Annotated in this window: 86 protein-coding genes and 1 tRNA gene (2 of these 87 only partly in view); 62 read left to right on the top strand and 25 right to left on the bottom strand. The window is 67.6% G+C overall.

Translation table 11 applies throughout. The annotated features are described in order from the left end of the window. Positions 1–2,406, bottom strand: partial view of an efflux RND transporter permease subunit gene (locus G8A07_RS18380; protein ID WP_195793449.1) — the 5' portion only. Its footprint begins 744 nt before the window's first position; only the first 2,406 of its 3,150 coding nucleotides appear in the window; the start codon lies at positions 2,404–2,406; its stop codon lies beyond the left edge, outside the window. 3 nt (positions 2,407–2,409) lie between these two features. Next, a complete protein-coding gene (locus tag G8A07_RS18375) occupies positions 2,410–3,612 on the bottom strand; it encodes an efflux RND transporter periplasmic adaptor subunit (protein WP_195793448.1) in 1,203 nt (400 codons plus the stop codon). 105 nt (positions 3,613–3,717) lie between these two features. On the opposite strand from G8A07_RS18375, the gene G8A07_RS18370 reads away from it, so the two are divergent. The 31 genes from G8A07_RS18370 to G8A07_RS18220 all read left to right on the top strand — a co-directional run bounded on the left by G8A07_RS18370 (position 3,718) and on the right by G8A07_RS18220 (position 46,551). Further along, positions 3,718–5,106, top strand: coding sequence for an ATP-binding protein (locus G8A07_RS18370; protein WP_213086174.1), 1,389 nt, complete (start codon positions 3,718–3,720; stop codon positions 5,104–5,106). A 94-nt stretch (positions 5,107–5,200) separates the two neighbouring features. Then, positions 5,201–5,920 carry a response regulator gene (locus G8A07_RS18365; protein ID WP_195793447.1) on the top strand — a complete coding sequence of 240 codons (720 nt, stop codon included), beginning with the start codon at positions 5,201–5,203 and terminating at the stop codon, positions 5,918–5,920. 334 nt (positions 5,921–6,254) lie between these two features. Further along, positions 6,255–22,925 carry a LysM peptidoglycan-binding domain-containing protein gene (locus tag G8A07_RS18360; RefSeq protein ID WP_195793446.1) on the top strand — a complete coding sequence of 5,557 codons (16,671 nt, stop codon included), beginning with the start codon at positions 6,255–6,257 and terminating at the stop codon, positions 22,923–22,925. A 9-nt stretch (positions 22,926–22,934) separates the two neighbouring features. Continuing rightward, positions 22,935–23,291, top strand: coding sequence for an SMI1/KNR4 family protein (locus G8A07_RS18355; protein WP_195793445.1), 357 nt, complete (start codon positions 22,935–22,937; stop codon positions 23,289–23,291). A 111-nt stretch (positions 23,292–23,402) separates the two neighbouring features. Next, on the top strand, positions 23,403–23,627 hold the full coding sequence (locus G8A07_RS18350) for a hypothetical protein (RefSeq protein ID WP_195793444.1): 225 nt from the start codon (positions 23,403–23,405) through the stop codon (positions 23,625–23,627). Between the two features lie 1,228 nt (positions 23,628–24,855). Beyond that, complete coding sequence (locus G8A07_RS18345; RefSeq protein ID WP_195793443.1) at positions 24,856–25,122, top strand: flagellar biosynthetic protein FliQ; 267 nt, start codon at positions 24,856–24,858, stop codon at positions 25,120–25,122. Between the two features lie 10 nt (positions 25,123–25,132). Next, entirely contained in the window at positions 25,133–25,915 is a 783-nt protein-coding gene (locus G8A07_RS18340; RefSeq protein WP_195793442.1) for a flagellar biosynthetic protein FliR, read from the top strand. Further along, positions 25,915–27,015, top strand: a complete 1,101-nt coding sequence (locus tag G8A07_RS18335) for a flagellar biosynthesis protein FlhB (protein ID WP_195793441.1) — start codon at positions 25,915–25,917, stop codon at positions 27,013–27,015. Before G8A07_RS18340 ends, G8A07_RS18335 begins: the two co-directional genes overlap by 1 nt. Beyond that, entirely contained in the window at positions 27,012–29,111 is a 2,100-nt protein-coding gene (locus G8A07_RS18330) for a flagellar biosynthesis protein FlhA (protein WP_249937046.1), read from the top strand. The genes G8A07_RS18335 and G8A07_RS18330 overlap by 4 nt, the downstream gene beginning before the upstream one ends. Positions 29,112–29,130: 19 nt before the next feature. Beyond that, positions 29,131–29,868 (top strand): flagellar hook-basal body protein, encoded by a 738-nt coding sequence (locus tag G8A07_RS18325; protein WP_195793440.1) that lies wholly within the window; start codon positions 29,131–29,133, stop codon positions 29,866–29,868. Positions 29,869–29,916: 48 nt separating this feature from the next. Continuing rightward, on the top strand, positions 29,917–30,690 hold the full coding sequence (locus tag G8A07_RS18320) for a flagellar hook-basal body protein (RefSeq protein ID WP_195793439.1): 774 nt from the start codon (positions 29,917–29,919) through the stop codon (positions 30,688–30,690). Between the two features lie 94 nt (positions 30,691–30,784). Further along, positions 30,785–31,699, top strand: a complete 915-nt coding sequence (flgA, locus tag G8A07_RS18315; protein ID WP_195793438.1) for a flagellar basal body P-ring formation chaperone FlgA — start codon at positions 30,785–30,787, stop codon at positions 31,697–31,699. Between the two features lie 23 nt (positions 31,700–31,722). Next, a complete protein-coding gene (locus tag G8A07_RS18310; RefSeq protein WP_249937045.1) occupies positions 31,723–32,301 on the top strand; it encodes a flagellar basal body L-ring protein FlgH in 579 nt (192 codons plus the stop codon). A 23-nt stretch (positions 32,302–32,324) separates the two neighbouring features. After that, on the top strand, positions 32,325–33,461 hold the full coding sequence (locus G8A07_RS18305) for a flagellar basal body P-ring protein FlgI (protein WP_195793436.1): 1,137 nt from the start codon (positions 32,325–32,327) through the stop codon (positions 33,459–33,461). A gap of 26 nt (positions 33,462–33,487) precedes the next feature. Beyond that, positions 33,488–33,823: a flagellar basal body protein gene (locus G8A07_RS18300; protein ID WP_195793435.1), complete on the top strand. Its 336-nt coding sequence runs from the start codon at positions 33,488–33,490 to the stop codon at positions 33,821–33,823. A 31-nt stretch (positions 33,824–33,854) separates the two neighbouring features. Beyond that, positions 33,855–34,295 carry a flagellar basal body rod protein FlgC gene (locus G8A07_RS18295; protein WP_195793434.1) on the top strand — a complete coding sequence of 147 codons (441 nt, stop codon included), beginning with the start codon at positions 33,855–33,857 and terminating at the stop codon, positions 34,293–34,295. Then, positions 34,295–34,642, top strand: a complete 348-nt coding sequence (gene fliE, locus G8A07_RS18290) for a flagellar hook-basal body complex protein FliE (protein ID WP_213086173.1) — start codon at positions 34,295–34,297, stop codon at positions 34,640–34,642. Before G8A07_RS18295 ends, fliE begins: the two co-directional genes overlap by 1 nt. A gap of 113 nt (positions 34,643–34,755) precedes the next feature. After that, positions 34,756–36,246 (top strand): flagellar basal-body MS-ring/collar protein FliF, encoded by a 1,491-nt coding sequence (gene fliF / locus G8A07_RS18285; RefSeq protein ID WP_195793433.1) that lies wholly within the window; start codon positions 34,756–34,758, stop codon positions 36,244–36,246. Then, a complete protein-coding gene (locus tag G8A07_RS18280) occupies positions 36,243–36,914 on the top strand; it encodes a hypothetical protein (protein WP_195793432.1) in 672 nt (223 codons plus the stop codon). The genes fliF and G8A07_RS18280 overlap by 4 nt, the downstream gene beginning before the upstream one ends. After that, positions 36,911–37,732, top strand: coding sequence for a hypothetical protein (locus G8A07_RS18275; protein ID WP_195793431.1), 822 nt, complete (start codon positions 36,911–36,913; stop codon positions 37,730–37,732). The genes G8A07_RS18280 and G8A07_RS18275 overlap by 4 nt, the downstream gene beginning before the upstream one ends. Continuing rightward, positions 37,729–39,051, top strand: a complete 1,323-nt coding sequence (locus G8A07_RS18270; protein WP_195793430.1) for a FliI/YscN family ATPase — start codon at positions 37,729–37,731, stop codon at positions 39,049–39,051. The genes G8A07_RS18275 and G8A07_RS18270 overlap by 4 nt, the downstream gene beginning before the upstream one ends. Next, complete coding sequence (locus tag G8A07_RS18265; RefSeq protein WP_195793429.1) at positions 39,048–39,548, top strand: hypothetical protein; 501 nt, start codon at positions 39,048–39,050, stop codon at positions 39,546–39,548. The genes G8A07_RS18270 and G8A07_RS18265 overlap by 4 nt, the downstream gene beginning before the upstream one ends. 94 nt (positions 39,549–39,642) lie before the next feature. Further along, positions 39,643–40,353: a hypothetical protein gene (locus tag G8A07_RS18260; RefSeq protein ID WP_195793428.1), complete on the top strand. Its 711-nt coding sequence runs from the start codon at positions 39,643–39,645 to the stop codon at positions 40,351–40,353. Between the two features lies 1 nt (position 40,354). Beyond that, a complete protein-coding gene (locus G8A07_RS18255) occupies positions 40,355–40,768 on the top strand; it encodes a flagellar hook assembly protein FlgD (protein ID WP_195793427.1) in 414 nt (137 codons plus the stop codon). 15 nt (positions 40,769–40,783) lie between these two features. Continuing rightward, on the top strand, positions 40,784–41,977 hold the full coding sequence (locus tag G8A07_RS18250; RefSeq protein ID WP_195793426.1) for a flagellar hook-basal body complex protein: 1,194 nt from the start codon (positions 40,784–40,786) through the stop codon (positions 41,975–41,977). Then, positions 41,974–42,810, top strand: a complete 837-nt coding sequence (locus G8A07_RS18245; protein WP_195793425.1) for a FliM/FliN family flagellar motor switch protein — start codon at positions 41,974–41,976, stop codon at positions 42,808–42,810. Before G8A07_RS18250 ends, G8A07_RS18245 begins: the two co-directional genes overlap by 4 nt. A 71-nt stretch (positions 42,811–42,881) precedes the next feature. Continuing rightward, a complete protein-coding gene (locus tag G8A07_RS18240; RefSeq protein ID WP_195793424.1) occupies positions 42,882–43,208 on the top strand; it encodes a FliM/FliN family flagellar motor switch protein in 327 nt (108 codons plus the stop codon). 21 nt (positions 43,209–43,229) lie between these two features. Next, positions 43,230–43,583, top strand: coding sequence for a hypothetical protein (locus G8A07_RS18235; protein WP_195793423.1), 354 nt, complete (start codon positions 43,230–43,232; stop codon positions 43,581–43,583). Continuing rightward, positions 43,580–44,473 (top strand): flagellar type III secretion system pore protein FliP, encoded by an 894-nt coding sequence (gene fliP, locus G8A07_RS18230; RefSeq protein ID WP_249937044.1) that lies wholly within the window; start codon positions 43,580–43,582, stop codon positions 44,471–44,473. The genes G8A07_RS18235 and fliP overlap by 4 nt, the downstream gene beginning before the upstream one ends. 15 nt (positions 44,474–44,488) lie before the next feature. Continuing rightward, positions 44,489–45,295 carry a sigma-70 family RNA polymerase sigma factor gene (locus tag G8A07_RS18225; protein WP_195793422.1) on the top strand — a complete coding sequence of 269 codons (807 nt, stop codon included), beginning with the start codon at positions 44,489–44,491 and terminating at the stop codon, positions 45,293–45,295. Between the two features lie 98 nt (positions 45,296–45,393). Continuing rightward, positions 45,394–46,551, top strand: a complete 1,158-nt coding sequence (locus G8A07_RS18220) for a tetratricopeptide repeat protein (RefSeq protein WP_195793421.1) — start codon at positions 45,394–45,396, stop codon at positions 46,549–46,551. A 10-nt stretch (positions 46,552–46,561) separates the two neighbouring features. Here G8A07_RS18220 and G8A07_RS18215 read toward each other — a convergent pair whose 3' ends face one another. Continuing rightward, positions 46,562–46,726 carry a hypothetical protein gene (locus G8A07_RS18215; RefSeq protein WP_195793420.1) on the bottom strand — a complete coding sequence of 55 codons (165 nt, stop codon included), beginning with the start codon at positions 46,724–46,726 and terminating at the stop codon, positions 46,562–46,564. A 232-nt stretch (positions 46,727–46,958) separates the two neighbouring features. After that, the gene (locus tag G8A07_RS18210) at positions 46,959–47,546 is read right to left on the bottom strand and encodes a hypothetical protein (RefSeq protein WP_195793419.1); all 588 of its coding nucleotides are present in this window, start codon (positions 47,544–47,546) and stop codon (positions 46,959–46,961) included. A gap of 251 nt (positions 47,547–47,797) precedes the next feature. On the opposite strand from G8A07_RS18210, the gene G8A07_RS18205 reads away from it, so the two are divergent. The 3 genes from G8A07_RS18205 to G8A07_RS18195 all read left to right on the top strand — a co-directional run bounded on the left by G8A07_RS18205 (position 47,798) and on the right by G8A07_RS18195 (position 64,933). Beyond that, positions 47,798–64,381 carry a LysM peptidoglycan-binding domain-containing protein gene (locus tag G8A07_RS18205; protein ID WP_195793418.1) on the top strand — a complete coding sequence of 5,528 codons (16,584 nt, stop codon included), beginning with the start codon at positions 47,798–47,800 and terminating at the stop codon, positions 64,379–64,381. Positions 64,382–64,464: 83 nt separating this feature from the next. Beyond that, the gene (locus G8A07_RS18200; protein WP_195793417.1) at positions 64,465–64,635 is read left to right on the top strand and encodes a hypothetical protein; all 171 of its coding nucleotides are present in this window, start codon (positions 64,465–64,467) and stop codon (positions 64,633–64,635) included. 73 nt (positions 64,636–64,708) lie between these two features. Next, on the top strand, positions 64,709–64,933 hold the full coding sequence (locus tag G8A07_RS18195; protein WP_195793416.1) for a hypothetical protein: 225 nt from the start codon (positions 64,709–64,711) through the stop codon (positions 64,931–64,933). A 1,909-nt stretch (positions 64,934–66,842) separates the two neighbouring features. Here G8A07_RS18195 and G8A07_RS18190 read toward each other — a convergent pair. Next, the gene (locus G8A07_RS18190; RefSeq protein WP_195793415.1) at positions 66,843–67,754 is read right to left on the bottom strand and encodes a YicC/YloC family endoribonuclease; all 912 of its coding nucleotides are present in this window, start codon (positions 67,752–67,754) and stop codon (positions 66,843–66,845) included. A 38-nt stretch (positions 67,755–67,792) separates the two neighbouring features. Between G8A07_RS18190 and G8A07_RS18185 the strand changes: the two genes are divergently transcribed. The 5 genes from G8A07_RS18185 (at position 67,793) to hemW (ending at position 72,325) form a co-directional block, all read left to right on the top strand. Continuing rightward, positions 67,793–68,761 (top strand): serine/threonine-protein kinase, encoded by a 969-nt coding sequence (locus G8A07_RS18185; RefSeq protein WP_195793414.1) that lies wholly within the window; start codon positions 67,793–67,795, stop codon positions 68,759–68,761. A gap of 79 nt (positions 68,762–68,840) precedes the next feature. Then, the gene (locus tag G8A07_RS18180; protein WP_195793413.1) at positions 68,841–69,743 is read left to right on the top strand and encodes a PP2C family serine/threonine-protein phosphatase; all 903 of its coding nucleotides are present in this window, start codon (positions 68,841–68,843) and stop codon (positions 69,741–69,743) included. A gap of 21 nt (positions 69,744–69,764) precedes the next feature. Then, complete coding sequence (gene rph / locus G8A07_RS18175; protein WP_195793412.1) at positions 69,765–70,502, top strand: ribonuclease PH; 738 nt, start codon at positions 69,765–69,767, stop codon at positions 70,500–70,502. Beyond that, the gene (gene rdgB / locus G8A07_RS18170) at positions 70,499–71,104 is read left to right on the top strand and encodes an RdgB/HAM1 family non-canonical purine NTP pyrophosphatase (RefSeq protein WP_195793411.1); all 606 of its coding nucleotides are present in this window, start codon (positions 70,499–70,501) and stop codon (positions 71,102–71,104) included. The genes rph and rdgB overlap by 4 nt, the downstream gene beginning before the upstream one ends. An 18-nt stretch (positions 71,105–71,122) precedes the next feature. Further along, positions 71,123–72,325, top strand: coding sequence for a radical SAM family heme chaperone HemW (hemW, locus tag G8A07_RS18165; RefSeq protein ID WP_195793410.1), 1,203 nt, complete (start codon positions 71,123–71,125; stop codon positions 72,323–72,325). A 4-nt stretch (positions 72,326–72,329) separates the two neighbouring features. Here hemW and G8A07_RS18160 read toward each other — a convergent pair whose 3' ends face one another. The 4 genes from G8A07_RS18160 to G8A07_RS18145 form a co-directional block, all read right to left on the bottom strand. Further along, positions 72,330–74,114, bottom strand: a complete 1,785-nt coding sequence (locus tag G8A07_RS18160; protein WP_195793409.1) for a GGDEF domain-containing protein — start codon at positions 74,112–74,114, stop codon at positions 72,330–72,332. Between the two features lie 127 nt (positions 74,115–74,241). Beyond that, a complete protein-coding gene (locus tag G8A07_RS18155) occupies positions 74,242–75,333 on the bottom strand; it encodes a chemotaxis response regulator protein-glutamate methylesterase (protein ID WP_195793408.1) in 1,092 nt (363 codons plus the stop codon). Positions 75,334–75,363: 30 nt separating this feature from the next. Beyond that, positions 75,364–76,032, bottom strand: coding sequence for a chemoreceptor glutamine deamidase CheD (gene cheD, locus G8A07_RS18150; protein WP_195793407.1), 669 nt, complete (start codon positions 76,030–76,032; stop codon positions 75,364–75,366). Positions 76,033–76,078: 46 nt separating this feature from the next. Further along, positions 76,079–76,912, bottom strand: a complete 834-nt coding sequence (locus G8A07_RS18145; RefSeq protein WP_371816380.1) for a CheR family methyltransferase — start codon at positions 76,910–76,912, stop codon at positions 76,079–76,081. A gap of 195 nt (positions 76,913–77,107) precedes the next feature. On the opposite strand from G8A07_RS18145, the gene G8A07_RS18140 reads away from it, so the two are divergent. Genes G8A07_RS18140 through G8A07_RS18130 form a run of 3 tightly spaced genes read left to right on the top strand, consistent with a single transcriptional unit; the run spans position 77,108 to position 79,055 of the window. After that, positions 77,108–77,833 carry a GGDEF domain-containing protein gene (locus G8A07_RS18140; RefSeq protein ID WP_249937043.1) on the top strand — a complete coding sequence of 242 codons (726 nt, stop codon included), beginning with the start codon at positions 77,108–77,110 and terminating at the stop codon, positions 77,831–77,833. Then, positions 77,830–78,639 (top strand): MinD/ParA family protein, encoded by an 810-nt coding sequence (locus G8A07_RS18135; protein ID WP_195793404.1) that lies wholly within the window; start codon positions 77,830–77,832, stop codon positions 78,637–78,639. Before G8A07_RS18140 ends, G8A07_RS18135 begins: the two co-directional genes overlap by 4 nt. Next, entirely contained in the window at positions 78,636–79,055 is a 420-nt protein-coding gene (locus tag G8A07_RS18130; RefSeq protein ID WP_195793403.1) for a group II truncated hemoglobin, read from the top strand. The genes G8A07_RS18135 and G8A07_RS18130 overlap by 4 nt, the downstream gene beginning before the upstream one ends. A 7-nt stretch (positions 79,056–79,062) precedes the next feature. On the opposite strand, the gene G8A07_RS18125 is transcribed toward G8A07_RS18130, so the two are convergent. Both G8A07_RS18125 and radC read right to left on the bottom strand, forming a co-directional pair. After that, positions 79,063–79,716 (bottom strand): Smr/MutS family protein, encoded by a 654-nt coding sequence (locus tag G8A07_RS18125; protein WP_195793402.1) that lies wholly within the window; start codon positions 79,714–79,716, stop codon positions 79,063–79,065. Beyond that, a complete protein-coding gene (gene radC, locus G8A07_RS18120) occupies positions 79,713–80,387 on the bottom strand; it encodes a DNA repair protein RadC (protein WP_195793401.1) in 675 nt (224 codons plus the stop codon). The genes G8A07_RS18125 and radC overlap by 4 nt, the downstream gene beginning before the upstream one ends. A gap of 69 nt (positions 80,388–80,456) precedes the next feature. Here radC and G8A07_RS18115 point away from each other — a divergent pair, with 69 nt between their 5' ends. The 3 genes from G8A07_RS18115 to serS all read left to right on the top strand — a co-directional run bounded on the left by G8A07_RS18115 (position 80,457) and on the right by serS (position 83,267). After that, entirely contained in the window at positions 80,457–80,906 is a 450-nt protein-coding gene (locus G8A07_RS18115; protein WP_195793400.1) for a peptidylprolyl isomerase, read from the top strand. Further along, positions 80,906–81,883 (top strand): 4-hydroxy-3-methylbut-2-enyl diphosphate reductase, encoded by a 978-nt coding sequence (gene ispH / locus G8A07_RS18110; RefSeq protein WP_195793399.1) that lies wholly within the window; start codon positions 80,906–80,908, stop codon positions 81,881–81,883. The genes G8A07_RS18115 and ispH overlap by 1 nt, the downstream gene beginning before the upstream one ends. Positions 81,884–81,971: 88 nt before the next feature. Beyond that, the gene (gene serS / locus G8A07_RS18105) at positions 81,972–83,267 is read left to right on the top strand and encodes a serine--tRNA ligase (RefSeq protein ID WP_195793398.1); all 1,296 of its coding nucleotides are present in this window, start codon (positions 81,972–81,974) and stop codon (positions 83,265–83,267) included. Positions 83,268–83,319: 52 nt separating this feature from the next. Here the strand turns inward: serS and G8A07_RS18100 are convergent, their stop codons facing one another. Beyond that, positions 83,320–84,207, bottom strand: a complete 888-nt coding sequence (locus tag G8A07_RS18100; RefSeq protein WP_195793397.1) for a LysR family transcriptional regulator — start codon at positions 84,205–84,207, stop codon at positions 83,320–83,322. 89 nt (positions 84,208–84,296) lie between these two features. Here G8A07_RS18100 and G8A07_RS18095 point away from each other — a divergent pair, with 89 nt between their 5' ends. Then, entirely contained in the window at positions 84,297–85,520 is a 1,224-nt protein-coding gene (locus tag G8A07_RS18095) for a serine hydrolase (protein WP_195793396.1), read from the top strand. Then, a complete protein-coding gene (locus G8A07_RS18090; protein WP_195793395.1) occupies positions 85,517–86,689 on the top strand; it encodes an MFS transporter in 1,173 nt (390 codons plus the stop codon). The genes G8A07_RS18095 and G8A07_RS18090 overlap by 4 nt, the downstream gene beginning before the upstream one ends. A 12-nt stretch (positions 86,690–86,701) precedes the next feature. Here the strand turns inward: G8A07_RS18090 and G8A07_RS18085 are convergent, their stop codons facing one another. Beyond that, a complete protein-coding gene (locus tag G8A07_RS18085) occupies positions 86,702–88,261 on the bottom strand; it encodes a methyl-accepting chemotaxis protein (protein ID WP_195793394.1) in 1,560 nt (519 codons plus the stop codon). Between the two features lie 223 nt (positions 88,262–88,484). On the opposite strand from G8A07_RS18085, the gene G8A07_RS18080 reads away from it, so the two are divergent. Then, positions 88,485–88,572: transfer RNA gene (locus tag G8A07_RS18080), tRNA-Ser, on the top strand. 43 nt (positions 88,573–88,615) lie between these two features. Here the strand turns inward: G8A07_RS18080 and G8A07_RS18075 are convergent. From G8A07_RS18075 to G8A07_RS18045, 7 genes are all read right to left on the bottom strand, one after another. Beyond that, a complete protein-coding gene (locus G8A07_RS18075; RefSeq protein ID WP_195793393.1) occupies positions 88,616–89,479 on the bottom strand; it encodes a CHAD domain-containing protein in 864 nt (287 codons plus the stop codon). Between the two features lie 61 nt (positions 89,480–89,540). Then, a complete protein-coding gene (locus tag G8A07_RS18070; protein ID WP_371816462.1) occupies positions 89,541–90,278 on the bottom strand; it encodes a DNA/RNA non-specific endonuclease in 738 nt (245 codons plus the stop codon). Between the two features lie 157 nt (positions 90,279–90,435). Then, positions 90,436–91,260 carry a phosphonoacetaldehyde hydrolase gene (gene phnX, locus G8A07_RS18065; RefSeq protein ID WP_195793392.1) on the bottom strand — a complete coding sequence of 275 codons (825 nt, stop codon included), beginning with the start codon at positions 91,258–91,260 and terminating at the stop codon, positions 90,436–90,438. Positions 91,261–91,272: 12 nt separating this feature from the next. Continuing rightward, positions 91,273–92,376, bottom strand: a complete 1,104-nt coding sequence (locus tag G8A07_RS18060; RefSeq protein ID WP_195793391.1) for a 2-aminoethylphosphonate--pyruvate transaminase — start codon at positions 92,374–92,376, stop codon at positions 91,273–91,275. Positions 92,377–92,430: 54 nt separating this feature from the next. Next, entirely contained in the window at positions 92,431–94,110 is a 1,680-nt protein-coding gene (locus G8A07_RS18055) for a putative 2-aminoethylphosphonate ABC transporter permease subunit (RefSeq protein WP_195793390.1), read from the bottom strand. A gap of 35 nt (positions 94,111–94,145) precedes the next feature. Continuing rightward, the gene (locus G8A07_RS18050; RefSeq protein ID WP_213086310.1) at positions 94,146–95,243 is read right to left on the bottom strand and encodes a putative 2-aminoethylphosphonate ABC transporter ATP-binding protein; all 1,098 of its coding nucleotides are present in this window, start codon (positions 95,241–95,243) and stop codon (positions 94,146–94,148) included. Positions 95,244–95,263: 20 nt separating this feature from the next. Then, positions 95,264–96,301: a putative 2-aminoethylphosphonate ABC transporter substrate-binding protein gene (locus G8A07_RS18045; protein WP_195793388.1), complete on the bottom strand. Its 1,038-nt coding sequence runs from the start codon at positions 96,299–96,301 to the stop codon at positions 95,264–95,266. 160 nt (positions 96,302–96,461) lie between these two features. Here G8A07_RS18045 and G8A07_RS18040 point away from each other — a divergent pair, with 160 nt between their 5' ends. The 8 genes from G8A07_RS18040 to G8A07_RS18005 all read left to right on the top strand — a co-directional run bounded on the left by G8A07_RS18040 (position 96,462) and on the right by G8A07_RS18005 (position 103,145). Continuing rightward, entirely contained in the window at positions 96,462–97,154 is a 693-nt protein-coding gene (locus G8A07_RS18040; protein ID WP_195793387.1) for a phosphonate utilization associated transcriptional regulator, read from the top strand. An 11-nt stretch (positions 97,155–97,165) separates the two neighbouring features. Next, the gene (locus G8A07_RS18035; protein WP_195793386.1) at positions 97,166–97,729 is read left to right on the top strand and encodes a phosphonate degradation HD-domain oxygenase; all 564 of its coding nucleotides are present in this window, start codon (positions 97,166–97,168) and stop codon (positions 97,727–97,729) included. Continuing rightward, on the top strand, positions 97,729–98,595 hold the full coding sequence (locus G8A07_RS18030; protein WP_195793385.1) for an EamA family transporter: 867 nt from the start codon (positions 97,729–97,731) through the stop codon (positions 98,593–98,595). Before G8A07_RS18035 ends, G8A07_RS18030 begins: the two co-directional genes overlap by 1 nt. Positions 98,596–98,639: 44 nt before the next feature. After that, complete coding sequence (locus G8A07_RS18025; RefSeq protein WP_195793384.1) at positions 98,640–100,019, top strand: ethanolamine ammonia-lyase subunit EutB; 1,380 nt, start codon at positions 98,640–98,642, stop codon at positions 100,017–100,019. Continuing rightward, positions 100,016–100,825 carry an ethanolamine ammonia-lyase subunit EutC gene (eutC, locus tag G8A07_RS18020; RefSeq protein ID WP_195793383.1) on the top strand — a complete coding sequence of 270 codons (810 nt, stop codon included), beginning with the start codon at positions 100,016–100,018 and terminating at the stop codon, positions 100,823–100,825. The genes G8A07_RS18025 and eutC overlap by 4 nt, the downstream gene beginning before the upstream one ends. A gap of 70 nt (positions 100,826–100,895) precedes the next feature. Further along, on the top strand, positions 100,896–101,144 hold the full coding sequence (locus G8A07_RS18015) for a hypothetical protein (protein WP_195793382.1): 249 nt from the start codon (positions 100,896–100,898) through the stop codon (positions 101,142–101,144). A 100-nt stretch (positions 101,145–101,244) separates the two neighbouring features. Beyond that, the gene (locus tag G8A07_RS18010) at positions 101,245–102,342 is read left to right on the top strand and encodes a sensor histidine kinase (protein ID WP_195793381.1); all 1,098 of its coding nucleotides are present in this window, start codon (positions 101,245–101,247) and stop codon (positions 102,340–102,342) included. Further along, positions 102,339–103,145: a LytTR family DNA-binding domain-containing protein gene (locus tag G8A07_RS18005; RefSeq protein ID WP_195793380.1), complete on the top strand. Its 807-nt coding sequence runs from the start codon at positions 102,339–102,341 to the stop codon at positions 103,143–103,145. Before G8A07_RS18010 ends, G8A07_RS18005 begins: the two co-directional genes overlap by 4 nt. A 40-nt stretch (positions 103,146–103,185) precedes the next feature. Here G8A07_RS18005 and G8A07_RS18000 read toward each other — a convergent pair whose 3' ends face one another. The 5 genes from G8A07_RS18000 to kynB form a co-directional block, all read right to left on the bottom strand. Next, the gene (locus G8A07_RS18000; RefSeq protein WP_195793379.1) at positions 103,186–103,407 is read right to left on the bottom strand and encodes a hypothetical protein; all 222 of its coding nucleotides are present in this window, start codon (positions 103,405–103,407) and stop codon (positions 103,186–103,188) included. A 153-nt stretch (positions 103,408–103,560) separates the two neighbouring features. Continuing rightward, entirely contained in the window at positions 103,561–105,390 is a 1,830-nt protein-coding gene (locus G8A07_RS17995; RefSeq protein ID WP_195793378.1) for an aminopeptidase P family protein, read from the bottom strand. Positions 105,391–105,448: 58 nt separating this feature from the next. Then, a complete protein-coding gene (gene kynA, locus G8A07_RS17990; protein WP_195793377.1) occupies positions 105,449–106,378 on the bottom strand; it encodes a tryptophan 2,3-dioxygenase in 930 nt (309 codons plus the stop codon). Continuing rightward, complete coding sequence (gene kynU, locus G8A07_RS17985; protein ID WP_195793376.1) at positions 106,375–107,676, bottom strand: kynureninase; 1,302 nt, start codon at positions 107,674–107,676, stop codon at positions 106,375–106,377. The genes kynA and kynU overlap by 4 nt, the downstream gene beginning before the upstream one ends. A 10-nt stretch (positions 107,677–107,686) precedes the next feature. After that, the gene (gene kynB / locus G8A07_RS17980) at positions 107,687–108,310 is read right to left on the bottom strand and encodes an arylformamidase (RefSeq protein WP_195793375.1); all 624 of its coding nucleotides are present in this window, start codon (positions 108,308–108,310) and stop codon (positions 107,687–107,689) included. A 208-nt stretch (positions 108,311–108,518) separates the two neighbouring features. On the opposite strand from kynB, the gene G8A07_RS17975 reads away from it, so the two are divergent. The 6 genes in view from G8A07_RS17975 to G8A07_RS17950 are tightly spaced (at most 10 nt apart) and all read left to right on the top strand, a layout consistent with a single transcriptional unit that may run on beyond the window. After that, entirely contained in the window at positions 108,519–110,873 is a 2,355-nt protein-coding gene (locus G8A07_RS17975; RefSeq protein ID WP_195793374.1) for a bifunctional salicylyl-CoA 5-hydroxylase/oxidoreductase, read from the top strand. Continuing rightward, positions 110,870–111,619 carry an SDR family NAD(P)-dependent oxidoreductase gene (locus G8A07_RS17970; protein WP_195793373.1) on the top strand — a complete coding sequence of 250 codons (750 nt, stop codon included), beginning with the start codon at positions 110,870–110,872 and terminating at the stop codon, positions 111,617–111,619. Before G8A07_RS17975 ends, G8A07_RS17970 begins: the two co-directional genes overlap by 4 nt. After that, positions 111,619–112,119, top strand: coding sequence for a MarR family winged helix-turn-helix transcriptional regulator (locus G8A07_RS17965; protein WP_195793372.1), 501 nt, complete (start codon positions 111,619–111,621; stop codon positions 112,117–112,119). Before G8A07_RS17970 ends, G8A07_RS17965 begins: the two co-directional genes overlap by 1 nt. Before the next feature lie 3 nt (positions 112,120–112,122). After that, positions 112,123–112,962, top strand: coding sequence for an enoyl-CoA hydratase family protein (locus tag G8A07_RS17960; protein ID WP_195793371.1), 840 nt, complete (start codon positions 112,123–112,125; stop codon positions 112,960–112,962). 1 nt (position 112,963) lies between these two features. Then, on the top strand, positions 112,964–114,112 hold the full coding sequence (locus G8A07_RS17955) for an acyl-CoA dehydrogenase family protein (RefSeq protein WP_195793370.1): 1,149 nt from the start codon (positions 112,964–112,966) through the stop codon (positions 114,110–114,112). Positions 114,113–114,122: 10 nt separating this feature from the next. Continuing rightward, a protein-coding gene (locus G8A07_RS17950) for an AMP-binding protein (RefSeq protein ID WP_195793369.1) crosses the window boundary here: on the top strand, positions 114,123–115,343 show its 5' portion. The gene runs 411 nt beyond the window's last position; the window shows 1,221 of its 1,632 coding nt (coding positions 1–1,221); it begins with the start codon at positions 114,123–114,125; its stop codon lies off the right edge, out of view.

Genomic DNA, 115,343 nt, shown 5'->3' with positions numbered 1-115,343 from the left:
CGAGACCATCTCGCCGGCGCTGTTGCGCACATACCAGTGGCGCAGGCTGTCGGGCGTGGCGCGGTAGGCGGCCTCGCCCTGCACCAGCACGCGCTTGACGCGGCCGCGGTCGATGAAGTCGTTGACATAGCTGCCGCCCAGCGCGATCGACAGGGTGTCGTTGATCGTCGCGGTGCCGATGCCCAGCACGCCGGCCTTGTGGTCGTCGATATTGATCTGCAGCTGCGGCGTCTCGGCCAGGCTGTTGATGCGGGCGCGGTTCAGCTCGGGGCGCTTGTTGGCCTCGTCGATCAGCTGGTCGCGCGCGGCGGCCAGGGTCTCGGTTCCGACGCCGCCCAGGTCCTGCAGGAACAGCTGGATGCCGGCGCTGCCGCCCAGGCCGCGCACGGTGGGCGGCTGCAGGATGAAGACGTTGGCATCGCGCACCCGCTTGCCCAGCTCGCGGCTGAAGCGCTCGGCCAGCGCGCCGGCCGCCTGGTTCGCCTCGGGGCGCTCCGGCCAGTCCTTCAGGCGGATGAAGCCCTGGCCCGAGCCCTGGTCGCCGTTGGCGCCACGCACCAGGTTGTAGAACATCACCTCGGGCTGTTCGGCCAGATAGCTTTCGATGCTCTGCGCCACCAGCTCCATGCGCTCGGCGGTCGCGCCCGGCGCCATGCGCACCTGGATCTGCAGGCCGCCCTGGTCCTCGTCGGGCAGGAAGGAGGTGGGCAGGGTCTTGTAGAGCGCGGCCATGCCGCCGATCAGCAGCAGGTAGACCAGAAAGCTGCGCACGCCGCGCGCGGTGAGCCAGCGTACCTGGCCGACATAGCGGCCGGTGAAGCGGTCGAAGTGGCGGTTGAAGCCGCCGAAGAACCAGTCCAGCTGCTTGCCGAAGGGCCCGCCATGGGCCGCATGCTCGCCCTTGTGCACCGGCTTCAGCAGGGTCGCACACAGGGCGGGCGACAGGCTCATCGCCACCAGCACCGACAGCACCATCGCGCTGACCACGGTGATCGAGAACTGGCGGTAGATCACGCCGGTCGAGCCGCCGAAGAAGGCCATCGGGATGAACACCGCCGACAGCACCACCGCGATGCCGACCAGCGCGCCGCTGATCTCCTTCATGCTGGCGCGGGTAGCGTCGCGCGGGCTCAGGCCTTCCTCGCGCATCAGGCGCTCGACGTTCTCGACCACGACGATCGCATCGTCCACCAGCAGGCCGATCGCCAGCACCAGGCCGAACATGGTCAGCGAGTTGATCGAGTAGCCCGCCGCCGCCAGCACGCCGAAGGTGCCCAGCAGCACCACCGGCACCGCGATCGCCGGCACCAGGGTCGCGCGCAGGTTCTGCATGAACAGATACATGATCGCGACGACCAGCACCATCGCCTCGATCAGGGTCTGCACCACGCCCTTGATCGAGACGCTGATGAAGGGCGTCGTATCGAAGGTGACCGTGGTCTTCATGCCGGGCGGGAAGAAGGGCTCCAGCTCGGCCAGCTTGGCCTTGACCGCATCGGCGGTCTTCAGCGCATTGGCGCCGCTGGCCGGGAAGATGGCCATGCCGGCGGCGGTCTGGCCGGTGCTGCGGATATTGGTGGTGTAGCTGTCGCGGCCCAGCTCGACCTTGGCGACGTCGGAGAGGCGCAGCGCCGAGCCGTCCGGCTGCACGCGCAGCACGATGGCGCGGAACTGCTCGGCCGTCTGCAGCTTGGCGCGCGCGGTGATGATGGCCGTCAGTCGCTGGCCCTCGGGCGCGGGCAGGGCGCCGATCTGGCCGGCCGAGACCTCGGTGTTCTGCGCCAGCAGCGCGTTGCGAATGTCGCCCGGCACCAGCGCATAGCGCTGCAGCTTGGCCGGGTCCAGCCAGATGCGCATCGCATAGCCGGAGCCGAAGATGTTGACGTCGCCGACGCCCTCGATGCGGCTGATGATGTCCTGCAGGGTGCTGGACAGGTAGTCGCCCAGGTCGGCGGAAGTGACGTTGGGATCGTCGCTGGTCAGCGTGACCACCATCAGGAAGTCGGTGCCGGCCTTGGTGACGCGCACGCCCTGGGCCTGCACCGCCTGCGGCAGGCGCGAGATCGACTGCGCGACCTTGTTCTGCACCTGCATCTGCGCCAGGTCGGGGTCGGTGCCGGCGACGAAGCTCAGCTGGGTGCTGGCACTGCCGGCGGCGCTGCTGCTGGACTCGATCGAGAACAGGCCGTCGATGCCCTTCAGGTTCTGCTCGATCACCTGGGTGACCGAGTCCTCGATCGCCTTGGCCGAGGCGCCGGGGTAGCTGGTGTTGATCGAGATGCGGGTCGGCGCGATGTCGGGGTAGCGTTCCAGCGGCAGGGTCAGCACCGCGCCGGCGCCGGCCAGCATGATGATGATCGCGATGACCCAGGCGAAGATGGGCCGGTCGATGAAGAAGGAGGCCATGGTTCAGGCACCCTTGCCGGCGGCAGCGGAAGCGGCCGATGCTGGCGAGGCAGGCTTGTCGGCCTTGCCCTTCTTGCCGGCCGGCACCGGGGTCACGACGATGTTGGGCCGGGCGCGCTGCAGGCCCTCGACGATCAGCTTGTCGCCGACCGCCAGGCCCTGCGTGACCAGCCATTGGTTGCCGACCGCGCGCTCCAGCACCAGGCGGCGGCGCTCGACCTTGTTGCCCTCGCCGACGACCAGCGCGGTGGCCTCGCCGGTGGGTGAGCGGCTGACGCCCTGCTGCGGCACCAGGATGGCGCCGGCATCGACGCCGGCCAGCAGGCGCGCCCGCACCACCATGCCGGGCAGCAGGCTGCCCTGCGGATTGGGCACCGTGGCGCGCAGGGTCACGGCGCCGGTGCCGCGGTCCACGGTGACGCCGCTGACCTGCAGGGTGGCGGGCTGCGGATGCAGGCTGCCATCCTCCAGCACCAGCTTCACCTGGCGGCTGCCGCCGCTGCCGCCCTCGAGCTGGCGGCGCAGGCTCAGTAGCTCGGCGCTGCTCTGCACGATGTCCAGATGCATCGGGTCCAGTTGCTGCACGGTGGTCAGGGCCTGGGTCTGGTTGGCCGTCACCAGCGCGCCGGCGGTGACGCTCGAGACCTCGATGCGGCCGGCGATCGGCGCGGCGATGCGCGCGCGCTCCAACTGCACCCGGGCGGCCTCCAGCGCGGCCTTGGCCACCGCCACATCGGCCTCGGCCTGCTTGAGCGCGCCGGCGCTGTCGTCGGCGCTCTGGCGGCTGATCGCGTCCACCTTCAGCAGCTCGGCATCGCGCGCCGCCTTGGTCCGCGCCACGCCCAGCTGGGCCTCGGCCTTCTGCAGCGCCGCGGCGCTGCGGGCGAGCTCGGCCTCGAAGCTGGCCGCGTCTAGCTGGTACAGGGGCTGGCCGGCCTTGACCGTCGAGCCCTCGGTGAACAGGCGCTTGAGCACGATGCCGCCGACCTGCGGGCGGATCTCGGCCACCTGGCTGGCGGATAGCCGGCCGGGCAGCTCCAGCTCCAGCGGCGCGTCCTTGACGCCGACCACCACCACGCCGACCTCGGGCGGGCCGCCCTTGCCGCCCTTGGTCTGGGCGGATTCCGCGCTCTTGTTCTGGCAGGCCCCCAGCAGCAGCAGGGTCCCCAGGGCGATGGGCATCAGGGGTGTGAGAATCTTGGGCATGGCGCCGTATCCTGCCTGTCGAATGTGGAGAGAGATTGAAGGTCCGGTGTGCGGGCGGTGATCTGTTGCTTTCCGGGCGGCGCGGCGCGCACCATTCGCCCTGTGATGATGAAACTGAACCTGACCACCCGCCTGTTCGCCGCCGTGTTCAGCACGGCCATGGCCGTGGCCCTGGCCATGGGGGTGTTCACCCATATCAACCTGAACCGCGATTTTCTCGGTTATCTGAACGAGCAGGCGCTGGGCCGGCTGGAGCTGGCCCTGGTCAGCGTCACCGCGGGCTTCAAGGAGAACGGCAACAGCTGGGACTTCCTGCGCGAGCGCCCCGAGCTGTGGGGCCGCCTGCTGCGCCCGCGCGTGCCCGAGGCGCAGGCGCCGGCGGTCAAGACCAGCCCGGCCGAGCTGACCGGCGCGACCCGGCGCTTCACCCTGCTGGACGTTGATCGCCAGCGCATCGCCGGCTTCCCGCAGGTGCCGCAGACGGCGATCGAGCGGCCGGTGGTGGTCGACGGGCTGACGGTGGGCTGGCTGGTGCTGGCGCCGTTCGAATCGGTCAGCTCCGGGGCGGAGAAGCGCTTTGCCGATGCGCAGGTGCGCACCGCCTGGGCGGTCGGCGGCGCGGCGGTGCTGCTGGCGGCCGGCGTGGCCTTCTGGGTGTCGCGCCGGCTGCTGCGACCGGTGCGCCGGGTGGCCGAGGCCTCGCACCGACTGGCCGCCGGCGACTACGGCACCCGCGTGCCGGAGAGCCGCGGCGACGACGAGGTGGCGCGGCTGGGCCATGACTTCAACCAGCTGGCCCTGACCCTGCAGCGCAACGAGGCGATGCGGCGCGAGTTCATGGCCGATGTGTCGCATGAGCTGCGCACGCCGCTGGGTGTGCTGCATGGCGAGCTGGAGGCGCTGGAGGACGGCGTGCGCCGCCTCGACGCGCAGGCGCTGCGCTCGCTGAAGGGCGAGGTGCTGACCCTGCACAAGCTGGTGGACGATCTCTACGAGCTCTCGCTCAGCGATGTCGGCGCCTTGTCCTACCGCAAGGCCGAGCTGGACCTGCGCGAGGTGGTCGGCAGCACCCTCAGCACCTTTGGCGAGCGCGTCAACGGCAGCGGCCTGGCGCTGCGCCTGGATCTGCTGGACCAGCCGCTGCCGGTGTTCGGCGACGAGCGCCGGCTGCGCCAGCTGTTCAGCAATCTGTTCGAGAACAGCTGCCGCTACACCGAGGCCGGCGGCGCGCTGCAGATCAGCGCGCGCCGCGAGGGCGAGCGCGCGATCGTCGATGTGCAGGACAGCGCGCCGGGCGTGCTGCCCGAGCAGCTGCCGCGCCTGTTCGAACGCTTCTTCCGCGCCGAGCCCTCGCGCAACCGGCGCAGCGGCGGTTCGGGCCTGGGCCTGTCGATCTGCCAGCGCATCGTCGAGGCGCATGAGGGCCGCATCGAGGCGCGGCCCTCGCCGCTGGGCGGGTTGTGGCTGCGTGTCGAGCTGCCGATGCATGGTTGACCACCCCCTACGCGCTTCGCGCGCCCCCTCGAAGGGGGCACGCCCGCAGGCCCGGCAAAGCCGGATCCCCGGACGTCGCTGAGGAGTTGCAGTGATGAGCAATTTGCCCTTGGATCCCGGCCCGGCGCGCGTGCTGGTGGTCGAGGACGAGCCGCGGCTGTCGGCCCTGCTGGCCGACTATCTGCGCGCCGCCGGCCATGAGCCGGAATGCGTCGCCGACGGGCGCGAGGTGCTGCCGGCCTGGAATGCGCGCCGGCATGACCTGATCCTGCTGGACCTGATGTTGCCGGGCATCGACGGACTGGCCCTGTGCCGGGAATTGCGTGCGCGCAGCGGCGTGCCGATCCTGATCCTGACCGCGCGCGCCGGCGAGGAGGACCGCCTGCTCGGCCTGGAGCTGGGCGCCGACGACTACATCACGAAGAACCCCTTCAGCCCGCGCGAGGTGATGGCGCGCGTGAAGGCGGTGCTGCGGCGCAGCCGCGCCGGCCAGGCGCCGGTTGCGGTGTCCCCGGAGCCCGCAGCGCTGCTGCTGTTGCAGATCGACACAGCCGGCTGGCGTGCCAGCTGGCAGGGCCAGGCGCTGGACCTGACACCGATCGAGTTCCGCCTGCTGCGCAGCCTGGCCGCGCAGCCGGGCCGGGTCTATGCGCGCAAGCAGCTGCTGGAGCTGCTGCACGACGACGGCCGCGACGTCACCGAGCGCGCGGTCGACAGCCATGTGAAGAACCTGCGCCGCAAGCTAGAGCAGGCCGGCGCCGGCAGCGACCGGATCCGCGCGATCTATGGCGTGGGCTATCGCTACGACGGCTGAGCGTGGTTGGTTGTTGTGTCGGTTTCGCATGAGTTTGCCCGGCTTCGGCAGCGGGGAAAGCTCGTCGACAGAACTCGAGCACTTTGAGGCTTTGGGAGTAGCTGCAGACTTGGATGCGGCGATAGATAGCCGGACAGAGGCAGCATCGGCTGCAATCTAGATAGCCGGACAGAGGCAGCATCGGCTGCAATCTAGGTGTAAACCCTTTAAAAATGATTTGTCGCTAAACAGTTCCCTTGGAACCCGGATGAATTGCCAACGCCAGAGAGGCTGCCCTCGTGTGGGAAAGGCCGGACGGCGAATCAAATCAATCCGGAATCAGGGAGAGAAGCACATGGTGGCAATCGTCAGCGGCAATGGCCTGGGCGTGAGTCTGTCGTCGTTGGGCGTGCTGGGTGGGCGCGGGGCGATCGGCAATGCCAACGTGGGACGCTACGGGGACCAGGTGTACGTCAACGCGGCGACCGGCAACCTGATCCTGCAGGGGCGCGACGAGTTGCTGATGGGGCGAGGACTGGACGCGGCGGCGCTGCGCACCTACAACAGCCGGGGCACGCTCAACGACGACAACGCCGACAACTGGAGCACGGGCATCTACCGCCAGCAGCTCAAGCTGGTCGGAACCTGGGGGGCGGCGGGCAGCAGCGTGGTGCGCATCGGGCGCGACGGTGCGGAGGCGAGCTACGCCTGGGATGCGGCGGCCGCGGCCTATGTGAGCACGGCCGGTGCGGGGGCCTATGACCGCGTGCAGCGCGACGGCAGCCAGTACCTGTGGACCGATGGGGCGACGGGGGATGTGGAGCGCTACGACAGCGCCACGGGGCGGCTCGTGAGCCACACCGATGCACAGGGCAACGTGGTCACGCTGAACTACAACGCCCAGGGCAACCTGAGCTCGATGGTGAGCGCCAACGGGGAGACGCTGCACTACGACTACGACAGCACGGGCAAGCAGCTGACGCAGCTGCGGGTGGTGACGGCGGACGGCAAGACGCTGACGGGGACGCGCTACGGGTATGACGCCCAAGGGCGGCTGAGCAGTGTCACGGTGGATCTCTCGCCGGAAGATGGCTCTGTTGTTGATGGACGGGTTTTTAGAACGGATTACGTCTATGGCTCTGACAACAGAGTTTCAGGTCTCACGCGGTCGGATGGCACCAGCCTTGCGTTCAGCTACGACTCCGGCGGCCGGATCACATCAGTACGCAATGGTCTCCAGCGAGAAACCTCATTCCGGTACGAGGCCAATCTCACCAAGGTGATCGACCCGCTGGGCTACGAGACCAAGTACCAGTACGACGCGGTAGGCCAGCTGACCGGCGTGACGACGCCGGCGGTGGGCGGCGTGGCGGCGAGCACGAAGTACGAGTACACGGCCAACGGGGACCTGGCGCGGGTGATCGACGCCGAAGGCCGGGCCATCGAGTACGCCTACGACGCGCGCGGCAACCAGATCCGCCAGCGCGACGCGCTGGGCAACACGGTGGAGCGCAGCTATGACGCGGCCAACCGGCTGCTGAGCGAGACGGTCTACCTGGTGTCCGACCCGGACGGCGCCGGCGTGGCGCTGCCGCAGACCACGCGCTACGTCTACGACACGGCCGGCAAGGGCCTGCTGCGCTTCGAGATCAGCGCCTCGGGCCAGGTGGTGGAACACCGCTACAACGCCTTCGGCGAGCGCACCAGCACCCATGAATACCTCAGCCGCAACGCCGACGCGGCGGGCGTGGTGGTCGACCCGGCGCAGCTCACGGAAGCCGCGCTGAATGCCTGGGTGGGACGGCAGGACAAGAGCCGGGGCACGCGCGTGGACATGAGCTACGACGCGCGCGGGCAGCTGCAGCGCCAGGTGCGCTACACGGCGCTGGACGCCAGCGGGGCCGGGGTTATCAACGGGCAGGAGCAGGTCACCCAGCAGGTGTACGACGCGCGGGGCCAGCTGCTGCAGACCCTGGGTGGGGCCCAGGGCAACACCAGCTACACCTATGACGGGCTGGGCCGGGTGCTCACCAGCACGGACGGGCTGAACCAGACCGCGCTGTACAGCTACGACGACAAGGGCGGCACGGTGCGGCTGACGGCGGCCAACGGGCTGACGACGGTCAACGGTTATGACGCGGCGGGGCGCCTGGTCAGCGTGACGCAGAGCAGCGTGGCGGGCAGCCTGGGCACGACGCGCAACTTCTACGACGACAACGACCGGCTGTACATGAGCGAGGACGCCACGGGCGCGCGCAGCTGGTTCATGTACGACGAGGCGGGACGCAAGGTAGCGGAGGTGGACGCCAATGGCTCCCTGAGCGAGTACCGCTACAACCGGGCGGGACAGCTCACGCAGAAGCTCGGGTACGCGACGCCCTTGAGTGAGGCCGTGCGGGCTCGGCTGTCAGTGCATTTCCTGGGGGCGGGAGTTGCGCACGCACTCGCGGATGCTGAGACTGTTCTGACACCCGTCCAAATCGGAAAAGCGTCGCGCATCCTGTGGGCGTCATCGGGCGTCGATCACATCGTTCTGACGAGTTCAGTCCCAAGCGCATTTGTTGAAGGCTTCAAGCCGGGGCAGGATAGGGTCTATATCCGGCCTCTGCTGACGGCGATGGGATACAACGGCACATTGCCTTTTGAAGATGGGTACGCCGCTGCAAAGTACTCAGCAAAATTGAACTCGGTCTCGGTTGAGTTTTATGCAGATGGCAGGGCTGGCAGTGGTGCCGCAGCAAGCTTCAAAGTTAATCTGGCAGGCCTAAAACTAGAAGACATCAACCTTGCCCGGGACTTCTCCCTGGAAGCCCCGCCAGAGAAACCGACCTTGGAAGGGATCCGCCCGGCGGCGACGGGGGCGGACCAGGTGGCATGGACGCTGTACGACGCGGCGGGCCGGGTGAGCAAGACGGTGGACGCGCTGGGGTATGTGAGCGAGACCCGGTATGACGGCGCGTCGAGGGTGGTGGCCACGCAGCGCTACGCCAACCCGATCGACCTGGCGGCCTTCAAGGCCGACCCGGTGACGGCCAAGGCGGTGCCGGTGGCGGACGCGGCGCGGGACCGGGTGACGCGCAACTTCTACGATGCCGAAGGCCGCCTGGTGGGCATGCTGGACGCGGAAGGCTTCCTCACCGAGAACATCTATGACGCGGCCGGACGCCTGGTCAAGCAACAGCGCCACGAGAGCAGCGTGGACGCGGCCCTGCGCGCCAGCGGCAGCCTGGACGCGATTCGGCCCAAGACCAGCCTGAGGCTCTTCTACCAGGCGGGCAACAACAGCTCGGCCGGGCGCCACCTGGGCGCCTTCAAGGCCGGCGACGTGGTGACGGCGACCGTGCGCTTCAAGGCCGCGGCGGACACGAGCGGCATGGTGTTCCTGGGCGACACCGCCGGGCCGCACCCCTACAACAACATGGCGCAGTCCGCGCCGACCCTGGGCAACGACGGCTGGCAGACCGTCACCCTGAGCGTCACGCTCAAGGACGACGAAGAGCTCTGGATCTACCTCTACGGCGACCGTGATGGTGCCAACAAGAAGGTCGGCAACTACGTCGACTACACCGACATCGCGGTCAGCAGCGTGCAGCGCGGCCAGGTGCTGACGGACGACTTCAGCACGGGCAGTTACGCCAACTGGGCAGTCTCCAGCCACGCCGAGATCAACGCGACGGCCAGCACCCAGTACCTGCGCAATGCCACGGGCCAGGTGCAGGCCGAGGTGGATGCCGAAGGCTACCTGACGGAGTACATCTACGACGCGCGCGGCAACCTGACCCAGCGCATCCGCTACGCCACGGCGCTGAGCGCGGCGCAACGCACGGCGCTGACACCGCAGACGGCGCTGGCCAGCATCCGCCCGGCCAGCACGGCCGGGGCCCAGAGCACGAGCTGGGCGTACGACGCGCTGAACCGCCAGAGCCAGCAGACCGATGCGCAGGGCACGGTCACCAGCTTCGAGTACAACGCGGCGGGCCAGCTCACCCGGACCACCAAGGCCCTGGGCACGGCCGAAGTGCGCACGCTCACCGCGCGCTACGACCTGCAGGGACGCCTGACCGGCGAGCTCAGCGCCCAGGGCGCGGCCCTGCTCACCGGCGGCCAGACGCAAGCCCAGATCGACGCCATCTGGTCGCAGTACGGCAGCCTGTACACCTATGACGCGGCCGGTCGACGCACCAGCCAGACCGTCAGCGACGGCGCCAAGACGCTGCGCACCCTGTACTTCTACAGCGCCGACGGCCTGCTGACCCACACCATCAACGCGCTGGGCGAGGTGGAGGAGCGCCAGTACGATGGCCTGAACCAGCTCACCCGGGTCGTGAACTACGGCGGCCGGCTGGCCGCAGGCACCCTGGCCGGGCTCAGCGGTGGGCTCACCGGCACGGCCATCCAGAACGCCATCCAGGAGCTGCTGGCGCAGCGCAGCGGCGCCAACCAGCCCTTGGCCCATGCGCAGACCGAGTACAGCTACGACGCCCGTGGGCAGAGGAAGACCACCAAGGACGCCCTGGGCTACACCACCAGCGTCGACTACAACGCCTTCGGCGAGCAAAGCCGGGTGACCCAGCCCTACGGGGCCCTGGGCGCGAGCACCGTGCAGCAGCTCAGCTACGACCGGCGCGGCCTGCTGCTGGAGCAGCTGGACGACGCGCTGGGCCTGAAGGCCAGGACCGGCTACCGCTACGACGCCTTCGGGCGGCGCATCACCCAGATCGATGGCCGGGGCATCGGGCAGAGCTGGGAGCATGACCGGCTGGGCCGCGTGGTGCTGACCCAGGATGGCCATGGCATCAAGCGCTACAGCGGCTATGACGCCTTTGCGCGGGTGCTCACCCAGACCGACGCCAACGGCCAGGTCACGCGCTACGCCTACGACGACGCCGCGCGCAGCGTGCGCGTGACCCTGCCGGAAGGGGGCACCCAGCTGAGCGTGCTGAACCGGCATGGCGAGCTCGAGAGCAAGACCGATGGCAATGCCAACCTCACCCGCTACGGCTACGACAAGAACGGCAAGCTCACGAGCAGCACCAACGCGCTGACCGGCAGCAGCAGCGAGTACGACAGTCTGGGTCGCCTGGTCAAGGCGACCGATGCGGCCGGCGTGGTCACGCGCTACGAGTACGACGAGCTGGGCCGGGTGCGCAGCCGCACGGCCGACGCCGGGGGGCTGAACCTGGTGACGAGCTATGGGTACGCCGACACCAGCACGGGCACCAGCGTGCTCACCACCGAGCCGGGCGGGCTGCAGACCCTGCAGGAGTTCGACACCAAGGGCCAGCTGCTGCGCACGGTGGTGGATGCCAACGGCGCCAAGCTCACCACCGGCTACACCTATGACGCGGCGGGGCGCACCCTGAGCGTGAGCGCGCCCAACACCGCGCCGACCGTCTACACCTATGACGCGCTGGGCCGCCGCACGGCCGAAGAGTTCCATCCCAGCGGACTCAAGCTGCGCCGCAGCTACGAGTACGACCTCAACAACAACCTGGTGGCCAGCACCGACGCCAATGGCAACCGCACGGTGTATGCCTACGACGGCAGGAACCAGCTGGTCTATGAGGTCAATCCGCTGGGGCACACTCGTTTCATCGAGTACGACCGCGAAGGGCGCGAGCGTCGCGTCACCCGCTATGCCCAGCCCATCGCGTTGTCAGGGCTGAGGCACTTCATACCCGGCAGTGCCGACATCGCGGCGCTCGTGCAGCCGAAGGCAGGGCAGGACCAGGTGCAGGCCACGGTCCACGACCGCGATGGCCGCGTGCACTACACGATCGACGCCAACGGCAGCGTGGTGCGCCTCCTCTATGACGGCAATGGCAACGTGAAGGAGCGGCGCGCCTACGCCACGCCGGTCGCCTATGCCAGCTGGGTGCCGGGCACGGCGCCGGCGGCGGTGGCCGATGCGAGCCGCGACCGCCTGGAGACCTACACCTACGACGCGCTGAACCGGCGCACCGCGGTGCAGGTCGAGTTGGAGGGCACCCAGCTCACCACGCGCTACGACTACGACAAGCAAGGCAACCAGGTGCGTGTGATCGACGCGATGGGCAACCACACGCGCCACATCTACGACGCGGTGGGACGCCTGCGCTACACGCTGGACGCGGAGTATGGGCTGACCGAGCGGCTGTACGACAAGCAGGGCCGGCTGGTGCAGACCATCGGCTATGCCGATCGGCAAGGAGGCATCAACACCGCGGTGGATGCCAAGGGTCTGGTCTCCAACAGCTTTGCGTGGGTGACGGTCAATGCCACTAAGGACCGGGTCAGCAGCTATGTCTACGACGCGGCGGGACGGCAGACCCATGCCGTGGACGCCGAGGGCGGGGTGACGCGCTACAGCCATGACGCCAATGGCAATGTGCTGGAGAAGTACGAGTTCGCCACGGCCCTGACGGCGGCCACGCTGCAGGGGCTGCGGACGGCTGCGGCGGCGGGCACCCTGACGCTGGCCAGCCTGGGAAGCCTGGGCACCCTGGCCGGCCAGGACCGTCGCACGACCTACCGCTACGACGCGGCCAACCGGTTGCGCTTCGTGTACGACGCCGAGGGTTACGTCACCGAGACCCGTCACGAAGGCCCGCACACCACCACGGTTCGCTATGCCACCCGATCGAGCGGTGTGGACCAGGTGCCGGCGACCCATGCCGACGACCGCACCAGCGTGCAACTCCGCGATAAAGCCGGCCGGCTGTGGCGCAGCATCGATGCGCTGGGCGTGGAGACCTTGTACAGCTACGACGCGCTGGGGCAGTTGACGGGGCAAGTCCATGCATGGGGCCGGCCCGAGGAAAGTCGAACGAGTTACGCCTACGACGCGGCGGGACGCCAGGTGTCCAAGACCGTGGCGGACGGCACGGCGGCGGCGTCCACCACGCGTTATGGCTACAACGCGCTGGGGCAGCTGGTGCGCGAGACCGAGGCCCGCGGGGTGCAGCTTAGCGAGAGCGACAGCGCCTGGGCGCAGGGCGAGCGCGTACGGCTGGGCTATCCGACCGGCGTGGGCAGCCTGGGCGCGGCCCAGAAGCAAGAACTGCTGGACCGGTTCACGACGCGCCACGACTACGACCAGGCGGGGCGGCGCACCGTGACGGTCAATGCGCAGAAGGGAATCACGCGCACGCAGTACGACGCGGCGGGCAATGCGGTCAAGGTGACCGATCCGCGCGGCTTCGAGGGCTACAGCTACTACGACCGGCTCAACCGGGTCAGCGTGCAGGTGGACCCGGAGGGCTATGCCACGCGCACCAGCTATGCGCTGGGCAGCAGCAGCAACCGCGTGACCGAGGTGCGGCGTTACTTCAGCAAGGTCACGCCGGTGCTGGGTCAGGCGCCGACCCTGGTCGAGCATGCCAAGGATGCCATCAGCCGCAATGGTTATGACCGGCTGGATCGGCTGCTGAGCGCGACCGATGCCGGGGGCTATACCGAGTCGACGGCCTACCAATGGCTGGGCAACCGCTTCGACAGGGTGGTGACCAACAAACTCGGGGGAGAGGCGAGCTACGCCCATGACCGCCTCGGGCGGCAGACCTCGGAGCATGTGACGGTGGCGCAGGGGCAGACGGTCCTCAACGCTTATAGCTACAACGCCTTCGGTGACCGGATCGGGAGCATCGAGGCCGCCGGGATGCTCGAGCAGCGCGTGACCGAGCTCCGCTACGACAAGGCGGGCCGGCTGACGCACCGCATCGGCAGCGCCTACGGGGCCTTCGATACCGCGACGCAGCAGACGCGCAGCGTGCGGCCGGTGGAGCTCACGCGCTACGACGCGCTGGGCCGAATCCTCGAGACCGTTGCCCGTGCGCAATGGGACGGCGCGGCGGTGCAGGGCGGTCAGCGCACGCTGAACTACCACGACGCGGCAGGCAACAAGATCGCGAGCCTCGCGGCGGACGGGGCGTATGTGGAGTACGCCTATGACGCGGCCGGGCATGTGGTGAGCGAGACAGCGCGTGCGGTGCTGCTGGGGCTGCCCTCTGCACCCGGAGGAACCCCACCAGCGGCTGTGGCCGACGCTGCCAATGACCGCGTCACCCTGTTGACCTACGACGAGGTGGGGCGCCCGATCCGCAAGGCGCGTGACGGGGTGGTGTCCTGGGAGGCGCCGTTCGCGACCGATGGTCGCAACCTGATCCTGCACCCCAGCGGTCCGGCCCTGCGCACGCTGGAGCAGACGGAGTACGACGCGGCGGGCAATGTCGTGCGCCTGATCGACGGGCGGGGCAACAGCGTCTACACCTACTACGACAAGGTCGGCCGCAAGGTGCTCAGCATCGACCAGGAGGGCTATGCCACGGCCTGGGACTATGAGGGCTTCCAGGACGTGGCAAGCACCGAGACCCGCTATGGCGTGGCGCTGGCGCGGTATGCCGCCCAGTCCAATGGTCAGGCCCCGGCGGCCGAGCGCGACCCGGCGGCCCTGCGCTTGGTGCTTCGGGACCTCCCGCGCACCGACCCCGATCGCATCACCAGCTTCGAGCTGGATCTGCTGGGGCGGGTGCAGGAGAAGCGTGTGCGCAACGTGGCGTACAGCCATACCGGCGCGGATGGGGTGGTGCGCACCGGCGTCCAGGATGCCGTGACGGGCTACAGCTACAACGGCCTGGGCAACACCACGCAGATCCGCGAGCGCGTGCAGGGCAGCGACGCGTCCCACACGCTCAACGTCACCGACATCGCGTACGACAGGCTCGGGCGCGAAGTCTGGCGCCAGGAGCCGGGCTATGCGGACTACCAGGGGGCGCAGGTCCGTCCCAGCACGGCCACGGTCTACAACGGGCTGGGCCAGGTGGACAGCACCATCCGGCGTGCCAGCCTGACGCAGTGGACGGCACAGGACCGGGCCACCACCAACGAGTACAACAGCAACGGCGATCTGATCGCGACGGTGGATGCGGAGGGTAATCGCACTGAGTACGCCTTGGATGCGCAGGGCCGCATCGCGCGCAAGCGCCTGGTCAACGTGAAGAACGCGCAGGGGCAGGCGCGGAGCATCGACACGCTGTACGAGTACGACGCCCTGGGGCGTGAGGTGGGGCAGCTGGATGACCAGAGCCGGGAGCTGCGCCGCACCGGCTACAACGCCTTCGGCGAGGTAACCCGCAAGGGCGTGGGCTCGGTGGGCTGGCAGGAGGAGATCGAGTACGACCGCCGAGGCCTGGTCCAGCGCAGCAGTGCGGGGGATGGGGTCACGAAGATCTACCTCTACGACCTCAACGGCAACACCACCCGGCAGATCAAGTCCGCGCAGTTCGATCTGCGCAGCGTTCCCATCCTGGCCTCGGCCAGCGACACGGGGCTGGCACACAGCTTCAGCGTCTACGACCGGCGCAACAAGCTGGTGCGTACCGTCGAGCCCGACATCAGCTTCATGCAGAGCCAGGCGACCTTGGGTCAGGCCTTCTCGCAGCAGTTGGCGGAGATGCTGGGCGGGATCACGACGGTGGAGCAGTCCGAAGGGCGTCATGGTTCATTGACGCCCTCGTACCCGGGGGGCTTCGGCAATGTGACGGTGGGGGCAGGGGCCGGGTCGTCGACCCTGGGGCAGTTGCGTCCAGAGGACGTGTCAATCTCGGCTCAGACCGCCATCCCGGGTAGCTTCCCGGCCAAGGGCTCGGTCGAACGCCTTGGGTTGAATGGCTTTGAGCCGATCACGGGGTATAGCTACTTTAAAGAATTGCCAGGCCGCACCTGGCCGGCGGTGCCGCAGCCACTCAAGCTCCCGGATAGCTACCCATTGGGCACTTACAGGCTTGTCAGGGATGACGGGCGGATCGCCAATGTGATATCCAGGAATTCCGGCAGCGTAAATGTTATTTGGAATTACCCTGACTACCCTAACGATGGAGTTCTTCGACTGGAGTATGTTGTCGACGGACTGGGAGGGGGGGTTATAAACCTTGGGAATTTGGTCACAAAAGCCGAGGGGCTTACCTCGGACTGGGGGTCAAACTGGAGAAGATATTCAGCAAAGTTTGAACCGGCTGCCAGCCACCTGTTGATTGCTGATCGGTATGCCGACAGGTTGAACGCCGCGGTAGCGACGCTGCCAGATGGAACCCAAGTTGGTTTGACTCGGGTGCCCGTGGGTGCGGGCCGCTGGGCGCTGGACCTGAGTCCGTTGGCGGCGGGGCAGGTTGTCCGTATTGCCGTCATGGACGCGGAAGGGCGCACGATTGCCGGCGAGCAGGTGACGGTGATGCGCGCCGGGGCGAGCACCTATTGCGCCTCTCCAACGTCAATCGAAGGCGGCGGGGAGTTTGGTGCGAATGGGGGCAATCGCTCGGAGATTCGTTTCTACGGAGCCCCGGGAGGAGCGCAGTACTACATCAGGGAACTGGGCAGCCAGGGGGTGTTTGCGGCGTTCTCCGGAGGGCCGAGCTTCAATGTGGGCTCGCTGGGCTTGGCGGCCGGGCGACGCTACGAGGTGGTGGCCAGCTATGGCGGCCAGGACCGCGCGGGCCGGTTCTCGATTGACGGTGCGGGACGTGTGAGCACGGCCGCAGCGGACGAAGGCAGCTTCACTCCCATGGCGCGAGCGTCGATGGGGGCGGCGCGCGGGCAGGTCCTGCGCTTTGACCTGGGCGGCTCCATGGCGGGTTCCCGTGTGCGGATGTTGCTCAGAGGTGTCGAGCTGAACCTGGATGCCAACGCGTATGGCCAGGTGTCGATTGCGCTGGACGACGCGAGGCTGGGGGTCAGCGCCTTCAGCAACACGGCGGCGGACTTCGAGTACTGGGCGCGCACCACGGGCGATGCCTTGATCGGCCACGGCTCGGGTCATCTGCAGCTGGGCCTGCAGCCTGCGGTGGTTCGCGTGGATGCGCAGACCTACCAACGACCGACGGCCCGGCTCGACCTGCCTGCGGGCATGGTGCTGGCGCAGGGACTGACGATCACGAACGCCAGCGCCGGCAACGCCGTCAGCACCCTGGTCAAGGGCGCGTGGAACTGCAGCGTCACCGGGGGACAGGCCGTGCTGGACCTGTCGGAATGGCAGGTCCGAGCACAGGCCACGGGCGCGGCGCAGCAGCTCAGGGCCAGTGCCCAGGAGTCCATCAATGGCGTGCTGACCACCTACGAATGCCAGATCCGCGTGGAGCCCAATGGCAGCGTGGTGGTGAGCGGGGCCGTCAGCCGGAGTAGAAACACGACGGTGCAGCTCAATGTGGCGGGCTCGTTGAGCGTGTTCAGGATCGGCAGCACGGAAGCCGAGGCGCGCAACGCGGGGACCGCCAACCTTGCCGGCGCCGTCGCGGGCGGCAGCGGCAACTATGCCTGGGACGCCAAGAATCTGGTGGCCAGCGGTAGCGGCGTGCGCAACTACGTCTACTTCTACGAGACGAGGGACGGCTCCGGCGGCGTCGTGGCCAAGGGCGTCGGGACGCTGACCATCCATGCCGATGGCACCTTGTCGGTGGCGGCGGGCAATGCCGACATCCGGCCCTTGACCGTGCGCATCACGCCGGACGTGCCGGGATCCAGCAGCATCAAGCTCGAGCTCAATGGCGTGGTCTCCGGGCCGCACCCCCTGAGCAATGGCGGCTTCGACTACACCTTCCCGGCCAACACCCCGCTGCCCGGCAGCTGGACCTGCAAGTTCACCTCCTATGAAGGGGCAGGCGGCACCGGCAAGATCATCAGCAAGGGGTCGATGCCGATCAGCATCGACGTCAACGGCAACATCACGGTGGGGGCCCCGGTGCGCGACCAGGCCCCGACCCTGCTGCAACTCAAGGGCCCGCTGAACCGCAACATCGCCAGGATGCAGCTGGTGTTCAAGCCGGTGGGGGGCGGTGCCGCGCTGCCGCCACTGACGATCAACGGCGTCTGGCAGCCTGGCCTCAAGTACACCTTGTTCGAGCACAGCTGGGACCCGGCCACCAACCCGCCACCGCCGTCGGGCAACTACGACTACGAGATGCGGCTGCTCAATGCCGACGGCTCGCCGTACCGCAACGAGCTCAACGAGTCGCTGGACATCAAGGGCGTGGCCGCCATCAACCAGCCGGCCAGCACCGTGACGGTGACCAAGGGGCCGGTGGGGCGCCGGGACGTCACCAAGCTGGAGGTGGAGCTCACCGACAGGGTGCCCGACCCGAGCCGCCCGAACCAGGCCCCCACCCGCATCACGGCCACCGGCGTGTGGAGCGATGCCCAGAACTGCATGCTCTTCAGCTGGGACAGCAAGAGCCTGCCGGTGGGCAACTACAAGTACAGCCTTAAATTCTTCACCAGTGACGGCCAGGCCTATGTGCGCCCGGCCGACGCCATCGTGGAGACGGGCGGGGAGCTCCGACGCAGCAACGACGCGACCCAGGTCGTGCAGTTCAAGCAGTACGTGCAGACCTTCCGCACCGAAGCCCAGATCAACCGCATGCAGAGCTACAACGCCTTCGGCGAGGTGGCCAGCGAGTACGACGACCGCGTGCTCGAGCGCATGAACAAGATGCTGAGCTACTACAAGGGGCTGTACCCCAGCGACGCCGCGGTGCAGGCCGCCCAGGCGCTGACGAGCGCGGCCACGACGCGCTTCACCTACAACAGCCTGGGTCAGCTGATCGAGAAGGCGGATGCCCAGACCTGGGAGACCACGCAGACCGGCGTGCGCCAGCGTATCCTGCCCATCACCCGCTATGGCTACGACCTGCTGGGGCGGCTGAACACCAGCACCGATGCCAATGGCAACACCCGCCGGCAGCACTTTGTGGGGGGCGACGAAGGCTTGCTGGCCGCCCAGTGGAATGCCGAGAACGGCCTCAAGCAGTTCAAGCACGACGTGTTCGGCAATGTGCGCAGTCAGAGCAACGAACTCGGTGCCATCACCGCGTTCGAGTACGACCGGCTCGACCGGCTGCTGCGCGTGGACCGGCAGGGCATCGGCCGGGTGCAGAACTTCACCGGGGGGGCGGACGGCGCGGCCGTGGCGACCACGCTCAGCGACGTCTACACCTATGACGCGCGCGGCCTGAGGCTGAGCCACACCGATGCGCTGGGCCAGCGCAGCACCACCGAGTACGACAGCCTGGGGCGCGTCGTCAGCACGGTGAGCGCGGGCGGCTCGACCGTCAGCTACCGTTACGACTTCAGGGAAGCGGGCGCGGCCGATGGCGTGATCAGCCTGGGCGCCAGGAACCTGGGGGGCTACCTGCGCACCACGACCTCGGCGGACGGCAGCAGCCTGCTCGACAAGATCGATGTCTTCGGCCGCACCACCTGGCACCAGGACAAGGGCGGACGCAAGTACAGCTACGACTACAACGTCGCGGGCAGCCTGATGGCGCAGAGCAGCGTCGACAAGAACGGAGCAGCGCAGCAGAACATCCGCTACGACTACTTCGCCAATGGCATGATCAAGGCCGCGCGCGACCTCAAGATGCGCACCCTGTCCAGCTACGGCTATGACAATGCGGGCAACCGTGTCTACGAGGAGTATGGTGGCTTGGCGGCCGATGACACCAACAGCCAGGGCCTGTTCCAGAACGCCACCATCCGCTACGACGAACTGAACCGGATGGCCCAGGTCAAGGACAACGCGGTCGACGTCCACTACGAATACGACGCGGTGGGCAACCGCCGCGCCGTGATGGCCACCTACTTCGACCCGTTGACGCAGGGGCTGCGCCGGCGCGATGACCTGTGGTATCTCTATGACAAGGAGAACCGCTTCACCCTGACCAAGGGCAGCTTCACCAATGGGCAGATCCTGCGAGGCAGCGAAGGGGTGGCCATCACCTACGACGCGGCGGGGCAGCGCAAGACGGCCACCTACACGGAAACGATCAACGGCCAGACGAGCGACTACACCGACACCTACAACTACAGCGCCGACGGCTATCTGGAGGACTCGCTGACGGTGGGGGCGAACAAGTCGCAACGCAGCCGCCGGCGCGTGGATGCCCTGGGGCGCACGCTGCACTACATCCAGTCCAACAGCGACGGCAGCAACGTCATCCGCAATGATCGTCAGGTCTATGACGCGGACAACCGCCTGCAGAGCCTGGTGACGCTGGAAGGGACGACGGACTATCTGTACTTCAACGACGCCACGCTCAGCGGCATCGAGGCGGAGCAGGGCGCCACGGGGCGTGGACCGCTGGCCAGGACGAAGTTCACGCCGGTCAAGCCGGGCGACACCGTCATCACCACCAGCTACACCTACGAGTACTGGGACGAGGCGAAGCAGACCAGCATCGTCAAGACCGCGACCAATGTCAACGCGCCGAACTGGCGGCCTGGAGAAAGCAAGCTCAGCTACGACGTCAATGGCTTCCTGACCCGGGCGGAGGACGTGACCGGGCGACGCATCATGAACTACACCAGCAACGCCACGGGGCTGGTGCTGCGGCGTGACGAGAGCTCCCCGGACGGCTTGTTCCAGCACTTCTACTACTACGCGGCCGGCCGGCGGGTGGGCGACATCAGCACCGACCCGCGGGACCAGGTGCGCATCTCCTATGCGGAGCAACTGGCACGCGATGCCATGACGCCGCAACAGCAGAAGGAGCAGTTCAAGAACATCAAGCCCGTCACGAGCGCGGACTTCGACCAGAACTACGAGCCGATCAACGCCAGCTATCCGGTGGCGACGGCGAGCAGCTACACGGTGCGCAGCGGCGACACGCTGAGCTCCATCGCGCAGAGCCTGTGGGGCGACGCGGCGATGTGGTACCTGATCGCCGAGGCCAACGGCCTGCGGGCCAATGACGCGCTGGTGGCCGGCCAGGTGCTGGTGATCCCCAACAAGGTCACCAACATCCACAACAACGCCAACACCTACCGGCCCTACAACCCGGGCGAGGTGATCGGGCGCATCGATCCCACGCTGCCGGAGCCACCGCCGCCGCCGGCGGCACCCGCCAGCAGCGGCGGCAAGAAGGGCTGCGGGGGTATCGGCACCTTGCTGATGGTGGTTGTGGCCGTGGTCGTGACCGTCTATACCGCTGGGGCACTGACCGCGGGTGTCAGTGGGGGGTTTGCGAGCACGATGAGTGCGGGGGCGAGCGCGCTGGTAGGCGGCGGGACGGCAGTTGCGGGATCCGTGGCGGCGGCCGTAGGCGGCGCCGGTAGCCTAAGTCTGGGCGCCAGCATGGTCGTGGGGGCAGCAGCCAGTGCGGCGGGTTCCATTGCCAGCCAGATGGTGGGCCTGGCCACGGGCAGCATCGACAAGTTCAGCTGGAAGTCGGTCGGCACTGCGGCCTTCAGCGGCGGCATCACCGCTGGCGTGGGCAACGGGCTGGGCCAACTGGCCGAAGGCGGGCATCTGGGCAAGACCCTGGGCACGGTGCTCAGCCGTGGCAGCGAGGCGGCGGCCTGGCAAGGCGCGGCGCTGCGCGGTGCGGCGGCCTCGGCGGTGAGCCAGGCCATGCAGGGTAAATGGAGCTGGCGCGAGGTCGCGGCGGCCGGGGTTGCTTCGGGAGCGGGGGCTGCGGCCGGAGGGGCTGTCAGCCGCGCATTTACCGGTGGCTACGAGGTGCTGGGCCGGGTTGCGGGTTCAGCGCTGGGGGCGGCCGCGGGTGGCTGGGCCAGCAGCCAGATCCTAGGGCACAGCAGCGAGCAGACCCGGGCGCGGGTCGGGCAGGCCTTCATCAATGGGCTGGGGCAGGGGATTGGCTATGCAATCGGTGAAAGCCTCGCGGAGCCTCGCTACAAGACGCTCTCGGATGTAGGTGGCACGCCGATTCAGAAGCTCACGCAGTCTGACCTCAGGACGATGGATGTGCCTGAGTTGAACTTGGGGCCGCTGCCGCAAGTCAAGCTGGCGCCTACTGCCGAGGAACTGCAGGCCGACTTCCGAGCGTCTGAACGGGCCTATCGCCAGGCCACCGACACCGGGGCGGTGATACAGCCGGGTGACACCCTGGAAAGGCTCACCAACGGTGACAAGGTGCTGATGGGCCGGTACGCCTCCGGGATGGGGCTGCGGAACATGAACGACCTGCGCGTCGGGCAGTCGATGGTGGCCAACTGGGACATGAGCGCAAGCGATGCCCTTGCCTCGGCCAATAGCTTCTATGCGGAGGATGGCAGGCTCAAGGTGCTAGCGGCCGCTCCGAAAGAGCCCGTGTGGAGCTTCCGCGAGGCCAGCATGGCGCAGCGAAAGCTTGACGACCAGGCAACTGCACAAGGTCTGAGCTACCTGAGTGGCTCAGGCGGCTACGGAGAAATCCGAGGCATGTCTCCAGGCGAAGGCTTCTTCACCTTCAATCCGGCGGGGCGCTTCATGAGCGGCTGGGGCCACGCTGCCACGGAAATCTTGAAGTCGCCGTACACCATTGGTAAGGAAGCGCTGTTCATGGTCGGCGATGCGGTGGGTAACCTGACCAACGCTGGCATGAACTGGGCCTTCGGTGGCAAGCAGACCTACCAGAACGATAGCGCGCTGGTCCGTTCTGTTGAGACCAACGGCGTGTTGGGAACCGTTGGATTGGTGACCAAGGGTGCGGTGCTGTCGTTGCCTGGCATTGCACAGGTCGATGCGCTTTACCGTAATGACCCCTACGCGCTTGGCGCATCCGGTCCAGTAACCGCGCTTGCTGGCTATAGCGTGCTGAGCAAAGCAGGACCAGCTACGGAGATAAGGCTGGGCCTTCAAAGTCTCGACGCGACAACGGTCAGCTTCACCCAAAGCTCGGTGTCGTTTGGCAAGGCAGGAGCTAGCTACAACCTTGATACGCTGGTAGCGAGCATGTCCAGGGATGGATGGGTCGGGAAGCCTATTGACGTTGTTGCCATGCCAGATGGCACGCTGGCGTCGATAGACAATACCCGAGTACTCGCTGCACGTAGGGCAGGAATTGAAGTTCAGGCGAACGTTCGGGCGTTTGATGAGGCAATCATCAGTCCCATTCGACAGGCATCGTTGACTGAAGCCGGTATCGTTCCTGAGACGTGGGGCGACGCCGCCTTGCTTCGCATCAACAAGCCGATTCAAAACACCACTTACCCGTACATGAGCCCAAGCTGGTCTAAGCGATTCCCGTATGGTTCGCTGTATGACCCTGTGGTGAAGCACTAAGAAACTGTCATGGCCACGTTTAACCTCTATCCGTCAGACTCACTTCCGCAGGGCTTCGTATATCCCCATCAATTGAGGGAAATCGCTGCAACCGGACAGCATCCGCAAATTGCACCTTGGTGGTTTGTAGATGCCGACTCCAAGGCAGGGAAGTTGTTCTTCTCGATTCGAAAGCACGACGGGAGAAATCTGGTGCCCTTTGCGAAGGTCGACGACGGGCGGGGCGATATTGCTTGCTTCGACGGTGACGATAGCTCGGGCAATCCGCGCGTGTTGATGCTGGTTCTCGACGAGTCGGAACGCGCTTACTCGTTTGCCGACTTCTCGCAGTGGCTGGAATCTGCGCAAATGGATGCGAGCCGGTAGGCGCACGAATCACAGGCACAGGCACAGGAACGAGGGGCCGCACAGGCACGAGGGTCAGGTCTTGAACTTGAAGCCCCGCATGCTCCATTGAGCCCGATTGCTACATGAGGGATGCACCCCCAACCCATCCACGCCTGGTATCTCTACGCGCTCGATGCTGATGAGTCCGTCCACCTGCTCACCGACGAGGGCCAGCCCTCGCCGGAGCTGAGCACCGAGCCTGCGCGGCTGCTGGCCGAGCTGGCCGCAGCCATCCATGCGACGGCCTGGCAACTCGGCGAGCCCGAGCTGCGGGCGCTGGAGCGGTGCATCGCACTGCAGCGCTGGCGGCGCTGAGCTGCCTGGCTGTTCGGAACCGCTGCCGCAAGACAGCGGTCAGTCCCGGCCGGCGCCGGGGCTGACCCGAAGGAGGGCCTGCCCCAGCAGGCCGACGCAGGGCCGGGGAGCCGGCAGCCTTGAGGCGCGGTCCAAGTGCCGGTGCGGCCCCAGCTGCACGATGTTGACGGGACAGCAGCCCATGGCATATGGGCGTGAGGTACGCCGCTGACGGAGCGTGAGCGCAGGAGGCCACCCGGGTTGAAGGCGAGTGTCCAGCTCGAAGCGAGAGTCGGCACGACGCACGCTGCCCGCCGACCGGGGTGGCCTCCTGCGCGGAGCAGCGACAACAGGCGATGTGTAGGGCAGGAAGCGGTGCTGTATCGGACGGAGGACGAGGGGCGTGCAGCCCGGAGAAGATGCGGGCGGCCCTAGCCGCGCAAAGCATCTGGTCAGCCGCCCAGCCGGCAGGTGCTGGCTGCCTCTGCTGCGAGCATCTGCGGGCTGAAGACGCATCGCAAGATGGGTCGTCGCTACACGTTGCATCTCCATGCAAGGTGTACTTGATGCGACTTACCTCCGGCCTGCTGGGCGGCCTGCTGCGCCCGCCAGCCTCAGCGTTGACACGAGTTATTGGCTCGTGGTCCGCGAACCCCCAGGGACTCGTGCGACTACCAAACGGTAGCTCGTACTCTTGACAAGCCGCGGCCAAAGGTTCCCGGGCGCCCTCTCGGCGCCGCTGACTCTAAGAGCTCCTCGGGCCGTCCATACATAGGCAATTCGCTCTGCCGGCCTCAGGCGCCTCAGTCATGAGTGGGTCGTTGACCGGCTTCCCACACACCTCCGGTTCGCTGTTCGCATCGGCGGCCCCCCTTTTCCACCAAAAGGGGGGGTGGGCCGAACGGCCTGCATGTGATTTAGTCGCGGTCTGCTGGTCGGGCCGCAACTTGCAGCTGACTTGCTTGCTCACGACGGGCAGTGGTGTCAGGGCGATCAGGGGCGCCGCATGGCGCGATTTCATGCGACTGGCAAGGCGGCTGGGGCTTTTGCACCAAGACTTGATGGTGTCGCGGCAGTCCAAGGTGGTTGTTGCTCGAACCGGTGATCCTGTCGCAGTTAGGGATTTACGCCAATTTGTTATTTTGTGAAATAAGTACAAACTTGAGTAAAATTTTGAGCAACAGTGTGGCTATGAACCACCGGTTTTGATGTTGAGGGCCTGCAAAGTCAGGTAGGGGAGAGAGTAGTCATGAGCGCCGATGTCGCCCAGCAGATGATCGTGGATCTTCTGTGGACGGGCTTGCTTGTCTGTTTGCCGGTGCTGGGCCTGACGATGCTCGTCGGCCTGCTGGTCAGCGTGTTCCAGGTCGTGACCCAGATCCAGGAAATGTCGCTGGCGTTCGTGCCCAAGCTGGTGACGGCAGCTCTGGTGCTGATTGCTTTCGGCCCCTGGATCCTCAAGAAGCTGACGGGCTACATGACCCAGTTGTGGGTCGGTATTCCCTCGATGTTCTGAAGCGCTGAACGTGCTGGAACTGTCGGCCTTGATTGCCGGGGCGACCGGCGAGGTTGGTGTCGCCGTGCTCCTGACGCTGGCTCGCCTCAGCGGGCTGGTGCTGGTCGTGTCGCCGATCGGCTCGGTGCTTCCGGGCACCGTGCGCGCCGCTCTTTGCCTGCTGCTGGCCTTGTGTCTGGCGCGGGTGCCGGTGCCCGGGGTTGACTTGCTCCTGGCCGATCCCTGGCGCCTTGCCGGCGCGGGCATCAGCGAGTTCGGCCTTGGGGCCGTGCTGGCCCTTGGCGTCAATATCGGCTTTGCCGTCTTCACTTTCGCGGGGCGCCTGCTCGACATCCAGATCGGATTCGGCATGGGGCAGGTGCTGGATCCGGTCTCGCGTCAGCAGATGCCGGTGCTCACCGGCATCTTTCATCAGCTGGCACTCGTCGCCTTCTTCTCCAGTGCAGCCTTTGCCAGCTTCCTGATCGGCTTCGGGCGCGGGCTGGATCTCATCCCTGTGGGGCAGGCCTGGCTTCCTGGTGCTGCGGTCGCGGCTGCCATCAAGGGTGTCGGCGGCCTCTTCTCGCTGGGCTTCGCGATGGCCGCGCCGGTGGTCATCGTGCTGATGCTGATGGACTTCGCGCTGGGCGTCGTGGCGCGCAACCTGCCGCAGATGAATATGTTTGCGCTGGCCATCCCGCTCAAGGTCGTGGCCGGCATTGCAGCGCTGGCGTTCTGGATCGGTAGTGCCGATGCGCTCGTCACACGGGCGTTTCAGCTGGGTTTCGAGGTCTGGTCCGGAGCGATGAGCTGATGGCTGAACAGGACCTCGATCGCAACCAGCCGGCTACACAGCACAAGCTGGACGAGGCACGCAAGAAAGGCCAGGTAGCCAAGAGTGCGGACCTGGTTTCCGCACTCGTCTTTGCTGCGGCGATGCTGTACTTCCATGCCGGAGGCTTCAAGGCTCTGGTCGACCAGTTCCGATTCGACCGGCTTCTGCTTGCAAGCGCCACCCAGGCTGGCCGTGCGGAGCAGGCCTATTGGCCCGCCGTCATCGAGGCGGCCCGTCATAGCGCAGCGCTGGTGCTGCCCGTGCTGCTGCTGATCATGGTCGCCGCCATGCTCGCGAATTTCCTGCAGGTGGGGGCTATCTGGAGCACGACGCCCGTCAAGCCTGACTGGCAGCGGCTCAATCCGGCCGCGGGTTTCAAGCGTGTGTTCTCCCTGCGCACCCTGTTCGAGACCGCCCGAGCTTTGGTGAAGCTGGCCGTGATGGGCATCGTCGTTTACTTCGCGCTGTGGTCTCTGGTGCCGCAGTTTCATGAGATCGCAGGGCTGTCCAGCCTTGGCTTCGTGAAGATGCTGCATGCCGACCTGGCGGCGGTGGGGTGGAAGCTGGCCCTGACGATGTTCGTGATCGCCCTGATCGATCTCGGCTACACGCGGCGGGAGTTCGGCAAGAAGATGCGGATGAGCCACCGCGAGATCAAGGATGAGTACAAGAACCGGGAGGGCGATCCGCGCATACGCCGTCGTATCCGCGAGCTGCAGCGCGAGCTGCTGCAGCGCAGCGCGTCGATCAGTCGCACCCGGGACGCCTCCGTGTTGCTGACCAATCCGACCCATTACGCCGTCGCCCTGCGCTATGAGCATGGCGAGATGGCCGCGCCGGTGATGCTGGCGAAGGGGGCGGGCGTCGTGGCCCAGGCCATGCGGGCCATGGCCGCTCGGCACGGCATTCCCGTGGTCGCCATGCCAACGCTGACGCGGGCGCTGTACGCCGACATGCGTCCCGATCAGCAGGTTGGCATCGCCCACTATGCCGACGTCGCCAAGATCATGATCTGGGTCATCAATATGAAGAAGCGTGCCGCGGCAGCAAGGCCAGCATCGGCGGAGGGGGCGGCATGACGACCGTGTCCTCGCCTCTGATGGGTCGGCTTGGCCGGCAGAGCGACCTGGCGCTGGTGGCGCTGGTATCCGGCATCCTGGTGGTGCTGTTTGCGCCGATTCCCGCGGGGCTGCTGGATGTGCTCATCCTGGCCAATCTGGGGTTCGCCTTCCTGATCCTGCTGCTGACCTTCTATATGCAGCGTCCGGTGGAGTTCTCGACCTTCCCCTCGCTGCTGCTGATCGCCACGCTGTTCCGGCTGTCGCTGAATGTTGCGGCGACCCGGCTGATCCTGTCCGATGCCGATGCCGGCAAGGTGATATCCGCGATCGGATCCTATGTCGTCGGAGGCAATTACGTCATCGGGCTGATCGTCTTCTTCATCCTGATCGTGGTGCAGTATGTGGTCGTCACCAGCGGCGCGCAGCGCGTGTCGGAGGTGGCGGCGCGCTTCACGCTGGACAGCATGCCGGGTCAGCAGATGAGCATCGATGCGGACCTGAACATGGGTTTCATCGACCAGGCCGAAGCCCAGAAGCGCCGCAAGAACCTGGAGCGCGAAGCCGCGTTCTATGGCTCGATGGATGGCGCCAGCAAGTTCGTCAAGGGCGATGCTGTCGCCGGCATCGTCATCCTGCTGATCAATATCGTCGGCGGCATGATCGTCGGCGTGATGCAGATGGGCATGTCCTGGCAGCAGGCCTTGCAGACCTACACCCTGCTGACGATCGGCGACGGCATCGTCACCCAGGTGCCCGCATTGGTGATCGCCGTGGGCACCGGCATCATCGTGACCCGGTCGGCGTCCGACACCAATCTCAGCGTGGAGGTGTTCCGCCAGATCGGATCCCAGCCCAAGGCGCTGCTGCTGGTTGCCATCACGCTGTTTGCGATGCTGTTGCTGCCCGGTATCCCGGCGGTGCCGCTGGCATTGCTTGCGCTCGTGCTGCTCGGGTTTGCATGGCTTTCGCTGCGGGCCCGTGCAACCCGGGCCGACGAAGGTGGTGCGGATGCGCTGGACGCTGGATCGGACTCCTCGGTTGCTGGCCAGGCCGCGACCAAGGGGGATCCCTATGCCTCGCTGGCCTTCGAGCCGGTCGAGCTGCGCGTAGGGAGTCGCTGGGCGGCACTTTCCAGCAAGACCGCCGGCGCACCGTTCCAGGAGCGCCTTGAGACTTTCCGTGGTCTGCATGCGCAGGAACTGGGCTTGATCCTGCCACCCATCGCCGTGCGCGATACCTGCAAGCGCGGGCCCGAGCACTATGAGATCTATGTCGACGGGGTGCAGGTCGCTCGTGGTGAAGCGCATGCCGATCGCTGGCTCGCAATCCACCCGTCCGGTGACACCCGCGGCGTGCCCGGCGAGGTGACGCGCGATCCGAGCTATGGCCTGCCGGCGGTCTGGATTGCGCCCCAGCATCGCGAGACGGCGCAGGCGGCGCGCTACACGCTGGTCGATGCCGAGACCGTGCTGTTGACCCACATCACCGAGGTCCTGCGCCGCGAGTCCGCCACCTTGCTGACTCGAGCCGAAACCGAGCGGCTGTTGCAGCGTGTGCGCCAGACCCAGCCGACGCTGGTCGAGGAACTGGTGCCGACGCAGCTGTCGGTCAGCGACATCCAGCGGGTGCTGCAGGCCTTGCTGCGGGAGAAGGTCAGCATCCGGAACCTGGAGGCCATCCTGGAGGCCTTGTCCGATGCTGCCCGTGTCGGCAAGGACACGGGCACCTTGTGCGAGCGCGTGCGGCAACGGTTGGGGGCTGCCATCTGCCAAGGCCTGGTAGGCGAGGGGACGGCGTTGCAGGTGCTGACCCTGGACCCCTTGATCGAAGGTCAATTGCTGGGGGCCTTGCGTGGTGCGGATGGCGCCGCAGCGGCGCTTGATCCCGCATTGACTGAGCGGTTGTTGGGGCGCCTGGCCGCGGCGGCGGAACGGATGATGAAGAGCAATACCCTGCCGGTGCTGCTGTGCGCGCCCGATCTGCGCCGCCAGCTGCGCCTGATGACGGAGCGGGTGCTGCCGCACCTGCGCGTGCTCTCCATGGCCGAAGTGCCGAACACCATCGATCTCAAATCATTTGCCGTGGTTGGGGCTCAGCCCACCATCGGCGCCTGAGAACTATCGGAGCCCAGCCATGAACGAATTGATGCTCACCACCTTGTCCGCGATGCAGCGCGACGCCTATCGCCTAGAGCGTGTCAGCGCCAATATGGCCAATGTGCTGACACCCGGCTTCAAGCGCGAGCAGGTGATTGAGCGCATCGGCCCCTTGGGCACGCAGTTTGAGAGCCGAGTGGCCGAGGGCGTTGCAGCCACTGCGCAGGGGGAGGTGCAGATCGAGGCGCGCCGTGATCTCAAGGCCGGGCCTTTGACCCGCACCGGTCGCTCCTTGGACCTGGCCTTGTCCGGTCCCGGCTTCTTTGAGCTGCGTACACCGCAGGGCCCGGCCTACACCCGTCATGGCAGCTTCCGGCTGGATGAGCGGGGACAACTGGTTGGCATCGGCGGGCATCCGGTGATGGGTACCTTCGGTGCTTTGACCTTGGAGCCGGGGGACTTCCATGTCGGATCCGATGGAACCGTACGGCAGAACGACCGTACCGTTGGACAACTGCGTGTGCTGATGCCCGAGGCCGGTGTGCAGATGCAGGCAATCGGCGAAGGTCTCTACCTCACGGAAGGCCGCATGAGCAGTGTCGGCGAGACCGGCGCAGGCCTGCGCCAAGGCTTTGTGGAAGGTTCCAACGTCGACACCGCGCAGGAGATGGTGCAGCTGATGGGCGCGGTGCGGCATTTCGAGTCGATGACGCGTGCGACGCAGATGTACGACGAAATGATGGGTTTGGCCGTGCGCAAGCTCACCGACCTTTGATGCAGGCGAGAGCTCAAGTACCTGGATGGAGATGAGGGAGGCTATACGATGATCGAGGCTTTGCAGATTGCCGCAACCGGCATGCAGGCGCAGCAGCGCCAGGTGGAGACCATCTCCAACAATATGGCGAACATGAGCACGCCCGGATTCAAGCGTGCCAAGGTCAGCTTCGTGGACCTGGTCAGCCGCGGCGCGGAATCCGTCGCGGGAAGCGAGCAGGCCTTGGGCGCGGCTTCGCGGGGGCTCGGAGTGTCGGTGTCGAATGTCTCGCTGGTGATGGATGCCGGTGAAGTTCGCCGCACCGATGATCCTGCCGATCTGCTGATCTCGGGGGCGGGCTTTATCGAGGTGCTGTTGCCCGACGGGGCTACGGCCTACAGCCGCGGTGGCAGGCTTCGGGTCGGGTCCGATGGGCAGTTGGCGACGGCGGAAGGGCATGCGTTGAAGGCGTCGCTGACCCTGCCGTCCGGCGCGCAGTCTTTTTCCGTGGCCTCCGATGGCACGGTAGCGGCTCGCGACGCCTTGGGGCGTGAGCAGATCGTCGGGCAGATTCCCCTGATACGGTTCAATGACGACGACGGCTTGCAGGCCATTGGCGATCGGCTGTTCCGTGCAACGGCCCGCAGCGGCGAAGCCATCGCGGGGCGTGCGGCCGAGGCAGGCTTTGGCGCGTTCCGCCAGGGCTTCCTGGAGGCATCCAACGTCAAGCTCGGCGACGAGGTGGTCGGGCTGATGCTGGCGCAGCGCGCCTACGAAGCCAATGCCAAGGTGCTGCAGGCTTCGGACGAGATGCTGGCGATGGTGAACAACCTGCGCAAGTGACGAAGCCATGCCATCCCTAGCCGCCATTGCTGCTGTAGCTTCGCGTAGGGTTCCTGCACGCGGGTTGGGCCTGGTTCTGGCCGCAGGCTTTGCCATGCCGGCCTGGGCCGGAGGCTCCGTCCTGCAGTTGCGAGATCAAGCGGGCATGGATGCCCGGCACGCGATGCTTGCGGTGAACGACCTTCTTGTCGCGCCGCTTGAGGGTGCAATGTCGGCCTGTGCAACCGAACTGCATCCTGTCGATCCGCGCTCGAGCGGCCTTGGGCGACTGTGGGTGGAGCGGCGACTTCGTGCATGTGGCGTCAAACGGTGGCGCTGGGCAGGGAACTTGCGCACGCGCCTGCAGCTTGAGGGCGAGAGGGGGCCGTACGCCTCGGCGCGAGAGGCCGTCGAGGCGACCCTGACCAAGGCCTATGGCGGCGTGGATCGAGTGACTCCCGGCTGGATCGACATGAGGTCCGGTGCGCAGAAGATTGAGGACGTCGAGGACGACCCGGAACTGAGTTACCGGGTGTCACTCCCGCCGCAGCATGCCGGAGGCATGCCGGCCCAAGCCGTGCTGCAGTTGGAGACTTATCGTGGCGGCCGCCTGCTGCGCCGAGACGCGTTGCCGGTCCGACTGCACCGGATGGCGTCGGTGTGGCTGGCGACGCGTGCCGTGGCGCCGGGCGAAGCGCTGGATCCGTCCGCCTTCGAGAGGCGGGAGATCGATGTGGCCGGTTTGCCGGAAACGGTAGACGCCGCCGCGCCATGGGCCGATGGATGGCGCGCCCGCACGCGCATTGCGGAAGGCGCGCCGCTACTTCGTTCCGGCATGCAATTGCTGCCGGGTGTTTCTCGTGGCAGGTCCGTGACGGCGGTCGCCGCGGCCGGCCAGGTAAGGCTGACGCTGCCTGGTACGGCCCTGCAGGATGGTCAATCCGGGGCCTGGGTGCGCGTGCGCCTGGCGGGGCAACGCGAAACGGTCATGGCCCAGGTCGAATCCAGCGGGCATGTGGAGGTGAAATGACAAACAAGACGAGAAGGGCTCGCTTGAGCGCCCCCCAGGCTCTTGCCCTGGTAGCCGTTCTGATGGGCACGCCGGCCATGGCGCAGAGCCTCTACGACGAAGCCAGTTATCGGCCCCTGACCGCGGACAACAAGGCCTTCCGCGCCGGCGACGTGCTGACCATCCAGGTGGTCGAGAACGCCACCGCAGTGGCCAGCGCGGATTCCGGCAGTCATCGCAAGAATTCGGCGGGGCTGGAGCTGTTTCGCGACACCAATAGCAAGTACCGGCGTGAAATCGGCTTGTCCGCCACCGGCGACTTCGATGGCGGCGGCCGGACGGCTCGCACGGGCAAGCTCGTGACGCAGATGTCGGTCACCGTGACCGAGGTGCTGCCCAATGGCGACTTGCGCGTCAGTGGTGAGCAGTCGCTGGTGATCAACCAGGAGCGACAGCAGATTCGTGTCAGCGGACAGGTGCGTCCCCAGGACATCACCGACGGCAATGTGGTCCTGTCCAGCCGTCTGGCCGATGCCAGCATCGATTACGCCGGTGATGGCACGCTGACCGACAGCCAGCGCATGCCTTGGTGGCAGCGCGTGCGTTCGTGGTTCGGCTTGTGAGGCGGGCGATGCAAACACTTAGGATGCTTGCCGCCGCGCTGGTTGCCCTGTCGTTCGCGAGCTTCGGTTCGCTAACGGTCGCGTCGGCCGATCCACTGGTCGGTCCGTCGCGTGGCGAAGCCATGAGACTCAAGGACCTGGGCAAGATGCAAGGCTGGCGTGAGAACGCCTTGATCGGCCAGGGGTTGGTGACCGGCCTGGCCGGTACCGGGGACTCGCCGTCCAGCCGTGCGACACGGCAGGCTCTGTCCAATGCCTTGTCCCAGTTCAATCTGAGCGTGGCCCCGGATCAGGTGCAGAGTCGCAATGTCGCCGCCGTGATGGTGACCGCGCAACTGCCGCCCTTTGCCAAGCCGGGGGACACGATCGACGTCACGGTGACGTCGATCGGCGATGCTCGCAGCCTGGTTGGCGGATCCTTGCTGCTGACGCCCCTGAAGGCGCCCAATGGACGCGTTTATGCGCTCTCGCAAGGCCCCCTGTCGGTGGGCGGCTACCGCTATGACGCCAACGGGAATGTCGTGCAGAAGAACCATCCCACGGTGGGCGCCATTCCTGGTGGTGCCACCGTGGAAACCGGTGTGCCGGCCCAGGCCGCTCGCAGCTCCGTCACCTTCGTGCTCAACGAGCCGGACTACACCACCTCGACGCGCATGGCGGACGCCATCAACCAGCAATTCGGTGTGACGCTGGCGGAACCCCGCGACGCGGGAGGAGTCGAGATCCTCATTCCCGAGAACTACCTGGCGCGCCCCGTGGCCTTTCTGGCGCGCGTCGAGAACGTCACGGTGCAGCCCGACTATCGTGCGCGCGTCGTGATCAACGAGCGCACCGGCACGGTGGTGGCGGGAGGCGATGTCCGCATTTCGGCGGTGGCCGTCTCGCATGGCGAGCTCCGTGTGTCGGTGACCGCGGAGACCTCGGTGTCGCAACCCCTGGTGATCGGACGGTCTTCGGGCGGTGTCCGGACCGCGCTGGTGACCAACAGCCGGCTCGATGTGGGGGAAAACGAGCGCGCCGCGTACCTGAGTGCTGACAACACGGTGGCGGATCTCGTGCAGGCGCTGACGCGCATGCGCATCGGCACGCGCGACGTGATCTCGGTGCTGCGAGCGGTCAAGGCGGCCGGCGCCTTGCATGCCGAACTGATCGTTCAATGAGTCTTTGACCCAGCAGGAAGGAAGATATGCAGATCGAAGCCATCAGCACCGCCATGGTGGGGGCAGCCCTCGACGCGGCCGAGCTGCGCCATCGGGTCATCGCCGCCAACATTGCCAACGCAGGCACGGTTGGCTATGTGAAACAGACCGTCAGTTTCCAGGCACAGATGGATGCCATGTCGGCACCATCTCGGCCCGAGGTCGTGCCCGCGCTGGGCGCCGGCGGCGAACCCGTGCCGGTACGTTTGGATCAGGAAGCCATCGACATGGCGGCCAACAGCCTCCAGTACCAGGCTCTGCTCAGAAGTCTGTCGAGGCATTACGGCGTGCTGCACAGCGCCGTCACGGAAGGCAAGCGCTGATCACGCGGCGCACGAGGAAGGATAGGACGATATGGACATTCAGGCGACATTCGCCATCAGCGCGGCCGGGATGGATCTTGAGCGTGTGCGCTACGAGGTGTCGGCCGCCAATCTGGCCAATGCCAACACCGTCAGTGGCAACGCGCGCAATGGCTTCCAGCCGCTGCGGGTGACGGCGCTGGCTGCTGCACAGATTGCCGGCCGGGGCGTTGGTTTCGATGAACTGGTTCGCCAGGGACTGTCGGGGCCTGGGTATCAGATCGAGGCCGCCGGCGTGGAGGCGCGCGCGGCTCATGATCCGGGTCATCCGCTGGCCGATGCATCGGGCAAGGTCTACTACCCGGCGGTCGATTCCGCCGCCGAAATGATGTTGATGATGAGCGCTTCGCGGGCCTATGAGGCCAATGTCGCTGCATTGAACACGGGTCGGACCATGGCGATGCGTGCGCTGGATATCGGCAGCGGAGGCTGATGATGACGCAGATTCAAGCGATTCCATTTCTTGATCCTGCGACGCAGCTGGTCGATCCTTCGGCCGCGCAAGCGCTGACCGCCACGACTTTTGTCGGGCATACGGACGGGGCCCCGTTGACCCGCGGTGCGGACTTCACGGCCTTGGTCAATCAAGGATTGGATGCCGTGCAGACGGACTGGCGTGATGCCCAGTCTTCAATGCGGGCCGTGGCCGAAGGACAACCGGTCAATCTGCATCAGCTCATGATGCGGATGGAGGAGAGCCGGATTTCGTTTCAGCTGTTCCTTCAGGTCCGCAACAGGCTGCTGGAGTCCTATCAGGACGTGATGCGTATGCAGGTGTAAGCCGCGGATTTTCGACTAGAGAAACATGCGACCGAGGGGCGGGGGCCGTCGCTCAAGAGAATAAGTCTGCGGCGTGCGAGTCGCCGGATGTGAATTGAGGATCGAGGGACGAGATGCGGGAGTTCTGGGAAAAGCTGAATCGGCGCCGGCGCACCGGGCTACTTGTCGGCGCGACTGCGATCGTGCTGGCGGTGGGCGCCGTGGGCGTGATGCTCTTGATGCCTCAGCGCGAGGTTTTGTTCAACGCGCTGGCCCCACAGGATGCCGCGGCCATGACCGCCGAGCTCGAGAAGATGAAGGTGCCGTACCAGGTCTCCGAAGACGGGCAGTCCATCCTGGTCGACAAGGCCAATGTGCACAAGCTCCGCATGAAGCTGATGACACGCGACATCCCGCTGCATGGGGCGGTCGGCTTCGAGCTCTTCAACAACAACGACTTCGGCATGACCGAGTTTGCCCAGAAGGTGAACTACCAGCGTGCCTTGCAGGGGGAGATCACGCGCACGGTCCTGTCGCTGGAGGAAATTGAATCGGCACGCGTCCATCTGGTTTTCGCCGAGGATGGCTTGCTCAAGCGCAATCCTCAACGCGCCAAGGCGTCGGTCACGGTTGGGGTGCGCCATGGCCGAACCTTGAAGTCCGATCAGGTCTTCGGCGTGCAACGGCTGGTGGCGGCCGCGGTGCCGGGCATCGCCGTCGACGATGTGACCGTGCTGAGCAACCGTGGCGTGGTGCTCAGCCGCGCATCGGACGAAGCCGGGGGCGAGGGGGCGGGGCCGCGCGCGGAGCTCCAGCAGGATGTCGAGCGTCAGCTCAATCGCAAGGTGGCCGAACTGCTGACCAAGGCCTATGGTGCCGAGCAGTTCGTGAGCAACGTCTCCGTCACCTTGGACATGGACCAGGTGAAGGTCACCTCCGAGGAGGTTCTTGGTGCGAATGCCGCTGGGGAGGTGCCGCAGGGCCTGGTGTTGCGCGAGCGTGAGTCACTGACCGAGACGCCCACCTCAGGCGGAAGTCGAGAAGGGGCGCAGATTCATGGCAGATCCTCTCGCGACACTGAGTACCAGTTGGGGCGTCGTGTCGAGCAGGTCGTCAAGCGGCCGGGAGCCGTGGCGCGTATCCAGGTGCTGGCCGTGGTTCGACAGCGGCTCGATGCAGCGCATCTCGAGCGTCTGCGCGCAGCGATTTCGGCCTCGGTGGGGGCGATCGCCGAGCGCGGCGACGTGATCACCGTTCAGTCCCTCGACATGCTGGGTGGCGCAGGCATTGCCGGATCTGCCGTGGCAGCGGAGATCAGCCCGGCGACCCTGGGCGATGCTGAAACACTCGGCAGGTCCGGAGGAAAGCCGGTGGCGGATCCGGCTTCGCGAGACCGTGCTGGATGGCCGGACTCCCAGCGCACCGTGATGTGGGTTCTTGTCGGCCTGCTGGTGCTGATCGGCGCTCTGTTGGTGGGGCGGCTGACGGCACGTCGGACTGTTGACCGGAGACTGAGTGTGGCCGAGCGGGAGCGCGTGCTGGGCCAGCTGCGTCAATGGACTGCGGGCGGTGCTCAAGCCTCTGCTGATGCCGGTGCTCGCCACGCCGATGGAATGGTGCGATGAGTGACGCGAGCTTCCAGGCCGCGCTGGCGCAGCGCGAACAAGCCCCGGGCCTGAGGCAGGCCGCGATGCTGGTTCATTCCTTGGCGCCCGAGGATCGGCGCTGGGCCATCGGGCAACTGCCCGCCGAGGTCCGTAAGCAGATCGAAACCTTGATCGCGGAACTGGAGGCGATGGGGTTGCCCAAGGATCTCCACCTGATCGAGTCGGCGCTGCAGTCGGACAAGCAGCTAGCCCCATCCGAACGGGAGGCTAACGCCCCAGCCGGGGCCATGCTTGCCAAGGATGCCTTGGTGAACGATTGGGTGAAGCGGCACGGAGCCGCCGCGTTGGCGAGGCTGCTGGTGCGCGAACCCACAAGCCTGGTCTCTCGCCTGCTGGCGCTGCACGACTGGCCCTGGCGCGCCGACCTGCTGAGGCAGCTACAACCGGCTGTTCGCCGCGAGGTGGCGGAGTCGCTGCGCTTGCGGGACTCCAGCGCACCGAAGCCCGACCCCGCGGCGGATGTGCTGCTGGATCTTCTGGCGAAGCGTCTTACTGCGCAGCCTCCCCAGCTCCAAGACGCTTCGAGGGCTGCGGAACCTTCGATTGCGGAGGGGGGCGGACCTCGGCTGCCCGGGCGGCGCGAAGGTCTTGTCGCGCGTTGGCGTTCACGATGGGGGCGGCCATGACGCGTGGTGCTCGTCATGTGCGGATGCCTCAGGTCTTGAAGGGGCTGCGGCTAACCACGCTTGCCCGCAGCCTGCCCTACCGTCATGAAGAGCCAACGCCCAATGCTCCTGCCAACGCTACCGTGTCGCTGGCCCCGAAGATCGAGGTAGAAGCACCTGTCGAGGCTTCGGCGTCGGATGCCCAGCTGGCTGTGGCCCTTGCCGAGGCCGAGAGAGCCGGGTATCAGCAGGGTCTGGCCAATGGTCGAAAGGAAGCCCAGCAGGAACTCGCTCGGGAGAAGGATGCCTTGGCCCGACAAGCGGAAGCGCATGAGGCCGAACGTCAAAGGAGCATGTCTTCGGTGCTGGCGCAGCTGGAACAGCAGCTGGAGGCCGTGCGCGAGGAACAGCGCCTTGATCGCGAACGCCTGCTGGCTCGTTCGGTCGAACTGGCTTTCGAGGGCGTTTGCCTGCTGCTTGGCCGAAAAGAAGGGCGGCGGGAGATGCTGCTGCAGCTGATCGGGGCGGCACTCGATCGGTGGACCGGAGCGGCCTTACCTATGTTGCGCATTGGCGAAGACGACCATGCCCTGCTGCTGGGGGATGCGCCAGAGCCTCGCCTGCAGGCATTGCTGGCACGCGTCACGCTTGTGGTCGATCGATCGATGGCCTCGATGAAAGCCCACCTCGAAGACGACGAGGGCGGGGTAGACATTGGCATGGAGACCCAGCTCCAGGCCTTGCGCAACATCTGGAACGAAGCCGTGGCCGATGCTCGTGCCGTCGAACCATCTGTTGAGGAATCCCTGGATACGCTTGCTTCGGAGCCCCGCGCATGAACGGGCTTGTCGACGCGACACGCGCGGCGGTCCTAACCCAGCCATTCGGCCGCTTGCGCGCGATCAGTGGGTTGACCGCCAAATCCTCCGGGCCGGTGCTCGCCATGGGGGCTCTATGCGAGGTGTTGCACGAGGACGGGCGCGTGCATGCCTTGGCCGAGGTGGTGGCGGTGCATGGCCGCGAACTGACCTTGATGCCTTTTGGCGAAGCCCACGGGCTGCAAGTCGGCGCCCTTGTGCGACCGGCGTCGCTCAGTCATGTGGTCCATGCGGGACCAGGATTGCTGGGCCGGGTCATCGATGGCTTGGGCAAGCCCCTCGACGGAATACCAATACCGCAGGGGCGTGACTCGCTGGCATTGCGCGCGCGCGCGCCGGATGCCATGGCAAGGCCCCGCATCGACCGAACATTGGCTACGGGCGTGCGATGCATCGATGCGATGCTGCCGCTCGGACATGGCCAGCGTGTGGGTATCTTTGCCGGCAGTGGTGTCGGAAAAAGCACGCTGCTGGGCATGATGGCGCGGCACGCGCAAGCCGACTACAACGTGATCGCCTTGATCGGCGAGCGCGGGCGCGAGGTGCGCGAGTTCATCGAGGATCAGCTGGGAGCGAAGGGGTTGGCGCGGAGCGTCGTCGTGGTGGCGACATCGGATCAGCCGGCACCGATGCGGGTTCGCGCGGCCTATCTCGCGGTCTCCATCGCGGAAGGGTTGCGTGCGCTCGGGGCCGACGTGCTGCTGACCATGGATTCGATCACCCGCTTGGCGATGGCCCGGCGTGAGATCGGGCTGTCCGCAGGCGAGCCCCCGACCTCTCGAGGCTACACGCCCTCGGTGTTCACCGAGCTGCCGGCCTTGTGCGAACGCCTGGGAACCCAGGGAGGAGGGGGCTCGATTACCGGGCTGCTGACGGTGTTGGTGGAGGGGGATGACTTCAACGAGCCCATCTCCGACTGCCTGCGCGCCACCCTGGACGGGCATATCGTGCTGGCGCGCGAACTCGCTCATCAGGGACATTACCCCGCCGTGGATGTGCTCAAGAGCAGCAGCCGCTTGCTGGGCGATCTGCTGCAGGAGGATGAGCGCCGGGTGGTGCATCGTGTGCGCGCCGGCATGGCCCTGCTGGCCCGCAACCGGTCGATGATGGAAATCGGCGCGTATGAGAAGGGTAGCCACGCGGCGCTGGATCGGGCGATCGCCGCCGAGCCTGCATTGTTGAGCTTCCTGCAGCAGGATCGTGAGCCAGCCGATCGATCTGCTGCGCTGGCCCAAGTGGCCGCCCTGGCCTCGCAGTTCGATGGGGAGTCCGACGCATGAGCAAGGACCTGCGCGGCTTCTCTCATCCCGCTGCAGCGTTGCGGGAGCTGGTCCATTGGCGCCTGGGTAAGGCGGAGCGTCGTCTCGCGCAGGTCCAACTGGCCCTGGACGAGGCGCAGGCAGCGCTGGATCAAACGGGTAACCGGCTGGGAGTCACAGTTCGTGCGATGGCGGCGCAAGGCTTGCGAGGGCTGCAGGGCGAAACTCATGCGCTGCACGTCAACAGCGTGATCCGGCTGCTGGATGAGCAGCGACGCCAGGAGTTGGCACGCAACGAATGCCAAGCCGAGCGTGACGCACATCAGCGTGTCTGCGTCGAGCTGCGCCAACGTATCCAGGGCTTGGATCGTGTCCATGAGCAGGCGCTTGCGCAGCATGTGGCCGAGCAAGAGCGCCTGCAATGGCGAGACCTCGACGATCAGATCATCACGCGACGCCAGTGGCTTGAGGCGCGGAGCGGCACTACGGATACGGGGGGGCTGCGGCATGCAGATTGAGACTGGACCCTGGCATCTGGATCAGACAGGTACAAATCAGAGGCGGGATGCAAGTGCGGAGCAAGGGCGGCCTGGCAGTGCCTGGCAGCTCGAGATGGACCGTGCGAATCAGGCGCAGTGGCGCTGCGATGCGTTCACCCCGGTGGCTGCGATCACCCAGTTCAATCTCACGCACTTTGCAGAGGCTGCAACTGCCGGGCCTGTTCACTCCATGGGGGTGGGGAGGGATTTCGTGGCTGCCCGACCTTACGGCATCGAAGGCGCAGTCGCTGCGCAGTCGTGGTCGGGGACCCAACCTCGAGAAGAGGCCAAGCCATTTCCGCAGGTGTTGAAGCCGGACTTGGAGCACATCGCCACCAACATTCCCATGCATGCGCTTGGCCGTGAACGGGGGCGAGGCATGCTGTCCGATGCGCTATCGCTGTCCAGCCCTTCACCACATGCAGCGCTTCTTCCGAGAGGCGGGGCGGCCCAGCATGCCGCTGTGGTTCCGATGGACCGCTCGGGTGCGGCAATGTCAGAGCTTGCGATCGAGCCCCAACGGAACCCAGCGCCGCATCAGGCATCGGTTCGGCTGCATGTCGAACAAGGCAAGGACGGCCGCATGAATGCGTGGCTTGGCGTGGACGATGGTGCCGGAGCCCAGGCTGCGGCCGTGGTTGCCGCCTTGCGCGAGGACGCTCGGCGCCGGGGCAGCGAGCTTGGCGTTCTTCACATCAACGGGAAAGCTCTGGCCGACATCGGCCAGGAATTCGGGCCGGATTTCATGCCGGCGTACAGATCATCACAAGCAGGGGAGCATTGATATGGCAAGTATCGGAGGGGTGCCCAGCACAGGCGCTGGCTTGTCCGGCAATTCGACCATCGGCCTGCAGGACTTTCTGAAAATCCTGATCTCTCAGCTGAGTTTTCAGGATCCGCTCAAGCCGATGGACAACCAGCAGTTCATGGCCCAGATGGCGCAGTTCACGGCGCTGGAGCAGAGCCAGCAGCTCAACACGAAGATGGATGCCTTGTTGAGCACGCAGGCCGCCTTGCAGTCCGTCGGCCTGATCGGCCGCACGGTCGACGTCACGCGGGAAGGGGGCACGCTGTCCGGCACGGTGGTGGCCTTGTCCTTGTCCGGCCCCCAGCCCAGCATCTCGGTCCGCGATGCCAACGGCACGGTGACGCCGGGTATCTCGCTGAACCAGATCACCGCTGTACGCACCACGACCTGACCCTGGAGGCATGACATGCTGGACTCTATCTTTATCGGAATGACGGGCTTGGACAGCTTTTCCAAGGGCATCAAGCTGATCGGCAACAACACCTCGAACATGAATACGCCCGGCTACAAGGGCTCATCCTTGCAGTTCGGCGATCTGATGTACAGCGGCGGCACGCCGAATGGGGTGTCCGGCGGCGGAGGGAGCGAGCGCGCCGGGACCGGTGTCAACACCTTCGGCACCTATGTCAATCTGAAGGCCGGTGAGCTGCGTCAGACCGAGAACGGCATGGACATGGCCGTCGATGGCTTGGGGCTGTTCGTGTTGAAGGACCTCGAGGGCGCGCTTCGCTACACCCGTGCCGGGCAGTTCGACTTCGACCTCGACGGGCGCTTGATCAACCGCAACGACAAGTCGCGCGTGCAAGCGCTGGATGGCGAGGGGCGTTTGGCCGACGTGGTGCTTGAGGGGCAGCGCGTCAACCCGCCGAGCGCAAGCAAACGTGTGTCCTTCAAGGGCAATCTGTCGAGTTCTGCGACCGACCAAACCATCTCGAATGTCAATGTGCTCGACGCCCGGGGCACGACCCGCCCCTTGACCATCAAGCTGGCCAGCCGGGGCACGGAGAAGGTCGGTTACTGGAAAGTCACGGTGCTGGATGGGACCGCGGAAATCGGCACCGGTGAGATCGGCTTCAAGGACGGGGCCCCGATTGCCGACGCATCCAAGGTCAACCTCGATTACAAACCCGCCGGACAAACCGAGGCTCTGCCGCTGGTGCTCGATTTCAGCCGAGAGGTCACCTCGTTCGCATCCGGCAATCTCTCGACGCTGGCATTCGCGAGTCAGGATGGCTTCCAGGCCGGCACCTTGAGCAAGACGACGGTGGATGAGAACGGCACCGTTGTCCTGACCTACTCCAATGGTCAGACGCGCAGGACGCAGACGCTGGCCCTGATGCGCTACGAGTCGCCCGAGGCTGTGCGCCAGATCGGCAACAACCAGTTCGAGGACACCGGCGTGGGTGGGCTGAGTCTTGGCCTGGCGCAGCAAAGCGGTTTCGGCGCGGTGCGTGCAGGCTATATCGAGCTATCCAACATCGATCTTTCTAAGGAATTCTCAGAGCTGATCATCATGCAACGGGGCTACCAGGCCTCGTCCCAGATCGTGTCCACGGCCAACGAGATGATTCAACAGCTGTTCTCGATGAGGGGTAAATGAGCCGGTCGCGTTTCTTGCAAGTGTCCAACCTGCGCGGCCTTGAACGTCTCGATGCGCAACAGCGGGATCGGTTGGCCGAGCGTCTGCTGCCCGTATGGCGGGCCTGGTGTGAGCGGTGGGGATTGGCGGGTGCAGCGGTGCGGGTCGATCCGCTGGTGCAAGGGAGCGCCCGGACGCGGGTGACCGAAGCCTGGACGATCGTGGGCCGCCTTGGCGCCGGCCCGGTGCGAGAGGCGGGGCATGCTTCGATGGTCCGTGCCGCGATGGATCTGGGCGTTGGCACCGCCTGGTCGGAGGACAGCCTGGCCGAGGCTTTCTCTCAGTCTGTCTCGGCGTCGCTGAATCTCTGGCGGTCTAGTTGGCTTGGGGAACTGCGTGCCTGCGAAGCTGGTGCGCAGTCGCAGGACGATGCGGCACTCGCCGAGCTCGGCGAGCTGGTTTTCTCCTTCACCTGCCGGCCAGCAGGCGGCGACGGCGTGACTGATGTCCGGGAGTACCTTCTGCGCATCGATGCGGCAGCATTGCCGCCGGCAATGGGCGATGGGGCGGCCGGCCGACCAGGTCTCGCGCCTTTGACGCCGCTGCCCTTGGCAATAGCGCATCTACCGGTGCGTGTCAGCGTCGACTTGGGTCAGGCGGCATTGCACTTCGGCCAGCTTGCAGACCTACACCCGGGGGATGTTATTCCGCTTGAACATCCTCTGGCTCGGCCGGCGGACGTCCGCCTCGACCTTGACCGCTCTGCACGCCTGCCAGTCGCTGCCCGCCTCGGGCGGCAAGACGGGCGGTGGGCCATCTGCCTGGATCCTCAGGCATCGCCGTTGGGCGAGTGACGCTGCCACCAGCTCTCACGTCCCATCGCCTCGTTCGGAAAATTTCGTGCGCCCTAAGCGCACCAAGCACCATGCAACAACCTTCGCTTCACGATATCGATCTGCAAGAACTCTCTCCAGCCTCCACCACCGGCGCCGCATTGCAGCCACTTGCGGGGCTGGAGGGGCTCAAAACCCTGCCCGTCAATCTGGATGTTCATCTCGGCACCGCGCAAGTCACGGTGGGTGACTTGATGGCTTGTCGAGCCGGCCAGGTGCTGAGCCTGGACCGCACGGTGGCCCAGGGTGTTGATCTGGTAATCAATGGCCATGTCGTGGCCCGTGGTCGTCTCGTTGCCCTGGATGACGTGTTCGCCATTCAACTGACCGAGACACCCGATCTGCAGGCTTTGCGCTGATCCGATGACCGAGCGAGCCAGATGTCTTCCGATTCTGTGATGCCAGAGTTCCCGGTGGCTGGTCTTGTCCTGCTGGGGCTTCTGGCGCTGGTGGCCCTGTTGGCCTGGTTGCGTGTGCCGGGTGCCGCGGCTTCCTGGATGCGCTGGATGCCCAGCGGTGCTGCGCGGGGAGAGGCTGCTGCACCTCGTGTGATGGGGCGGCAGCGGCTCGATGCGCTGACGGTCTTGTACGACCTCGAATGGGCCGATGGTCGACGGCTGTTGCTGTGCGCGACGCGTGGCGTCGCGCCTGTGGTGCTGGACCAGTACCCTGCGCCAACGCCCCAGGCTCCCATGGCCGGTGCTGGCGCTGCAGCAAAGGAGCAAGAAGCATGACGCCCCGCATCGCACGTGCCATGGCTGCCTTGCTGTTGGCCCTGCCATGCATGCTGTCGGCGAGCGAATGGGTGCCGCCAGGCGTAGACGAGTCCAAGCCTGAAACGATCGGTGTTGAGATGGTCCTGCCCGCCGCTTCAGCGGCGCAGCATTCGCAGGCTATGGCGCCGGAGCGCGCTTCGTCGGCACCCGTTGCCGGCCAGGCAGAGCGGACCGCAGCGCCGGCAGCCCGGCCGTCTGTGCTGCAGCCAACCGGGGTCAACGGCACGGGCAATCCCGTCCAGATCGTTCTTGGCCTAACCCTGTTGGCCGCGTTGCCGGCCTTGTTGGTCTGCCTGACGTCCTTTCTGCGCATCATCGTTGTCCTGTCGATGCTGCGGCACGCCATCGGCCTGCCGGAAACGCCGCCCAATGTCGTTCTGATCGGCATGGCGCTGCTGTTGACGGGCTTCACCATGTCACCCGTCCTTGAGCGTATGCATGACGACGCGGTCCGGCCCTATCTGTCCGGAAAGATGGAGGGCACCGTGGCGCTTGACAAGGCGATACAGCCTCTGCGCGGATTCATGCTCAAGCAGACCCGCGAGGCGGACATCTTCATGATGGCCGATCTGGCACGCAAGCCCCGCCCAAGTTCCGAGGCCGATGTGCCCCTGACTCAGCTGGCTGCCGCCTTCATGGTTTCGGAGCTACGTGCCGCATTCCAGATCGGGTTTGTCGTGTTCTTGCCTTTCCTGCTCATCGATCTGCTGGTGTCCAGCATCCTGATGGCCTTGGGCATGATGATGATGCCGCCGGTCACGATCGCGATGCCGCTGAAGATCCTGATGTTCGTCCTGGTGGACGGTTGGGGCTTGTTGCTACGGGCACTCATCGGATCCTTCCACTGACGAGCGAGCAGCGCCGTGCCCGTTGATGAAACCCCATCATCATGGCCTTTGCCGGTGGATTTGATGCCGCTGTGGCACGCGCGGCATGAAGACGGAGAGGCTCGTGCGGCGCTGGTGCTTCACTACCTTCCGTATGCGCGCATGCATGCCGCGCGCCTGTACGCCGGGCGATTTGGTGACGATCTCGAGTTCGGGGACTACTTCCAGTTCGCGACGGTCGCGCTGACCGAGGCGGTCGACACCTATGACCCGGACAAGGACGTGCGGTTCGAGACCTATGCGGCCTATCGGATCCGGGGGGCCGTTCTCGACGGCATTGGGGCGATGTCTGAGCGGATGCGTCAGATCGCCGTGACACGCGAGCTTCGGCAAGCAAGGCTGAAGTCCTTGCTGAGCGTCGATGCATCAGCGTCGGATGGCAACGAGTCGAGCGCTAAGCCCCCGGAGTCCTTGCCTGCGAGCAGCCGTCAGCCGCTGTTTCCGGAAGGGAGCGCGCTGGAGCGTTTGTCCGACCTGGGCCTCGGTCTTGCCTTGGGCTTGATGCTGGAGGGAACCGGTATGGTCGATGCCGGTCTTGATGCTCCCGCGCCGGCCGTGCAGCAGCCCTATGCTCGCCTGGAGATGCGGCAGCAGCGAGAGCGGCTGTTGAGGTTGCTCCAGCAGTTGCCGGAGCCTCAGCGCTTGGTGATGCAGTGGCATTATCTGCAGGGCTTGTCCTTCGAATCGCATGCGAGCCGCATGGGGCTCAGCAAGGGCCGTGTTTCACAGTTGCACAGGGCAGCCTTGGCGACCTTGCGGCGATGGATGGAGGAGGACGGGTGAACACCAAGCCCAGGGCCTCCTTGTCGAGCAACCTCAATTTCTTGGCGATGCCCGCACTTGCTGGGCGATAGCCTCAACCTGATATCGATGACGAAAACATGGATGCCAAACAACGCCTTCAACGCCTGCTGGCCTATCTGGATCATGATCCTGCCAATGACCGGCTGCGCGAGGATGCCATCGTGACGGCCTGCGATGCGGAGGAGGCTGCCGTCGCCCGACGCTTGCTTGATGAACGGTTGGCATCAAACCCGGCTTCGCTGCTGAAGCCATGGGCCTTTCTTGGGGCGAGGGTGGCTCTCGCCGAGCGGGATTGGGAGAGCGCGTTGCGGCAATGGTTGAGGCTGGCGGAAGAGGCGGAGTTGCCCTTGCCAGACCGGCAACATGCGCGCGCCTCCGCTGCACATCTGCAACTGAGGCTCGGGCAAGTGGAGGCCGCGACTGCCACGTTGGCGCCCGAGCTGGCGCAGGTGCAGGCGGGCGAGCCTTTGCCGGATCTGCTGCAGGCTGCCTGGCTGCGCGTCGAACATCATGCGGGACGGTTGAGCGAGGGGTTGGACTGGGCGTTGGCGCGCGAAGCGCAGGGGCAACTGGCTGCCGAAGCGGCCGGTGTGGCCAGCATGATCGCGATGGATCTCGGTGACCTGCCGACTTGCGACCGCCTGTCCCGTGCCGCGCTTGCGCAGCATGAAGCCCAGGGCGAAGCCTTGCTGGCCAGCGCCGCGCTCTCCCTGTTCAGCCAGGAGCCGGAGCAAGCGTTGGCCTTGAACGAGCGCGTGGCCGCTGTCCGCCCCGATAGCGGGCGTGCATGGACGCAGCTCGGCGCCGCGCGCTTGCTGGCGATGGACTTGCAGGGGGCACGTGTCGGCTATGCGCGGGCCACCGATCTATTGCCCGGGCATGCCGGCAGTTGGCATGGCCTGGCCTGGACCCAGCTGTTGCTCGGGGACCTGGTGGAGGCCGAACGCCTGCTGGATCATGCGCTCGAGCTGGACCGCAACTTCGCAGAGACGCATGGCGCGCTGGCCGTGGTCTATGCGAAGACCGGACGGCGCCAGATGGCGCAGGAAAGTCTGCGCCGAGCGCAAGGGCTGGATGAGAGCAGCTTCTCAGCCCAATACGCTCAAGCCTTGCTGCAGCACCCGGAACTGTCGGGGGAGGACTTGATCACCCTGGCGACACGCTTGCTCGACAGTCAGCGCATGCCCGATGGCCGTCGCGCATCGACCCTGCTGAGAGCCGCGCTGCGGCGTTGATCCGGCCGCTTCAGCTGGCCTTGTCGCGAGCCGCCAGTTCCGCCCTGGCTTTGTCCACCAGAGCCATGGCCTCGGGCGAAGCGAGGAGCACGTCGACGACAGCATCCACGACCTCGAAGAAAGCCGGATCTGCAGTGGCATTTCGGCCCAAGGTCGCGCTCAGCGTGGGCTCCATGATGGCCCGCAGCAGGGCTCGGGTGTCATTGGGTCTATCGCCATGGGCCTGCTGAGCGCGGTCCAGAGGCGAGAGTGCGAAAGAGCTTGCCCCACCGGTGTTCCGCCCCTGCGGGCCGGTTGGCGCATCGCTTGCCTTGCCTGCTGTGGTGCGGCCGGCTTCCGTGCGGCCTCGGCCGCTGGGGAGCGGATTCGGCTCGCTGGGGTGTCGGATGCGGACCATGGGCTAGGGCTCAGTTGGGCTTGCCCATCGGCTGGTAGTTGGCCAGCAGCACATGCGCGGAGGCCTCGTCGCCAGTGGCTGTATCTTCGACGACGGGTGTCGCCTCGGCTGGAGCCTCGGGCGCTTGCAATGCCGCCAGGCTCTCCAACACACGCGCGATGTCCTGGTTCATCGGCGGGTTGACCGTGTTCAGCGACAGCCCCTTGCGGAAGCACTGTTCGGCATGTGAGCGGTCTTCGCTGGCGAGGGCGAAGAATCCCTGGACGAACTGGTGCATGAAATCCTCTTCGGGCAAGGCCAAAAGCGGTTGCCATGTCGTCAGCGCCAGCGGTAGACGGTCGGTGGCGAACTGCAGCAGGCCCAGCTGATAGCGTGCTACCGCCATCGCTGGCGCCAAGAGGATGGCGGTGGCGTAGGCACCTTCGGCGTCCTGCGTCCGGCCGACCTGGGCCAGTTCGCCCGCCGCCAGGAAATGGGGCAGTCCCTCGCTCGGGGCCGCCTGGCTGGCCTCATGAAAGTACTTCAACGCGAGCTCGGTCTCGTCGGACTGGCTGGCCTGGAGGCCTTGCTGGATTAATGTGTCGAAGGACTGTGACATGGCGCGTCTGAATGCGAAGAAATAGGTACAGAGCTTATCCCGCTGATGTGGGCAGAGTTTAGTGAAGTGCCGGACCTTGCCCACGAATCGATGGGCGGCAAGAAGATGTTCGGATTTCGCCCGAAGATTCTTGGGGTTACTAAACCACCGACCCAAACCCCGGATGAATTGTCAATGCCAGAGAGGCTGACCCCGTGTGTGGGATGGCCGGACGGCGAATCAAGTCAATCCGGAATCAGGGAGAGAAGCACATGGTGGCAATCGTCAGCGGCAATGGCCTGGGCGTGAGTCTGTCGTCGTTGGGCGTGCTGGGCGCGCGCGGGGCGATCGGCAATGCCAATGTGGGACGCTACGGGGACCAGGTGTACGTCAACGCGGCGACCGGCAACCTGATCCTGCAGGGACGCGACGAGCTGCTGATGGGCCGAGGGTTGGACGCGGCGGCGCTGCGCACCTACAACAGCCGGGGCACGCTCAACGACGACAACGCCGACAACTGGAGCACGGGCATCTACCGCCAGCAGCTCAGGCTGGTGGGCACCTGGGGAGCGGCGGGCAGCAGTGTGGTGCGCATTGGGCGCGACGGTGCCGAGGCGAGCTACGCCTGGGATGCCGCTGCTGCGGCCTATGTGAGCACGGCCGGCGGGGGAGCCTACGACCGCGTGCAGCGCGATGGCAGCCAGTACCTGTGGACCGATGGGGCGACGGGGGATGTGGAGCGCTACGACAGCGCCACGGGACGGCTCGTGAGCCACACCGATGCGCAGGGCAACGTGGTCACGCTGAGCTACAACGCCCAGGGCCACCTGAGCTCGATGGTGAGTGCCAACGGGGAGACGCTGCACTACGACTACACGGGCAACCAGCTGACGCAGCTGCGGGTGGTGACGGCGGATGGCAAGACGCGGACAGCCACACGCTACGGGTATGACGCCCAAGGGCGGCTGAGCACGGTCACGGTGGATCTCTCCCCGGAAGACAACTCTGTCAGTGACAGGAATGTACTGGTCACCTCGTACAACTACGACGATATTCCCGCAAGCGCGGGGGTGCCAGCTAAATATAGCAATCGCCTTTCTTCCATGGTGGGTGCCGGTCAGGCGATTAATTTTGAGTATGACAGTCAATATCGACTGCGTGCTATTTCTAATGGGCTGACGCGTAAAACCCAATTCGTCTACGAACCCGGCGTCACCAAGGTGATCGACCCGCTGGGTTACGAGACCCGCTACGACTACGACGCGGCAGGCCAGCTGACCGCAGTGACGACGCCGGCGGTGGGCGGCGTGGCGGCGAGCACAAAGTACGAGTACACGGCCAGCGGCGACCTGGCGCGGGTGATCGACGCCGAAGGCCGGGCCATCGAGTACGCCTACGACGCGCGCGGCAACCAGATCCGCCAGCGCGACGCGCTGGGCAACACGGTGGAGCGCAGCTACGACGCGGCGAACCGGCTGCTGAGCGAGACGGTCTACCCGGTGCCCGACCCGGACGGCGCCGGCGTGGCGCTGCCGCAGGCACCGCAGACCACGCGCTACGTCTACGACACGGCCGGCAAGAGCCTGCTGCGCTTCGAGATCAGCGCCTCGGGCCAGGTGGTGGAGCACCGCTACAACGCCTTCGGCGAGCGCACCAGCACCCATGAATACCTCAGCCGCAACGCCGACGCGGCGGGCGTGGTGGTCGACCCGGCGCAGCTCACGGAAGCCGCGCTGAATGCCTGGGTGGGACGGCAGGACAAGAGCCGGGGCACGCGCGTGGACATGAGCTACGACGCGCGCGGGCAGCTGCAGCGCCAGGTGCGCTACACGGCGCTGGACGCCAGCGGGGCCGGGGTGGTCAACGGGCAGGAGCAGGTCACCCAGCAGGTGTACGACGCGCGGGGCCAACTGCTGCAGACCCTGGGCGGGGCCCAGGGCAACACCAGCTACACCTATGACGGGCTGGGCCGGGTTCTCACCAGCACGGACGGGCTGAACCAGACCGCGCTGTACAGCTACGACGACAAGGGCGGCATGAGCGTGCGGCTGACGGCGGCCAACGGGCTGATGACGCTCAACGGTTATGACGCGGCGGGGCGCCTGGTCAGCGTGACGCAGAGCAGCGCGGCGGGCAGCCTGGGCACGACGCGCAACTTCTACGACGACAACGACCGGCTGTACATGAGCGAGGATGCCACGGGCGCGCGCAGCTGGTTCATGTACGACGAGGCGGGACGCAAGGTGGCCGATGTCGACGCCAATGGCTCCCTGACCGAGTACCGCTACAACCGGGCGGGGCAGCTCACGCAGAAGCTCGGGTATGCGACGCCCTTGAGTGAGGCGGTGCGGGCGAGTCTCTCGATCCACTACTTGGGGGCAGGTGCCGATAGTGCATTGCCCTTTACCGAAACGGTGAAGGTGTTGGATGGAGATAATTTAGCCGTTTATCTTGCAAACTCTGGGCGGGATCAAATTGTGATTCCACCAAAGGCAGGTTCAAATTATGTGATTAGTGGATTCAAATCCGGCGTAGATAAGGTTTATTTAAAGAACCTTCTGGCGTCTATCGGTTACAGGGGAAGTGACCCATTTGGCGATGGGGTGCTGATCGCTGGAGACTTTGCGGCGCCCGGTGCCATGCTCGGGCTCGCAGGTATCGCAATTGATCCAGATGGGAAGCTTGGCAGCGGGGGCGTTCTCGGTAATGCGATTTTCTTTTTAGGTCTTCGTCTTGCAGATCTGAATCCTCTCCAGGACTTCTCGCTAGAGACTCCCCCAACGAAACCGACCTTGGAAGGGATCCGCCCGGTGGCGACGGGGGCGGACCAGGTGGCGTGGACGCTGTACGACGCGGCGGGTCGGGTGAGCAAGACGGTGGACGCGCTGGGGTATGTGAGCGAGACCCGGTATGACGGCGCGTCGAGGGTGGTGGCCACGCAGCGCTACGCCAACCCGATCGACCTGGCGGCCTTCAAGGCCGACCCGGTGACGGCCAAGGCGGTGCCGGTGGCGGACGCGGCGCGGGACCGGGTGACGCGCAACTTCTACGATGCCGAAGGCCGCCTGGTGGGCATGCTGGACGCGGAAGGCTTCCTCACCGAGAACATCTATGACGCGGCCGGACGCCTGGTCAAGCAACAGCGCCACGAGAGCAGCGTGGACGCGGCCCTGCGCGCCAGCGGCAGCCTGGACGCGATTCGGCCCAAGACCAGCCTGAGGCTCTTCTACCAGGCGGGCAACAACAGCTCGGCCGGGCGCCACCTGGGCGCCTTCAAGGCCGGCGACGTGGTGACGGCGACCGTGCGCTTCAAGGCCGCGGCGGACACGAGCGGCATGGTGTTCCTGGGCGACACCGCCGGGCCGCACCCCTACAACAACATGGCGCAGTCCGCGCCGACCCTGGGCAACGACGGCTGGCAGACCGTCACCCTGAGCGTCACGCTCAAGGACGACGAAGAGCTCTGGATCTACCTCTACGGCGACCGTGATGGTGCCAACAAGAAGGTCGGCAACTACGTCGACTACACCGACATCGCGGTCAGCAGCGTGCAGCGCGGCCAGGTGCTGACGGACGACTTCAGCACGGGCAGTTACGCCAACTGGGCAGTCTCCAGCCACGCCGAGATCAACGCGACGGCCAGCACCCAGTACCTGCGCAATGCCACGGGCCAGGTGCAGGCCGAGGTGGATGCCGAAGGCTACCTGACGGAGTACATCTACGACGCGCGCGGCAACCTGACCCAGCGCATCCGCTACGCCACGGCGCTGAGCGCGGCGCAACGCACGGCGCTGACACCGCAGACGGCGCTGGCCAGCATCCGCCCGGCCAGCACGGCCGGGGCCCAGAGCACGAGCTGGGCGTACGACGCGCTGAACCGCCAGAGCCAGCAGACCGATGCGCAGGGCACGGTCACCAGCTTCGAGTACAACGCGGCGGGCCAGCTCACCCGGACCACCAAGGCCCTGGGCACGGCCGAAGTGCGCACGCTCACCGCGCGCTACGACCTGCAGGGACGCCTGACCGGCGAGCTCAGCGCCCAGGGCGCGGCCCTGCTCACCGGCGGCCAGACGCAAGCCCAGATCGACGCCATCTGGTCGCAGTACGGCAGCCTGTACACCTATGACGCGGCCGGTCGACGCACCAGCCAGACCGTCAGCGACGGCGCCAAGACGCTGCGCACCCTGTACTTCTACAGCGCCGACGGCCTGCTGACCCACACCATCAACGCGCTGGGCGAGGTGGAGGAGCGCCAGTACGATGGCCTGAACCAGCTCACCCGGGTCGTGAACTACGGCGGCCGGCTGGCCGCAGGCACCCTGGCCGGGCTCAGCGGTGGGCTCACCGGCACGGCCATCCAGAACGCCATCCAGGAGCTGCTGGCGCAGCGCAGCGGCGCCAACCAGCCCTTGGCCCATGCGCAGACCGAGTACAGCTACGACGCCCGTGGGCAGAGGAAGACCACCAAGGACGCCCTGGGCTACACCACCAGCGTCGACTACAACGCCTTCGGCGAGCAAAGCCGGGTGACCCAGCCCTACGGGGCCCTGGGCGCGAGCACCGTGCAGCAGCTCAGCTACGACCGGCGCGGCCTGCTGCTGGAGCAGCTGGACGACGCGCTGGGCCTGAAGGCCAGGACCGGCTACCGCTACGACGCCTTCGGGCGGCGCATCACCCAGATCGATGGCCGGGGCATCGGGCAGAGCTGGGAGCATGACCGGCTGGGCCGCGTGGTGCTGACCCAGGATGGCCATGGCATCAAGCGCTACAGCGGCTATGACGCCTTTGCGCGGGTGCTCACCCAGACCGACGCCAACGGCCAGGTCACGCGCTACGCCTACGACGACGCCGCGCGCAGCGTGCGCGTGACCCTGCCGGAAGGGGGCACCCAGCTGAGCGTGCTGAACCGGCATGGCGAGCTCGAGAGCAAGACCGATGGCAATGCCAACCTCACCCGCTACGGCTACGACAAGAACGGCAAGCTCACGAGCAGCACCAACGCGCTGACCGGCAGCAGCAGCGAGTACGACAGTCTGGGTCGCCTGGTCAAGGCGACCGATGCGGCCGGCGTGGTCACGCGCTACGAGTACGACGAGCTGGGCCGGGTGCGCAGCCGCACGGCCGACGCCGGGGGGCTGAACCTGGTGACGAGCTATGGGTACGCCGACACCAGCACGGGCACCAGCGTGCTCACCACCGAGCCGGGCGGGCTGCAGACCCTGCAGGAGTTCGACACCAAGGGCCAGCTGCTGCGCACGGTGGTGGATGCCAACGGCGCCAAGCTCACCACCGGCTACACCTATGACGCGGCGGGGCGCACCCTGAGCGTGAGCGCGCCCAACACCGCGCCGACCGTCTACACCTATGACGCGCTGGGCCGCCGCACGGCCGAAGAGTTCCATCCCAGCGGACTCAAGCTGCGCCGCAGCTACGAGTACGACCTCAACAACAACCTGGTGGCCAGCACCGACGCCAATGGCAACCGCACGGTGTATGCCTACGACGGCAAGAACCAGCGGGTGTACGAGGTGGATGCGCTGGGGCAGGTGCGCTTCATCGAGTACGACCGCGAGGGGCGCGAGCGCCGCGTCACCCGCTATGCCAAGGCCATCAGCCTGACGGGGCTGAGCGCTACGCCCACGCCGGCCGACATCGCGTCGCGCGTGCAAGCGACGCCCGGGCAGGACCAGGTGCAGGCCACGGTCCACGACCGCGATGGCCGCGTGCACTACACGATCGATGCCAATGGCAGCGTGGTGCGCTTCCTCTATGACGGCAACAACAACGTCAAGGAGCGGCGCGCCTACGCCAATCCCATCGTGTACGCCAACTATGTCGTGGGCCTCTCGCCTGAGGTCGTGCCCGACGCCGCGCGCGATCGGGTGGAGACCTACACCTACGACGCGCTGAACCGCAAGAGCACGGTGGAGGTGGCGCTAGACGGTGCCAAGCTCATCACCCGTTACCAGTACGACCGGCAAGGCAATGTGAGCCGGGTAACGGATGCACTGGGCAATCAGACGCGCTACATCTACGACGCCGTGGGTCGCCTGCGCTACACGCTGGACGCGGAGTATGGGCTGACCGAGCGGCTGTACGACAAGCAGGGCCGGCTGGTGCAGACCATCGGCTACGCCGATCCGCAGACGGGCATCGCGACTACCTACTACGCCGGGGGGCTGGCCACCAACAGCATGACGTCGGTGGCGGCCAACGCGACCAAGGACCGGGTCAGCAGCTATGTCTACGACGCGGCGGGACGGCAGACCCATGCGGTGGACGCCGAGGGCGGGGTGACGCGCTACAGCCATGACGCCAATGGCAATGTGCTGGAGACGTACGAGTTCGCCAAGGCCTTGGCGGCGGCCACGCTGCAAGGCCTGAGGACGGCCGCGGGAGCGGGCACCCTGACGCTGGCCAGCCTGGGAGTCCTGGGCACCCTGGCCGGCCAGGACCGCCGCACGACCTACCGCTACGATGCGGCCAACCGGTTGCGCTTCGTGTACGACGCCGAGGGCTACGTCACTGAGACCCGTTACGACAAGGCCACCACCACGACCATCCGCTACGCCAAGGTATCGGCTGGCGTGGACCAGCTGCCGCCCGCCGATGCGGCCAACGACCGCACGAGCGTGAAGATCGTGGATGCGGCCGGCCGGCTGTGGCGCAGCATCGATGCGATGGGCGTGGAGACGCGCCATGGCTACGACGCGTTGGGTCAGCTGACCCTGCAGACTCAGGCCTATGGCCTGGCCGAGGCCACGAGCACACGCTACGCCTACGACGCGGCAGGGCGCCAAGTGGCCAAGACCGTGGCGGAGGGCACGGCGGCGGCGGCCACCACACGCTACGAGTACAACGCGCTGGGGCAGCTGGTGCGCGAGACCGAGGCCCGCGGCGTGCAGCTCAGTGAGAGCGACAGCGCCTGGGCACAGGGCGAGCGGGTGCGATTGGGCTACCCGGCTGGCAACCTGAATGCAGACCAGAAACGGGCACTGCTGGAGTTGTTCAGCACGCGCCACGACTACGATCAGGCGGGGCGGCGCACCGTGACGGTCAATGCGCAGAAGGGAATCACGCGCACGCAGTACGATGCGGCGGGCAATGCGGTCAAGGTGACCGATCCGCGCGGCTTCGAGGGCTACAGCTACTACGACCGGCTCAACCGGGTCAGCGTGCAGGTGGACCCGGAGGGCTATGCCACGCGCACCAGCTACGCGCTGGGCAGCAGCAGCAACCGCGTGACCGAGGTGCGGCGCTACTTCAGCAAGGTCACGCCGGTGCTGGGACAGATGCCGACCCTGGTGGAGCATGCCAAGGACGCCGTTAGTAGTAACGGCTATGACAGGCTGGATCGGCTGCTGAGCGCGACCGATGCCGGGGGTTATACCGAGTCGACGGTCTACCAAGCGCAGGGCAGCCGCTTCGGCAAGGTGGTGACCAACAAGCTCGGGAGCAGCGCCGCGTTCCAGGTGGATCGCGTTGGCAACCTGTTCAACGAGAACATCCAGGTTGACGCGACTGCCTTCGTGTTCAACGCCTACGCGTACAACGCCTTTGGTGATCGGATCCAGGGGATTGAAGACTTTGTTGGTGCGCGCAGAACGACCGAGTTCCGCTACGACAAGGCGGGGCGGCTGACGCACCGCATCGGCAGCGCCTATGAGGCCTTCGATGCCGCGACGCAGCAGACGCGCAGCGTCACACCGGTAGAGCTCACGCGTTATGACGTGCTGGGCCGGGTGATCGAGACCATTGCCCGTGGGCAATGGGACGGCGCGGCGGTGCAGGGGGGGCAGCGCACGCTGAACTACCACGATGCGGCGGGCAACAAGATCGCGAGCCTCGCGGCGGACGGGGCGTATGTGGAGTACGCCTATGACGCGGCCGGGCATGTGGTGAGCGAGACGGCGCGTGCGGTGCTGCTGGGGCTGCCTGGCACGGCGGGCGGGACCCCGCCAGCGGCCGTGGCCGACGCTGCCAATGACCGCGTCACCCTGTTGACCTACGACGAGGTGGGGCGCCCGATCCGCAAGGCGCGTGACGGGGTGGTGTCCTGGGAGGCGCCGTTCGCGACCGATGGTCGCAACCTGATCCTGCATCCCAGTGGGCCGGCCCTGCGCACGCTGGAGCAGACGGAGTACGACGCGGCGGGCAATGTCGTGCGCCTGATCGACGGGCGGGGCAACAGCGTCTACACCTACTACGACAAGGTCGGCCGCAAGGTGCTCAGCATCGACCAGGAGGGCTATGCCACGGCCTGGGACTATGAGGGCTTCCAGGACGTGGCAAGCACCGAGACCCGCTATGGCGTGGCGCTGGCGCGGTATGCCGCCCAGTCCAATGGCCAGGCCCCGGCGGCCGAGCGCGACCCGGCGGCCCTGCGCTTGGTGCTTCGGGACCTCCCGCGCACCGACCCCGATCGCATCACCAGCTTCGAGCTGGATCTGCTGGGGCGGGTGCAGGAGAAGCGTGTGCGCAACGTGGCGTACAGCCATACCGGCGCGGATGGGGTGGTGCGCACCGGCGTCCAGGATGCCGTGACGGGCTACAGCTACAACGGCCTGGGCAACACCACGCAGATCCGCGAGCGCGTGCAGGGCAGCGACGCGTCCCACACGCTCAACGTCACCGACATCGCGTACGACAGGCTCGGGCGCGAAGTCTGGCGCCAGGAGCCGGGCTATGCGGACTACCAGGGGGCGCAGGTCCGTCCCAGCACGGCCACGGTCTACAACGGGCTGGGCCAGGTGGACAGCACCATCCGGCGTGCCAGCCTGACGCAGTGGACGGCACAGGACCGGGCCACCACCAACGAGTACAACAGCAACGGCGATCTGATCGCGACGGTGGATGCGGAGGGTAATCGCACTGAGTACGCCTTGGATGCGCAGGGCCGCATCGCGCGCAAGCGCCTGGTCAACGTGAAGAACGCGCAGGGGCAGGCGCGGAGCATCGACACGCTGTACGAGTACGACGCCCTGGGGCGTGAGGTGGGGCAGCTGGATGACCAGAGCCGGGAGCTGCGCCGCACCGGCTACAACGCCTTCGGCGAGGTAACCCGCAAGGGCGTGGGCTCGGTGGGCTGGCAGGAGGAGATCGAGTACGACCGCCGAGGCCTGGTCCAGCGCAGCAGTGCGGGGGATGGGGTCACGAAGATCTACCTCTACGACCTCAACGGCAACACCACCCGGCAGATCAAGTCCGCGCAGTTCGATCTGCGCAGCGTTCCCATCCTGGCCTCGGCCAGCGACACGGGGCTGGCACACAGCTTCAGCGTCTACGACCGGCGCAACAAGCTGGTGCGTACCGTCGAGCCCGACATCAGCTTCATGCAGAGCCAGGCGACCTTGGGTCAGGCCTTCTCGCAGCAGTTGGCGGAGATGCTGGGCGGGATCACGACGGTGGAGCAGTCCGAAGGGCGTCATGGTTCATTGACGCCCTCGTACCCGGGGGGCTTCGGCAATGTGACGGTGGGGGCAGGGGCCGGGTCGTCGACCCTGGGGCAGTTGCGTCCAGAGGACGTGTCAATCTCGGCTCAGACCGCCATCCCGGGTAGCTTCCCGGCCAAGGGCTCGGTCGAACGCCTTGGGTTGAATGGCTTTGAGCCGATCACGGGGTATAGCTACTTTAAAGAATTGCCAGGCCGCACCTGGCCGGCGGTGCCGCAGCCACTCAAGCTCCCGGATAGCTACCCATTGGGCACTTACAGGCTTGTCAGGGATGACGGGCGGATCGCCAATGTGATATCCAGGAATTCCGGCAGCGTAAATGTTATTTGGAATTACCCTGACTACCCTAACGATGGAGTTCTTCGACTGGAGTATGTTGTCGACGGACTGGGAGGGGGGGTTATAAACCTTGGGAATTTGGTCACAAAAGCCGAGGGGCTTACCTCGGACTGGGGGTCAAACTGGAGAAGATATTCAGCAAAGTTTGAACCGGCTGCCAGCCACCTGTTGATTGCTGATCGGTATGCCGACAGGTTGAACGCCGCGGTAGCGACGCTGCCAGATGGAACCCAAGTTGGTTTGACTCGGGTGCCCGTGGGTGCGGGCCGCTGGGCGCTGGACCTGAGTCCGTTGGCGGCGGGGCAGGTTGTCCGTATTGCCGTCATGGACGCGGAAGGGCGCACGATTGCCGGCGAGCAGGTGACGGTGATGCGCGCCGGGGCGAGCACCTATTGCGCCTCTCCAACGTCAATCGAAGGCGGCGGGGAGTTTGGTGCGAATGGGGGCAATCGCTCGGAGATTCGTTTCTACGGAGCCCCGGGAGGAGCGCAGTACTACATCAGGGAACTGGGCAGCCAGGGGGTGTTTGCGGCGTTCTCCGGAGGGCCGAGCTTCAATGTGGGCTCGCTGGGCTTGGCGGCCGGGCGACGCTACGAGGTGGTGGCCAGCTATGGCGGCCAGGACCGCGCGGGCCGGTTCTCGATTGACGGTGCGGGACGTGTGAGCACGGCCGCAGCGGACGAAGGCAGCTTCACTCCCATGGCGCGAGCGTCGATGGGGGCGGCGCGCGGGCAGGTCCTGCGCTTTGACCTGGGCGGCTCCATGGCGGGTTCCCGTGTGCGGATGTTGCTCAGAGGTGTCGAGCTGAACCTGGATGCCAACGCGTATGGCCAGGTGTCGATTGCGCTGGACGACGCGAGGCTGGGGGTCAGCGCCTTCAGCAACACGGCGGCGGACTTCGAGTACTGGGCGCGCACCACGGGCGATGCCTTGATCGGCCACGGCTCGGGTCATCTGCAGCTGGGCCTGCAGCCTGCGGTGGTTCGCGTGGATGCGCAGACCTACCAACGACCGACGGCCCGGCTCGACCTGCCTGCGGGCATGGTGCTGGCGCAGGGACTGACGATCACGAACGCCAGCGCCGGCAACGCCGTCAGCACCCTGGTCAAGGGCGCGTGGAACTGCAGCGTCACCGGGGGACAGGCCGTGCTGGACCTGTCGGAATGGCAGGTCCGAGCACAGGCCACGGGCGCGGCGCAGCAGCTCAGGGCCAGTGCCCAGGAGTCCATCAATGGCGTGCTGACCACCTACGAATGCCAGATCCGCGTGGAGCCCAATGGCAGCGTGGTGGTGAGCGGGGCCGTCAGCCGGAGTAGAAACACGACGGTGCAGCTCAATGTGGCGGGCTCGTTGAGCGTGTTCAGGATCGGCAGCACGGAAGCCGAGGCGCGCAACGCGGGGACCGCCAACCTTGCCGGCGCCGTCGCGGGCGGCAGCGGCAACTATGCCTGGGACGCCAAGAATCTGGTGGCCAGCGGTAGCGGCGTGCGCAACTACGTCTACTTCTACGAGACGAGGGACGGCTCCGGCGGCGTCGTGGCCAAGGGCGTCGGGACGCTGACCATCCATGCCGATGGCACCTTGTCGGTGGCGGCGGGCAATGCCGACATCCGGCCCTTGACCGTGCGCATCACGCCGGACGTGCCGGGATCCAGCAGCATCAAGCTCGAGCTCAATGGCGTGGTCTCCGGGCCGCACCCCCTGAGCAATGGCGGCTTCGACTACACCTTCCCGGCCAACACCCCGCTGCCCGGCAGCTGGACCTGCAAGTTCACCTCCTATGAAGGGGCAGGCGGCACCGGCAAGATCATCAGCAAGGGGTCGATGCCGATCAGCATCGACGTCAACGGCAACATCACGGTGGGGGCCCCGGTGCGCGACCAGGCCCCGACCCTGCTGCAACTCAAGGGCCCGCTGAACCGCAACATCGCCAGGATGCAGCTGGTGTTCAAGCCGGTGGGGGGCGGTGCCGCGCTGCCGCCACTGACGATCAACGGCGTCTGGCAGCCTGGCCTCAAGTACACCTTGTTCGAGCACAGCTGGGACCCGGCCACCAACCCGCCACCGCCGTCGGGCAACTACGACTACGAGATGCGGCTGCTCAATGCCGACGGCTCGCCGTACCGCAACGAGCTCAACGAGTCGCTGGACATCAAGGGCGTGGCCGCCATCAACCAGCCGGCCAGCACCGTGACGGTGACCAAGGGGCCGGTGGGGCGCCGGGACGTCACCAAGCTGGAGGTGGAGCTCACCGACAGGGTGCCCGACCCGAGCCGCCCGAACCAGGCCCCCACCCGCATCACGGCCACCGGCGTGTGGAGCGATGCCCAGAACTGCATGCTCTTCAGCTGGGACAGCAAGAGCCTGCCGGTGGGCAACTACAAGTACAGCCTTAAATTCTTCACCAGTGACGGCCAGGCCTATGTGCGCCCGGCCGACGCCATCGTGGAGACGGGCGGGGAGCTCCGACGCAGCAACGACGCGACCCAGGTCGTGCAGTTCAAGCAGTACGTGCAGACCTTCCGCACCGAAGCCCAGATCAACCGCATGCAGAGCTACAACGCCTTCGGCGAGGTGGCCAGCGAGTACGACGACCGCGTGCTCGAGCGCATGAACAAGATGCTGAGCTACTACAAGGGGCTGTACCCCAGCGACGCCGCGGTGCAGGCCGCCCAGGCGCTGACGAGCGCGGCCACGACGCGCTTCACCTACAACAGCCTGGGTCAGCTGATCGAGAAGGCGGATGCCCAGACCTGGGAGACCACGCAGACCGGCGTGCGCCAGCGTATCCTGCCCATCACCCGCTATGGCTACGACCTGCTGGGGCGGCTGAACACCAGCACCGATGCCAATGGCAACACCCGCCGGCAGCACTTTGTGGGGGGCGACGAAGGCTTGCTGGCCGCCCAGTGGAATGCCGAGAACGGCCTCAAGCAGTTCAAGCACGACGTGTTCGGCAATGTGCGCAGTCAGAGCAACGAACTCGGTGCCATCACCGCGTTCGAGTACGACCGGCTCGACCGGCTGCTGCGCGTGGACCGGCAGGGCATCGGCCGGGTGCAGAACTTCACCGGGGGGGCGGACGGCGCGGCCGTGGCGACCACGCTCAGCGACGTCTACACCTATGACGCGCGCGGCCTGAGGCTGAGCCACACCGATGCGCTGGGCCAGCGCAGCACCACCGAGTACGACAGCCTGGGGCGCGTCGTCAGCACGGTGAGCGCGGGCGGCTCGACCGTCAGCTACCGTTACGACTTCAGGGAAGCGGGCGCGGCCGATGGCGTGATCAGCCTGGGCGCCAGGAACCTGGGGGGCTACCTGCGCACCACGACCTCGGCGGACGGCAGCAGCCTGCTCGACAAGATCGATGTCTTCGGCCGCACCACCTGGCACCAGGACAAGGGCGGACGCAAGTACAGCTACGACTACAACGTCGCGGGCAGCCTGATGGCGCAGAGCAGCGTCGACAAGAACGGAGCAGCGCAGCAGAACATCCGCTACGACTACTTCGCCAATGGCATGATCAAGGCCGCGCGCGACCTCAAGATGCGCACCCTGTCCAGCTACGGCTATGACAATGCGGGCAACCGTGTCTACGAGGAGTATGGTGGCTTGGCGGCCGATGACACCAACAGCCAGGGCCTGTTCCAGAACGCCACCATCCGCTACGACGAACTGAACCGGATGGCCCAGGTCAAGGACAACGCGGTCGACGTCCACTACGAATACGACGCGGTGGGCAACCGCCGCGCCGTGATGGCCACCTACTTCGACCCGTTGACGCAGGGGCTGCGCCGGCGCGATGACCTGTGGTATCTCTATGACAAGGAGAACCGCTTCACCCTGACCAAGGGCAGCTTCACCAATGGGCAGATCCTGCGAGGCAGCGAAGGGGTGGCCATCACCTACGACGCGGCGGGGCAGCGCAAGACGGCCACCTACACGGAAACGATCAACGGCCAGACGAGCGACTACACCGACACCTACAACTACAGCGCCGACGGCTATCTGGAGGACTCGCTGACGGTGGGGGCGAACAAGTCGCAACGCAGCCGCCGGCGCGTGGATGCCCTGGGGCGCACGCTGCACTACATCCAGTCCAACAGCGACGGCAGCAACGTCATCCGCAATGATCGTCAGGTCTATGACGCGGACAACCGCCTGCAGAGCCTGGTGACGCTGGAAGGGACGACGGACTATCTGTACTTCAACGACGCCACGCTCAGCGGCATCGAGGCGGAGCAGGGCGCCACGGGGCGTGGACCGCTGGCCAGGACGAAGTTCACGCCGGTCAAGCCGGGCGACACCGTCATCACCACCAGCTACACCTACGAGTACTGGGACGAGGCGAAGCAGACCAGCATCGTCAAGACCGCGACCAATGTCAACGCGCCGAACTGGCGGCCTGGAGAAAGCAAGCTCAGCTACGACGTCAATGGCTTCCTGACCCGGGCGGAGGACGTGACCGGGCGACGCATCATGAACTACACCAGCAACGCCACGGGGCTGGTGCTGCGGCGTGACGAGAGCTCCCCGGACGGCTTGTTCCAGCACTTCTACTACTACGCGGCCGGCCGGCGGGTGGGCGACATCAGCACCGACCCGCGGGACCAGGTGCGCATCTCCTATGCGGAGCAACTGGCACGCGATGCCATGACGCCGCAACAGCAGAAGGAGCAGTTCAAGAACATCAAGCCCGTCACGAGCGCGGACTTCGACCAGAACTACGAGCCGATCAACGCCAGCTATCCGGTGGCGACGGCGAGCAGCTACACGGTGCGCAGCGGCGACACGCTGAGCTCCATCGCGCAGAGCCTGTGGGGCGACGCGGCGATGTGGTACCTGATCGCCGAGGCCAACGGCCTGCGGGCCAATGACGCGCTGGTGGCCGGCCAGGTGCTGGTGATCCCCAACAAGGTCACCAACATCCACAACAACGCCAACACCTACCGGCCCTACAACCCGGGCGAGGTGATCGGGCGCATCGATCCCACGCTGCCGGAGCCACCGCCGCCGCCGGCGGCACCCGCCAGCAGCGGCGGCAAGAAGGGCTGCGGGGGTATCGGCACCTTGCTGATGGTGGTTGTGGCCGTGGTCGTGACCGTCTATACCGCTGGGGCACTGACCGCGGGTGTCAGTGGGGGGTTTGCGAGCACGATGAGTGCGGGGGCGAGCGCGCTGGTAGGCGGCGGGACGGCAGTTGCGGGATCCGTGGCGGCGGCCGTAGGCGGCGCCGGTAGCCTAAGTCTGGGCGCCAGCATGGTCGTGGGGGCAGCAGCCAGTGCGGCGGGTTCCATTGCCAGCCAGATGGTGGGCCTGGCCACGGGCAGCATCGACAAGTTCAGCTGGAAGTCGGTCGGCACTGCGGCCTTCAGCGGCGGCATCACCGCTGGCGTGGGCAACGGGCTGGGCCAACTGGCCGAAGGCGGGCATCTGGGCAAGACCCTGGGCACGGTGCTCAGCCGTGGCAGCGAGGCGGCGGCCTGGCAAGGCGCGGCGCTGCGCGGTGCGGCGGCCTCGGCGGTGAGCCAGGCCATGCAGGGTAAATGGAGCTGGCGCGAGGTCGCGGCGGCCGGGGTTGCTTCGGGAGCGGGGGCTGCGGCCGGAGGGGCTGTCAGCCGCGCATTTACCGGTGGCTACGAGGTGCTGGGCCGGGTTGCGGGTTCAGCGCTGGGGGCGGCCGCGGGTGGCTGGGCCAGCAGCCAGATCCTAGGGCACAGCAGCGAGCAGACCCGGGCGCGGGTCGGGCAGGCCTTCATCAATGGGCTGGGGCAGGGGATTGGCAATGCATTGGGGAGCAGTCTGGCCAGCCCATCGCCGAGTCCAAGTCAGGGCAGTGCCGCCGGCAAGCCGCTCACATTCGCTCAAGACGTTGCAGCACGCGATGCTGCGGCGGACCCGCTCGGACTGGGAGACTTGGCGACGAGGACCTACAGCGACGGGTTCGTTTCGAAATCGAGCATCAGCCCGAATGCAGCGCGCAGTGCTGCTGATGTGGAACTGGACCGGTTAGCCCTGGGTGACCGCCTGGCGGCACTGGCAGCGCCGCAGGTAACAGGCACTGGTGCCGAGGTCTTCCTTGCACGGGACGGCACGGGCCATTACACGCCACAGGCCCCTGTGGTGGTCGAGGGACGGCGCTCAACTGTGTTGCCGGAAATTGACCACAGCGGCTACGTCAATCCCGGCCTTGTGTCGTCGAGCTACCAGCGCGCGGTTGGCATGATGACTGACCGCAATGCGGCCTGGTATGACCGACTCATTGGAGGTGTAGCTGCGACTGCGATGGCACCAACCATGCTTGCGGAGGAAGCTGGGCGTGGCTTGCTGAATGTGCCGTACTACGCGCGTCAGGCCGGCCAGTACGCGGCTCAATTTAAGTTGGCAACGACGACCGAAGGGCGCGTCGTTGCGGGGCTGAACTTCTTGAGCAGTGGGTCGGCGGCGTTTGTCGGTACGGCTCCCGTCATTCCGTCCTCTGTGAGCCTGAGGCCAGTCATGACGGCCCAAGAGATGGCTGTGGCGCAGTTCCCCGGAGCTGCGGCAACCAATGCTGCCCGAGCAACGTATGGCAATACAACGGTCGCCATCGACAGCATTGCGCCAACGTTGGAGCAGCGCGGTCTCTCGAAACTCGCTCTGCCTCGAACGCTGGAGCTTGGCCCGACGTCGACCACTTCCGAATTGCTTCAAACCGGCGCTATTCCTGGCCGGGACGGCGTCGTCTTGACACAGCGCCATGTCTCCTTCAACGACCTCTGGAAGCTCTCGGATAATTCGGGCGTTGAGTTCGTGCTTACGCGTGAAGACGGACAGTTCATGTTGCGAAGCGGCTCCCCAACAAGCGCACCTATTCCTGGCGGGGTCCGTCCAATTGTGCATACGCATCCGCTTGATGGAGATGGCCTCAACAGCCTCCATCCCTCAAGGGCGGATATCAACGTACTCAATGACTATTGGGCGCGCAATCCGACGACCCAGCGCCCGGTGTCGCAAATCATCACCGGTCCGAACCAATCGACACGGTTCTGGGCAACTGGCCTTGACCCTTGGGGTATCAAATGAATGACGCTGAAGTCCTGGCATATCTCCAAAGCCATGCACCCTTGGAGTGCTTCTACCTGTTCACGCCGCGAGGAGGCAACGAGGTGCTGATGAAGTACCTTGATTCCAAGGGAAGGTCGTGGAACATCATGGAGGATGATGACGAAACCGTTGCTTGCGCCGTAGGTTTCCTGAAGAGGTCAGGCGTTCAAGTCTTTGATGACTACGCGGCCCTTCTGAAATACGAGCAGGAGGCTGCAGAGCGGTCTGACTGAGGCTAGACGACGTGAAGACCCGTTGAACACGGGCCTTGGATAGCGGCGGTGGGAAGTAGTTGCTACATGGGGCATGCATGCCCAACCCTTCCCCTGCTGGTACCTCTACGCTCTCGATGCCGCTGAGCCCGTCCACCTGCTCACCGACGAGGGCCAGCCCTCGCCGGAGCTGAGCACCGAGCCAGCGCGCTTGGTGGCCGAGCTGGCCGCCGCCATCCACGCCACGGCCTGGCAACTCGGCGAGCCCGAGCTGCGCTGCCTGGAGCAGTGCATCGCGCTTCAGCGGTGGCGGCGCTGAGCGCTGCTCTGGCTGTTCACAGCCGCTGCCAACGGACAGCGGGCAGCACCGACAGGCGTCGGGGCTGACCCGAAGGAGCGCCTGCCCCAGCAGGCCGACGCAGGGCCGGGGGAGCCGGCAGCATCGAGGCGCGGTCCAAGCGCCGGTGCGGCCCCAGCCGCACGATGTTGACGGGACCGCAGCCCATGGCACATGGGCGTGAGGTACGCCGCTGACGAGCGTAAGCGCAGGAAGCCACCCGGCGTGAAGACGAGCGTTCAGCTCGAAGCGAGGACCGGCACGGTGCACGCTGTTCGCCACGCGGGGTGGCTTCCTGCGTGAAGCGCCGACGTTCAGTCGGTGCGTAGGGCAGGCAGCGGCGCTGCATTCGACGGAGGACAAGCTGCGTCCAGCAGCGCGAGTGTGCGTGCGGCCCTAGCCAACGGCAGCGACGAGCGCCGCTATGCCAACGAGTATTACGAGCGCGTGGGCTACCTGCGCGACTTCATCGCCTGGTGCGACGAGCGCTCGGTCACCTTCACAACTTCCTCGCCATGCAGCGCTGGCGGCGCTGAGCCGCTCGGCTGTTCGGAGCCGCTGCCGCAGGACAGCGGTCAGTCCCGGCCGGCGCCGGGGCTGACCCGAAGGAGCGCCTGCCCCAGCAGGCCGACGCAGGGCCCGGGGGAGCCGTCATGCTCGAAGCCCTGGCCAAGGGCTGGTGCGGCCCCAGCCGCACGAGGGTGACGGGACCGCAGCCGCAGGCGTGAGGTCCGCCGCTGACCAAGCGTGAGCGCAGGAAGCCACCCTGGACCGAGACGAGGCGTCCAGCCTCGAAGCGTGGACCGGCACGGTGAACGCTGCTCTTGGTGCGGGGTGGCTTCCTGCGCGGAACAGCGACGACAGGCGGTGTGTAGGGCAGGCAGCGGCGCTGTATTGGACGGAGGACGAGGGGCGTCCAGCCGCGAGAAGATGCGGGCGGCCCTAGCCGCGCAAAGCATCTGGTCAGCCGCCCAGCCGGCAGGTGCTGGCAGCCTCTGCTGCGAGCATCTGCGGGCTGAAGACGCATCGCAAGATGGGTCGTCGCTACACGTTGCATCTCCATGCAAGGTGTACTTGATGCGACTGACTCCCGACTTGCTGGGCGGCCTGCTTCGCCCGCCAGCGCCCAAACCAAAACAGCCCACGGCCCGCGAGCGCGCAGCCGCCAACAGACTGCGTGTGCTCAGGGTTGTGTCCGAACACGGGCACCTCCGATGTGCTGACCTGGCCACCTGTTGGCCTGGCGCGAAATACGGTGAGCCGCCGGTCAGCTGCTCAATGAGGTCCTTGGGGATCAACGGCAACACCGTCATGCCGGCTCCCGCCGGCTTCTTCTTGCTTGGCATAGATGCTCCTGGTCGTCAGGCTATGCCTCGCACACAAAAATCCTGACAGGCTCCCCGATGCGGGTGCTCCGGGTCACCCAGCAAAAAGTCCTGCCGCAGCATGCGTGCACCGCCTTCAACGGTTGCCAGGACTCGACGCCCCAACGCGCAACAACGCCACTCTGCATGCGCATTCAGCCTCAGCGCTGACACGAGTCACCGGCTAGTGGTTTGCAAACCCCCAGGGACTCGTGCGACTCCCAAACGGTAGCTCGTACTCTCGACAGACTAGGCAGGGCGCCCTCCCGGCTCCGCCACCTCCAAGAGCCCCTTGGGGCGCCCATGTATGGGAAATTCGCTCTGCCGGCCTCAGCCACCTCAGGCTTGAGTGGGGCGTTGACTGGCTTCCCACACACCTGCGGTTCGCTGTTCGCATCGGTGACCCACCCTTTTCCGCCAGAAGGGGCGAACGGCTTGTATGTGTTTTAGTCGTGGTCTGCGGGCCGGGCCGCAATTTGCGGCTGACTTGATTGCTCACGACGGGCCGTGTTGACGCTATGTCAGACTTACTCCAGGTTCTGCACCTGCTCGCGCATCTGCTCGATCGCGACCTTCATCTCGACCGAGATGTTGGTCAGCTCCAGCGCGGCAGACTTGGAGCCCAGGGTGTTGGCTTCGCGGTGTAATTCCTGTATCAGGAAGTCCAGGCGCTTGCCGATCTCGCCACCCTTTCTCAGCAGGCGGCTGATCTCCTCCAGATGGGCGCGCAGGCGCGCCAGCTCCTCGGCCACGTCGATGCGGATCGCATAGGCCGCGGCTTCGTTGAGCGCGCGCTCGCGCAGCGCGTCCTCGGAGATGGTCTGGGCGGCGCCGGAGCTGGCCAGCGCCTCCTGCCAGCGTTCCAGGAAGCGCTGCTGCTGGCGCTGCACGACGGCGGGCACCAGCGGCTCGGCCTGGGTGGCGAGCTCGCGCAGGCGCGCGATGCGCTCCAGCAGGATGGCGACCAGCTTGGCGCCCTCGCGCTCGCGCGCCTCGACCAGGCCGGTGATGCAGGCGCGCGCGGCCTCCAGGGTGGCCTCGTCGAGCTTCTCGCTCGCGCCGCCGCTTTTGCACCAGTGCAGGATCTCGTGCACGCTCAGCGCCTGGGCCTTGGGCAGCCAACCCTGCACGGTGGACTCCAGACGTGCCAGGCGGTTCAGCTGCTCGGGCTGGGGCTGGGGCCAGCTCGACTCGCTCTCGCGCTGGGTGTTGATGCGCAGCTCGATCTTGCCGCGCTTGAAGGCGGCGCCGATCAGCTCGCGCAGCGCCGGCTCCAGGCCGCGCAGATCCTCCGGCATGCGGAAGCCGAGGTCGAGGAAACGCCCATTGACCGATCGCAGTTCCACCGTCACGCTGGCACTGGAAACGGAGCTGGTTTCACTGGAGGAAACGGGTTGCGCGCTGGCGCTGGCATAACCCGTCATGCTGTAGACTGGCATTTCTCTCGCAATCGGTATAGCAACAAGACGCGACGATTATGTCAAAGCCGAAACCGGCACCCCTGCCGGCGGGAACGGTGGTGGGGGGCTACCAGATCATCAAGAAACTGGCGGCCGGCGGATTCGGCGTGGTCTACCTCGCCGAGGATCCCGAGCACCACCTCGTCGCCCTCAAGGAATACCTGCCGTCCTCGCTGGCCGAACGCTCACCGGGCGAACTGACGCCGCGCGTCAAGCCCGAGAAGCAGCCGCTGTACCGCCTGGGCCTGCGCAGCTTCTTCGAGGAAGGCCGCTCGCTGGCGCAGATCTCGCATCCGAGCGTGGTTTCGGTCTTGAACTTCCTGCGCGAGAACGAAACCGTCTACATGGTGATGAACTATCTGCAGGGCGACACCCTGCAGGACTTCATCGTCACCGCCCGCGACCTCAAGCGCGACAAGGTGTTCCGCGAATCGACGATCCGCAGCCTGTTCGACGAGATCCTGCGCGGCCTGCGCATCGTGCACCAGCACAAGATGCTGCACTTGGACATCAAGCCGGCCAACATCTTCATCACCAACGACAACAAGGCGGTGCTGCTGGACTTCGGCGCGGCGCGCGAGGTGCTGAGCAAGGAAGGCAACTTCATCCGCCCGATGTACACGCCGGGCTTTGCCGCGCCGGAGATGTACCGTCGCGACGGCTCGCTGGGTCCCTGGACCGACATCTACGCGATCGGCGCCTGCATCTACGCCTGCATGCAGGGCTACCCACCCAACGACGCGCCGCAGCGCCTGGACAAGGACCGGCTGGCGCTTTCGCTGTCGCGACTGCGCAATGTCTACTCGGACAACCTGCTGGAGGTGACCGAGTGGTGCATGTCGCTGGACCCGCTGGCGCGGCCGCAGAGCGTGTTCGCGTTGCAAAAGGAACTCGCGCGTGAAACCGAAAGGCGCTACACGAAGCTGAGCTTCAGCGAGCGCCTGAAGCTGCAGCTGGAGAACCTGAAGACCGGGGCCAAAGCTTGATGGGCCCCCACGCTCACATTCGTTCGCTGCCCCCCGCGGGGGCTCCAGCCTCCCTCGGGGCGGCCCATCGGAGGCTGGCTTGAAGTTCGGCGTCTACCAGGTCAGCCGCCGCGGCGGTCGTGAGAAGAACGAAGACCGCATGGGCTATTGCTACACGCGGGACGCGGGCCTGTTCGCGCTGGCCGACGGCATGGGCGGGCATCCCGAGGGCGAGGTGGCGGCGCAGATCGCGCTGCAGACCCTGGCGGCGATGTTCCAGCGCGATGCGAAGCCGACCCTGGCCGATCCCGCGCGCTTCCTCGCGGACGGCGTGCTGGTCGCGCACCAGACCCTGCTGCAGTACGGCGCCGACCGCGGCCTGTCGGACACGCCGCGCACCACGGTGGTGGTCTGCGTGCTGCAGAACGGCATGGCGCATTGGGCCCATTGCGGCGACTCGCGCCTGTACCTGGTGCGCGCCGGCAATCTGATCGCCCGCACCCGCGACCATTCCTATTCCGAGCTGCAGGAGGCGCTGGGCCGCAGCCAGCCGGGCGCCGAGCGCTTCAACCGCAATGTGCTGTTCACCTGCCTGGGCAGCCCGGGCAAGCCGATGGTCGACGTCAGCGGCCCGCTGGCGCTGACCAGCGGCGACCGGCTGCTGCTGTGCTCCGACGGCCTGTGGGGCACGGTCGGCGAGCCGGACATCATCCGCCACCTGGGCGAGCGGCCGATCACCGACTCGGTGCCGGAGCTGGTCGAGCAGGCGCTGCGCAACGGCGGCCCGCGCTGCGACAATGTCACCGCGCTGGCCGTGGAATGGGAGGGCGAAGACGAGCCCGAGGACGCCATCTCGACCCAGGAGCTGGGCGACGAAGGCTTTGCCTCCACCATCCAGGGTGCCGGCGCCGAGGGCCAGATGGACGAGGACGAGATCGAGCGCTCGGTGCGCGAGATCCGCGAGACCATCATCCAGCGTGCGGCCACGCACAAGAAAATCTGATTCTTTAGGACTGTTGATTCCATGAGCAAGCTCGAGACGGCGCCCCGCGCCGCTGGTCGCGCGGCCGACGCGCTGCGTCCGGTGCGCCTGACGCGTCGCTACACCCGTTATGCCGAGGGTTCGGTGCTGGTCGAGTTCGGCGAGACCAAGGTGCTGTGCACCGCCTCGGTCGAAGAGAAGGTGCCACCGCACAAGCGCGGCTCGGGCGAGGGCTGGGTCACGGCCGAATACGGCATGCTGCCGCGCGCCACCCATACCCGCGGCGACCGCGAGGCCGCGCGCGGCAAGCAGAGCGGCCGCACGCAGGAGATCCAGCGCCTGATCGGTCGCTCGCTGCGCTGCGTGTTCGACCTCAAGGCCCTGGGCGAGCGCACCATCTCGCTGGATTGCGACGTGATCCAGGCCGACGGTGGCACCCGCACCGCGGCGATCACCGGCGCCTTCGTCGCCGCGCATGATGCGGTCAGCTGGCTGCTGGCCGAGGGCAAGATCGCGGCCTCGCCGATCCGTGACGCGGTGGCCGCGATCTCGGTCGGCATCGTCGACGGCGTGCCGCTGCTGGACCTCGAGTACACCGAGGATTCGGCCTGCGACACCGACATGAATGTGGTGATGACCGGCAGCAGCGGCTTCGTCGAGCTGCAGGGCACGGCCGAGGGCGTGGCCTTCACCCGCGCCGAGATGAATGCGCTGCTGGACCTGGCCGAGAAGGGCATCCGCGAGCTGCTGGCGGCCCAGCAGGCGGCGCTGGCGGCATGAAGATTGTTCTCGCGTCCAACAACGCCAAGAAGCTGGTTGAGCTGCAGGCCCTGTTCGCGCCGCTGGGCGTCGAGCTGGTGACCCAGGGCTCGCTGGGCATTCCCGAGGCCGAAGAACCGTTCGACAGCTTCGTCGAGAACGCGCTGACCAAGGCCCGCCATGCCGCGCAGGCCAGCGGCCTGCCGGCCCTGGCCGACGATTCGGGCCTGGCGGTCGAGGCCCTGGAAGGCGCGCCCGGCGTGCTATCGGCTCGCTATGCCACCCTGTTCGGCCGCGCCAAGAGCGACGCCGAGAACAACGCGGTGCTGCTGGAGAAGATGGCCGGCATCGAACAGCGCGGCGCACGCTTCGTCAGCGCGCTGGTCGCGGTGCGCTCGGCCGCGGATCCGGAGCCGCTGATCGCGATGGGCCGCTGGCAGGGCGAGATCCTGCGCGTGCCGCAGGGCGAGGGCGGTTTCGGCTATGACCCGCTGATGTTCATTCCCGCGCTGGGCGCCAGCGTTGCGCAGCTGTCGGCGGCGCAGAAGAATGCGCTGAGCCACCGCGCGCTGGCCTCGGTCGACCTGGTCCGGCAGATGCGCGAGGTCTGGCACCTGGGTTGAACCCCGGAGGCTGAAGTCATGGCCGAGATCATCAAGCTGATGCGCCCCGGGCAGTTGAGCCTGGCCGCGCTGCCGCCGCTGTCGCTGTACGTGCACCTGCCCTGGTGCCTGCGCAAATGCCCCTATTGCGATTTCAACTCGCATGAGTGGCAGGGCGGCAGGGAGTTACCCGCCGACACCGCGCGCGCCTACCTGGCCGCGCTGCGCGCCGACCTGGAGGCGGCGCTGCCGCTGATCTGGGGTCGCAGCGTGGTCAGCATCTTCATCGGCGGTGGCACCCCCAGCCTGTTCGCGCCGGAGCAGATCGGCGAGCTGATCTCGGACCTGCGCGCGCGCCTGCGCCTGGAGGCCGACTGCGAGATCACGCTGGAGGCCAATCCCGGCACCTTCGAGCGCGAGCGCTTCAAGGGCTTTCGCGAGGCGGGCGTGACGCGGCTCTCGGTCGGCGTGCAGAGCTTCGACGATGCGAAGCTGAAGGCCCTGGGCCGCGTGCACAGCAGCGAGCAGGCGAAGGCTGCGCTCACCGAGGCCGCAGCCTGCTTCGACACCTTCAACATCGACCTGATGTATGCGCTGCCCGGCCAGAGCCTGGACGAGCTGGCGCTGGAGCTCGACACCGCGCTGGCCTTCGCGCCGCCGCATCTGTCGGTCTACCACCTGACGATCGAGCCGAACACGATGTTCGCGACCCGGCCGCCCGAGCATCTGCCGGATCCGGACCTGGCCAGCGAGATGCTGGACCTGATCACCGCCAGGACCGGTGTCGCCGGCATGGAGCGCTACGAGGTCTCGGCCTATGCGGGTGCCGGCCACCGCTGCGAGCACAACCTGAACTACTGGCAGTTCGGCGACTACCTCGGCATCGGTGCCGGCGCGCACAGCAAGCTCAGCTTCGCGCACCGCGTGCTGCGCCAGGTGCGCTGGCGCGAGCCGGCCGCCTATATGGCCAAGGCGCTGGAGGGTCAGGCGGTGTCGAACGAGCAGGAGGTGGGCGCCAAGGAGCTGCCCTTCGAGTTCATGCTCAATGCGCTGCGCCTGAAGGAGGGCGTGCCGCTTGCGACCTATCTGGAGCGCACCGGCCTGCCGGCCACCAGCATCCTGAAGGCGGCCGAGCGCGCCCGCGCCAAGGGCCTGCTGCAGTCCGACCCGGCGCGCCTCGCGCCGACGCCGCTGGGCTTTGACTTCCTCAGCGACCTGCAGTCGCTGTTCCTGGCCGAGTAAGGACTCAAGCCGCCATCACGTAGATGCTGAGCTGGCCATGCTTGGCATGGCGCTTGGCGGTGGCGGCGGCGGTGGCCACATCCTCGGAGCGCGCCAGGCTGCCCGGCGCGACGCGCACCGCACCGATCGACAGGGTGGTGCAGGGGTGGAAGCGCCGCTCGCCATGGCGGTCCTCCGCCATGATGCCGCCGGCGGCCAGGGCCTCGGCGTCGAACAGGCCGCGCGCCAGCTCGTTGAAGCGCACCACGATGTCCTCGCAGCGCTGCTCCCAGTCGTCGCTCTGGAACAGCACGACGAAGTCGTCGCCGCCGACATGGCCGACGAAATCGCGCTGGCTGTCGCAATGGCTGCCGATCACTCGCGCCACCAGGCGGATCATCTCGTCGCCGCGCCAGTAGCCGTACTCATCGTTGAAGGGCTTGAAATGGTTCAGGTCGGCATAGGCGGCGACGAAGCTGCGGCCGCTGGCGATCAGGCGGCCGATATGCTGGCTGATCGGGATGTTGCCGGGCAGGAAGGTCAGCGGGTTGGCATGGCGCGCTGCCTCGATGCGCGCCTCGGTGACCGAGCGCACCAGCTGCTCGCCGGTGCCCAGGCCCAGGTAGCGCCCGCCGCGGGTGATGATGAAGCCCTCGCGCAGATAGCGCTGGTCGGCCGAGGTCAGCACCGAGGTCAGGGCCTCGATGCCGGTGTCGGCGTCGACCACCAGCGGCGTGGTGTTGGCGAACAGGGTGCAGGGGCGGCGGCCGTAGAGGTCCATGAAAAAGGGCTTGGCCCAGCGCGCGATGAACTGGCTGCGGTCGATCAGCGCCACCGGGCGCTCCTGCTCGTCCAGCACCGCCATCGCATGCAGGCTCTCATGCTGCTCGAACAGGCGATACAGCTGCTCATGGGTCAGGCTCTCGGCCACCGCCGGCGCGCTCATCATCAGGCGCTCGGCCTTGACCCCGCTGACCGCGGCGCGGCGCAGCTCGGGCAGCACCGCAATGTCGCTGCTGGACAGCACCTCCTGCGCGGCGGCCAGCGGCTCGCGCGCGCCCTCGCGAGCGGGCCGGCCGAGGAACCAGCCCTGGCCGAAGGCCACGCCCAGGTCGCGCAGCACGCGCAGCTCCTCGGCGGTCTCGATGCCCTCGGCCACCAGCTGGGCGCCGAAGGTCTCGGCCAGTTGCAGCAGCGCGCGGAAGGTCTGCAGCTTCTCGGCATGGGCCGGCAGGTCGTGGCTGAAGTACTTGTCGATCTTGACCAGGTCGGGCTGGATCTCGGACCACAGGCGCAGCGAGCTGCGGCCGTCGCCGAAATCGTCCAGCGCAATGCCCACGCCCTGGCGGCGCAGGGCGGTGATCGCGCGGCGCAGCACCTCGATGTCGGCGACCCGCTCATGCTCGGTCAGCTCGATCATCAGGTCCATCGGCTGCACGCCGTACTGATCGCAGATCGCCATGTTGCGCTGCCATTGCTCGTCGGCGCTGGCGCGTGCCAGCGCCGAGGCGCTCATGTTCAGCAGCAGCTTGCCGGGAAGCTTCAGGCTGCTCCAGTCCTTCAGCGCCTGCAGCGCGCAGCGCACCTCCAGCTCCACCGACAGGCCCTCGCGGCGGCCGGCGGCGAACAGCGCGTCGGGGTATTCCAGCGCGCTGCCCAGCGGGCCGCGCACCAGGGCCTCATGGCCGTAGATCAGGCCGCTGTCCAGGCGCACGACGGGCTGGAACAGGGTGGTCAGCAGATCCTCGTTGATCAGGGTCTGCACCCGCAGGGGCAGCGGGCGTTCGGTCCGGGGCAGGGCACTCATCATCGGCGGCTTTGTTGAGGCCGCCAGACTGCCTTACAAATATGACAGGCTCGGGAATCGGGCCCGTGCCCGCGTCCGCAGCCGGCGCCAGCGTGGTGTAGGTCACACGCCGGGCCGCATGGCGCGCGCCTTAGACGCGGTTCAGCGACATGCCGGCGGTGCTGCGCAGGCGCTCGATCAGGCGCGGCGCGATCTGCTGCAGCGGCAGCACCTCGTCGGCCGCACCGGCGGCGATCGCCTCGCGCGGCATGCCGAACACCACGCAGGTGGCCTCGTCCTGCACGAAGTTGTAGGAGCCGGCGTCCTTCATCACCTTCATCGCCTTGGCGCCATCGGCACCCATGCCGGTCAGCATGATGCCCAGCGCGTTGGGGCCGACGACCTTGGCGGCCGAGTGGAACAGCACCTCGACCGAGGGCTTGTGGCGGTTCACCGGGTCGCCGTCCTGCACGCGCGCGATGTAGTTGGCGCCGGAGCGCTCGACGCTCAGATGGAAGCCGCCCGGGGCGATATAGCCATGGCCGGGCAGGATGCGCTCGCCGTCCTGCGCCTCCTTGACGCGGATCTTGCACAGCCCATCCAGCCGCGCCGCATAGCTCTTGGTGAAGCCCGGCGGCATGTGCTGGGTGATCACGACGGCCGGGCAGTCGGCCGGCAGGTTCACCAGCACATCCTTGGTGGCCTCGGTGCCGCCGGTGGAGGCACCGATGAAGATGATCTTCTCGGTCGAGAGCCGGCCGATGCTGGCCATCGTGACCGGCTTGGCCGGCGCGGCGGCACCGCCGGCCGCGGCCGGGGCGGGCGCCGGCGCGCGGCGGATATGGGCCTTGGCGGCGACGCGGATCTTGTCGGTGATGTCCTGGGCCAGCTGGCGGATGCCGTCGGCGACGCCGATCTTGGGCTTGGCGACGAAGTCGATCGCGCCCAGCTCCAGCGCCTTCAGGGTCACCTCGGCGCCGCGCTCGGTCAGGGTCGAGACCATCACGACCGGCATCGGCCGCAGGCGCATCAGGCGCGACAGGAAGTCCAGCCCGTCCATCTTGGGCATCTCGACGTCCAGGGTGATCACGTCGGGGTTGAGGGTGCGGATCATCTCGCGCGCCACCAGCGGGTCGGCGGCAGCGCCGGTGCATTCCATGTCGGGCTGGCGGTTGATGATCTCGGTGAGGATGGAGCGCACCAGCGCCGAATCGTCCACCACCACCACTTTGGTCTTGGCCATGTTTACTACTCCAGGGTGCAGGGGGCCGGGTCAGAACAGATCGATGGAGCCACCGCTGGCGACCACCGGTTGAGCCTTCTGTGCCGCGGCACGGTCCTGCTGTATCAATGCATCGGTATTGGTTGGGGCCAGGCGCTTGACCATGGCCTTGCCGCTATGCGGCAGGAAGCAGACCTTGCGCGGGTAGACATCCATCACGTCCTTGGAGACGACGGGAATGCGCTCGGTCTTCAGATAGTCCAGCACGAAGTTGGTGTTGCGCTCGCCGACATTGATGGTGTTCATGCCGGAGATCACCGCACCGCCGCCGAAGATCTTGGCTTCCATGCGGCTCTTGGCGGCGCCGCGCTTCATCATCTCGTTGATCAGCAACTCCATCGCGAAGCTGCCGTAGCGGCCGGAATCGCCAGCGCCCTCAGGCAGCATGAAATGGTTCATGCCGCCGATCTGGGCATGGCGGTCCCACAGGCAGGCGGCGATGCAGGAGCCGAGGGTGGTCATCACCAGCAGGTCCTCGTTGTCGACGAAGTATTCGCCGGGCAGCACCTTGACGGCGGCGTTCTTGAAATGCGCGTCGTAGAAGAAGAAGGAGGCTTCGCCGGACTTGCGGGACTGGGCCTTCAGCTGCGCGACCCGCGCCGCGCCTGCGCCACTGCTGAAACTCAGGCCGGTGCCGGCCGGGGGCGGGGGCGTGCTCATGGGTAGGTATCGGCCTCGGGTTGCGGTTTCTTGAGCGCGGTGATGGTCAGACCTTCTCGTAGATGGTCTTGCCGCGCAGGCGGAACAGGTCGCGCGACTCGGTGAAGTTCTCCGAGTGGCCGACGAACAGCAGGCCATGGGGCTTCATCACCCGGTGGATGCGCTCCAGCACCTTGCGCTGGGTCGGCGCATCGAAATAGATCATCACGTTGCGGCAGAACACGATCTGGAAGGGCTCGCCCAGCGACCATTGCTGGTCCATCAGGTTCAGGGTGCGGAACTCGATCCAGCGCTGCAGCTCGGGCTTGACGCGGATCTTGCCCTCGTTGGCGCCGGTGCCGCGCATGAAGAAGTTCTTCAGGCGCTGCGGGCTGAGGCCGCGCGCATCGGCGTTGTAGACGCCGCGCCGCGCGGTGTTCAGCACATTGGTGTCGATGTCGCTGGAGACGATCTGCACCGAGGCACTGCTGCCCAGGGCCTCGCTGCAGGTGATCGCGATCGAATAGGGCTCCTCGCCGGTGGAGGCGGCGCAGCACCAGATGCGCACCGGCTTGCCGGCCAGCGGCTTCAGGTCGTCGGCCAGCGCGTGGAAATGGTGCTCCTCGCGGAAGAAGGCGGTCAGGTTGGTGGTCAGGCAATTGACGAATTCCTGCCATTCCTGGTCGGCCTGCGGGCCGGTGGCAGCCTCCAGCCATTGCAGATAGCTGGCGAAGCTGCGGTGCCCGGTATCGCGCAGCCGGCGCGAGAGCCGGCTGTAGACCATGGCGTGCTTGCCGTCGTGCAGGCTGATGCCGGCATGTTTGTAGATCAGCTGGCGCACGCGATCGAAATCGGCGCGGCTGAAACTGAATTCATGGTCGATGGTTTCAGCGGCTGCCATGGAGGGACTCGGTGCTACGGGCATGTGTGGGATTGTTCTGTGCGCCGTGCGCGCAGGGCTCGATTTTGCATCGAGCGCCAGTGTCCGCGCGCTCCCGGTCCAGGATAGTGCGAAGTAGCTGACATGTGGGGCGTTTTTTCGCATCCTGGCGTTGGTGGCGCACTGCTAGACTGCCGCGACTTCCTCGGGAGCTCCTTGGACACCAGCCCTTCATCCCCATCGCTGATCGACGCGCGCCAGCTGCAGCTGGAGCAGGCCCTGCAGCTGCTGCAGCAGGCCGGCGCCCTGCTGCCCGAGGCCGAACCCTACAGTCCTGACTGGCTGCAGGGGCTGGTGGATGCCCTGTGCGATCTCTCCAGCAAGGACGCGCTGACCGGTCTGGTCAACCGCCGCAGCTTCGAGATGGCGCTGGGGCGCGAGGTGGACCGGGTGGCCCGCTCCGGCGAGCCGGCCCTCTTGATGATGCTGGACATCGACCATTTCAAGGCCGTCAACGACAGCCATGGCCATATCGCCGGCGATATGGTGATCCAATCGGTCGCCCGGGCGATCGGCCAGACGGTGCGGCCGATGGACACGGTGGCGCGGGTCGGCGGCGAGGAATTCGCCATCATCCTGCCCAACTGCCCGACCAGCTTCGGCGCCACGGTGGCCGAGCGCCTGCGCGAGCGGGTGGCGGAACAACGGGTCGAAGTCTCGCCCGGCCAGCAGCTGCAGGTGACGGTCAGCCTGGGCGGGGCCTTCGCGCCGCAATGGGTGCGCTCCTCCTCGCTGCTGTGGATCGAGCGGGCGGACCGCCAGCTCTACCGCGCCAAGGCCGAGGGGCGCAATCGCGCCTGCCTGGAGCCGCACACCGACTCGCTGGTGAGCGCCGAGGAAAAAGGCATGTTGTTCGCAGTAACGCAACAGGATAGTGAATGAGTACAACACCTGCTGCACCAGTCCCGGCCGGTTCCTTGCCCAGTGCAAGGCCGCGCGCGGGCGCCCGTACGCTTGCCGTCACCAGCGGCAAGGGAGGCGTGGGCAAGACCTTCGTGACCGCCAACCTGGCCGCCGCCCTGGCGGCCCAGGGGCAGCGTGTGCTGGTGCTGGATGCCGACCTGGGTCTGGCCAATCTGGACGTGGTGCTGAACCTGCACCCCAAGCTGACCCTGCACGACGTCTTCACCGACAAGGCGACCTTGGAGCAGGCGATCCTGCCGGCCCCGGGCGGCTTCTCGGTGCTGCTGGCCGGCTCCGGCATGGTCGAGTACTCCCGGCTGACGCCCGAGGTGCGCGACAAGCTGCTGGACATCGTGGAGCAGGTCAAGCCGCGCTTCGACTGGGTGCTGCTGGATACCGGCGCGGGCATCTCCGACGTGGTGCTGTTCGCGGTGGCGATGGCGCATGACGTGCTGGTCGTCGCGACGCCCGAGCCGACCTCGCTGACCGACGCCTACGCGACGATCAAGGTGCTGGCCACCCAGCAGGGGCGGCGCCAGGTGGGCCTGGTGGTCAACCAGGCCGGCCGCCCCGGCGAGGGCAAGCTGATCTGCGGCCAACTGCAGCAGGTGCTGCAGCGCTTCGTCGGCGCTGGCCAACCCTTCAAGCTGGAACTGCAGGGCGAGGTCAAGGTCGACGCGACGGTGCGCCAGGCGGTGCTCAAGCGCCAGCTGCTGCTGGACCATTACCCGGGCAGCGACGCGGCCCAGGGCATCAAGGCTTTGGCGGCCAAGCTGCTCGCATGAGCGCGGGCACCGAGACCGCGGGGCCGGCCACCGCCTTCGACTGGGTCGGCGGCGAGGCCGCGGTGCGCGGCCTGGTGGACCGCTTCTACGACCTGATGGATCTGGAGCCCGGCTACGCCGAGCTGCGCGCCGTGCATCCGCCCACGCTTGAGGGCTCGCGCGACAAGTTCTTCTGGTTCCTGTGCGGCTGGTTGGGCGGGCCCGACTATTTCGTCGAGCGCTTCGGCCACCCGCGCCTGCGTGCGCGGCATCTGCCGTTCAAGATCGGCATTGTCGAGCGCGACCAGTGGATGGCCTGCATGCGCCAGGCCATGGCCGAGGTCGAACTGGACCCCGAGCTGCAGCGGCGCCTGGGCGAGTCCTTCGCCGGCACCGCCGACTGGATGGTCAACCAGCCCGTCGTCAAGCGGCTCTGAGCCGGCCTCAGGCCGGCGTGCCCTGCAGCAACACCATCAGCGCGCCGCTGCCGCCATCGCTGGCGCGGGCCTGGACGAAGGCCAGCACCTCGGCCTTCTGCACCAGCCAGCGTCGCACGCGGCTCTTCAGGATCGGTTCGCGGCCCGGCGAGCCGTTGCCCTTGCCATGCACGACGCGTACGCAGCGCAGGCCGCGCTTGGCACTCTCGACGATGAAGCCGCCCAGCGCCTCGCGCGCCTGGTCGCGGCGCAGGCCGTGCAGGTCGATCTGGCCCTGCAGCGCCCAATGACCGCGGCGCAGCTTTCTGACCGTCTCCGGCCCGATCTCGGGGCGGCGAAAGGACAGGGTCTCGTCGGTCTCGAGCAGCGAGTCGACGTCGAAATCGTCCGACAGCGCCTGCAAGAGCGCCGCGCGCTCGTCGGCCTGGCGCTGCAGCGGCTCCGGCGCCGGCGGCACGCGCTCATGCTCGACGCGCTCGCGCTGGCTGGCCTTGAGCTGGGTGATCGGGCCGATCGCCAGCTCGAAGGCGCGCCGCTCCTGCTCGGCCAGGCGCAGCAGCGCGGCACGGCGCTCGGCGGCCTCCTCGGCCAGCTTGCGCGCCAGCTGGAGCTCGCGCTGCAGGCTCTTCAGGTCCTGCAGGCTGTGCAGGCTGCCCTTCACAAGAGCCCCCGCTCGGCCATCGAGACCGCTTCGCCGGCGCCGACCACCAGATGGTCCAGCACGCGGATATCGACCAGGGCCAGGGCCTTGGACAGCGCCTCGGTCAGGGCCTGGTCGGCGCGGGAGGGCTCGGCCACGCCGGACGGGTGGTTGTGGGCCAGGATCACCGCCGCCGCACCGAGCTCCAGCGCGCGCTTGACCACCTCGCGCGGGTAGACCGAGGTCTGGGTCAGGCTGCCGCGGAACATCTCCTCCATCGCCATCAGGCGGTGCTGGGCATCGAGGAACAGCACCGCGAACACCTCATGCGTCAGGCCGGCCAGTTTCAGGCGCAGGAACTGGCGCACAGCCTCGGGCGATTCGAACACCGGCCGGCTGGCCAGCTCGGCGCTCAGGGAGCGGCGCGCGATCTCCAGCACCGCGGCGATCTCGGCCCGCTTGGCCGGGCCCAGGCCCTTGACGCGCGCCAGGTCGGCGACGCCGGCATGCAAGAGGCCCGGCCAGCCGCCGAACTCGTCCAGCAGGGCTTGCGCCAGCTGCAGCACCGGCCGGCCCGGCAGGCCGGTGCGCAGCAGCAGGGCCAGCAGTTCGGCGTCGGCCAGGGCGCCAGGGCCGCGCGCCAGCAGCTTTTCGCGCGGGCGCGCCTCGGGCGGCAGATGATCGAGAGGCATGAAAAATGAGGAGCAGGGACGAGGGATGAGGCCGGGGCCTTAAAATCCGCGCAGTCTAGCGAACAAACCATGACCCAGAATCTCATCCAGGCCGGCTCCTTCCTGACCCTGCACTATCGTTTGGCGGGGCCGGACGGCGGCGACCTGGTCAACACCTTCAATGACAAGCCGGCCACCCTGTCCCTGGGCACCGGCGAGCTGGCGCCCGCGATCGAGGCGCGCCTGATCGGCCTGGCCGAGGGCTCGCGCAGCCGTTTCGAGCTGGCGCCGGGCGAGGCCTTCGGCGAGCGCAACCCCGAGATGCTGCAGCGGGTCAAGTTGGCGCTGCTGCGCCAGCTGGGCGATCCGGACGAGGAGTACAAGCTCGGCGACGTGGTGCAGTTCCCGACGCCGGACGGGCAGGGCAGCTATGCCGGCCTGGTGCGCGAGGTCGGCGAGGACTGGCTGCTGTTCGATTTCAACCATCCGCTGGCCGGCCAGCCGGTGAGCTTCGAAGTGCAAGTGATCGGGGTGCTGTGATGACGACGGTGACCACGACCCAGGAAGTGCTGCTGGCCGAACCGCGCGGTTTCTGCGCCGGCGTGGACCGCGCGATCGAGATCGTCGAGCGCGCGCTGAAGAAATTCGGCGCGCCGATCTATGTGCGCCACGAGATCGTGCACAACACCTATGTGGTGAACGACCTGAAGGCGCGCGGCGCGATCTTCATCGAGGACCTGGCCGAGGTGCCGCCCGGTGCGACCCTGGTGTTCAGCGCCCATGGCGTCAGCCAGGCGGTGCGCAAGGAGGCGGCCGAGCGCGGCTTCCAGGTCTTCGACGCGACCTGCCCGCTGGTGACCAAGGTGCATGTCGAGGTGGCCAAGCTGCGCAAGGAAGGCTACGAATTCATCATGATCGGCCACAAGGGGCATCCCGAGGTCGAGGGCACGATGGGCCAGCTCAGCGACGGCATCTACCTGGTCGAGGAGGCCGCGGACGTGCCGCATGTGCGGGTCAAGGACCCCTCGAAGCTGGCCGTGGTGACGCAGACGACGCTCAGCGTCGACGACGCGGCCGAGATCCTGGCCGCGGTGAAGATCCATTTCCCGCAGGTGCGCGAGCCCAAGAAGCAGGACATCTGCTACGCCACCCAGAACCGCCAGGACGCGGTCAAGGTGCTGGCCCCGCAGGTGGACGTGGTGATCGTGGTCGGCAGCCCGACCAGCTCCAACAGCAACCGCCTGCGCGAGCTGGCCGAGCGTCTGGGCACGCCGGGCTATATGGTCGACGCCGCAGAGGACCTGAAGCCGGAATGGTTTGAGGGTCGCGCGCGCGTCGGCCTGACCGCCGGCGCCTCGGCGCCCGATGTGCTGGTGCAGGCCGTGATCGCGCGCCTGCGCGCCCTGGGCGCGACGACGGTGCGCAGCCTGCCGGGCGTCGAGGAGCATGTGCGCTTCCCGCTGCCGCTGGGCCTGGGCGACAAGTCCATGGCCGAGGTGAGTTCGTCCCGATCTTGAAGCCGGCGCTTTGGCACTGACCGCGGCGCCCGACGAGGGCGCCGTTTTGCTTCCATAGAATCGCGACGAATCAAGAAGGAACATTCAAATGCTCGACATCACCCTGCTGCGCAAGGACCTGGACGCGGTCATCGCGCGCCTGAACACCCGCAAGACCCCGCAGGCCTTCCTGGACGTGGAGCGCTACAAGGCCCTGGAGACCGAACGCAAGGGCGTGCAGACCCGCACCGAGGAGCTGCAGGCCAAGCGCAACAGCCTGTCCAAGCAGATCGGCATGGCCAAGGGCAAGGGCGAGGACGCCTCGGCCCTGATGGCCGAGGTCGGCGGCATCGGCGACGCGCTGAAGGCCGGCGCCGAGCGCCTGGAGGCGATCCAGGTCGAGCTGAACACCATGCTGATGAGCGTGCCGAATCTGCCGGACGAGAGCGTGCCGGTGGGCGCGGACGAGACCGGCAATGTCGAGGTGCGCCGCTGGGGCGCACCCAAGGCCTTCGACTTCGAGCTCAAGGACCATGTCGACCTGGGCGCCCCGCTGGGCCTGGACTTCGAGACCGGCGCTAAGCTGAGCGGCTCGCGCTTCACCTTCCTGAAGGGCCCGGCGGCCCGGCTGCATCGGGCGCTCGCCCAGTTCATGCTGGACGTGCAGACCGAGGAGCATGGCTACACCGAGTGCTACACGCCCTATATCGTCAACCGCGAGGTGCTGGAAGGCACGGGCCAGCTGCCCAAGTTCAAGGAAGACATGTTCTGGGTGCTGCGCGGCGGCGACGACGAGCAGGTGGAGCAGTACCTGATCTCGACCTCGGAGATCTCGCTGACCAACACCGTGCGCGATCAGGTGCTGGACGAGGCCCAGCTGCCGATCAAGCTGACCGCGCACAGCCCCTGCTTCCGCTCGGAGGCCGGCAGCGCCGGGCGCGACACCCGCGGCCTGATCCGCCAGCACCAGTTCGACAAGGTCGAGATGGTGCGCATCGAGCATCCCGAGCACAGCATGGCCGCGCTGGAGGAGATGACCCTGCACGCCGAGGCCATCCTGCAGAAGCTGGGCCTGCCCTATCGCACGGTGCTGCTGTGCAGCGGCGACATGGGCTTCGGCGCGGTCAAGACCTATGACCTGGAGGTCTGGGTGCCGGCGCAGAACACCTACCGCGAGATCAGCTCCTGCTCGAACATGGGCGCCTTCCAGGCGCGCCGGATGCTGGCCCGCTTCAAGAACGCGGCCGGCAAGAACGAGCTGGTGCACACGCTGAACGGCTCGGGCCTGGCGGTCGGCCGCACGCTGGTCGCGGTGCTGGAGAACTACCAGAACGCCGACGGCAGCATCACGGTGCCCGAGGTGCTGCGCCCCTATCTGGGCGGACTCGAGCTGCTGAAGGCCTGAGGCGGCCTTCGCGGCGCAGCAAGGGGCGGCCTGGCCGCCCTTTTTCTTTATTTCATGGCGGGAAGATCCGGGCGCACAGGAAGTCGACCAGGGCCCTGACCTTGGGCGAGGGGTGCCGGCTCGCCGGCCACAGCATATGGAAGACGCCGCTGCGCCCCACATGATCGGCCAGCACCGGCCGCAGCCGGCCATCGGCCAGCGACTCGCGGATGGAGAAGTCCGGCAGGAAGGCGATGCCGTGCCCCTGCAGCGCGAAGCACAGGCGCGTCTCGATGTTGTTGCAGATCATCGAGGTGGGCAGCTGCAGCTCGGCTGGCTCGGCCGGCTGCCGCAGCGTCCAGGGCTCCAGCTTGCCGCTGTTGGGGAAGCGGTAGTGCAGGCAGGCATGCCGCATCAGGTCGGCCGGCACCTGGGGCGTGCCGCGCCGCGCGAGATAGTCCGGCGAGGCCACCAGCAGCGAGCGGAAGGACCCCAGCCGGCGCGCCGTGAGGCGCGAGTCGCCGGGCTCGCCGGTGCGCACTACCGCGTCGAAGCCTTCCTCGATCACATCGACCATGCGGTCGGTGAAGTCCAGGTCCAGCTCGATCTCGGGGTACTCGCGCATGAACTCGCCCAGCACCGGCAGCACCAGCGAGCTGACCAGGGGCAGGCTCACCCGCAGGCGCCCGCGCGGCGCGCCGCTGGCTCGGGATAGCTCCAGCTCCGCCGCCTCGATCTCGGCCAGGATGCGCCGGCTGCGCTCCAGGAACAGCGTGCCCTCGGCCGTCAGCGTGATGCTGCGGGTGCTGCGGTGAAACAGCCGCACGGCGAGCTTCTCCTCCAGCCGCGCCACGCTCTTGCCGATGGCGGACGCCGACACCCCCAGCAGCCGGCCGGCGGCGACGAAGCTGCGCGTCTCGGCGACCTGCACGAACACCATAAAGCCATTCAGGCTGTCCATACCTTTCCTCGATTGCGGACATATTGATCCGCAGAAGGAGGAACTGTAGCCAGCTTTTTCTTTAATGGCCCATTTTCTATGGTCACGGCATGACTCACTCCACCAAGGATCTTGCCGTGAACACCCTCGTTGCTTCTCCCCTTGCCGGCGTCGCGCCGGTGCCCGCTTTGGCGCCGGTCCGGACCGTCGTCCGGCAGGCGCTGGACCAGCGGCGTCTGGTCGGCGCCGTCGTGCTGGTGGCACGCGACGGCGAACTGATCCACCAGCAGGCTGCGGGTTTCGCCGACCGCGAGGACGCCCGCCCGATGGCCCTGGACAGCATCTTCCGGCTGGCCTCGGTCAGCAAGCCCATCGTCTCGGCCGCGGCGCTGGTGCTGGTGGCGCAGGGCCGGCTCGAGCTGGACCATGACATCGGCCGCTGGCTGCCCGAGTTCCGGCCCCGCCTGGCCGATGGCAGCCCGGCGCGCATCAGCGCGCGGCAGCTGCTCAGCCATAGGGCCGGGCTGGGCTATCGTTTCTTCGAGGCCGATGCGGACGGCCCCTATGCGCGCGCCGGCGTCTCGGATGGCATGGACGACGCTTCGGGCATCGACCTGGCCGGGAACCTGCGCCGCATCGCCAGCGTGCCCCTGCTGTACGCGCCGGGCGGGGCCTGGGGCTATTCCCTGGCGACCGATGTGCTCGGCGCCCTGGTCGAGCGCGTCCAGGGCGCGCCGCTGGCCGAAGCCGTACGCCAGCTGGTGACCGGGCCCCTGGGCATGGCGGACACCGGCTTCCTGGTCCGCGATGCGCGGCGCCTGGCCACGGCCTATGTGAGCGACAGTCCGCAGCCACACCGGCTGGCCGAGGGCGAAACGGTGTCGCCCTTCGAGGGGGCGGTCGGCATCGCCTACAGCCCGGCCCGCATCCTGGACACCGGAGCCTTTGCCTCGGGCGGCGCCGGCATGGCGGGCACGGCCGGGGACTTCCTGCGCCTGCTGGAGACCCTGCGCCGGGGCGGCGGCGGCTTGCTGCCGCGCGAGCTGGTCGAGGAGATGGGGCGGGACCAGACCGGCGGGCTGGAGCTGCCCAATGCGCCGGGCTTTGGTTTCGGCCTGGGTTTCTCGGTGTTGCGGGATCCGCGGGCCGCCGCGTCGCCGGAATCGATCGGCACCTGGCGCTGGGGCGGGGCCTATGGCCATGCCTGGTTCGTCGATCGCGCGCGGGGCCTGAGCGTGGTCGCCTTGACCAATACGCTGTATGAGGGCATGTCCGGCCGCTTCGTCACCGAGCTGCGCGACGCCGTCTACGCCGCCCCGGAGGTGGCGCGATGAGCCGCGACCGACAGGACCGCCTGCCGATCGCGGCGCTGCTGGCCCTGGCCACGGCGGCCTTCATCACCATCCTGACCGAGGCCTTGCCGGCCGGGCTGCTGCCGCAGATGGCGCAAGGCCTGGCGGTCTCGCAGGCCTGGGTCGGGCAGACCGTCACGGCCTACGCCCTCGGCTCGCTGCTGGCGGCCATGCCCCTGACGGCGGCCACCCAGGGCCTGCGCCGCCGCCCGCTGCTGCTGGCGGCGCTCGCGGGCTTTGTCATTGCCAACACCGTCACGGCCCTGTCCGGCAGCTTTGCGCTGACGATGGTGGCGCGCTTCCTCGCGGGCATGGCGGCCGGGCTGCTGTGGGCGCTGCTGGCGGCCTATGCCGCGCGCCTGGTGCCCGAGCATCGGAAGGGCAGGGCCATCGCCATCGCGATGGTGGGCACGCCAGTGGCGCTGTCGCTCGGTGTGCCGGCGGGCACCTTTCTCGGCCAGTGGCTGGGTTGGCGGATCTGCTTTGTCGGCATGAGCGGGCTGGCGCTGCTGCTGATGCTGTGGGTGCGGGTCCAGGTGCCGGATCTCGCCGGGCAAGCGGCGGGACGCCGGCCGTCGCTGGGCCAGGTCTTTCAGGTGGCGGGCGTGCGCCCGGTGCTGTTCGTGGTGTTGGCCTTCGTGCTGGCGCACAACATCCTCTACACCTATATCGCGCCGGTGCTTGCGGCGCTGGGCATGGCGGGGCGGATCGATCGGGTGTTGCTGGTGTTCGGCCTCGCGTCCCTGCCGGGCATCTGGCTGGTCGGCCTGCTGGTCGACCGCCATCTGCGCGCGTTGACCCTGGCCAGCACCATCCTGTTCGGCCTGTCCGCGCTGGCGCTCGGCCTGGCGGGTCATGAACCCGCGCTGGTGTACGGCGCGATCGCCGCCTGGGGTCTGGCCTTCGGCGGCGCGGCGACGCTGTTCCAGACCGCCATCGCCAAGACGGCGGGGGACGCGGCCGACCTGGCGCAGTCGATGCTGGTCACGGCCTGGAACCTGGCAATCGCCGGCGGCGGCATCGCCGGCGGGCTGCTGCTGGAGCGCCTCGGCACCGCCATGTTCTCGCCGGTGCTGCTGCTGCTCCTGCTCAGCACGCTGCCCGTGGTGTGGGCGGCCCGGCGGCACGGTTTCCCGGCCGCGCGGGCGTAGGCAGCGCTCTCGTCAGACCAGCTTGAACTGCGACACCGTCTGCGCCAGCTGCGCGGCCTGATGCTTCAGGCTCTCGGCCGCGGCGGCGGACTCCTCGACCAGCGCGGCGTTCTGCTGCGTGACCTGGTCGAGCTGCTGCACCGCGTCGCCGATCTGGCCGATGCCCGTGCTCTGCTCGCTGCTGGCCGCGCTGATCTCGCCGATCAGGTCGGTCACGCGCTTGACCTGGCTGACGATGTCGCCCATCGTGCGGCCCGCATCGTCGCAGAGCCGGGCGCCGGCCTCGACCTTCTCGACGCTGACGCCGATCAGGTTCTTGATCTCCTTGGCCGCCTCGGCGCTGCGCTGGGCCAGGCTGCGCACCTCGCCGGCCACCACCGCGAAGCCGCGGCCCTGCTCACCGGCGCGCGCGGCCTCGACCGCGGCGTTCAGGGCCAGGATATTGGTCTGGAAGGCGATGCCGTCGATCACGCCGATGATGTCGCCGATCTTGCGGCTGGAGGCGGTGATCTGCTCCATCGTCGCCACCACCTGGCCCACCACCTCGCCGCCCTGGGCCGCGACGGTGGAGGCGCTGTGCGCCATCTGGCTGGCCTGGCGCGCGGTGTCGGCGTTCTGCTTGACGGTGGCGGTCAGCTCCTCCATCGAGGCGGCGGTCTGCTGCAGATTGCTGGCCTGCTCCTCGGTGCGCTGGCTCAGGTCGGCATTGCCGGTGGCGATCTCGGCCGAGCCGGTGGCGATCGAATCGGAGCTGTTGCGCACCTGGGTGACGATCTGCATCAGACCGTCGTTCATGCGCTTGAGCGCGCCCAGCAGCAGGCCGGTCTCGTCGCGGCTGCTCACCTCGATGCGCGAGCTGAGGTCGCCGGCGCCGATGCGGTCGGCCACCTGCACCGCCTCGGCCATCGGCCGGGTGATCGACTGGGTGATCCACAGCGCGCAGAAGGCGCCGGCCAGGATCGCGATCACGGTCATCACGCCCATCAGCCACAGCGCGGTGCGGTAGCCCGCGGCGGCTTCCTGGCTGCCGCGCTCGGTCAGGGTGTCGTTGTAGTCCCACAAGGTGTCCAGCGTCTTGCCGACCTCGGCGAAGGCGCGGCGCGATTCGCCGAACAGCAGCTTCTTGGCCTCGTCCATCTTGGCCGGATCCTGCGCGGCCTGGCGGGAGAGGGCGCCCAGCCGGGTCCAGATGGCCTGGTAGGCGGTGATGGCGGCCTTGTAGGCCTGCAGGTTCTTGCCGTCCTGCTCATCGGCGAGCAGGGCCTCGTAGGCCTTCATGCTCTCGGTGATCCCGGCCTGGCTGCGCGCGATGCTGGACTCCATCTCCTGGCGCTCCTGGTCGGAGCTGGCCAGCAGATGCTGACTCTCGAAGCGGCGCAGCTCCTGGCTGCCGCTGCGCAGCTTGTCGACCACCTTCAGCGAGGGCACGATGTTGACGGAGAAGAACTCCACATGCTGGTTGGTCAGCCTGACCTCGATGGCGCCCATGACGGCCACGATGCTCAGCAGCAGCAGCAGGGTGGCGAAGCCCGCACCCAGCCGGACACCGATCTTCAGATTGCGTAGATTCATGGAAACAGCACTCCCACGGGACGGCCCGCCGAGGGGTGGCGGGTCATGGTCAATCCCTGAATGCTGTAGGGCGCGTCGTCTGCGCGACGCTGGGCTCAGCCTAAGTCTGAACCGGCCGCGCATGCAAGGACCGGGACGGACGTCAGAAAATTCTTGATGGCCAAGAATTTTTGGCTATACTAGCGGGCTCTACTCGCAAACAACCACGCGAGCACCAGAATTCGGAGAGGTGGCAGAGTGGTTGAATGTACCTGACTCGAAATCAGGCGGACGGAAACGTCTCGGGGGTTCGAATCCCCCCCTCTCCTCCAAGTACTTAGCCGTACGTGAAAGAGCCGCTTCAAGCGGCTCTTTTCATTTCTGCTGTCTATCGGACCACAGCAGCACCGAGCGTTCCGCCTCGCGAAGCAGCTCGCTCCGACGCGCCTCGGCCCAGCCCAGCGCGAACCAGAGCCCGGCGCAAGGGCTCATCCCTTCGAGCAGGGCTCGGGCATTGCAGATATCGTTGTAGCGCCCCATCGTCTCCTGCAGGGGCTTGAGGCGCATCAGTGCCCGCTCACGCTTGCTGCTCGGCAAGAGATCGCTGGCCAGCTCGATGCCGTAGCGCAGTCGCTTGAGCCGCTTGCGCAGACGGTGGCGGTGCGCCTCGTCGGCTGCTGCGTAGACCCGGCATTCCTTTCGCAAGCGCTTCTCCAGCTTTGCCAAGCGCCGTTTGGCCAGTTGGGCGGTGGCTTGTTGCGCCGATGCTGCCTGCGGGTCGGCTGGGGTATCGACATAGGTTTGCAGCGACAGCAGCCAGTCGCGGAAGGCCGCTGCGTCGAGCATCCGGCGGATCCGCGCGATGGGCGGCGGCCGGGGCAGCGGCAGGGGCGGTGCCCCCAGCGTGCTCAGCTGCGGCAGGATGTCGGCGCACAGCACATCGTGATCGCGTCGAGTACCCAGCGCGCGCAGCAAGGGCCTCAAGGCGGGATCACAGGGCTCGAAGGGCCGGCCGGCCCAGGCGCCGAACAGCCGCAGCGCGCTTCTCAGGCGGCGCAGCCCGATCCGCAGCTGATGCAGATGCTCCGGTTCCGCCCGGCCCGTGGCGATGGCGGCCGCGTTGCCCTGCACCTGCTCCAGACAGGCGCAGAGGATCTGCTTTAGCGCCGCCTCGGGCGGGGCGTTCGCGTCGATGCGGGGCTGGCGGGCATGGATCGGTGGGCGAGGGTTTGGCCTCATGGAACGATGCTACTGCAGCGGTAGTGGGGGGCGCTGAGGCCCCGGGGATCGTGACTCGGCCCTAGTCGGCCGTCTCCGCGCTCACCGCCTGCCGCGGCAGCCATTCCACGCCGGTGCGGCGCACCAGCTCGCGATAGCCGATCGGGCGCGAGGCCTGCTCGTCGTCGCGGTTGGCCTGCCAATGGGCCCAGGCCTGCTGGGTCTGGCTGTCGTAGACCAGCTTGAACAGATGACTCGGCACGCGCACGCCGCCTGAGCCGATGCGCGGGCTGCCGGGCTCGAACACCGGTGCGGTGATTACATAGACATCGCCGGCGGCGCGCTGCACATATTTGCGCGTGTCCTGCTCGATCTTGGACCAGGCGCCGGAGTTGTGGCGGATCGACTGCGGCACCATATTGGCCAGCGAGAAGGACTGCGCCATCGCCTCCTCGGTGGCCATGTCGCCGGAGGGGGCGAGGTGGCCGCGCGAATAGCCGGAGCGCTTGTAGTCGTCCAGCTCCGCGCGCTCCGGGCGCGGCAGCCGTGCCTCGGCGAAGAAGCGGTCGGACTTCTGGCGCTTCAGGCCGCCCAGGGCCTTCTTGTTCAGGCGTTGCGCCACATAGACCGGGGTCTTGGTGTCGCCGCTGTGCAGCACCGCGAAGGCGTCGAAGCACAGCTCGCGCTGACGCGGCGCGCGCGCCACCTGGGGCGGCTGCTGGCCGGCGAAGAAGGCCGGGCAGCGCGCGAAGGAGGCGGGGAGCTGGGCGGTAGTGGCGGGATCCGCGGCGGCGGGGGCGGGAAGCAGGCCGACGAGGATCGTCAGCGTGGCAGCGCAGGCTGCCAGGACCCGGCTCTGGCCGGGTCGATGCAAGAGGAAACGCACGGGGAGAAAGAAGCGCTAGGTCGTCAATGGGAGCGCCATTGGACCATCAAGCGGGCCCGGTTTTCGGATCGTGCGTTTCCTTGGCTCCGCCTCAGGGGCGTTCGCCGCGCGCCAGCCTGGCCTCGATCAGGTCCAGCACCGGCAGCAGCTCGGCGACGCTGTCCACCACGTAATGCGCCCCCTCGGTGCGCAGCTGGGCGGTGGCGCGTTCGCGCAGCGCCTGCTGCTCGGCGGCACCCAGCGCCTGCCAGTCGGCCAGCGGCAGGCCGACCGCATTGCCGCTGATCGCGACGCCGACGGTCCAGCTGCCGGCGTTCAGGCCCTCGGCAATGCCGACGCCGGTGTCGTCCACCTTCACCACCGTGTGCGCCGGCCAGACGCCCAGGTCGGCGAAGCAGCGGTGCATCATCAGCGGGCTGGGGCGGCCGGCCGCGAGGTCGCCGGCGCAGACCAGGTTGTCGGGCCGGTAGCCGCCGGCCGCGGCGATCGGGCTCACCACCTCCATGATCGGGCGGTTGTAGCCGGTGGTGGAGCCGATCTTCAGCCCGCGCGCGCGCAGCGCCGCGACGGTGTCCAACGCGCCGGGGATGAAGTCGCAGAAGTCCGGCACCACGGCCGCGTTCATCGGTGTGAACACCTCGTAGAGATGGTCGACATCGGCGTCCGCGAAGGGCCGGCCATGGCGGGCCTGCCATTGCGCGGCGACCTCGGGCAGCCGGCCCAGGGCCTGGATATGGTCCCACTTGGCCATGCCCATCGGGCCGCGCGCCTGGGAGATCGTCAGCTCGATGCCGAACTGCTGGAACAGGCGCACGAAGGCGCCCATCGGTGCGCAGGAGCCGAAGTCGAGGATGGTGCCGGCCCAGTCGAAGACGACGGCCTGCAGCTGGTTGTTGTTCGTGTTGCTGTTGTTCATGTTTTTTCTCCGTCAGGCGCCGATGCCCATGCCGCGCAGCGCGCGGCCCACCGCGTCGACCGCCTGCTGCATCTCCTGGGCGCCGATGGCGCCGATGCAGCCGATGCGGAAGGTCTCGACCTCGGTCAGCTTGCCGGGATAGAGCAGGAAGCCCTGGGCCTTGGCGCTGGCGTAGAAGGTCTTGAAGTCGTAGCGCGCATGCTCGGGCGCGAGGAAGGTGACGATGATCGGCGACAGCAGCCCGGGCGCGAGGAAGGTCTTCAAGCCCAGCGCGGCCAGGCCCTCGACCAGCAGGCGCTGGTTGGCCTGGTAGCGCGCCAGCCGCGCCGGCTGGCCGCCTTCCTCCTGGAACTGGACCAGCGCCTCGGCCAGCGCTGCGACCACATGGGTGGGCGGGGTGAAGCGCCATTGGCCGGTGCGCTCCATATAGGCATGCTGGTCGTGCAGGTCCATCGCCAGCGAATGGCTGTTCCCGGCGCAGCCGTCCAGGATGGCCTTGCGGATGAAGACGAAGCCCATGCCCGGCACGCCCTCCAGGCATTTGCCGCTGGCGGCGATCAGCGCGTCGAAGCGCAGCGCGCGCGCATCGATGGGCAACGCGCCGAAGCTGCTCATCGCGTCGATGATCAGGCCTCGGCCCAGGCGCTCACAGACCGCGGCGACCTCGGCCAGCGGGTTGACGATGCCCGTGCCGGTCTCGCAATGGATCAGGCCGACATGGGTGATGCTCGGGTCTTCGCCCAGCAGCCGCTCCAGCTCGGCGGCGGAGACCGGCTGGTCCTCGGGCCGGGTCGCGATGGTGGTGCGGCGGCCCATCAGGGTGGCCAGCTTGCCCAGGCGCTTGCAATAGGCGCCGTTGTCCAGCACCAGCAGATGGCCGTCGCGCGGCACCACGGTGGCCACCGCGGCCTCGACGCTGAAGGTGCCGCTGCCCTGCAGCGGTACGACCACATGGCTGTCGGCGCCCTGGATCACGTCCAGCAGGCCGGTGCGCAGGCGCGCGGTCAGCGCATTGAAGTCGGCGTCCCAGGAGCCCCAGTCCTTCAGCATCGCGAGCTTGGTGCGTTGGGTGGTGGTCAGCGGGCCGGGGGTCAAAAGGAGGTGGTCTCGATCCATCGTCGATCTGTCGTGAGGGAAATGGGCGGGGAGAAGAAAAGGCTCAGGCAGGGCTCAGCGCTGGCGCCAGGCCTGGGTGCGGGCCTGAGCCCAGCGGCCTAGCAGCAGGTAGAGGCAGTTGACGCCGGCGGAAACGGCGACGATCAGCACCGCCATCGCGGTGGCCGGGCCGATCTCGCCGGCCTCGTCCAGGTTCAGGATCGCCACCGAGGCCAGGCGCATGTCGGGCGAATAGAGAAAGACCACGGCCGAGATCGTCGTCATCGCGTTGACGAAGAAGTAGCGCGAGACGTCGATCAGGGTCGGCAGGCAGATCGGCAGGGTGACGCGCCACAGGGTCTTGTAGAAGGGCACCTTCAGTGAGGCCGAGACCGCCTCGAACTCGGCATCGATCGCCTTCAGTGCGGTCACCATCGTCAGATGGCCGGTGGTGTAGAAATGCACCACGGTGCACAGCACCAGCAGCGCGCCGCTCTGGTACATGAAGTGCAGCGGATTGGCCGGCGCGTTGAAGAAGAAGATGTAGCCCAGGCCCAGCACCAGGCCCGGCACCGCCATCGGCAGGCTGGCCAAGAGGCGCAGGAGCGGCCGCAGCGCGGCCAGGCCGCGCGTTTTCTCCAGCAGATAGGCGCCCAGGAACACGATCAGCGGGCCCAGCAGCGCGGTGCCGGTGGCCAGCTTCAGGCTGTTCAGCAGCGCGTCGCCCAGCTCGGCGTCGATGATGCCGCTGACATAGTGGTTCAGGCTCAGGCTCAGGTTGTAGGGCCAGAGCGTGACGAAGGAGGCGTAGACCGCCATCAGGAACATCGCCAGCATCAGCGCGGCGATCAGCGTGCAATAGCCGAACATCAGGGCATCGAAGCCGCGCGAGGGCTTCGGCACCAGCGGCACCGCACGGGCCGACAGCATCGCGGTCTGGCGGCGGCGCAGCAGCAGCTGGTCGACGCCGAAGCTGAGCGCGGCCGGTGTCAGCAGCAGCAGCGCGACCACCGCACCGCGCTGGAAGTCCTGCTGGCCGATCACCAGCTTGAACACATCGGTGGCCAGCACATTGAAGTCGCCGCCCACCACCTTGGGCACGCCGAAGTCGGTGATCACCATGGTGAAGGTGACCAGGGCGGCCGAGATCAGGCCGTACTTGGCGCCGGGCAGGGTGATGGTCAGGAACTTGCGCAGCGCCGAGCTGCCCAGCGCGTCGGCGCTCTCGTACAGCCGCGCATCGGCCAGGCTCAGCGCGGTGACCAGGATCATCAGGGTATGCGGGAACACCGCGAAGCATTCGGCCAGCACCAGGCCGGAGGCGCCGTAGATGCTCTCGAAGCCCAGGGCGTTCCAGAAGGCCTTGGCCACGCCCTGGTTGCCGAACCAGTAGATCAGCGAGATCGCGGCCAGCAGCGAGGGCGCCAGCAGCGGCAGCAGGCTGATGCTGCGCAGCAGGGCCTTGCCCGGCATGCAGCTGCGCGTCAGGCCGTAGGCGAAGGCGAAGGCCAGCGGCAGCACGAGGGCGGTCACCAGAGCCGAGACCCACAGGCTGTTCCAGAGGCTCGACAGCAGGGCGGGCGAGCGCAGATAGGCGGCGAAATGGGCGAAGCTGCCGGCCTCGCCGCCTTGCGCGAAGGCCTGCGCAAGCAGGGCCGCGAGCGGGCCGCCCAGGCCGACCAGCAGCAGCGCGGTGATGGCCAGCAGGCCCAGCTGCGCGAAGCGCTCGGCGGCCGGGATCTTAAGGGCGGGCATGGCGCGGCTGCCGTTCAGGCTGTGGCTCGAACTGTTCACGCGGCCCCCGCGGCGGCAAACACGCGCAGCCGGTCGGTGCGCAGCGCGAAGCGCAGATGCCGGCCGGCGGCGACGCCGAACTCGTCCATCTGGTTCAAGGAGAACTGCAGGTCCACCGGCTGGTCCGCCATGCCCTCGATCGCGACGCGCGCCAGGCAGTTGCTGCCCAGGAACTCGACATGCTCGACCCGGCCCTGGCACAGGCCCGGGTGGTCGTCGGCCAGGTTCTCGAAGATGCGGTCCTCGGGCCGCAGGTACAGGGCCAGCGGCGCGCCGGGGCGGAACCCGGTGCCGTTGGCCGGCGGGCACAGCCAGCGCTTGTCGCCGCAGCGCACCCAGTGGCCATCCTCGGCCACCGCGGCGAGCTTGTTGACCTTGCCGACGAAATCGGCCACGAAGGCCGAGGCCGGCTGGCGGTAGATCTGCATCGGCGTGCCGACCTGCTCAATGCGGCCGGCGTTCATCACGACGATGCGGTCCGCCACCGACAGCGCCTCCTCCTGGTCATGCGTGACCATGATGGTGGTGACACCCAGCTTCTTCTGCAGCGCGCGGATCTCGTTGCGCAGATGCACGCGCACGATCGCATCCAGCGCCGACAGCGGCTCGTCCAGCAGCAGCAGGCCCGGCGCCGTGGCCAGCGCCCGCGCCAGCGCGACGCGCTGCTGCTGGCCACCGGACATCTGGGCCGGGTATTTGGCGCCGGTGCCGGACAGGCCCACCAGGTCCAGCAGCTCCTCGACGCGGGCGCGCCGCCAGGCCCGGGTCTGGCCCTTCAGGCCATAGGCCACGTTGTCCGCGATCGTCAGGTTCGGGAACAGCGCATAGGACTGGAACACGATGCCATAGTCGCGGCCGGCGGGCGGCGCGCTGGAGATGTCGCGGCCATCCTGGATCAGGCGGCCGCCGCTCTGCACCTCGAGGCCGGCGATGATGCGCAACAGCGTCGTCTTGCCGCAGCCCGAGGGGCCGAGGAAGCAGACGAACTCGCCGCGCTGGATCGACAACTGGATGTCCTGCAGGGCCTGGAAGGCGCCGAAGCGCTTGTGCAGGTCCTGCAGCTCCAGATAGGGCGTGTTGCTGTTGAGGCTCATCATCGCGGGCTCTTCTCTTCTTACTTCTTCTTCTCGCTCTTGCCGTCGTAGCGGCGGGTCCATTCCGTCAGCACGCGCTCGCGGCTGTTGGCGGACTCGGTGAAGTCCAGCTTCACCAGGCGCGACTCATAGTCGGCCGGGATGTTGGCCAGCTTGGGCGCGACGCCAGGTTGCGCGGTGATCGCGAAGTTCTTGCCGTACAGCACCATCGCGTCTTTGCTCGAGGCCCAGTCGGCCAGCTTCTTCGCGGCCTCGCCCTTCTTCGTGCCCTTGTGGATCGCGAAGGCCTCCAGGTCCCAGCCCAGGCCTTCCTTCGGAAACACCAGCTCGATCGGCGCGCCCTTGGCCTTGTTGGCATGGCCGCGGTATTCGAAGGAGATGCCGGCCACGTACTCGCCGGCCGCGGCCATATTGCAGGGCTTGGAGCCGGAATGGGTGTACTGGGCGATGTTCTCGTGCAGCGCGTCCATGTACTTCCAGCCGCCGCCCTTGCCGTTCTCGTCACCCCAGAGCTTGAGCCAGGCGACCACGTCGAAGTAGCCGGTGCCGGAGGAGGCCGGGTTGGGCATCACGACCTGACCCTTGAACTCGGGCTTCAGCAGGTCCTTCCAGCTGGTCGGCAGCGGGATGTTGCGCTTCTTGGCCTCGACGGTGTTGAAGCAGACGGTGGCGCCGAACACGTCCATGCCCCACCAGGCCGGCGGGCTCTTCTTGTCGCGGTACTGCGGCATGATCGCGTCCAGGTTCAGCGGCGCGTAGGGCTCCAGCATGCCGTTGTTCTGCAGCAGGGCCAGGCTGGAGGCGGCCACGCCCCACACCACGTCGGCCTGCGGATTGGCCTTCTCGGCCAGCAGCTTGGCGGTGATCACGCCGGTCGAATCGCGCACCCACTTGATCTCGATATCGGGCTGCACCTGGTTGAAGGCGGTCTGGTAGGCCTTCAGCTGGTCGGTCTCCAGCGCCGTGTACACGGTCAGCTGCACCTTGTCGGCCGCCAGTGCGGCGGTGGCGCAGGCCGTGCCCAGCAGGCCGGCCATGATCTTCTTGGTGAACGTCATCTTGAGCTCCTTGGCAGAAATGGACAGCCGCGTTTATGGCTTTTGCAAATGACAAACCCGTGTCACACAGGCAATGCAAGATCGAGGCCAAGGGTTTTTGTAGGTTGAATGTTGTCGATTGTCGACAATCTGTAGTCGGGTCTATACACTGGAGTCCGCCATGAACACCGCCAGCACGATCCAGCCGACCATCGCACAACTGCAGGGCAATTCGCTCGCCAATCTGGTGCAGGCGCATATCGAGGGGCAGATCCTTTCTGGCGCGCTGCAGGGCGGCGACAAGCTGACCGAGCAGCTGCTGGCCGAACAACTGGGCGTATCGCGCGCACCGGTGCGCGAGGCCTTCCGCATGCTGGAGGAGGCGGGCCTGGTGCGCACCGAAAAGAACCGCGGCGTGTTCGTGCGCGCGGTGCCGGTGGAAGAGGCGCTGGAGATCTTCGAGGTGCGCGCGCTGATGGACCAGTATGTCGGCCGCAAGCTGGCCCAGACCTGCACCCCGGCGCAGCTGCGCGAGCTGCGCCGCATGGCCGAGACCATGGAGCAGGCCGCCAAGGGCGACGACGCGGCGCTGTTCCATGAGACCAACCTGGCCTTCCACGACCGCCTGCTGGAGCTGGCCGGCAATGCCAAGCTGACCGCGGTCTATCGCAAGCTGACCAAGGAGCTGACCCTGTTCCGCCGCCAGAACCTGAGCCACGAGTCGATGGCGATCTATGCGCGCGAGCATCGCCAGATCGTCAAGGTGATCGCCTCCGGCGATGTCGAGGCGGCCGGCGCGGCGATGTTCGAGCATGTGATGAACAGCCGCGAGCGCACCCGCCGGAAGCATCTGGCGCAGGCCGGCGCCGACTGACGGACGAGCCGATGGCGCTGACCTTGGACCAGATCGAGACCCTGCTGCGCACGCGCGGCCATGCCAGCTACAGCGGCGAGCCGGTCACCCAGCTGGAGCATGCGCTGCAGTCGGCCCTGCTGGCCGAGCAGGAGGGCGCCGATGCCGAGCTGATCACCGCGGCCCTGCTGCACGACCTGGGCCATCTGCTGGACGAGGCCGCGCCCGACACCCCGACCCTGCGGGGCATCGACGACCTGCACCAGTACCGGCTGATCCCCTTCCTGCGCGGCTTGTTCCCGCCGCGGGTGCTGCAGGCGATCGCCGGCCATGTGGACGCCAAGCGCTGGCTCTGCGCCGAGCGGCCCGGCTATCACGACAGCCTGTCGGCCGATTCGCGCCGCAGCCTGCGGCTGCAGGGCGGCATCTTCACGCCGGGGCAGGCCGCGGCCTTCATCGCCCGGCCTTATGCGCAGGAGGCGCTGCGGCTGCGCCTGTGGGACGACCTGGCCAAGCAGCCCGCGCTGCCGACCCCGCCGCTGGATCATTACCTGGCGATCGCGCGCGGCTGCGCGCTGGCCGGCGCGGCGCGCTGATGGGTGACACCACCCTGCCGGTGCTGCTGGCCGTGCTGCTGGGCGCGCTGCTGCACGCCGGCTGGAACGCGCTGATCAAGTCCGCGCCGGACAAGGCGCTGAACACCGCGCTGATCCATGGCATGGGCACCTTGCTAGCCGTGCCGCTGCTGCTGTTCAACGGGCCGCCGGCCGCCGCGGCCTGGCCCTATCTGATCGCCTCGACCCTGATCCATATCGGCTACTACACCGCGCTGGCCGGCGCCTACAAGCATGGCGACCTGGGCCTGACCTATCCGCTGATGCGCGGCAGCGCACCGCTGCTGGTGGCGCTGGGCAGCGCGCCGCTGCTGGGCGAGCGGCTGTCGCCGCTGGCCTGGGCCGGCGTGGTGACGATCTGCGCCGGCGTGCTGGCGCTGGGCCTGTCCTCGGCCGCCAGCGGCGACGAGCGCCGGCGCCGCAAGGCGATCCGCTACGCGCTGCTGAACGCGGTCTTCATCGCCGCCTACACGGTGGTGGACGGCCTGGGCGTGCGCGCCAACGGCGGCGCGGGCTCCTATGTCGCGGCGCTGTTCCTGCTGGACGGGCTGCCCTATCTGGCCCTGGTGCTGTGGCAGCGCCGCGCGCGCCTGGCCGAGGTGCGCGCCTATGTGGCCGAGCGCTGGCCGATGGCGGCCGGCGGCACCGCGGCCTCGCTGGGCAGCTATGGCATCGCGCTGTGGGCGATGATGCATGCGCCGGTGGCCACCGTGGCGGCGCTGCGCGAGACCTCGGTGCTGTTCGCCGCGCTGCTGGGCACCTGGCTGCTGCGCGAGCGCTTCGGCTGGCAGCGCGCCGCCGGCACGCTGATCATTGTCGCCGGCATCATGGCGCTGCGGATGGGCTGAACAGCGCGGTGGCGCGCTGGCATGCGATTCGCTAGTCTCGCGCCATGGCTTATCAACAAGGGCTGGGCGGGATCAACTGGCGCTTCGCGGACCTGCGCGCGCTGCTGGCCAAGGCCGGCCCGGCGCGCTCCGGCGATGCGCTGGCCGGGCTGGCGGCCGGCAGCGCCACCGAGCGCATGGCCGCGCGCCTGAGCCTGGCCGAGCTGCCGCTGAGGACCTTCCTGAACGAGGCGCTGATCCCCTATGAGACCGACGAGGTCACGCGCCTGATCGTTGATGGCCATGACGCCGCCGCCTTCGCGCCGGTCGCGCATCTGACGGTCGGCGACTTCCGCGACTGGCTGCTGTCCGAGGCCGCCGACACCGCGGCGCTCACTGCGCTGGCGCCCGGGCTGACGCCGGAGATGGTGGCGGCGGTCTCCAAGCTGATGCGCAACCAGGACCTGATCGCGGTGGCGCGCAAATGCACGGTGGTCACGTGCTTTCGCAACACCCTGGGCCTGCCCGGGCGGCTGGCGGTGCGGCTGCAGCCGAATCACCCGACCGACGATCTGCGCGGCATCGCGGCCTCCATCGTCGACGGCCTGCTCTACGGCGCCGGCGACGCGGTGATCGGCGTGAATCCGGTCGGCGACAGCCTGCAGCAGCTCGAAGACCTGCTGCGCCTGCTGGACCGGGTGATCCAGCAGCTGGGCGTCCCGACCCAGGCCTGCGTGCTGACCCATGTCGGCAACAGCCTGGCGCTGATGCAGCGCGGCGTGCCGGTGGACCTGGTGTTCCAGTCGATCGCCGGCACCGAGGCGGCGAACCGCGGCTTCGGCATCGACCTGGCCCTGCTGCGCGAGGCGCGGGCCGCGGCGCTGGCGCAAGGGCGCGGCGGCGAGCATGTGATGTATTTCGAGACCGGCCAGGGCAGCGCGCTCTCAGCCAATGCCCACCAGGGCGTGGACCAGCAGACCTGCGAGGTGCGCGCCTATGCGGTGGCGCGCGCCTTCAATCCGCTGCTGGTCAACAGCGTGGTCGGCTTCATCGGCCCCGAATACCTGTACGACGGCAAGCAGATCCTGCGCGCCGGGCTGGAGGACCATTGCTGCGGCAAGCTGCTGGGCTTGCCGATGGGCTGCGACGTCTGCTACACCAACCATGCCGAGGCCGACCAGGACGATATGGACAACCTGCTGACCCTGCTGGGCGTCGCGGGTATCAACTTCGTGATGGGCGTGCCCGGCGCCGACGACATCATGCTGAACTACCAGAGCACCTCCTTCCACGATGCGCTCTACCTGCGCGAGACCCTGGGCCTGCGGCGCGCGCCGGAGTTCGAAACCTGGCTGCAGGGGCAGGGCATCGTCGATGCGGCCGGCCGCCTGCTGCCGGTGGGAGCGGGTCATCCCGTGCTGGCGCGGCTGAGGCTGCTGTCATGAGCCGACCCTTGCTGCCGGCCCATAGCGACGCCGCCTGGTCGGACCTGCGCGCGCTGACCCGCGCCCGCATCGCCCAGGGGCGCAGCGGCAACGGCCAGCGCAGCGCCGAGCTGCTGGCCTTCGGCGTCGACCATGCGCTGGCGCGCGACGCGGTGCTGCTGCCGCTGGACGTCGTGGCGCTGCGCGCCGAGCTGGCGCAGGCCGGCTTCGAGCAGGTGCTGGAGCTGCACAGCGCCGCACCGGACCGCGCGAGCTACTTGATGCGTCCCGATCTGGGGCGGCGGCTGGCGGCCGGGCAGGCGCTGGCGCCGCTCGAGGGCGACATCGATCTGCTGCCGGTGCTGGCCGACGGGCTCTCGGCCCTGGGCGTGCAGCGCTACGGCGTCGCGCTGCTGCGGGCGCTGCGCGAACGCATGGGCGAGGAGCTGCGCCTGGGGCCGGTGGTGATCGGGCGCCAGGCCCGGGTTGCGCTGGGCGACGAGATCGGCGAGCGCCTGGGCGCTCGCGCGGTCGTGATGCTGATCGGCGAGCGGCCGGGCCTGAGCTCGCCGGACAGCCTGGGCCTGTACCTGACCCTGGGGCCGCGCGTCGGCCGCAGCGATGCCGAGCGCAACTGCATCTCGAATGTGCGCGCCGATGGCCTGGCGCCCGAGGAGGCGGCGCGCAAGCTGCTGTGGCTGCTGCGCGCGGCACGGCGCCTGGGCGCCAGCGGCGTGGCGCTGAAGGACCAGAGCGACGCGCCGCCGGGCCTGGTGCGAGATGCGGGTTCTCCCTCCCCCAATGGAGGGCCCCCATCGGTTGCATAGCGCCGCGGGGCGCCGGCGCCGATAGTTGCTCCTGTGCAAGCGGCGAGGGGCGCCGCGAAGGAGAGGCAGCATGCATTTCGAGGAAATCGACGCGGGGGATTACCGCATCTATGCCGGCGCGATCGAGCGGCCGCGCAGTTTTGGCTATGTCGCGGCCGTGGTGGTGATGCGGGTGAAGGGCGGCAGCCTGCCACGCCAGGAGGCCTTTCGCGACGAGAACCTGGCCGGTGGCTATGGCTGGGCCTCACCGGCCGACGCGCTGCGCTTCGCGATCAACGCCGGGCGCGATGTCGTGATGTGCGGAGGGCGCGCGGCCTGAGCGCGCCGCGGCCGCCGCTGGGGGCCGCGATTCCGTCATTCGTCGCGCCAAGCGCACCGGGCGCTTGGTGCTGACCCGCCGGCCGGCTATCGTGCCGGCCATGTTCCCGCAGGTTACTCCGTCTCCCGTCCTGCCCAGCCAGCGGCAGGCCTGGCTGGCTTTCGTCGCTTCGCTGAGCCCGTGGCGGGTTGGTGTGGCGCTGGGGCTGGCGACCCTGGCAGCGCTGCTGCTGGCGCCGATCTTCATCACCCCGATCCCGGTGCTGCTGGGTCGCACGATGTTCGTGGCCCTCTTGACCCTGCTGGCCTTCGCGGCGGCCGGCCAATGGCCGCGGCGCCTGCCGCGCTGGCTGGCGCGCTGGCTGAGCCAGGTGCTGGTGGTGGCGCTGGCGGTGCCGGCGGCGACCCTGCTGGTTTATCTGGTCTCGGTGGGTGGCGACATCGGCAGCCTGCTGCGCAGCGAGGGGCGCCTGCTCGGCTTTCTCTGGATCGCCGGCTCCGGCCTCCTGATCGGCCCGCTGCTGGCGATGGGCGCGCTGTACCGCCAGCGCGACGCGGAGGCGCGCAGCCAGGCCCTGCACTTCGAGCTGGAGCGCAGCGAGCTGGAGCGGCGTGCGCTGGACGCGCGACTGCGCGTGCTACAGGCCCAGGTCGAGCCGCATTTCCTGTTCAACACCCTGGCCAATGTGCGCGCCCTGGTCGAGACCGGCTCGCCACAGGCGGCGCCGGTGCTGTCCAGCCTGATCGCCTATCTGCGCGCCGCGATGCCGCGCCTGCAGGACCAGGCCGCCAGCGTCGGCGACGAGCTGGGCCTGGTGCGCGCCTATCTGGAGCTGATGCATCTGCGCATGCCGGACCGGCTGGCCTATCGCATCGCGGTGCCGGCCGAGCTGCAGGGCCTGCGCTTTCCGCCGATGGCCCTGCTGACCCTGGTCGAGAACGCGGTGCGCCATGGCATCGACCCGAGCGAGGAGGGCGGCGTGATCGAGGTCTCGGGTGGTCGCGCCGACCCGGCCGGGCCGGTGCGGCTGTGGGTCAGCGACACCGGCGTCGGGCTGGGCCAGTCGACCGGTTCCTCGGGCACCGGGCTTTTGAACCTGCGCGAACGTCTGCAGGTGATCTACGGCGCCTCGGCGCGCCTGGACCTGACCGAGAATCGCCCGCATGGCCTGCGGGCCGAGATCGAATTCCAGCCATGACTCTTGCAATCCCTACCGCCCTGATCGCCGACGACGAACCGCTGCTGCGCGACAGCCTGGCCCGTGCGCTGGCCAAGGCCTGGCCGGAGCTGCAGGTGGTGGCTCAGGCGCGCAACGGGCGCGAGGCGGTTGAGCTGTTCGAGCGCCTGCAGCCGCAGATCGTGTTCCTGGATGTGCACATGCCAGGCCTGAGCGGGGTGGAGGCGGCGCGCGCGATGGCGCGGCGCGCCCAGCTGGTCTTTGTGACCGCCTATGAGCAGTACGCGGTGCAGGCCTTCGAGCAGGGGGCGCTGGACTATCTGGTCAAGCCGGTCGAGCCGGCGCGGCTGGCGGACACGGTGCAGCGCCTGCAGGAGCGCCTGCGGCTCACGCCGCCCGGCGGCGGCAATGCGGCGCTGGAGGCCGCGGTGGAAGCCGCGCTGGCCCAGCTGAGCGAGCGGCTGCGCGCGCCGCCGGCCGCGGCGCCGGCCCAGCCGGCCTATCTGCAATGGCTGCGCGCCTCGGTCGGCTCGACCCTGAAGCTGATCCCGGTGGACCAGATCATCTTCATGCGTTCCGACGAGAAATACACCCTGGTGGTGTGGCAGGAGGGTGAGGCCCTGATCCGCACGCCGATCCGCGAGCTGATCGAGCAACTGGACCCGCAGGCCTTCGCGCAGGTGCACCGCTCGGTGGTGGTGAGCCTGCATGCGATCAGCCATGTGAACCGCGGGCCCAACGAGACGGCTGACCTGCACCTGCGCGGCCGCCCCGAGGTGCTGCCGGTCAGCCGCAGTTACCTGCACCTGTTCCGGCAGATGTAGTCGTCGGCGAGGAGAGGGGGGAAGTCCTCGCTGTTACGTGTCAGCGTTTGGCCTGGCCTTGCACGACCACGGTGTCGAGCTGCCAGACGGCAACACCGACGCTGACGGCCTTCACCAGGGCCAGGGCGACCAACGCGATCACGGCCACCATCAAGGTGGTATGCAATCCGCTGTCCGAGAAGCGGTGAATGAAACGGCGCGGGCTGCTTTCGCCTTCGCGGTTGCGATGCGTGAACTCGTGCCAGCTGCTGAGCCTGCTCATGATGCACCTCCAAGCGCTCGTCATCGGGGCCGGCGAACGTCAGATGGACCGTCCCCGATGATCAAAGTCTAGGTGGCGCGCGCGGCGGCTTCCAGCCGCCCCGACCGGCTCAAGCCGCGCTTGGTGCGGCTTTTTCCGCGTTTCGTCGCCGGCTCAGGCGGCCAGCGCCGTGGTGCGCAGGTTCAGCCAGTCCAGCGCGGCACCGCTCAGCAGCGGCGCCAGGCGGCGGCGCACCTCGGCGTGGTACTCGTTCAGCCAGGCCAGATCCTCGGCGCCGAGCAGCGCCACGTCGATGCAGCGGGTGTCGATCGGGCACAGGGTCAGGGTCTCGAAGGCCAGCATCGCGCCGAACTGGTCTTGTTCCGGGCTCTCGAACGCGACATTCAGCACCAGGTTCTCGATGCGCACGCCCCATTGGCCGGGACGGTAGAGGCCCGGCTCGTTGGAGGTGATCATGCCCGGCTCCATCGCCATGTTCGCGTCCGGCACCGCCTTGGAGATGCTCTGCGGGCCCTCGTGGACGTTGATGAAGTAGCCGACGCCATGGCCGGTGCCATGGCCGTAGTCCAGACCATGGCGCCACAGCGGCACGCGCGCCAGCGCGTCCAGCATCGGGCTCAGGGTGCCGCGCGGGAACACGGCGCGGCTCAGGTTGATCATGCCCTTCAGCACCAGGGTGTAGTCGCGCTTGTGGGCGGCGCTGACGGTGCCGATCGGCCAGACGCGGGTGATGTCGGTGGTGCCGCCCAGGTACTGGGCGCCGGAATCGATCAGCAGCAGGCCGTCGCCCTTGATCTCGGCATGCAGCTCGGGCGTCGCGCGGTAATGCGGCATCGCGCCATTGCCATTGAAGCCGGCGATGGTCGGAAAGCTCAGGCCCTTGAATCCCGGACGCTTGGCACGGGCGGCGGTCAGCTTTTCGTCGATCGTGATCTCGGTGATGCGCTCGCCGGCGGCCAGTGCGGCCTCGAACCAGGCGTAGAACTCGCACATCGCGGCGCCGTCCTGCGCCATCGCTTCGCGCACGAAGGCGGCCTCGGCGGCGGTCTTGCGGCTCTTGGCCAGGGTCGAGGGATTGATCGCCTCGACCACTGCGACCGTGGCCGGCACGGCCTCGCGCAGGCCCAGGGTCACGCGCTTGGGGTCGACCAGCAGGGTGGCGCCGGCCGGCAGCGCGGCCAGGGCCCGGGGTGCGTCGGCATAGACGGCCAGCCGGATGCCGTCGGCGGCCAGGCGGGCCTCGACCTCGGCTGGCACCTTGCCGGCGCCGACGAACAGGGTGCCGCCCTGGGCGTCCAGCAGCAGATGGGCCAGGAAGACCGGGTTGTAGTCGACGTCGGCACCGCGCAGGTTCAGCAACCAGGCCACGTCGTCGACGGTGGAGATGAAATGGTGGCTGGCGCCCTTGCCACCATTGACAGCGGCCATGCCGGCGCGCACCTGGGCCAGCTTGTCGGCGCGGCTCACCGCGGCCTGCGGCGGCAGGTGCTCATAGATCGCGGCGGCGGGCAGGCCCGGGCGGCCCTCCCAGGCGGACTCGACCACATCGATCTCGGTGCGCAGGCGGATGCCGGCCTTGTCCATCGCGGCGCGCAGCTGCTGGGCCAGGGCCAGGCCCAGCACCTGTCCGTCGACCGCCAGCGCCTGGCCGGGCTGGAGCTGCTCGGCGATCCAGTCGATGTAATGGGTGGCGGCGCCGGTCGGGATCTTGACCAGGTCAATGCCGGTGCCGGACAACTCGCGCTCGGCCTGGGCCCAGTAGCGGCCATCGGCGAACAGCGCGGCGCGCTCCAGGGTGACGACCAGGGTGCCCATCGACCCGGTGAAGCCCGACAGCCATTCGCGGCCCTGCCAGCGCTCCGGCAGGTATTCCGACAGATGCGGATCCGCCGAGGGCACCAGGGCGGCATGGGCCCCCTGGCTCTTCAGCGCGTCGCGCACGCGCTCGATGCGCAGGGTGATGGGGGAGCTGCGGGTGTCCATGGAAGTCTCCGGGCGTGGCGCCTCGTGAGCGCCGTTGTAGGCAGAACCCGGATTCTAGTTAAAGCTCGGTGCGCAGCGCCCAGAGCTCCGGGAACAGCACCACATCCAGCATCTTGCGCAGATAGCTGACGCCGCCGGTGCCGCCGGTGCCGCGCTTGAAGCCGATCACGCGTTCCACCGTCGTCACATGGCGGAAGCGCCAGAGCCGGAAGGCGTCCTCCAGGTCGACCAGCTCCTCGCCCATCTGGTACAGGTCCCAGTGCTCGCGCGGCGCGCGGTAGACCTGCAACCAGGCGGCCTTGACGCCCTCGTCGGCGGCGTAGGGCTGGGTCCAGTCGCGCTGGGTATGGCTGTCGGGCACCTGGATGCCGCGGCGCGTCATCAGGCGCAGCACCTCGTCGTAGAGCGAGGGCGCCTCATAGGCCGCCTGCACCTCGGCCAGCAGATCGGGCCGGTGCGCATGGGGCTTGAGCATCGCGGCGTTCTTGTTGCCCAGCATGAACTCGATGCGTCGGTACTGCGCGCTCTGGAAGCCGCTGCTGTTGGACAGATAGGGCCGGATCGCGCTGTACTCGGGCGGGGTCATCGTGCCCAGCACGTCCCATGCATGGACCAGTTGCTCCATGATGCGCGAGACGCGGGCCAGCATCTTGAAGGCCTCGGGCAGGCGGTCCGCCGCGACGTTGGCGACGGCCGCATGCAGCTCGTGCAGCATCAGCTTCATCCACAGCTCCGAGGTCTGGTGCTGCACGATGAAGAGCATCTCGTTGTGCTCGGGCGAGAGCGGATGCTGGGCGGAGAGCACCTGGTCCAGGTGCAGGTAGTCGCCGTAGCTCATGTCCTTGGAGAAGTCGAGCTGGGCGCCATGGAATGAGGCCCCCGCGTCGCTGCGCTCCTGCCCCCCGAGGGGGCAGCCGCTGCCTTGGGGCGGCCCGGCGTCCGCGGCGTCCTTGACGACGTTTTCGGTGTGATGGATCGGGCAACTCATGTCACTGCAGCCTTTGCGTTGAAACGTGCCTCGCGCCACTCGCCGCTGGCCAGCACCTGGTGCAGATGCTCGACCGCGTCCCAGACATCGGCGAAGCCGATGTACAGCGGCGTGAAGCCGAAGCGCAGGATGTGGGGGACGGCCTCCAGCCGCGCCGGGTCGCCGGCGCGGAAGTCGCCGATCACGCCGCGCGCGATCAGGGCCTGCACCACCGCATAGCCGGCCGTCTCATGCAGCGGGGCCTTCAGCGCCAGGCAGACCTGGCTGCCGCGCCGCGCCGGATTGCGCGGCGACACGGCGTAGACACCGAACTCGCCGCAGCGTTCCTCCGCCAGGGCCGCGAAGGCCTCGGTCAGCGCCAGCGACTTCTCGCGCAGTGCCGCCATGCCGCCCAAGGGCTCGGCCGCCAGCACCGTGTCGACGCCGCATTCCAGCGCCGAGGCGCCGATCACCGAGGGCGTGCCGCAGACATAGCGGCGAATGCCGGGCGCGGGCTGGTAGCCGGGCGTGAACTCGAAGGGCGCGGCATGGCCCATCCAGCCCGACAGCGGCTGCCAGAAGCGGTCGGTATGGCGCGGGTGCACCCAGACGAAGGCCGGGGCGCCGGGGCCGCCGTTCAGGTACTTGTAGCCGCAGCCGATCGCGAAGTCGGCATTTGCGCCCTTCAGGTCGACGGGAATGGCTCCGGCCGAATGGGCCAGGTCCCAGACCGTCAGCGCGCCGGCGGCCTGGGCCGCGGCGGTCAGCGCGGCCATGTCGTGCTTGTAGCCGGTGCGGTAGTTGACCTCGGTCAGCATCAGCACGGCCAGATCGGCGTTCAGGATGCCGGGGATCTCGTCGACGCTGTCGACCAGCTTCAGCGTGTAGCCATGCTGGTTGCACAGGCTCTCGGCGATGTAGAGGTCGGTCGGGAAGTTGCTGCGCTCCGAGACCACCAGCTTGCGCTGGGGCGCGTCGGTCTGCGTGATGCGGATCGCCGCGGCCAGCACCTTGTAGAGGTTCAGCGAGGTCGAGTCCGCCACCACCAGCTCGCCCGGCGCGGCGCCGACCAGACGGGCGATCTTGTCGCCGACGCGTTCGGGCAGGTGCATCCAGTCGGCGGTGTTCCAGGCCTTGATCAGGTCGCGGCCCCATTCCCGGGTCACCACCTCCTGTACCCGCGCGGCGGTCGCCTTTGGGGCAACGCCCAGCGAATTGCCGTCCAGATAGATCACGCCGGGCGGCAGATCGAACTGGTCCTTCAAGCCGCGCAGCGGGTCGGCCGCATCGCGCGCAAGCGCATCGTCTCTTGTCTTCATCGTCACTCCATCAAAGGGTGCGCAACACCGCGCGCACCGGGGATGCACAGGCACCGGCCAGCTTCAGCGGCAGCGCGATCAATTCGAAGTCGCCCTCGGGCACCTCGTCCAGCACCAGGTTCTCCAGCACGCGCAGGTTCAGGCGCAAGAGCTGCTGATGGCTGGGAAGTAGCTTGCTGCTGGCCGGGTCGACCGAGGGCGTGTCCAGGCCGATCAGCCGGACGCCCTGGGCGGCCAGCCATTCGACGGTCTCGGGCGCATAGGCGCTGAACTCGGGGTTCCAGGCCGTATCGGCCTTTTGCATGCAGCGCACCAGCACGCGCGGCGGCAGGTCGGCGGCCGCATGCCGCAGATGCTCGATGCGGATCAGCGGGCCGCAATCGATGGCATGGATCACGCGGCAGGGGCCGAGGTAGGCGTCGAGATCCACCTCGGCGGCGCTGGGCGCGTCGTTGGCGTAATGCAGCGGCGCATCGGCATGGGCGCCGACATGCGGCGACATCGTGATCGCGCTGAGATTCACCGGGCAGCCGGGCGAGAGCCGGGCGGTCCAGCTCAGCGAAAAGGGCTCGTCGCCGGGGAAGATCGGCGCGTCGGGGGCCACCAGGGGAGAGATGTCCCAGAGGCGTTGCATGGCGGTACTCCTGTGAAGCGGCGCGCACCTTAACAAGGCTTGAAATGCCGTGGTGTCGGTTAATTCCAACAAGGCCGGGTGATTTACGCAAGTGCCCGGAACGGCGATCCGGACCGGGTAAGTCCCGAGTCTGCCAGTTTGGCAAATTAATTGACATCTAAAATATCTATGTCTAAAGTGGCTCGCATTGGAGTTGTCAAGAGGCACCATGCGCATCACCTGCATAGGCGGCGGTCCCGCCGGTCTGTATTTCGCGCTGCTGATGAAGAAGCAGAACCCCGCGAACCGCGTCACGGTGCTGGAGCGCAACCGCGCCGGCGACACCTTCGGCTGGGGCGTGGTGTTCTCCGACCAGACCCTGGCCGCGCTGCGCGAGGCCGATCCGAAGACCGCCGGCCAGATCCTCGATGCCTTCAACCATTGGGACGACATCGCGGTCCATATCCAGGGCCGCAAGCTGGTCTCCGGCGGCCATGGCTTCTGCGGCATCGGCCGCATGAAGCTGCTGAACATCCTGCAGCAGCGCTGCGAGGAACTGGGCGTCGAGATCCGCTACCAGAGCGATGTGCAGGACGATGCCGAGATCGTCGACGCCGACCTGATCATCGCGGCCGATGGCTTGAACAGCCGCATCCGCCAGAAATACGCGGCCAGCTACCAGCCCGACATCGACCTGCGCAACTGCCGCTTCGTCTGGCTGGGCACGACCAAGCTGTTCGACGCCTTCACCTTCGACTTCCAGCAGACCGAGTGGGGCTGGTTCCAGGCCCATGCCTACCGCTTCGACGAGACCCATTCGACCTTCATCGTCGAGACGCCGGAAGCCGTCTGGCAGGCCGCTGGGCTGGAGGCGATGAGCAAGGAGGAGGGCATCGCCTTCTGCGAACAGCTCTTTGCCAAGGTGCTGGACGGCCACAAGCTCATCTCCAACGCCTCGCATCTGCGCGGCTCGGCGCAATGGATTCGCTTCCCGCGCGTGGTCTGCCAGCGCTGGGTGCACCGCAATGCTGCCGGCGTGCCGGTGGTGCTGATGGGCGACGCCGCGCATACCGCGCATTTCTCGATCGGCTCCGGCACCAAGCTGGCGCTGGAGGATGCGATCGCGCTGGCGCGCGACATCGGTCAAGCGGCGCAGGGCGAACTGGACGCGGCGCTGAAGGACTACGAGGCGGCGCGCGGCATCGAGGTGCTGCGCATCCAGAACGCGGCGCGCAACAGCACCGAATGGTTCGAGAACGTCGAGCGCCATGCGCGGCTGGCGCCCGAGCAGTTCGCCTATTCGCTGCTGACCCGCTCGCAGCGCATCTCGCACGAGAACCTGCGCCTGCGCGATGCCGGCTATGTGCGTGAGTTCGAGCGCTGGCTGGGCGAGCGCAGCGGCGTGGCCGGCGGCCAGGCGGTGCCGCCGATGTTCACGCCCTTCAAGCTGCGCGGCACGGCGCTGAAGAACCGCGTCGTCGTCTCGCCGATGGCGCAGTACTCCTGCGTCGACGGCCTGCCCGGCGACTACCACCTGATGCACCTGGGTGCGCGCGCCGCCGGCGGCGCCGGCCTGGTGTTCGCCGAGATGACCTGCACCTCGCCCGACGCGCGCATCACGCCCGGCTGCCCGGGCCTGTGGAGCGACGCGCAGGGCGCGGCCTGGAAGCGCATCGTCGACCATGTGCACGCGCACACGACGGCCAAGATCGCGATGCAGCTGGGCCATGCCGGCGCCAAGGGTTCGACCCGGGTGGCCTGGGAGGGCATCGACCAGCCGCTGGAGGCGGGCAACTGGCCGCTGATCTCGGCCTCGCCCCAGCAGTATCTGGAAGGCGTCAGCCAGACCTCGCGCGCGATGACGCGCGAGGACATGGACCGGGTCAAGGCCGACTTCGTCGCCGCGACGAAGCGGGCCGCGGCCGCCGGCTTCGACTGGCTGGAGCTGCATTGCGCCCATGGCTATCTGCTGTCCAGCTTCATCTCGCCGCTGACCAACCGGCGCGAGGACGCGTACGGCGGCTCGCTGGAAAACCGGCTGCGCTATCCGCTGGAGGTCTTCACCGCGATGCGCGAGGTCTGGCCGCAGGACAAGCCGATGTCGGTGCGCATCTCGGCGCATGACTGGGTCAAGGGTGGCACCACGCCGGACGATGCGGTGCGGATCGCCGCGGCCTTCAAGGCGGCCGGTGCGGATCTGATCGACGTGTCTTCGGGCCAGGTCAGCAAGGCCGAAAAGCCCACCTACGGCCGCATGTGGCAGACGCCGTTCTCGGAGGCCGTGCGCAACAAGGTCGGCATCGCGACGATCGCCGTCGGCGCGATCTCCGAGGCCGACCATGTCAACAGCATCATCGCGGCCGGCCGCGCCGATCTCTGCGCGATCGCCCGCCCGCATCTGGCGAACCCGGCCTGGACCCTGACCGAGGCCGCCAAGATTGGCTACCTCGGCGGCCCGGGCCTGGACTGGCCGCAGCCCTACATCTCCGGCAAGACCCAGCTGGAGCGCGAGTTCGGACGCCAGCGCGCCCAGGGCGGTGGCGCCGCCGCGGCCGATGCCGCAAACAAGGCGCTGGGCGTATGAGCACGCAAGGACATGCCGTGATCACCGGTGGCGGCAGCGGCATCGGCGCCGCGATCGCCAGGCGTCTGCTCGACGACGGTCATCGCATCACCCTGATGGGCCGCAGCCTGGAACGTCTGCAGGCGCAGCAGCGGCAATTGGGCGGAAAGGTCGCGGTCCAGGTCTGCGATGTCGGCGACGAGGCCAGCGTGGCCTCCGCCTTCGCGGCCGTCGGCCAAGTCGACATCCTGGTCAACAACGCCGGCCAGGTCGAGACCGCGCCGCTGGCCAAGACCTCGCTGGAGACCTGGCAGCGCCTGCTGAACGTGAACCTCACCGGCACCTTTCTGTGCAGCCGCGCGGTGCTGCCCGGCATGACGCAGCAGGGCTTCGGCCGCATCGTCAATGTGGCCAGCACCGCGGCGCTGAAGGGCTATGCCTATGTTGCGGCCTACTGCGCGGCCAAGCATGGGGTGCTGGGCCTGACCCGGGCGCTGGCGCTGGAGATGAGCAGGAAGGGAGTGACGGTCAATGCCGTCTGTCCCGGCTATACCGAGACCGAGATCGTCGCGCAGGCGGTCGAGACCATCACCGCCAAGACCGGGCGCACGGCCGAGGCCGCACGCGCCGAGCTGGCCGCGGTCAATCCGCAGGGCCGGCTGATCCAGCCCGAGGAGGTGGCCGCGACGGTGGCATGGCTGCTGCAGCCCGGCAGCGGCTCGATCACCGGCCAGGCCATCGCGATCGCTGGTGGGGAGATCATGTGATGCTGGACGACGGCCTGCTGCCCGAACCCGACCTGGAATCGCGCGTCAGCGACCGCGACCACCAGGCGCTGAAGCTCTGGCTGCGCCTGCTGGCCTGCACCACGCGCATCGAGGACCAGATCCGCCAGCGCCTGCGCCAGGACTTCGCGACCACCCTGCCGCGCTTCGACCTGCTGGCCCAGCTGGAGCGCAGCCCCGACGGGCTGACGATGCGCGAGCTGTCGCAGCGCCTGATGGTGACCGGCGGCAATGTCACCGGCATCACCGACCAGCTGGAGGCGGAAGGCCTGGTGCTGCGCGAGCCGCACCCCAGCGACCGGCGCAGCTTCACCGTCAAGCTGACCCCGGCCGGCAAGCGCCAGTTCAAGCGCATGGCCGCCACCCACGAGGGCTGGATCGTCGAACTGCTGGCCGGCTGGGGCGCCGATGAAAAGGCCCAGGTCTACGAGTTGCTGGCCGGGCTGAAGACCCATCTTGCCGAGACAACGAGGAAGCAATAAGCAATGGATAAGCATTTGATCGACGGCAACCGCCGCAGCCTCGCGGACTTCAAGCCCGAACACTTCCTCTGGGAGCAGCGCGGCGCGGTGGGCCTGATCACCCTGAACCGGCCCGAGCGCAAGAACCCGCTGACCTTCGAGTCCTATGCCGAGCTGCGCGACCTGTTTCGCACGCTGAGCTATGTGGACGAGGTGCGGGCCATCGTGGTGCAGGGCGCGGGCGGCAATTTCTGCTCCGGCGGCGATGTGCACGAGATCATCGGTCCGCTGACCCAGATGAGCATGCCCGATCTGCTGGCTTTCACCCGCATGACCGGCGACCTGGTGAAGGCGATGCGGGCCTGCCCGCAGCCCATCATCTCGGCGATCGACGGCGTCTGTGCCGGCGCCGGCGCGATCGTCGCGATGGCCTCGGACCTGCGCGTCGGCACCGCGCGCAGCAAGACCGCCTTCCTGTTCACCCGCGTCGGCTTGGCCGGCTGCGATATGGGCGCCTGCTCAATCTTGCCGCGCATCATCGGCCAGGGCCGCGCCTCGGACCTGCTGTACTCGGGCCGCAGCCTGGGTGGCGAGGAGGGGCATCAATGGGGCTTCCTGAACCGGCTGCTGGAGCCCGAGGTGCTGCTGGAGAACGCGCTGACCTGGGCCGGCGAGATCGCCAACGGCCCCAGCTTCGGCCATGCGATGACCAAGAAGATGCTGCACCAGGAATGGGCGATGGGCGTCGACGAGGCGATCGAGTCCGAGGCGCAGGCCCAGGCGATCTGCATGATGACGCAGGACTTCCACCGCGCCTACCACGCCTTCGTCGCCAAGCAGCGGCCCGAGTTCAAGGGAGACTGAGATGTCTCATCTGAAGCACCTCGACTGGCCCTTCTTCGACGCCAAACACCGCGAGCTGGCGACCTCGCTCGAGGCCTGGTGCGCGACGCAGCTTTCCGGTCATGCGCATGACTCCGACGTGGATGCCGAGTGCAGGGCGCTGGTGAAGGCCCTGGGGCAGGGCGGCTGGCTGAACCATGCGGTGGCGGGCGAGGGCGAGGCGATCGACACCCGCGCGATCTGCCTGCTGCGCGAGACCCTGGCGCGCCACCATGGCCTGGCCGACTTCGCCTTCGCGATGCAGGGCCTGGGCTCCGGCGCGATCTCGCTGCAGGGCACGGCCGCGCAGCGCGAGCGCTATCTGCCGCGCGTGGCTCGCGGCGAGGCGCTGGCGGCCTTTGCGCTGTCGGAGCCGGAGGCGGGTTCGGACGTCGCGGCGATGCGGTGCAGCGCCGTCGCCGATGGCGACGACTATGTGATCAACGGTGAGAAGACCTGGATCTCCAATGGCGGCATCGCGGACTTCTATGTGCTGTTTGCGCGCACCGGCGAAGCGCCGGGTTCGCGCGGCATCAGCGCCTTCATCGTCGATGCCGGGTTGCCGGGTTTCGAGATCGCCGAGCGCATCGAGGTGATCGCGCCGCATCCGCTGGCGCGCCTGAAGTTCAGCAACTGCCGCGTGCCCAAGAGCCAGATGATCGGCGCGCCCGGCGAGGGCTTCAAGGTGGCGATGCGCACCCTGGACGTGTTCCGCACCTCGGTAGCCGCCGCGGCCCTGGGCTTCGCGCGCCGCGCGCTGCAGGAGGGGCTGCGCCAATCGAGAGAGCGCCCGATGTTTGGCGCGACGCTTGCCGATCTGCCGCTGACGCAGGCCAAGCTCGCTGAGATGGCCTGCAGCGTGGACAGCTCCGCGCTTCTGGTCTACCGCGCCGCCTGGCAGCGCGACCAGGGGCAGACCATCACCCGCGAGGCCGCGATGGCCAAGCTGATGGCCACCGAGGGCGCGCAGCACGTGATCGACGCGGCGGTGCAGCTGCATGGCGGGCGCGGCGTGAAGAGCGGCGAGATTGTCGAGTCGCTCTATCGCGAGATCCGCGCGCTGCGCATCTACGAGGGCGCCAGCGAAGTACAGCAGTTGATCATCGGTCGAGACCTTCTGAAGAACGGCTAACGAGAGAGTCATGACTTACACGGCACATCTGGATACCTTTGCACGAGAAAACCTCCCGCCGCAGGACCAGTGGCCGGAGCTGGTCTTCGATCTGCCCGAGCTGCAGTTCCCCGAGCGGCTGAACTGTGCGGACGAGCTGCTGGACCGCTGGGTGCGTGAAGGCCGCGGCGATCGCCCCTGCCTGCTGGGCGCCGGCGGCCTGCGCTGGAGCTATGCGCAGCTGCAGGCCGAGGCGAACCGCATCGCCCGCGTGCTGGTGGAGGACCTGGGCGTCGTGCCCGGCAACCGCGTGCTGCTGCGCGGCGCCAACTGTCCGCAGATGGCGGCCTGCTGGTTCGCGATCATGAAGGTCGGCGCGATCGCGGTGGCGACGATGCCGCTGCTGCGCGCCAAGGAGCTGTGCCAGGTGATCCAGAAGGCCGAGGTCAGCCATGCGCTGTGCGACGCGCGCCTGGCCGAGGAGCTGGCGCTGGCGCAGGCGCAATGCCCGAGCTTAAAAACCATCGCCCACTACATGGCCGGCGCGGCGCCGGACGGCATCGAGGCCCTGGCCGGGGCCAAGCCGGCGGACTTCGCGAACGTGGACACCGCGGCGGACGACTGCTGCATCATCGCCTTCACCTCCGGCACCACCGGCCAGCCCAAGGGCACGATGCATTTCCATCGCGACGTGCTGGCCATCCTGCGCTGCTGGCCCGCGCATTGCCTGCGCGCGGTGGCCGACGATGTGTTCATCGGCAGCCCGCCGCTGGCCTTCACCTTCGGCCTGGGCGGGCTGCTGCTGTTCCCGATGAGCGTCGGCGCCTCGACCGTGCTGCTGGAGAAAGCCTCGCCCGAGCTGCTGTTGCCGGCGATCGCCCAGTACCGGGCCACGGTCTGCTTCACCGCGCCGACCTCCTACCGCGCGATGGCGGCCCACGCCGGAGAACATGATCTGTCCAGCCTGCGCAAATGCGTCAGCGCCGGCGAGGCGCTGCCGGCCGCGACGCGGCAGCTGTGGAAGGACGTCACCGGCATCGAGATGATCGACGGCATCGGCGCCACCGAGCTGCTGCACATCTTCATCTCGCATACCGAGGCCGAGGCCCGGCCCGGCGCCACCGGCAAGCCCGTGCCCGGCTACCGCGCCTGCATCCTGGACGAGGAGGGCCGGGTCTTGCCGGCGGGCCAGGTCGGCAAGCTGGCGGTCAAGGGGCCGACCGGCTGCCGCTACCTGGCCGACGATCGCCAG

The organism is Roseateles sp. DAIF2, from assembly GCF_015624425.1.
Lineage (GTDB): Bacteria > Pseudomonadota > Gammaproteobacteria > Burkholderiales > Burkholderiaceae_C > Kinneretia.
This window is presented reverse-complemented; position numbering and strand designations above follow the sequence as displayed.

Coding starts and splice junctions, on each gene's coding strand:
- G8A07_RS18375 (WP_195793448.1), bottom strand. CDS start 3,612: ATGCCCAAGATTCTCACACCCCTGATGCCCATCGCCCTGGGGACCCTG.
- G8A07_RS18370 (WP_213086174.1), top strand. CDS start 3,718: ATGATGAAACTGAACCTGACCACCCGCCTGTTCGCCGCCGTGTTCAGC.
- G8A07_RS18365 (WP_195793447.1), top strand. CDS start 5,201: ATGAGCAATTTGCCCTTGGATCCCGGCCCGGCGCGCGTGCTGGTGGTC.
- G8A07_RS18360 (WP_195793446.1), top strand. CDS start 6,255: ATGGTGGCAATCGTCAGCGGCAATGGCCTGGGCGTGAGTCTGTCGTCG.
- G8A07_RS18355 (WP_195793445.1), top strand. CDS start 22,935: ATGGCCACGTTTAACCTCTATCCGTCAGACTCACTTCCGCAGGGCTTC.
- G8A07_RS18350 (WP_195793444.1), top strand. CDS start 23,403: ATGCACCCCCAACCCATCCACGCCTGGTATCTCTACGCGCTCGATGCT.
- G8A07_RS18345 (WP_195793443.1), top strand. CDS start 24,856: ATGAGCGCCGATGTCGCCCAGCAGATGATCGTGGATCTTCTGTGGACG.
- G8A07_RS18335 (WP_195793441.1), top strand. CDS start 25,915: ATGGCTGAACAGGACCTCGATCGCAACCAGCCGGCTACACAGCACAAG.
- G8A07_RS18330 (WP_249937046.1), top strand. CDS start 27,012: ATGACGACCGTGTCCTCGCCTCTGATGGGTCGGCTTGGCCGGCAGAGC.
- G8A07_RS18325 (WP_195793440.1), top strand. CDS start 29,131: ATGAACGAATTGATGCTCACCACCTTGTCCGCGATGCAGCGCGACGCC.
- G8A07_RS18320 (WP_195793439.1), top strand. CDS start 29,917: ATGATCGAGGCTTTGCAGATTGCCGCAACCGGCATGCAGGCGCAGCAG.
- flgA (WP_195793438.1), top strand. CDS start 30,785: ATGCCGGCCTGGGCCGGAGGCTCCGTCCTGCAGTTGCGAGATCAAGCG.
- G8A07_RS18305 (WP_195793436.1), top strand. CDS start 32,325: ATGCTTGCCGCCGCGCTGGTTGCCCTGTCGTTCGCGAGCTTCGGTTCG.
- G8A07_RS18300 (WP_195793435.1), top strand. CDS start 33,488: ATGCAGATCGAAGCCATCAGCACCGCCATGGTGGGGGCAGCCCTCGAC.
- G8A07_RS18295 (WP_195793434.1), top strand. CDS start 33,855: ATGGACATTCAGGCGACATTCGCCATCAGCGCGGCCGGGATGGATCTT.
- fliE (WP_213086173.1), top strand. CDS start 34,295: ATGATGACGCAGATTCAAGCGATTCCATTTCTTGATCCTGCGACGCAG.
- fliF (WP_195793433.1), top strand. CDS start 34,756: ATGCGGGAGTTCTGGGAAAAGCTGAATCGGCGCCGGCGCACCGGGCTA.
- G8A07_RS18280 (WP_195793432.1), top strand. CDS start 36,243: ATGAGTGACGCGAGCTTCCAGGCCGCGCTGGCGCAGCGCGAACAAGCC.
- G8A07_RS18275 (WP_195793431.1), top strand. CDS start 36,911: ATGACGCGTGGTGCTCGTCATGTGCGGATGCCTCAGGTCTTGAAGGGG.
- G8A07_RS18270 (WP_195793430.1), top strand. CDS start 37,729: ATGAACGGGCTTGTCGACGCGACACGCGCGGCGGTCCTAACCCAGCCA.
- G8A07_RS18265 (WP_195793429.1), top strand. CDS start 39,048: ATGAGCAAGGACCTGCGCGGCTTCTCTCATCCCGCTGCAGCGTTGCGG.
- G8A07_RS18260 (WP_195793428.1), top strand. CDS start 39,643: ATGGACCGTGCGAATCAGGCGCAGTGGCGCTGCGATGCGTTCACCCCG.
- G8A07_RS18255 (WP_195793427.1), top strand. CDS start 40,355: ATGGCAAGTATCGGAGGGGTGCCCAGCACAGGCGCTGGCTTGTCCGGC.
- G8A07_RS18250 (WP_195793426.1), top strand. CDS start 40,784: ATGCTGGACTCTATCTTTATCGGAATGACGGGCTTGGACAGCTTTTCC.
- G8A07_RS18245 (WP_195793425.1), top strand. CDS start 41,974: ATGAGCCGGTCGCGTTTCTTGCAAGTGTCCAACCTGCGCGGCCTTGAA.
- G8A07_RS18240 (WP_195793424.1), top strand. CDS start 42,882: ATGCAACAACCTTCGCTTCACGATATCGATCTGCAAGAACTCTCTCCA.
- G8A07_RS18235 (WP_195793423.1), top strand. CDS start 43,230: ATGTCTTCCGATTCTGTGATGCCAGAGTTCCCGGTGGCTGGTCTTGTC.
- fliP (WP_249937044.1), top strand. CDS start 43,580: ATGACGCCCCGCATCGCACGTGCCATGGCTGCCTTGCTGTTGGCCCTG.
- G8A07_RS18220 (WP_195793421.1), top strand. CDS start 45,394: ATGGATGCCAAACAACGCCTTCAACGCCTGCTGGCCTATCTGGATCAT.
- G8A07_RS18215 (WP_195793420.1), bottom strand. CDS start 46,726: ATGGAGCCCACGCTGAGCGCGACCTTGGGCCGAAATGCCACTGCAGAT.
- G8A07_RS18210 (WP_195793419.1), bottom strand. CDS start 47,546: ATGTCACAGTCCTTCGACACATTAATCCAGCAAGGCCTCCAGGCCAGC.
- G8A07_RS18205 (WP_195793418.1), top strand. CDS start 47,798: ATGGTGGCAATCGTCAGCGGCAATGGCCTGGGCGTGAGTCTGTCGTCG.
- G8A07_RS18195 (WP_195793416.1), top strand. CDS start 64,709: ATGCATGCCCAACCCTTCCCCTGCTGGTACCTCTACGCTCTCGATGCC.
- G8A07_RS18190 (WP_195793415.1), bottom strand. CDS start 67,754: ATGCCAGTCTACAGCATGACGGGTTATGCCAGCGCCAGCGCGCAACCC.
- G8A07_RS18185 (WP_195793414.1), top strand. CDS start 67,793: ATGTCAAAGCCGAAACCGGCACCCCTGCCGGCGGGAACGGTGGTGGGG.
- rph (WP_195793412.1), top strand. CDS start 69,765: ATGAGCAAGCTCGAGACGGCGCCCCGCGCCGCTGGTCGCGCGGCCGAC.
- rdgB (WP_195793411.1), top strand. CDS start 70,499: ATGAAGATTGTTCTCGCGTCCAACAACGCCAAGAAGCTGGTTGAGCTG.
- hemW (WP_195793410.1), top strand. CDS start 71,123: ATGGCCGAGATCATCAAGCTGATGCGCCCCGGGCAGTTGAGCCTGGCC.
- G8A07_RS18160 (WP_195793409.1), bottom strand. CDS start 74,114: ATGATGAGTGCCCTGCCCCGGACCGAACGCCCGCTGCCCCTGCGGGTG.
- G8A07_RS18155 (WP_195793408.1), bottom strand. CDS start 75,333: ATGGCCAAGACCAAAGTGGTGGTGGTGGACGATTCGGCGCTGGTGCGC.
- cheD (WP_195793407.1), bottom strand. CDS start 76,032: ATGAGCACGCCCCCGCCCCCGGCCGGCACCGGCCTGAGTTTCAGCAGT.
- G8A07_RS18145 (WP_371816380.1), bottom strand. CDS start 76,912: ATGGCAGCCGCTGAAACCATCGACCATGAATTCAGTTTCAGCCGCGCC.
- G8A07_RS18135 (WP_195793404.1), top strand. CDS start 77,830: ATGAGTACAACACCTGCTGCACCAGTCCCGGCCGGTTCCTTGCCCAGT.
- G8A07_RS18130 (WP_195793403.1), top strand. CDS start 78,636: ATGAGCGCGGGCACCGAGACCGCGGGGCCGGCCACCGCCTTCGACTGG.
- radC (WP_195793401.1), bottom strand. CDS start 80,387: ATGCCTCTCGATCATCTGCCGCCCGAGGCGCGCCCGCGCGAAAAGCTG.
- G8A07_RS18115 (WP_195793400.1), top strand. CDS start 80,457: ATGACCCAGAATCTCATCCAGGCCGGCTCCTTCCTGACCCTGCACTAT.
- ispH (WP_195793399.1), top strand. CDS start 80,906: ATGACGACGGTGACCACGACCCAGGAAGTGCTGCTGGCCGAACCGCGC.
- serS (WP_195793398.1), top strand. CDS start 81,972: ATGCTCGACATCACCCTGCTGCGCAAGGACCTGGACGCGGTCATCGCG.
- G8A07_RS18100 (WP_195793397.1), bottom strand. CDS start 84,207: ATGGACAGCCTGAATGGCTTTATGGTGTTCGTGCAGGTCGCCGAGACG.
- G8A07_RS18095 (WP_195793396.1), top strand. CDS start 84,297: ATGACTCACTCCACCAAGGATCTTGCCGTGAACACCCTCGTTGCTTCT.
- G8A07_RS18090 (WP_195793395.1), top strand. CDS start 85,517: ATGAGCCGCGACCGACAGGACCGCCTGCCGATCGCGGCGCTGCTGGCC.
- G8A07_RS18085 (WP_195793394.1), bottom strand. CDS start 88,261: ATGAATCTACGCAATCTGAAGATCGGTGTCCGGCTGGGTGCGGGCTTC.
- G8A07_RS18075 (WP_195793393.1), bottom strand. CDS start 89,479: ATGAGGCCAAACCCTCGCCCACCGATCCATGCCCGCCAGCCCCGCATC.
- phnX (WP_195793392.1), bottom strand. CDS start 91,260: ATGAACAACAGCAACACGAACAACAACCAGCTGCAGGCCGTCGTCTTC.
- G8A07_RS18060 (WP_195793391.1), bottom strand. CDS start 92,376: ATGGATCGAGACCACCTCCTTTTGACCCCCGGCCCGCTGACCACCACC.
- G8A07_RS18055 (WP_195793390.1), bottom strand. CDS start 94,110: ATGCCCGCCCTTAAGATCCCGGCCGCCGAGCGCTTCGCGCAGCTGGGC.
- G8A07_RS18050 (WP_213086310.1), bottom strand. CDS start 95,243: ATGAGCCTCAACAGCAACACGCCCTATCTGGAGCTGCAGGACCTGCAC.
- G8A07_RS18045 (WP_195793388.1), bottom strand. CDS start 96,301: ATGACGTTCACCAAGAAGATCATGGCCGGCCTGCTGGGCACGGCCTGC.
- G8A07_RS18040 (WP_195793387.1), top strand. CDS start 96,462: ATGAACACCGCCAGCACGATCCAGCCGACCATCGCACAACTGCAGGGC.
- G8A07_RS18035 (WP_195793386.1), top strand. CDS start 97,166: ATGGCGCTGACCTTGGACCAGATCGAGACCCTGCTGCGCACGCGCGGC.
- G8A07_RS18030 (WP_195793385.1), top strand. CDS start 97,729: ATGGGTGACACCACCCTGCCGGTGCTGCTGGCCGTGCTGCTGGGCGCG.
- G8A07_RS18025 (WP_195793384.1), top strand. CDS start 98,640: ATGGCTTATCAACAAGGGCTGGGCGGGATCAACTGGCGCTTCGCGGAC.
- eutC (WP_195793383.1), top strand. CDS start 100,016: ATGAGCCGACCCTTGCTGCCGGCCCATAGCGACGCCGCCTGGTCGGAC.
- G8A07_RS18015 (WP_195793382.1), top strand. CDS start 100,896: ATGCATTTCGAGGAAATCGACGCGGGGGATTACCGCATCTATGCCGGC.
- G8A07_RS18010 (WP_195793381.1), top strand. CDS start 101,245: ATGTTCCCGCAGGTTACTCCGTCTCCCGTCCTGCCCAGCCAGCGGCAG.
- G8A07_RS18005 (WP_195793380.1), top strand. CDS start 102,339: ATGACTCTTGCAATCCCTACCGCCCTGATCGCCGACGACGAACCGCTG.
- G8A07_RS18000 (WP_195793379.1), bottom strand. CDS start 103,407: ATGAGCAGGCTCAGCAGCTGGCACGAGTTCACGCATCGCAACCGCGAA.
- G8A07_RS17995 (WP_195793378.1), bottom strand. CDS start 105,390: ATGGACACCCGCAGCTCCCCCATCACCCTGCGCATCGAGCGCGTGCGC.
- kynA (WP_195793377.1), bottom strand. CDS start 106,378: ATGAGTTGCCCGATCCATCACACCGAAAACGTCGTCAAGGACGCCGCG.
- kynU (WP_195793376.1), bottom strand. CDS start 107,676: ATGAAGACAAGAGACGATGCGCTTGCGCGCGATGCGGCCGACCCGCTG.
- kynB (WP_195793375.1), bottom strand. CDS start 108,310: ATGCAACGCCTCTGGGACATCTCTCCCCTGGTGGCCCCCGACGCGCCG.
- G8A07_RS17975 (WP_195793374.1), top strand. CDS start 108,519: ATGCGCATCACCTGCATAGGCGGCGGTCCCGCCGGTCTGTATTTCGCG.
- G8A07_RS17970 (WP_195793373.1), top strand. CDS start 110,870: ATGAGCACGCAAGGACATGCCGTGATCACCGGTGGCGGCAGCGGCATC.
- G8A07_RS17965 (WP_195793372.1), top strand. CDS start 111,619: ATGCTGGACGACGGCCTGCTGCCCGAACCCGACCTGGAATCGCGCGTC.
- G8A07_RS17960 (WP_195793371.1), top strand. CDS start 112,123: ATGGATAAGCATTTGATCGACGGCAACCGCCGCAGCCTCGCGGACTTC.
- G8A07_RS17955 (WP_195793370.1), top strand. CDS start 112,964: ATGTCTCATCTGAAGCACCTCGACTGGCCCTTCTTCGACGCCAAACAC.